Annotated in this window: 95 protein-coding genes, 1 pseudogene and 1 riboswitch; of the genes and pseudogenes, 21 read left to right on the top strand and 75 right to left on the bottom strand. The window is 69.2% G+C overall.

The features are described from left to right. Positions 1–88 precede the first annotated feature (88 nt). Complete coding sequence (locus AC1RGU_RS29765; RefSeq protein ID WP_095949820.1) at positions 89–802, bottom strand: YebC/PmpR family DNA-binding transcriptional regulator; 714 nt, start codon at positions 800–802, stop codon at positions 89–91. Positions 803–898: 96 nt separating this feature from the next. Beyond that, positions 899–1855, bottom strand: a complete 957-nt coding sequence (locus AC1RGU_RS29770) for a DMT family transporter (RefSeq protein WP_492700033.1) — start codon at positions 1853–1855, stop codon at positions 899–901. A 141-nt stretch (positions 1856–1996) separates the two neighbouring features. On the opposite strand from AC1RGU_RS29770, the gene AC1RGU_RS29775 reads away from it, so the two are divergent. Beyond that, positions 1997–2878 carry a LysR family transcriptional regulator gene (locus AC1RGU_RS29775; RefSeq protein ID WP_492700138.1) on the top strand — a complete coding sequence of 294 codons (882 nt, stop codon included), beginning with the start codon at positions 1997–1999 and terminating at the stop codon, positions 2876–2878. On the opposite strand, the gene AC1RGU_RS29780 is transcribed toward AC1RGU_RS29775, so the two are convergent. After that, the gene (locus tag AC1RGU_RS29780; RefSeq protein ID WP_492700035.1) at positions 2856–3590 is read right to left on the bottom strand and encodes a hypothetical protein; all 735 of its coding nucleotides are present in this window, start codon (positions 3588–3590) and stop codon (positions 2856–2858) included. The two genes, AC1RGU_RS29775 and AC1RGU_RS29780, sit on opposite strands and share 23 nt — an antisense overlap. Before the next feature lies 1 nt (position 3591). Next, positions 3592–4689 (bottom strand): alanine racemase, encoded by a 1098-nt coding sequence (alr, locus tag AC1RGU_RS29785; RefSeq protein ID WP_070063521.1) that lies wholly within the window; start codon positions 4687–4689, stop codon positions 3592–3594. A gap of 171 nt (positions 4690–4860) precedes the next feature. On the opposite strand from alr, the gene lplT reads away from it, so the two are divergent. From lplT to AC1RGU_RS29800, 3 genes are all read left to right on the top strand, one after another. Next, positions 4861–6165 carry a lysophospholipid transporter LplT gene (lplT, locus tag AC1RGU_RS29790; protein WP_062476894.1) on the top strand — a complete coding sequence of 435 codons (1305 nt, stop codon included), beginning with the start codon at positions 4861–4863 and terminating at the stop codon, positions 6163–6165. A 61-nt stretch (positions 6166–6226) separates the two neighbouring features. After that, complete coding sequence (locus AC1RGU_RS29795) at positions 6227–7117, top strand: DMT family transporter (protein WP_492700037.1); 891 nt, start codon at positions 6227–6229, stop codon at positions 7115–7117. 12 nt (positions 7118–7129) lie between these two features. Continuing rightward, a complete protein-coding gene (locus AC1RGU_RS29800) occupies positions 7130–7618 on the top strand; it encodes a glutathione peroxidase (protein ID WP_070063522.1) in 489 nt (162 codons plus the stop codon). A gap of 2 nt (positions 7619–7620) precedes the next feature. Here AC1RGU_RS29800 and AC1RGU_RS29805 read toward each other — a convergent pair whose 3' ends face one another. The 10 genes from AC1RGU_RS29805 to AC1RGU_RS29850 form a co-directional block, all read right to left on the bottom strand. After that, positions 7621–8055, bottom strand: a complete 435-nt coding sequence (locus tag AC1RGU_RS29805; protein WP_492700039.1) for a carboxypeptidase regulatory-like domain-containing protein — start codon at positions 8053–8055, stop codon at positions 7621–7623. A 98-nt stretch (positions 8056–8153) separates the two neighbouring features. Next, entirely contained in the window at positions 8154–9392 is a 1239-nt protein-coding gene (glcF, locus tag AC1RGU_RS29810; protein ID WP_492700041.1) for a glycolate oxidase subunit GlcF, read from the bottom strand. 22 nt (positions 9393–9414) lie between these two features. Next, positions 9415–10539: a glycolate oxidase subunit GlcE gene (gene glcE / locus AC1RGU_RS29815; RefSeq protein ID WP_492700043.1), complete on the bottom strand. Its 1125-nt coding sequence runs from the start codon at positions 10537–10539 to the stop codon at positions 9415–9417. A 7-nt stretch (positions 10540–10546) separates the two neighbouring features. Further along, positions 10547–12049, bottom strand: coding sequence for an FAD-linked oxidase C-terminal domain-containing protein (locus tag AC1RGU_RS29820; protein ID WP_159278893.1), 1503 nt, complete (start codon positions 12047–12049; stop codon positions 10547–10549). Between the two features lie 14 nt (positions 12050–12063). Then, positions 12064–13725, bottom strand: coding sequence for an L-lactate permease (locus AC1RGU_RS29825; RefSeq protein WP_139703424.1), 1662 nt, complete (start codon positions 13723–13725; stop codon positions 12064–12066). Between the two features lie 115 nt (positions 13726–13840). Next, positions 13841–14728: a LysR substrate-binding domain-containing protein gene (locus AC1RGU_RS29830; RefSeq protein ID WP_070063527.1), complete on the bottom strand. Its 888-nt coding sequence runs from the start codon at positions 14726–14728 to the stop codon at positions 13841–13843. Positions 14729–14747: 19 nt separating this feature from the next. Continuing rightward, the gene (locus AC1RGU_RS29835; protein WP_492700046.1) at positions 14748–15677 is read right to left on the bottom strand and encodes an SMP-30/gluconolactonase/LRE family protein; all 930 of its coding nucleotides are present in this window, start codon (positions 15675–15677) and stop codon (positions 14748–14750) included. A 205-nt stretch (positions 15678–15882) separates the two neighbouring features. Further along, the gene (locus tag AC1RGU_RS29840) at positions 15883–17316 is read right to left on the bottom strand and encodes an ammonium transporter (protein WP_492700048.1); all 1434 of its coding nucleotides are present in this window, start codon (positions 17314–17316) and stop codon (positions 15883–15885) included. A 29-nt stretch (positions 17317–17345) separates the two neighbouring features. Further along, positions 17346–17684, bottom strand: a complete 339-nt coding sequence (gene glnK, locus AC1RGU_RS29845) for a P-II family nitrogen regulator (protein WP_056583732.1) — start codon at positions 17682–17684, stop codon at positions 17346–17348. Between the two features lie 70 nt (positions 17685–17754). Next, positions 17755–18621, bottom strand: coding sequence for a TorF family putative porin (locus AC1RGU_RS29850; RefSeq protein WP_492700050.1), 867 nt, complete (start codon positions 18619–18621; stop codon positions 17755–17757). 217 nt (positions 18622–18838) lie between these two features. Here AC1RGU_RS29850 and AC1RGU_RS29855 point away from each other — a divergent pair, with 217 nt between their 5' ends. Further along, entirely contained in the window at positions 18839–20377 is a 1539-nt protein-coding gene (locus tag AC1RGU_RS29855; protein ID WP_492700052.1) for a YifB family Mg chelatase-like AAA ATPase, read from the top strand. A gap of 12 nt (positions 20378–20389) precedes the next feature. On the opposite strand, the gene AC1RGU_RS29860 is transcribed toward AC1RGU_RS29855, so the two are convergent. From AC1RGU_RS29860 to tssJ, 6 genes are all read right to left on the bottom strand, one after another. After that, the gene (locus AC1RGU_RS29860; protein ID WP_492700054.1) at positions 20390–22357 is read right to left on the bottom strand and encodes a serine/threonine-protein kinase; all 1968 of its coding nucleotides are present in this window, start codon (positions 22355–22357) and stop codon (positions 20390–20392) included. A gap of 36 nt (positions 22358–22393) precedes the next feature. After that, entirely contained in the window at positions 22394–23122 is a 729-nt protein-coding gene (tagF, locus tag AC1RGU_RS29865) for a type VI secretion system-associated protein TagF (protein WP_095743178.1), read from the bottom strand. Between the two features lies 1 nt (position 23123). Continuing rightward, complete coding sequence (tssM, locus tag AC1RGU_RS29870; protein ID WP_492700056.1) at positions 23124–26759, bottom strand: type VI secretion system membrane subunit TssM; 3636 nt, start codon at positions 26757–26759, stop codon at positions 23124–23126. After that, positions 26759–28141 carry a DotU family type VI secretion system protein gene (locus AC1RGU_RS29875; protein ID WP_390347355.1) on the bottom strand — a complete coding sequence of 461 codons (1383 nt, stop codon included), beginning with the start codon at positions 28139–28141 and terminating at the stop codon, positions 26759–26761. The genes tssM and AC1RGU_RS29875 overlap by 1 nt, the downstream gene beginning before the upstream one ends. Before the next feature lie 8 nt (positions 28142–28149). Then, on the bottom strand, positions 28150–29445 hold the full coding sequence (gene tssK / locus AC1RGU_RS29880) for a type VI secretion system baseplate subunit TssK (RefSeq protein ID WP_235926916.1): 1296 nt from the start codon (positions 29443–29445) through the stop codon (positions 28150–28152). Between the two features lie 243 nt (positions 29446–29688). After that, entirely contained in the window at positions 29689–30204 is a 516-nt protein-coding gene (gene tssJ, locus AC1RGU_RS29885) for a type VI secretion system lipoprotein TssJ (RefSeq protein WP_062473939.1), read from the bottom strand. 171 nt (positions 30205–30375) lie between these two features. On the opposite strand from tssJ, the gene AC1RGU_RS29890 reads away from it, so the two are divergent. The 3 genes from AC1RGU_RS29890 to AC1RGU_RS29900 all read left to right on the top strand — a co-directional run bounded on the left by AC1RGU_RS29890 (position 30376) and on the right by AC1RGU_RS29900 (position 33503). Beyond that, positions 30376–30750 carry a TssQ family T6SS-associated lipoprotein gene (locus AC1RGU_RS29890; RefSeq protein ID WP_223301458.1) on the top strand — a complete coding sequence of 125 codons (375 nt, stop codon included), beginning with the start codon at positions 30376–30378 and terminating at the stop codon, positions 30748–30750. Between the two features lie 64 nt (positions 30751–30814). Further along, positions 30815–32698 carry a type VI secretion system-associated FHA domain protein TagH gene (gene tagH, locus AC1RGU_RS29895; protein WP_492700058.1) on the top strand — a complete coding sequence of 628 codons (1884 nt, stop codon included), beginning with the start codon at positions 30815–30817 and terminating at the stop codon, positions 32696–32698. Next, positions 32691–33503, top strand: coding sequence for a PP2C family protein-serine/threonine phosphatase (locus AC1RGU_RS29900; RefSeq protein WP_492700060.1), 813 nt, complete (start codon positions 32691–32693; stop codon positions 33501–33503). Before tagH ends, AC1RGU_RS29900 begins: the two co-directional genes overlap by 8 nt. Positions 33504–33507: 4 nt before the next feature. Here AC1RGU_RS29900 and AC1RGU_RS29905 read toward each other — a convergent pair whose 3' ends face one another. The 28 genes from AC1RGU_RS29905 to AC1RGU_RS30040 form a co-directional block, all read right to left on the bottom strand. Continuing rightward, positions 33508–33888 (bottom strand): DUF4150 domain-containing protein, encoded by a 381-nt coding sequence (locus AC1RGU_RS29905; RefSeq protein ID WP_159273464.1) that lies wholly within the window; start codon positions 33886–33888, stop codon positions 33508–33510. A gap of 35 nt (positions 33889–33923) precedes the next feature. Beyond that, entirely contained in the window at positions 33924–34571 is a 648-nt protein-coding gene (locus tag AC1RGU_RS29910; RefSeq protein ID WP_492700062.1) for a DUF3540 domain-containing protein, read from the bottom strand. Positions 34572–34610: 39 nt separating this feature from the next. Continuing rightward, complete coding sequence (locus tag AC1RGU_RS29915) at positions 34611–35672, bottom strand: pentapeptide repeat-containing protein (RefSeq protein WP_492700064.1); 1062 nt, start codon at positions 35670–35672, stop codon at positions 34611–34613. After that, entirely contained in the window at positions 35669–38290 is a 2622-nt protein-coding gene (locus AC1RGU_RS29920; protein ID WP_492700066.1) for a DUF2169 family type VI secretion system accessory protein, read from the bottom strand. Before AC1RGU_RS29920 ends, AC1RGU_RS29915 begins: the two co-directional genes overlap by 4 nt. A gap of 10 nt (positions 38291–38300) precedes the next feature. Further along, positions 38301–38699 carry a hypothetical protein gene (locus AC1RGU_RS29925; protein WP_159273460.1) on the bottom strand — a complete coding sequence of 133 codons (399 nt, stop codon included), beginning with the start codon at positions 38697–38699 and terminating at the stop codon, positions 38301–38303. Positions 38700–38701: 2 nt separating this feature from the next. After that, the gene (locus AC1RGU_RS29930) at positions 38702–41092 is read right to left on the bottom strand and encodes a type VI secretion system Vgr family protein (RefSeq protein ID WP_492700068.1); all 2391 of its coding nucleotides are present in this window, start codon (positions 41090–41092) and stop codon (positions 38702–38704) included. 17 nt (positions 41093–41109) lie between these two features. Further along, a complete protein-coding gene (gene tssH, locus AC1RGU_RS29935) occupies positions 41110–43818 on the bottom strand; it encodes a type VI secretion system ATPase TssH (RefSeq protein WP_492700070.1) in 2709 nt (902 codons plus the stop codon). Continuing rightward, entirely contained in the window at positions 43815–44975 is a 1161-nt protein-coding gene (tssG, locus tag AC1RGU_RS29940; protein ID WP_369645865.1) for a type VI secretion system baseplate subunit TssG, read from the bottom strand. Before tssG ends, tssH begins: the two co-directional genes overlap by 4 nt. Further along, a complete protein-coding gene (gene tssF, locus AC1RGU_RS29945) occupies positions 44972–46843 on the bottom strand; it encodes a type VI secretion system baseplate subunit TssF (RefSeq protein WP_159273457.1) in 1872 nt (623 codons plus the stop codon). The genes tssG and tssF overlap by 4 nt, the downstream gene beginning before the upstream one ends. Then, positions 46843–47388, bottom strand: coding sequence for a type VI secretion system baseplate subunit TssE (gene tssE / locus AC1RGU_RS29950; protein ID WP_095949841.1), 546 nt, complete (start codon positions 47386–47388; stop codon positions 46843–46845). Before tssE ends, tssF begins: the two co-directional genes overlap by 1 nt. Further along, on the bottom strand, positions 47385–48257 hold the full coding sequence (locus AC1RGU_RS29955) for a type VI secretion system accessory protein TagJ (RefSeq protein ID WP_492700074.1): 873 nt from the start codon (positions 48255–48257) through the stop codon (positions 47385–47387). Before AC1RGU_RS29955 ends, tssE begins: the two co-directional genes overlap by 4 nt. Positions 48258–48397: 140 nt before the next feature. After that, positions 48398–48880, bottom strand: coding sequence for an Hcp family type VI secretion system effector (locus AC1RGU_RS29960; protein ID WP_062473964.1), 483 nt, complete (start codon positions 48878–48880; stop codon positions 48398–48400). Positions 48881–48931: 51 nt separating this feature from the next. Beyond that, positions 48932–50440 (bottom strand): type VI secretion system contractile sheath large subunit, encoded by a 1509-nt coding sequence (gene tssC, locus AC1RGU_RS29965; RefSeq protein ID WP_056583649.1) that lies wholly within the window; start codon positions 50438–50440, stop codon positions 48932–48934. Next, complete coding sequence (gene tssB / locus AC1RGU_RS29970; RefSeq protein WP_139703399.1) at positions 50437–51006, bottom strand: type VI secretion system contractile sheath small subunit; 570 nt, start codon at positions 51004–51006, stop codon at positions 50437–50439. Before tssB ends, tssC begins: the two co-directional genes overlap by 4 nt. 85 nt (positions 51007–51091) lie before the next feature. After that, positions 51092–52177, bottom strand: a complete 1086-nt coding sequence (tssA, locus tag AC1RGU_RS29975; RefSeq protein WP_492700077.1) for a type VI secretion system protein TssA — start codon at positions 52175–52177, stop codon at positions 51092–51094. A gap of 140 nt (positions 52178–52317) precedes the next feature. Continuing rightward, on the bottom strand, positions 52318–53505 hold the full coding sequence (locus tag AC1RGU_RS29980; RefSeq protein WP_492700079.1) for a fumarylacetoacetate hydrolase family protein: 1188 nt from the start codon (positions 53503–53505) through the stop codon (positions 52318–52320). 71 nt (positions 53506–53576) lie between these two features. After that, positions 53577–57290 carry a molybdopterin cofactor-binding domain-containing protein gene (locus AC1RGU_RS29985; RefSeq protein WP_492700081.1) on the bottom strand — a complete coding sequence of 1238 codons (3714 nt, stop codon included), beginning with the start codon at positions 57288–57290 and terminating at the stop codon, positions 53577–53579. Further along, positions 57287–57799 (bottom strand): (2Fe-2S)-binding protein, encoded by a 513-nt coding sequence (locus AC1RGU_RS29990; protein ID WP_492700083.1) that lies wholly within the window; start codon positions 57797–57799, stop codon positions 57287–57289. The genes AC1RGU_RS29985 and AC1RGU_RS29990 overlap by 4 nt, the downstream gene beginning before the upstream one ends. After that, positions 57777–58937 (bottom strand): ABC transporter substrate-binding protein, encoded by a 1161-nt coding sequence (locus AC1RGU_RS29995; protein ID WP_492700085.1) that lies wholly within the window; start codon positions 58935–58937, stop codon positions 57777–57779. Before AC1RGU_RS29995 ends, AC1RGU_RS29990 begins: the two co-directional genes overlap by 23 nt. A 67-nt stretch (positions 58938–59004) precedes the next feature. Beyond that, the gene (gene pncA, locus AC1RGU_RS30000) at positions 59005–59733 is read right to left on the bottom strand and encodes a bifunctional nicotinamidase/pyrazinamidase (protein ID WP_192194426.1); all 729 of its coding nucleotides are present in this window, start codon (positions 59731–59733) and stop codon (positions 59005–59007) included. Between the two features lie 34 nt (positions 59734–59767). Beyond that, complete coding sequence (locus AC1RGU_RS30005) at positions 59768–60502, bottom strand: ABC transporter ATP-binding protein (protein ID WP_070063547.1); 735 nt, start codon at positions 60500–60502, stop codon at positions 59768–59770. Further along, the gene (locus tag AC1RGU_RS30010) at positions 60499–61290 is read right to left on the bottom strand and encodes an ABC transporter ATP-binding protein (protein WP_447740080.1); all 792 of its coding nucleotides are present in this window, start codon (positions 61288–61290) and stop codon (positions 60499–60501) included. Before AC1RGU_RS30010 ends, AC1RGU_RS30005 begins: the two co-directional genes overlap by 4 nt. Further along, on the bottom strand, positions 61287–63212 hold the full coding sequence (locus AC1RGU_RS30015) for an ABC transporter permease (protein ID WP_070063549.1): 1926 nt from the start codon (positions 63210–63212) through the stop codon (positions 61287–61289). Before AC1RGU_RS30015 ends, AC1RGU_RS30010 begins: the two co-directional genes overlap by 4 nt. An 83-nt stretch (positions 63213–63295) precedes the next feature. Then, complete coding sequence (locus tag AC1RGU_RS30020; protein WP_062473975.1) at positions 63296–64501, bottom strand: ABC transporter substrate-binding protein; 1206 nt, start codon at positions 64499–64501, stop codon at positions 63296–63298. Between the two features lie 59 nt (positions 64502–64560). Further along, complete coding sequence (locus AC1RGU_RS30025) at positions 64561–65145, bottom strand: amino acid synthesis family protein (protein WP_070063550.1); 585 nt, start codon at positions 65143–65145, stop codon at positions 64561–64563. Between the two features lie 37 nt (positions 65146–65182). After that, positions 65183–65824, bottom strand: coding sequence for an amino acid synthesis family protein (locus AC1RGU_RS30030; protein WP_492700087.1), 642 nt, complete (start codon positions 65822–65824; stop codon positions 65183–65185). 21 nt (positions 65825–65845) lie between these two features. After that, the gene (locus AC1RGU_RS30035) at positions 65846–66748 is read right to left on the bottom strand and encodes a UPF0280 family protein (RefSeq protein ID WP_492700089.1); all 903 of its coding nucleotides are present in this window, start codon (positions 66746–66748) and stop codon (positions 65846–65848) included. A gap of 3 nt (positions 66749–66751) precedes the next feature. Beyond that, entirely contained in the window at positions 66752–68371 is a 1620-nt protein-coding gene (locus AC1RGU_RS30040) for a 6-hydroxynicotinate reductase (RefSeq protein WP_492700091.1), read from the bottom strand. 319 nt (positions 68372–68690) lie between these two features. Between AC1RGU_RS30040 and AC1RGU_RS30045 the strand changes: the two genes are divergently transcribed. Genes AC1RGU_RS30045 through AC1RGU_RS30055 form a run of 3 tightly spaced genes read left to right on the top strand, consistent with a single transcriptional unit; the run spans position 68691 to position 71414 of the window. After that, positions 68691–69464, top strand: a complete 774-nt coding sequence (locus AC1RGU_RS30045) for a ferredoxin--NADP reductase (RefSeq protein ID WP_062473986.1) — start codon at positions 68691–68693, stop codon at positions 69462–69464. Between the two features lie 28 nt (positions 69465–69492). Then, on the top strand, positions 69493–70260 hold the full coding sequence (locus tag AC1RGU_RS30050; protein ID WP_095743155.1) for a TetR/AcrR family transcriptional regulator: 768 nt from the start codon (positions 69493–69495) through the stop codon (positions 70258–70260). Then, complete coding sequence (locus tag AC1RGU_RS30055) at positions 70215–71414, top strand: amidohydrolase family protein (RefSeq protein ID WP_492700094.1); 1200 nt, start codon at positions 70215–70217, stop codon at positions 71412–71414. Before AC1RGU_RS30050 ends, AC1RGU_RS30055 begins: the two co-directional genes overlap by 46 nt. Positions 71415–71442: 28 nt before the next feature. Here the strand turns inward: AC1RGU_RS30055 and AC1RGU_RS30060 are convergent, their stop codons facing one another. The 4 genes from AC1RGU_RS30060 to metH all read right to left on the bottom strand — a co-directional run bounded on the left by AC1RGU_RS30060 (position 71443) and on the right by metH (position 77473). After that, positions 71443–71856 (bottom strand): GtrA family protein, encoded by a 414-nt coding sequence (locus AC1RGU_RS30060; protein WP_070063556.1) that lies wholly within the window; start codon positions 71854–71856, stop codon positions 71443–71445. 10 nt (positions 71857–71866) lie between these two features. After that, a complete protein-coding gene (locus tag AC1RGU_RS30065) occupies positions 71867–72856 on the bottom strand; it encodes a glycosyltransferase family 2 protein (RefSeq protein ID WP_062473993.1) in 990 nt (329 codons plus the stop codon). Further along, positions 72853–74610 carry an ArnT family glycosyltransferase gene (locus AC1RGU_RS30070; RefSeq protein ID WP_492700096.1) on the bottom strand — a complete coding sequence of 586 codons (1758 nt, stop codon included), beginning with the start codon at positions 74608–74610 and terminating at the stop codon, positions 72853–72855. Before AC1RGU_RS30070 ends, AC1RGU_RS30065 begins: the two co-directional genes overlap by 4 nt. 100 nt (positions 74611–74710) lie before the next feature. After that, positions 74711–77473 carry a methionine synthase gene (gene metH / locus AC1RGU_RS30075; protein WP_492700098.1) on the bottom strand — a complete coding sequence of 921 codons (2763 nt, stop codon included), beginning with the start codon at positions 77471–77473 and terminating at the stop codon, positions 74711–74713. Between the two features lie 22 nt (positions 77474–77495). Further along, positions 77496–77571: riboswitch (S-adenosyl-L-homocysteine riboswitch) on the bottom strand. Positions 77572–77703: 132 nt separating this feature from the next. Here metH and AC1RGU_RS30080 point away from each other — a divergent pair. Continuing rightward, positions 77704–78759: an esterase/lipase family protein gene (locus AC1RGU_RS30080; RefSeq protein ID WP_492700100.1), complete on the top strand. Its 1056-nt coding sequence runs from the start codon at positions 77704–77706 to the stop codon at positions 78757–78759. 11 nt (positions 78760–78770) lie between these two features. Then, positions 78771–79682, top strand: coding sequence for a lipase secretion chaperone (locus AC1RGU_RS30085; RefSeq protein WP_492700102.1), 912 nt, complete (start codon positions 78771–78773; stop codon positions 79680–79682). Positions 79683–79703: 21 nt separating this feature from the next. Here AC1RGU_RS30085 and AC1RGU_RS30090 read toward each other — a convergent pair whose 3' ends face one another. Continuing rightward, on the bottom strand, positions 79704–80141 hold the full coding sequence (locus AC1RGU_RS30090; protein WP_062473998.1) for a PACE efflux transporter: 438 nt from the start codon (positions 80139–80141) through the stop codon (positions 79704–79706). A gap of 101 nt (positions 80142–80242) precedes the next feature. On the opposite strand from AC1RGU_RS30090, the gene AC1RGU_RS30095 reads away from it, so the two are divergent. Next, complete coding sequence (locus tag AC1RGU_RS30095; protein WP_095743149.1) at positions 80243–81163, top strand: LysR family transcriptional regulator; 921 nt, start codon at positions 80243–80245, stop codon at positions 81161–81163. Positions 81164–81169: 6 nt separating this feature from the next. Here AC1RGU_RS30095 and AC1RGU_RS30100 read toward each other — a convergent pair whose 3' ends face one another. From AC1RGU_RS30100 to AC1RGU_RS30180, 17 genes are all read right to left on the bottom strand, one after another. Then, positions 81170–81934 (bottom strand): SH3 domain-containing protein, encoded by a 765-nt coding sequence (locus tag AC1RGU_RS30100; RefSeq protein ID WP_492700104.1) that lies wholly within the window; start codon positions 81932–81934, stop codon positions 81170–81172. A gap of 78 nt (positions 81935–82012) precedes the next feature. Next, positions 82013–83062: a homocysteine S-methyltransferase family protein gene (locus tag AC1RGU_RS30105; RefSeq protein ID WP_070064057.1), complete on the bottom strand. Its 1050-nt coding sequence runs from the start codon at positions 83060–83062 to the stop codon at positions 82013–82015. 56 nt (positions 83063–83118) lie between these two features. Further along, positions 83119–84276, bottom strand: a complete 1158-nt coding sequence (locus AC1RGU_RS30110; RefSeq protein WP_492700106.1) for a histidinol-phosphate transaminase — start codon at positions 84274–84276, stop codon at positions 83119–83121. Beyond that, positions 84273–85094, bottom strand: a complete 822-nt coding sequence (hutG, locus tag AC1RGU_RS30115; RefSeq protein ID WP_062482294.1) for an N-formylglutamate deformylase — start codon at positions 85092–85094, stop codon at positions 84273–84275. Before hutG ends, AC1RGU_RS30110 begins: the two co-directional genes overlap by 4 nt. A gap of 6 nt (positions 85095–85100) precedes the next feature. Beyond that, on the bottom strand, positions 85101–86483 hold the full coding sequence (locus tag AC1RGU_RS30120; RefSeq protein WP_492700108.1) for a formimidoylglutamate deiminase: 1383 nt from the start codon (positions 86481–86483) through the stop codon (positions 85101–85103). After that, positions 86480–87736: an imidazolonepropionase gene (hutI, locus tag AC1RGU_RS30125; protein WP_492700110.1), complete on the bottom strand. Its 1257-nt coding sequence runs from the start codon at positions 87734–87736 to the stop codon at positions 86480–86482. Before hutI ends, AC1RGU_RS30120 begins: the two co-directional genes overlap by 4 nt. Before the next feature lie 19 nt (positions 87737–87755). Continuing rightward, entirely contained in the window at positions 87756–88328 is a 573-nt protein-coding gene (locus AC1RGU_RS30130) for a HutD/Ves family protein (protein ID WP_492700112.1), read from the bottom strand. Next, positions 88325–88993 (bottom strand): amino acid ABC transporter permease, encoded by a 669-nt coding sequence (locus AC1RGU_RS30135; protein WP_062482282.1) that lies wholly within the window; start codon positions 88991–88993, stop codon positions 88325–88327. Before AC1RGU_RS30135 ends, AC1RGU_RS30130 begins: the two co-directional genes overlap by 4 nt. A 7-nt stretch (positions 88994–89000) precedes the next feature. After that, positions 89001–89753, bottom strand: a complete 753-nt coding sequence (locus AC1RGU_RS30140) for a transporter substrate-binding domain-containing protein (RefSeq protein ID WP_062482279.1) — start codon at positions 89751–89753, stop codon at positions 89001–89003. A 52-nt stretch (positions 89754–89805) separates the two neighbouring features. Continuing rightward, positions 89806–90540, bottom strand: a complete 735-nt coding sequence (locus tag AC1RGU_RS30145; protein ID WP_095951039.1) for an IclR family transcriptional regulator — start codon at positions 90538–90540, stop codon at positions 89806–89808. Positions 90541–90673: 133 nt separating this feature from the next. Then, positions 90674–91513 (bottom strand): phytanoyl-CoA dioxygenase family protein, encoded by an 840-nt coding sequence (locus tag AC1RGU_RS30150; protein WP_492700114.1) that lies wholly within the window; start codon positions 91511–91513, stop codon positions 90674–90676. Positions 91514–91584: 71 nt separating this feature from the next. Then, positions 91585–93315 (bottom strand): urocanate hydratase, encoded by a 1731-nt coding sequence (gene hutU, locus AC1RGU_RS30155; protein WP_492700116.1) that lies wholly within the window; start codon positions 93313–93315, stop codon positions 91585–91587. Between the two features lie 37 nt (positions 93316–93352). After that, positions 93353–94915: a histidine ammonia-lyase gene (gene hutH, locus AC1RGU_RS30160; RefSeq protein ID WP_070064048.1), complete on the bottom strand. Its 1563-nt coding sequence runs from the start codon at positions 94913–94915 to the stop codon at positions 93353–93355. Between the two features lie 64 nt (positions 94916–94979). Beyond that, entirely contained in the window at positions 94980–95717 is a 738-nt protein-coding gene (hutC, locus tag AC1RGU_RS30165) for a histidine utilization transcriptional repressor HutC (RefSeq protein WP_062481289.1), read from the bottom strand. A gap of 7 nt (positions 95718–95724) precedes the next feature. Beyond that, entirely contained in the window at positions 95725–96519 is a 795-nt protein-coding gene (locus AC1RGU_RS30170; RefSeq protein ID WP_492700118.1) for an ABC transporter ATP-binding protein, read from the bottom strand. Beyond that, on the bottom strand, positions 96504–97349 hold the full coding sequence (locus AC1RGU_RS30175) for an ABC transporter permease (protein WP_370681937.1): 846 nt from the start codon (positions 97347–97349) through the stop codon (positions 96504–96506). The genes AC1RGU_RS30170 and AC1RGU_RS30175 overlap by 16 nt, the downstream gene beginning before the upstream one ends. A 13-nt stretch (positions 97350–97362) precedes the next feature. Beyond that, positions 97363–98331 (bottom strand): ABC transporter substrate-binding protein, encoded by a 969-nt coding sequence (locus AC1RGU_RS30180; RefSeq protein ID WP_492700120.1) that lies wholly within the window; start codon positions 98329–98331, stop codon positions 97363–97365. Between the two features lie 306 nt (positions 98332–98637). Between AC1RGU_RS30180 and recQ the strand changes: the two genes are divergently transcribed. Beyond that, positions 98638–100548 (top strand): DNA helicase RecQ, encoded by a 1911-nt coding sequence (gene recQ / locus AC1RGU_RS30185; protein ID WP_492700122.1) that lies wholly within the window; start codon positions 98638–98640, stop codon positions 100546–100548. A gap of 10 nt (positions 100549–100558) precedes the next feature. Here the strand turns inward: recQ and AC1RGU_RS30190 are convergent, their stop codons facing one another. Continuing rightward, positions 100559–101461, bottom strand: coding sequence for a LysR family transcriptional regulator (locus AC1RGU_RS30190; RefSeq protein WP_492700124.1), 903 nt, complete (start codon positions 101459–101461; stop codon positions 100559–100561). Positions 101462–101582: 121 nt separating this feature from the next. Here AC1RGU_RS30190 and AC1RGU_RS30195 point away from each other — a divergent pair, with 121 nt between their 5' ends. Then, on the top strand, positions 101583–102815 hold the full coding sequence (locus tag AC1RGU_RS30195) for an alpha-hydroxy acid oxidase (protein ID WP_492700126.1): 1233 nt from the start codon (positions 101583–101585) through the stop codon (positions 102813–102815). A gap of 53 nt (positions 102816–102868) precedes the next feature. Continuing rightward, complete coding sequence (locus AC1RGU_RS30200; protein ID WP_492700128.1) at positions 102869–103837, top strand: tripartite tricarboxylate transporter substrate binding protein BugE; 969 nt, start codon at positions 102869–102871, stop codon at positions 103835–103837. 16 nt (positions 103838–103853) lie between these two features. Here AC1RGU_RS30200 and xylB read toward each other — a convergent pair whose 3' ends face one another. From xylB to AC1RGU_RS30220, 4 genes are all read right to left on the bottom strand, one after another. Continuing rightward, positions 103854–105326: a xylulokinase gene (xylB, locus tag AC1RGU_RS30205; RefSeq protein ID WP_492700130.1), complete on the bottom strand. Its 1473-nt coding sequence runs from the start codon at positions 105324–105326 to the stop codon at positions 103854–103856. A gap of 70 nt (positions 105327–105396) precedes the next feature. Beyond that, entirely contained in the window at positions 105397–106578 is a 1182-nt protein-coding gene (locus tag AC1RGU_RS30210) for a nucleoside hydrolase (protein ID WP_492700132.1), read from the bottom strand. Positions 106579–106769: 191 nt separating this feature from the next. Beyond that, on the bottom strand, positions 106770–108398 hold the full coding sequence (locus AC1RGU_RS30215) for a S41 family peptidase (RefSeq protein ID WP_492700134.1): 1629 nt from the start codon (positions 108396–108398) through the stop codon (positions 106770–106772). A 78-nt stretch (positions 108399–108476) separates the two neighbouring features. Then, positions 108477–110801 (bottom strand): ATP-binding protein, encoded by a 2325-nt coding sequence (locus tag AC1RGU_RS30220; protein ID WP_062482108.1) that lies wholly within the window; start codon positions 110799–110801, stop codon positions 108477–108479. A 116-nt stretch (positions 110802–110917) separates the two neighbouring features. Between AC1RGU_RS30220 and AC1RGU_RS30225 the strand changes: the two genes are divergently transcribed. From AC1RGU_RS30225 to AC1RGU_RS30240, 4 genes and pseudogenes are all read left to right on the top strand, one after another. After that, a complete protein-coding gene (locus tag AC1RGU_RS30225; protein ID WP_169805105.1) occupies positions 110918–112117 on the top strand; it encodes a threonine ammonia-lyase in 1200 nt (399 codons plus the stop codon). 121 nt (positions 112118–112238) lie between these two features. Next, the gene (locus AC1RGU_RS30230; protein WP_169805104.1) at positions 112239–112391 is read left to right on the top strand and encodes a hypothetical protein; all 153 of its coding nucleotides are present in this window, start codon (positions 112239–112241) and stop codon (positions 112389–112391) included. A 151-nt stretch (positions 112392–112542) separates the two neighbouring features. Beyond that, positions 112543–114396, top strand: a complete 1854-nt coding sequence (locus tag AC1RGU_RS30235; protein WP_492700136.1) for a phosphoenolpyruvate carboxykinase (GTP) — start codon at positions 112543–112545, stop codon at positions 114394–114396. A 113-nt stretch (positions 114397–114509) separates the two neighbouring features. After that, positions 114510–114676: pseudogene (locus tag AC1RGU_RS30240) on the top strand (MBL fold metallo-hydrolase); the annotation flags it as partial.

Genomic DNA, 114676 nt, shown 5'->3' on the forward strand with positions numbered 1-114676 from the left:
GAAATCAAGGAGGAGGGGCGAAGCCCCGGGGGACATTCGCGGAGCAAGGTACCGCGTCGGCGGGAGCGTCGCCCTGAATGTCAGGAGTTCAACCCGCCAACCCGACGTACACGTTCTGCACGTCGTCGTTCGCATCAATGGCCGCAAGAAACGCCTCGACCTCTTCCAGGTCCGCCGCACTCAGGCTCGCCGGATCGACCGGATTCTTCGGCCGGTAGCCCAGCTTGGCCGACAGCACGGTGAAGCCCTGGGCCGGCAGTGCGCGGCTCACCAGGTCCAGGTCGGCGGGCTCGGTCAGGAACAGGGTGGTGCCGTCTTCGGCGCCCGGCTCGAAGTCTTGCGCGCCGGCTTCGATGGCGGCCACTTCGGCGTCGGCGTCCTTGCTGGCGGGCTCGGCTTCGATCATGCCGAGGTGGTCGAAGTCCCACGAAACCGAGCCGGAGGTGCCGAGCTGGCCCTTGCGGAACAGCACGCGCATTTCAGGCGCGGTGCGGTTCACGTTGTCGGTCAGGCACTCGACCATCACGGCCACGCGGTGCGGGGCGAAGCCCTCGTACATGACGTGGTCGAAGTGCACCGCCTCGCCCGTGAGGCCGGCGCCCTTCTTGATGGCGCGGTCGAGCGTGTCCTTCGGCATCGAGACCTTGCGGGCCTGCTCGACGACCAGCCGCAGCCGCGCGTTCGAGGCCGGATCGGCGCCGTTGCGCGCGGCGATCATGATTTCCTTGGCCAGCTTGCCGAACAGCCGGCCCTTGGCATTCGCGGCCACGTCCTTGTGCTTGGCTTTCCATTGCGCGCCCATGTCTGCATTCCTTGGTGTTGTGGGGGGTGGCGAAACGCCGCAGCCCCCGAGGATGCCACGAGCCGGGGGCCGCGCCCAGCCGGCCCCCTTCCGCCGTCAGGGCCGCCCCGTCTGCTCGCCCTCCTCCGGCGCCAGGCTGACCCACAAGGCGGCGCCCACGATCAGCAGGCCGCCGGCCCAGCCCCAGGCGCCGATGCGCTCGCCCAGCCCGAGGGCCGCGATGGCCGCGCCGAAGACCGGCTCGCTGCCCATGAGCAGCGACACGCGGCTCGGGCTGCTGCGCGAGGCCGCGTGGTTCTGCGCGAAAAAGGCGAACACGGTGCACAGCAGCACGAGATACGCCATGCCCCACCAGAAGCCGGCCGTGGCGGGCGGCAGCTGCCAGGCGCGCCCGCCCGACGCGGCCAGCAGCGACAGCGCCGCCGCGCCCAGCGCCATCACGCCCGACTGCACGGCCGTCAGCGTGAGCGCCGGCAGGGTGTGGCGGCCGGCCAGCCGGCGCGTGAGGCACACCATGACGGCGCGCAGGAAGGCAGCGGCCAGCATGAGGGCATCGCCCCACCCCATCGACAGGTCGGCGAGCGAGGGCGCCGAGAGCAGCGCCGCGCCCACGGCCGAGAGCCCGGCCGCCCAGAACACGCGCCGCGCGGGCCGCCGGTCCAGCAGCCACCATTCGACGAACGGCGTGATCGCCACGCACAGACTGATGAGGAAGGCGGCGTTGCTCGCCCGGGTCAGTGAGACGCCGAAGGTCTCGCACAGGAAGATGGCGAGCAGGTTGGCGCCCAGCAGGCCGCCCACGGCGAGCCCCTGGCGCCATTGCGGGTCACGCCACAGCGGCCGCAGCGCAGGCAGCAGCACGAGAAAGGTGAGGCCGAAGCGCAGCGCGACGAACTCGAGCACGGGCAGCTGCTGCGTCGCCTGCTTGGCCACGGCATAGCTGCCGCCCCAGACCGCCGCCACGAGCAGCAGCATGAGCTCGGCCGGGCCGAAGCCGGCCGTCCACGACCTGCGCCCGACCGGGACCGCACCTTGCAACACCTTTGAATCCATACTGTCTGCCCGCGGCCCGGGGCGCCTGAAAGAAGAAGAGAAGGCGCATTGTTCCGGGCGGCACCAGGGCCGCACAGCCGTCGGCCGGAACAGGACTCTTGCGTGGTCGGAACGAATTCATTTCTCAAGGTGCTGCCCGAGATGGTCACCTTCGTGCGGGTCGCCGAACTGGGCAGCTTCTCGGCCGCGGCCGACCAGCTGGGCATCACGCCCTCGGCCGCGAGCCGGCAGGTGAAGCGGCTCGAACAGGAGATCGGCGTGCAGCTGCTGCAGCGCACCACGCGCCAGCTGCGGCTCACGGAGCCCGGCGCCGAGGCTTTTGCGCGCTGCCGCGAGCTGGTGGCGGCGGCGCAGGGCGCGATGGACATCGGCGCGCAGTTCGCGCGCACGCCGGCCGGCCGGGTACGCCTGAGCGCGCCGAAGGCCTTTGCGCGGCGCGTGCTGCATCCGCACCTGCTCGACTTCCTGCGCGCCTATCCGGAAGTGGACGTGCAGCTGATCGTGGCCGACCGCGACATCGATCCGATCCGCGAAGGCGTCGATCTGGTGGTGCGGCTGACCACGGCGCCGCCCGAGGGGCTGGTGGCGCGGCAGCTGATGGCGGTCGAGCACATCCTGTGCGCCACGCCGGCCTACCTGGCGCGCCACGCCGCCATCGCGCACCCGCACGACCTGCGCGCGCACAGCTGCCTGTCGCTGGGCGAGCACGAGCGCGACAACCACTGGCGCTTTCGAAAAGACGGTGAAGACGAGGTCGAGGTGGTGGTGGGCGGCCGCTACGTCTGCAACCACAGCGAGATGCGGCTCGACGGCGCGCTCGCGGACCTGGGCGTGGCTTGCGTGCCGGCCTTCACGGCGCGCGAGGCGCTGGACGACGCCCGCGTGGTGCGTGTGCTGCCCGACTGGGCGCTGCAGGGCAGCTACCAGGGGCACGCGTGGCTGATGTACCCGCCCAGCCGCTACCTGCCGCCCAAGTGCCGGGTGCTGGTCGAGCACCTGCTCAGCGCGGTGCCTTCCCCGTGAGCACGCGCACGGCCTCGGGCAGCGAGTGGACCTGCGGCATGAAGTGGTCGATGAGCGCGCCCAACGCCACCGCGCAGATCACCGCGCCCAGCAGCGGCTTCCACGTGAGCCGCACCGCCGCCATGAGCCAGCCTTCGCGCGCCACGCGCACCGCGGCGCGGGCCGACACATAGGAAAAGGCGACCTCGATCGCCACGGCCAGCAGCGCGTCCCAGCTGAAGTACAGCAGCACGAGCGAGCCCGCGCCGAGCACGACGGCCACGCACAGCAGGAAGATGGCGAGCACCGGCACGACGATGATCGCGCCTTCGTCGGCACTGCCCGCGGCGTCGAGCGCGCCGCTGGCCACGTCGGAGAGTGCGCTGCCGCCGTCGGCGGCGTCAGGCGCGCATCCATGATCGCTGGAGCCGTCGGCACCCAGGTCCGCATCGGGCGCCTCGAACTCGGTGCGCCGCTCCACCAGCCGCTGTGCCCACCAGCGCAGCACGCACAGGTACCCGACATAGCCCACGCCGAGCGTGACGAGGTAGCGCACGGCCAACGACTCGACGTGCAGCAGGTGCATCTGCAGCGCCGACACGCCCCACATCAGCAGCAGCGTGAAAGTGCCGATCAGCAGGCCGTGCGTGCGCAGGCTGTGATCGCGGTGCAGGTCGCGTTCGACCTGGGTTTCCCACAGGCGCACGGAGCGCCAGTTGGAAAGAACCTTCACGTCATTCGTCGGCGGGTGCGAAAGGCACCCGCGGCGCGACCGCGCACATGAGTTCGTAGCCGACGGTGCCGGCGGCCTGGGCCACCTCGTCGATGGGCAGCACCGCGCCGGTCAGGGCCGAGCGGCCCCACAGCGTGACCTCGGCGCCGAAGGCGGCGTCGGGCACGGGCGTGAGGTCGACGGTGATCATGTCCATGCTCACGCGGCCCACCATGCGGGTGCGCACGCCGTTCACCAGAACCGGGGTGCCGGTGTCGCAGTGGCGCGGGTAGCCGTCGGCATAGCCGACCGCCGCGATGCCGATGGTGAGCGGGCCTTCGGCCGCAAAGCGCGAGCCGTAGCCGATGGTGTCGCCGGCCTTCAGCGTCTGCACCGAGATGAGCCGGGTCGACAGCGTCATGGTCGGCTGCAGCTGCCAGTGCGCCGCGTCGTGTTCGGGGAAGTCGGGGGCGCTGCCGTACAGCACGATGCCGGGGCGCACCCAGTCGCCGCGCGTGCGCGGCGCATGGCGCAGCGTGGCGGCGCTGTTGGCGATGGAACGCTCGCCGGGCAGGTCGCGCGTGGCGCGCTCGAACACCTCGAGCTGGTGCTCGATGCCGCGCGGGCCGTCGGCGTCGCTGAAGTGCGTCATGAGCGAGATCTCGTCGACCTGCGGGAGCGCGTTCAGGCGCGTCCAGGCCGAGCCGAAGCGCTCAGGCGAGAAGCCCAGGCGGTTCATGCCGGAGTTCATCTTCAGGAACACGCGCTGCGGCTTCAGGGTCTTGTGGGCCGCGAGCATGTCGATCTGCTCGTCGCAGTGCACCGAATGCCACAGGTCCAGGCGCGAGCACAGCTCCAGGTCGCGCGCATCGAACACGCCTTCGAGCAGCAGCACCGGGCCGCGCCAGCCCAGCGCGCGCACGCGCTCGGCCTCGGCCAGGTCGAGCAGCGCAAAGCCGTCGGCGCCGCGCAGGCCTTCGAAGACACGCTCGATGCCGTGCCCGTAGGCGTTGGCCTTGACCACGGCCCAGACACGGGCGTCGACGGCCGAGCGGCGGGCGCGGTCGAGGTTGTGGCGCAGGGCGGCGGTGTGGACGGTGGCGAGAATGGGGCGCGGCATGGCGGGTGTTGGGGTGGTTTCAGACCACGTTTTAGCATCTTCGGGAATGGGGTCGAATCCCGTGGGGATGCCTGAATTCGCGTCGTACCCCCATGCTATAACCGCCCATTCGCGCCTGACGCGACACTTTTTCACTACCGCCAGCAGACCCTCTGGCCAGCCAGCCCATCGATGAAGCGCGGTTTTTACACGATCATGTCGGCCCAGTTCTTTTCGTCGCTGGCCGACCAAGCGCTTTTCGTCGTTGCCGTCGATCTCATGCGAAGTTCGGGCGCCCCCGAATGGCAGCGGGCCGCCCTGGTGCCGATCTTCGCGGTCTTCTATGTGGTGCTGGCCCCGCTGGTGGGCGCCTTTGCCGACGCGCTGCCCAAGGGCAAGGTGATGTTCATCAGCAACGCGATCAAGGTCGTGGGCTGCCTGATGATGCTGTTCGGTTCGCACCCGCTGCTGTCGTATTCCATCGTGGGCCTGGGCGCCGCGGCCTACTCGCCGGCCAAGTACGGCATCCTCACCGAGCTGCTGCCGTCGTCGCAACTGGTCAAGGCCAACGGCTGGATCGAAGGACTGACCATCGCCTCGATCCTGCTGGGCATCGTGCTCGGCGGCATGCTGGTCGGCCATGCGGTGTCCAGCCAGCTGCTGCTGATCGACCTGCCGTTCATCGACACCGGCATCGACTCGCCGGCCGAAGCCGCCATTGCGGTGCTGATCTTCGTCTACGTGCTCGCGGCCTGGTTCAACACCCGCATCCCGCACACCGGCGTCGAGATGCGCCCGCTGCGCTCCAACCCCGAGCAGAGCATGGTGCGCAACCTGGCCGGCCTGCTGCCCGACTTCTGGCATTGCAACGCCCGCCTGTGGCGCGACCGGCTGGGCCAGATCTCGCTGGCGACCACCACGCTGTTCTGGGGCGCGGGCGGCAACCTCAAGTACATCGTGCTGGCCTGGGCCGCCGTGGCGCTCGAATACAACACCACCCAGGCCTCGGCGCTGACCGGCGTGGTGACCATCGGCACCGCGGTGGGCGCCATCGTGGCCTCGATGTACATGCGCCTGGACATGGCCACGCGCGTGATCCCGATGGGCATCGCGATGGGCCTCATGGTGATCTGCATGAACTTCATCGGCAACGTCTGGCTGGCGGTGCCGTTCCTGATCATCCTGGGCGGCCTGGGCGGCTTCCTGGTGGTGCCGATGAACGCACTGCTGCAGCACCGCGGCCACAACCTGATGGGCGCGGGCCGCTCCATCGCCGTTCAGAACTTCAACGAGCAGGCCTGCATCCTCCTGCTGGGCGGCTTCTACAGCGTGTGCACGGGCCTGGGCCTGTCGGCCTACGGTGCGATCAGCGCCTTCGGCCTCGTGGTGGCGGGCTGCATGTGGATCATCAAGCGCTGGCACGAGAACAACCTCAAGAAGTATCCTGAGGAAGTCGAGCACCTCCTCGCGATCGCCCGCAGCGACAAGCACCACTGATTTCGCGCGACCGCGTTGGTGCAATGGCCGGCGCGCCGAGCGCCCCCACTCCAACGCCCCCATGCCCGCCCTCGCCCTGATGTTCAACGCCTTCGTGTGGGGCGTTTCGTGGATTCCGTTCCGCCAGATCGCCAGCCACGGCTTGCATCCGCTGTGGACCACCTGCCTGATCTACCTCGTCATCGCCACGGCGATGGGCCTCGTGCGCCGGCACGCCTGGAAAGCCTTCGCCGCGTTCCCGATGCTGGTGGCGCTGGGCCTCGCAGCGGGCTTCACCAACGTGGGTTTCAACTGGGCCGTGACGCAGGGCGACGTGGTGCGCGTGGTGCTGCTGTTCTACCTGATGCCGCTGTGGAGCGTGCTGCTGGCCTGGCTGCTGCTGGGCGAGCGGCCCACGGGCGGCGCACTGATGCGCGTGGCGCTGGCGCTCACTGGCGTGGTGGTGGTGCTGAAGGCGCCGGGCACCGACTGGCCGGTGCCCTCGAGCCTGCCCGACTGGCTGGGCGTGGCGGCAGGCTTCGGCTTTGCCGTGACCAACATCGTGCTGCGCCACCTGCGGCATGCGCCGGGCGAGTCGCGCGCGCTGGCGATGTTCTGGGGCTGCACCGTGGTGGCGGGCGTCGGCGCGGTGAGCGGCACCGCGTTCGGCGGCATCGATTCACCGCTGCTCGCCTCGCCCGGCTGGCTGGGCTGGGCCGCGCTGCTGGGCACGGGCTTCATCGTCGCCAACGTGTGCCTGCAGTACGGCGCACCGAAGCTGGCGGCCAGCGCGACCTCGGTGATCATGCTGTCGGAAGTGCTGTTCGCCAGCGTCTCGTCGGTGGCGCTGGGCGCGTCCACCATGAACTCGCGCATCCTCGTCGGCGGCGCGCTGATCGTGCTGGGCGCGGTGTGGTCGGCGTTTGCGCGAACCCCGCTCGCGCGCGATGATGGCGTTTCCGCGTCCACCTGAGGAGCTCTCTCCATGACCAGCGTCTACGACTTCCAGGCCACCCGCATCGACGGCAAGCCGGTGAAGCTCTCGACCTTCCGCGGCAAGGTGCTGCTGATCGTCAACACGGCGAGCAATTGCGGCTTCACGCCGCAGTTCGAAGGCCTGGAAGCGCTGCACGAAAAGTACGCCGGCCAGGGCCTCGCGGTGCTGGGCTTTCCCTCCAACCAGTTCGGCGGGCAGGACCCGGGCACCAACGAGGAAATCGGCGCCTTCTGCATGACCAACTACGGCGTGAGCTTCCCGATGATGGAGAAGATCGACGTCAACGGCAGCAACGCGCTGCCGCTGTACCAGTGGCTCACCAAGGAAAAGCCGGGCCTGCTGGGCAGCACGGCCATCAAGTGGAACTTCACCAAGTTCCTGGTCGGGCGCGACGGCGCGGTGCTCAAGCGCTATGCGCCGCTGGACACGCCGGCTTCGCTCACGCGCGACATCGAGGCGGCGCTGGCCGCCGGCTGAGTTCAGAAGCGGAAATCGGCGCTCTTCGGCGCGCCGCCGACCGTCACGGTCTGGCTCTTGGTTTCACCTGTCGAGGTGCTCACGTCGATCACGTAGCGCCCCGCCGGCACGTCGATGAGGCACACCGGACCGGTGGCGGTGAAGGCCATGGCGGCGGACGAATTCGCGTCGCCGCCCTTGATCGCGACGTTCAGGTTGGCCAAGTAGGCCCCGTCGGCGCGCGCGAACAGCAGCGACAGCGGGTGGTTCTTCATGGCGGCGCGCATGGCGTTCGACTCGTCGGAGCCGATGCCGCCGCACACATAGCGCGTGGTGCCGATGCCCTGCCAAGGCGGCAGGGCCGAGGGCGGCTGCTGCGCCTGCGCGGCGACGGTGCCTGCGATGCAGGCAGCGGCCAGCAATGCACGGGGCAGCGGAAAAGCAGAAACGAAAGACATGGCACGAACTCCTTGCAGCGTCTTCGATTCGCCATGATGCGCCCCGAACGCGCCAGGCGCACGTCGGACGGCAGCGTGCCCTGCCGTGCGCGCGCGCCCTACCCTGCGGGCGTCTGCAGCGCCGCGTCGAGCAGCTCGACCCAGTGCCGCACGGGCGTGTCGCCGCTGCCGCTTTGCAGGTGCGTGATGCAGCCGATGTTGGCCGAGGCGATGGTCGTGGGCTGCAGCTGCTTCAGGTGGCCGAGCTTGCGGTCGCGCAGCGGGTAGGCCAGCTCGGGCTGCAGCACCGAGTAGGTGCCGGCCGAGCCGCAGCACAGGTGCGATTCGTTCATGGCCACGCGCACGTCGAAACCGAGCGCGCGCAGGTGCGTCTCGACGCCGCCGCGCAGCTTCTGGCCGTGCTGCAGCGTGCACGGCGGGTGGTAGGCGACCACGCCTTCCGGCGCGCGCACGCGGCCCTGCAATGCGGGCACGAGCTCGGGCAGCAGCTCGCTCAGGTCGCGCGTGAGCGCGCTGATGCGCGCGGCCTTGGCGGCATAGGCCGCGTCGTGCTGCAGCAGGTGGCCGTACTCGCGCACGGTGACGCCGCAGCCCGAGGCGTTCATCACGATGGCCTCGACCTCGTTGCTTTCGACGAAAGGCCACCATGCGTCGATGTTGGCGCGCATCTGCGCCTTGCCGCCCTCCTGGTCGTTGAGGTGGAACTTCACGGCGCCGCAGCAGCCCGCCTTGGGCGCAATCACCGCTTGAATACCGGCGGCGTCGAGCACGCGCGCGGTGGCGCTGTTGATGTTCGGCGCCATCGACGGCTGCACGCAGCCTGCGAGCATCAGCACCTTGCGCGCGTGCGTGGCGGTGGGCCAGCGGCCGGCGTCCTGCTTGGCGGGCACCTTGGCCTTCAATCCTTCGGGCAGCAGCCCGCGCACCGATTGGCCGAGCTTCATCGCGGGGCCGAACAGCGGCGACGGCAACGCCTCCTTGAGCAGCCAGCGCGTGGCCGACTCCATCGCCGGGCGTGGCACTTTCTCGTCGACGATCTTGCGGCCGATGTCGACCAGGTTCCCGTACTGCACGCCGCTCGGGCAGGTGCTCTCGCAGTTGCGGCAGGTCAGGCAGCGGTCGAGGTGCAGCTGCGTGCTGCGCGTGGGCGCATGGCCTTCGAGCACCTGCTTGATGAGGTAGATGCGCCCGCGCGGCCCGTCGAGTTCGTCGCCGAGCAGCTGGTAGGTCGGGCAGGTGGCGGTGCAGAAGCCGCAGTGCACGCACTTGCGCAGGATGGCTTCGGCTTCGCGGCCCGCGTCGGTGTCGCGGAATTCGGGGGCTAGTTCGGTTTGCATCGCGGGGGTGTCGTTTCTTTTCTTATTGGTCGTCTGCGAAGAGCCGGCCGCGGTCGAAGACCCCGTGCGGATCGAACTCCTGCATCAGCGCGCGATGGATGCGTGCCACCGGCGCGCTCAATGCATCGAAGCGCGGCACGTCGCAATCAGCCGCTTGCGCCGCGGGCACACGGAACAGCGTGGCATGGCCACCCGCTGCCTGCGCGGCCTCGCGCAGGCGCGCAGCCTGTGCGGGCGGCGCGAGGTACCAGCGCTGCCCGCCGTGCCATTCGACCAGCGGCGCGGCGCAGCCCTCGATGGCGATCACCGGCGCGGTCTGCGGCACCGACAGGCGCCACAGCGCCAGCGACCCGGCTTCGTCGAGCGCGAACCACGGCATGCGCTGGTCGCGCAGCGCGGCCCATCCGGCGGCGGCGCGCACCGGGTCCTGGCGTTCGCCGCCGAGCTGCGCGCAGGCGGCTTCGACGGCCGCCACGGCGCCGCGCAGCCGCAGGCGCAGCACGCCCGCGCCGGGCGCGTGTTCGAACCAGCTGCTCGCGTTCAGCGGCAGCGGGCGCCCGCCCCACTCGTTGAGCAGGCGCAGCGCATCTGCCTGGCTGCAGGCGAAGGCGAGCGTGGCCTCGGCGGGCGCCACGGGCAGCACCTTGAGGCTCACTTCGGCGATCACGCCCAGCGTGCCGAGCGAACCCGCCAGCACGCGCGAGACGTCGTAGCCGGCGACGTTCTTCATCACCTGGCCGCCGAAGCTCAGCACCTCGGCGCGGCCGTTGATGAGCGTGGCGCCGAGCACGTAGTCGCGCACCGCGCCCACGCTGGCGCGCGACGGGCCGCTGAGGCCGGCAGCGACCATGCCGCCCACCGTGCCGCCATCGGCAAAACACGGCGGCTCGAACGGCAGGCACTGGCCCTGTTCGGCGAGCGCGGCCTCGAGCTCGGCCAGTGGCGTGCCGGCACGCACGGTGACGACCAGTTCACTCGGCTCGTAGCTCGTGATGCCGCCGAGCGCGCGCAGGTCGAGCAGCTCGCCGCGCGGTGGCTGGCCGTAGAAATCCTTGGTGCCGCCGCCGCGCAGGCGCAGCGGCGTGGCATCGGCCGCGGCGGCGCGCACGCGCTCGACGACCTGCTGGAGGGCGGTATCCGTGTTCATGAAGCTCTCAGAATCTCGGCAGGTCGGGATGCGCCAGCCGGCCGCCGCGCACCACTTCCTTGCCGTACTCGGCGCAGCGCTGCAGCGTGGGAATCACCTTGCCGGGGTTGAGCAGCCCGGCGGGGTCGAAGGCGCGCTTGATGCCGAACATCTGCTCGTTCTCGGCCGCGGTGAACTGCACGCACATGCTGTTGAGTTTTTCCACGCCCACGCCGTGCTCGCCCGACACGGTGCCGCCCATGGCGACGCTGGTCTCGAGGATGTCGGCGCCGAACAGCTCGCAGCGGTGCAGCTCGTCGGGGTCGTTGGCGTCGAACAGCACCAGCGGATGCAGGTTGCCGTCGCCCGCGTGGAACACGTTGCAGCAGCGCAGGTTGTACTTCTTCTCCATCTCCTGGATCGCCAGCAGGATGTCGGCGAGCCGCTTGCGCGGGATGGTCGAATCCAGGCACATGTAGTCGGGGCTGATGCGACCCGACGCCGGAAAGGCGTTCTTGCGGCCGCTCCAGAATTTCATGCGCTCGTCTTCGCTGGTGCTCACGGCGATGGCGGTGGCACCGCAGCCGCGCAGCACGTCGGTCATGCGGCCGATTTCTTCTTCGACCTCTTCGGGCGTGCCGTCCGACTCGCACAGCAGGATGGCGGCGGCGTCGAGGTCGTAGCCCGCATGCACGAAGTCTTCGACGGCGGCGGTCATGGGCTTGTCCATCATCTCCAGGCCGGCCGGGATGATGCCCGCCGCAATCACCGCCGCGACCGCGTCGCCGGCTTTGCGCACGTCGTCGAAGCTGGCCATGATGCAGCGCGCCAGCTGCGGCTTGGGCACGAGCTTCACCGTGACCTCGGTGGTCACGGCCAGCATGCCTTCGCTGCCGATGGCCAGCGCGAGCAAATCGAGCCCCGGCGCATCGAGCGCCTCGCCGCCGAATTCGATCGCCTCGCCCTCGGCCGTGAAGCCGCGCACGCGCAGCACGTTGTGCAGCGTGAGGCCGTACTTCAGGCAGTGCACGCCGCCCGAGTTCTCGGCCACGTTGCCGCCGATGGTGCAGGCGATCTGACTCGACGGATCGGGCGCGTAGTAGAGGTTGAAGGGCGCGGCGGCTTCGCTGATCGCGAGGTTGCGCACGCCGCACTGCACGACGGCCGTGCGGCTCACGGGGTCGACCTTCAGGATGCGGTTGAACTTGGCCAGCGACAGCGTCACGCCCAGCGCGTGCGGCATGGCGCCGCCCGAGAGCCCGGTGCCCGCGCCGCGCGCCACCACCGGCACGGCCAGCGCATGGCAGGCGCGCAGCACGGCGGCCACCTGCGCCTCGGTCTCGGGCAGGGCCACCACCAGCGGGCGCTGGCGGTAGGCCGTGAGGCCGTCGCACTCGTAGGGCGTGGTGTCTTCGGCGTGCCAGATGAGCGCATGCGCGGGCAGGTGCGCCTGCAGCGCCCGCACCACCTGCGCCTGGCGCTCCGCCTTCGACAGCTGCGCGTGCTGGTCGGTCGTGACGGGAGCATTCATGGCGGGAACAACTTTCAGCGGACGACCATCAGGGTGAATGGCCACACATAGGCCTGCAGCGTCACGTACAGGCCGACCAGCGAGGCCAGCGCGATCGAGTGGAAGAACACGTAGCGCAGGATGTCGCCTTCGTGATTGAACCACCGCGTGGCGGTGGAGGCCACCACGATCGACTGGGCGTCGATCATCTTACCCATCACGCCGCCCGAGCTGTTGGCCGCGCCCATGAGGTTGGGCGCCAGGCCCAGCTGCTCGGCCGCGACCTTCTGCATGCCGCCGAACAGCACGTTCGAGGCCGTGTCGGAGCCCGTCATGGCCACGCCGATCCAGCCCATGAGCGTGCCGAAGAAGGGATAGAACACGCCGGTGTTGGCAAAGGCCAGGCCCAGCGTGGTGTCGGTGCCCGAGTAGCGCGTGAGCGTGCCCAGCGCGAGCATCAGCACGATGGTCATGAGCGAGTAGCGCACCATCCAGAGCGTGCGCACGAAGGTGCGCACGATCTCGATCGGGTTGTACTTCATGAACAGCGCGCTCACGATCGCCGACAGCAGGATGCCGGTGCCCGTGGCCGACAGCAGGTTCAGCACATACACCGCGCCTTCCTTGGTGGGCGCGGTGACCACCGGCGGCATCTTCTCGATCAGGTTGTGCAGCCCGCCCATCGGGAACGAGGGCGCGAAGACGCCGTTGAGCGCGGTCTTCACCGACGGCAGGCCCCAGATGAAGACGAACACCGAGAGGATCACCCAGGGCATCCACGCGCGCACCAGCGCTTCACGGCTGTGCACGACGATGGCCGCCGGCGGCTTGGCCTCGTGCGCGCTCACGTCCTTGCCGCGCAGCGAGGGCGAGCGCCACACGTTCTTGGGCTGCCACACGCGCAGGAACAGCACCAGGCTGGCCATCGACACGATGGCCGCGATGATGTCGACCAGCTCGGGGCCGATGAAGTTCGACACCAGGTACTGCGGCACCGCGAACGACACGCCCGTGACCAGGATGGCCGGCCACACTTCCATCATCGCCTTGCGTCCGGCGAAGGCCCAGACCAGCCAGAACGGCACCAGCAGCGAGAAGAACGGCAGCTGGCGCCCGATCATCGCGGTGACTTCCATCAGGTCGTAGCCGTGCACCTTGGCCAGCGTGATCACCGGCGTGCCGAGCGCGCCGAAGGCGACCGGCGCGGTGTTGGCGATCAGCGAGAGGCCCGAGGCGGCCAGCGGCGAGAAGCCCAGCCCGATCAGGATGCCGGCCGTGACCGCCACCGGCGTGCCGAAGCCCGCCGCGCCCTCGAAGAACGCGCCGAAGCAGAAGGCGATCAGCAGCAGCTGGATGCGGCGGTCTTCGGTGATGCCCGAGAGCGAGTCCTGCAGCACCTTAAAGCTGCCGTTCTGTTCGGCCAGCTGCTGCAGGAAGATGATGTTCAGCACGATCCAGCCGATCGGCAGCAGGCCCGTGAAGCCGCCGAAGAGCGCGGCGCGCCCGGCCATCTCGGCGGGCATGCCGTAGGCGAACACGGCGACGGCCAGCGCCGCCAGCAGGCCCAGGCCTGCGGCGATGTGGGCCTTGATGTGAAAGAAGCCGAGGCACGCAAGCATCACCACCACCGGGATCGCGGCGAGCGCGGTGGAAATGATCATGTTGCCGAACGGGTCGTAGATCTGCTGCCAGGTCATGCGTTGTCTCCGGGGAGGCTGTTGTTGTGCCCCGCACTCTAGGGAGAAGCGCGCCGTCCGGATTGAAGGTTTTTTGCCCGGACCTTGATAAAAATTTGTCGGGCCGGCGTGTCGGTCAGTGCAGCGTCTGAACGATCCAGTCGACGAAGGCCGCGCACTCCCAGCGCTCCAGCGTGCCCGGCTGCCAGCAGATGTAGTGGCGGTGCGGCGAGGGCACGGGCCGTTCCGACAGCGCCACCAGCCGGCCCGATTCGAACCAGGCGGCGCCCAGCTTCTGTCGCACCAGCGCCACGCCGAAGCCGCTGGCGGCCGCGTCGTAGACCAGGCCCAGGTCGTTGAACTGCGCGCCCAGGTGCGGCTCGGGCTGGTCGATGCCGCAGCTCGCGAACCAGGTGCCCCAGGGCTCGAGCGGGCTGCGGATCAGCCGCGCGCTGGCGATCTCGGCCGCGGTGCGAAAGCCGTCGAAGGGCCCGAACTCGTTCAGGTAGCTCGGGCTGCAGGCGGGCACCACGTCCTCGGCGATGAGCAGGCGGTGCTCGCAGTCGGCGTACGCGCCGATGCCGTAGCGCACCTGCAGGTCGGTCTGCTCGGCGGTGACGTCGAGCAGCGGGATCGACACGTGCAGCGCCAGCTCGATGTCGGGGTAGAGGTTGCGAAACAGCTCCAGCCGCGGCATCAAAAACTGGCGGCTGAAGGTGGGCGTGACGGCCACGCTCAGGCGCGGTGCGCGCAGCGCCGCGTCACGGCTGCCGGGCGTGGCCTGCTGCAGCGCGGCCAGGCCGACGCGCACGTTCGCCAGGTAGGCCGCGCCGTCGGCCGTGAGGCTGAAGTCGCTGCGCCCGAAGAGCTTGAAGCCCACGTGCGCCTCGAGCTGGCGGATGCGGTGGCTCACGGCGCTGGCCGTCACGCACAGCTCGTCGGCCGCGCGGCCCGCATGCCGCAGGCGCGCGACGGCCTCGAAGGTCAGCAGGCATTGGATCGGGGGGATGTGGTGCAGGGCCATCCGCAAGCAGCCGGAAGGCTCAGTCTTCGAAAAAGCTGACTGGCAGACCCGGCGTGTCGACGCGCATCGAGAGCACGGTGCCCGAGGCCGGGCGCTGCACCAACTCGTCGGCCGGGCGGCCCTTGCGCCCGCTGGTGACGAACAGCGTGCGCAGGTCGTCGCCGCCGAAGCAGGGCATGGTCGGGCACTGCACGGGCACCGCGATGGCGGCCACGCGCTCGCCCGTGGGCGCAAAGCGCAGCAGCTGCGCGCCTTCGAACATCGCGACCCAGTAGTGGCCGGCGGCGTCGACGGTGGCGCCGTCGGGGCGGCCGTCGTAATGCGTGGGCGTGCTGGGTACCCAGCCCGCGGGCTTGGGGTCGAACTGCTGGAACACGCGCGCATGCGACAGCGTGTTGGCCTCGGCGTCCCAGTCCCAGGCGCGCACCACGTGCGCGGCGGTGTCGGCCCAGTACAGGGTGCGGTTGTCGGGCGAGAACGCCAGGCCGTTGGCGGTGGTGACGTGTTCCAGCATCGACGTGATGGTGGGCGAGACGTCGCCCGGGCGTGCGTCGAAACAGTAGAGCGCGGCGTTGGCGCGGTCCTTGGCCTCGTTGAGCGAACCGGCCCAGAAGCGGCCGAGCGCGTCGCACTTGCCGTCGTTGAAACGCATGGCGCGCACGTCGTGCTCCGCGCGCGCCATGGCGACGAGGCTGCCGCCCCACTCGCGGGCCCGGTAGATGCCGTCGCGCAGCGCGATCACGAGGCCGCCCGTGCGTGCCGGCGCCATGCAGCCGGGTTCGGTGGGCAAGGCCCATCGCTCGACCGTGGCCGTGGGCGAACCGATCTCGCCGCGCGTGCGCAGCACGGCGCGGCCCGGGATGTCGAGCCAGTAGAGCGCGCGTTCGTGCGGATGCCAGAACGGCGATTCACCCAGCTCGCAGAGGCTGTCTTCGATGGAGGTCCACATGGTGGGGCGATTGTGCCCCCGGCCACGCGGGCCGCGGGCAAAAAAAAGCCCGCTGACGCCGAAGCGCTCGCGGGCTGAACATCCAAAGGAGACTCGCCTGAAAAAACCGGGAGTGGTTGTTCTTCTTTGTATCGAAAAGGGGGGTGGTGGTCTTGGAGGAGCGGGGGCCGGCGCCGTGCCGGGCCACCCGCTGTCTGTGTGCGAATCAGCGGTTGTAAGCCGTTTCGCCGTGGGACGAGATGTCGAGGCCTTCGCGCTCTTCTTCTTCCGACACACGCAGGCCCAGGGTCAGGTCGGCGATCTTGTAGGCGATGAACGCGACCACGCCGGACCACACGATGGTGAACAGCACGCTCTTGACCTGGATCCAGACCTGCGCGCCCATCGAGAAGGTGTCGGGGGTCAGGCCGCCGGTGCCGCCCAGGCCCTTGGCAGCGAACACGCCGGTCAGGATGGCACCCAGGATGCCGCCCACGCCGTGCACGCCGAACACGTCGAACGCGTCGTCGGCACCGAGCATGCGCTTGAGGCCACCGACACCCCACAGGCAGACCAGGCCGGCGAGCAGGCCCAGCACGATCGAACCCATCGGGCCGACGAAACCGGCGGCAGGCGTGACAGCCACGAGGCCGGCAACGGCACCGGACGCAGCGCCCAGCATCGAGGCCTTGCCCTTGTGCAGGCTCTCACCCAGGATCCACGACAGGGCCGCGGCGGCGGTGGCGAGCACCGTGTTCACGAAAGCCAGGCCGGCGGCGGCGTTGGCAGCACCTGCCGAACCCGCGTTGAAGCCGAACCAGCCGACCCACAGCAGCGAGGCGCCGACCATGGTGAGCGTGAGCGAGTGCGGCGTGAAGGCTTCCTTGCCGTAGCCCACGCGCTTGCCGACCATGTAGGCACCGACCAGGCCGGCGATACCGGCGTTGATGTGCACCACGGTGCCGCCGGCGAAGTCGAGCGCGCCGTCCTTGCCCAGCAGGCCGCCGCCCCACACGATGTGGGCCATCGGCACGTAGCTGAAGGTGAACCAGATCACCGAGAACAGCAGCACGGCCGAGAACTTGGCGCGTTCCGCAAAAGCGCCGACGATCAGCGCCACGGTGATGGCCGCGAAGGTGCCCTGGAAGGCGAAGAACACGTATTCGGGGATCGTGGTCAGCGCGCCGAAGGTCTCCTGCGTGATGCCCTTCATGAAGATCTTGTCGAAGCTCCCGAAGAAGTTGCCGTCGCCCGTGAAGGCCAGGCTGTAGCCGTAGATGGCCCACAGCAGGCTGATGAGCGAGAAGATCACGAAGACCTGCATCAGCACCGACAGCATGTTCTTGGAACGGCCCAGGCCGCCGTAGAACAGCGCCAGGCCGGGAATGGTCATCAGGATCACGAGCAGGGTCGAGGTGAGCATCCAGGCGGTGTCGCCGGAGTCGACCTTGGGCGCGGGGGCGGCGGCCGGTGCGGCGGGCGCGGCTTCGGCAGCAGCGGGTGCTGCAGCCGCTGCAGGCGCGGGCGCAGCCGCGGCAGGTGCAGCAGGTGCCGATGCAGCCGGTGCCTCAGGGGTGGCGGCGGGTGCCTGGGCCAGCGCCGAAGTACCGGCGACGAAGACGCTCAAGCCGAGCGCAAGAGAGACAAGAAGTTTTTTCATAGTCGTTGTTCTTTCGGGCCAGGACTCGATCAGAGGGCTTCGCGGCCCGTTTCGCCGGTGCGGATGCGCACGACCTGCTCGAGGTTGTAGACAAAGATCTTGCCGTCGCCGATCTTCCCGGTGCGCGCGGCGCCTTCCACGGCCTCGATCACGCGGTCGACCAGCTCGTCGGAGATGGCCGCCTCGATCTTCACCTTGGGCAGGAAGTCGACCACGTACTCGGCGCCGCGGTACAGCTCGGTGTGGCCCTTCTGGCGACCGAAGCCCTTCACTTCCGTGACGGTGATGCCCTGCACGCCGATGGCCGAGAGCGCTTCGCGCACCTCGTCGAGCTTGAACGGTTTGATGATGGCTGTGACCAGCTTCATGATGAGTTGCTCCTTCTGGATGGATGAAAGGCGGCGCGGCAACGTGGGCCGCGCCTGGTTGTTCTGTCGATTACAGCGTCTTCGTCAGCGTGAGGATGAAGCGTGCCTTGTTGGGCGAGTAGTAGGTGGTGCCGAAGGTGCCGAAGTCGGGGATCTCGATGCCCGGGTAGGCCACGACCTGGTAGTTGGCCTTCTTGTTGGCGCCCTGCACCGAGCCCGTGAGCGTCAGGCCGCTGCCGAAGTCGTAGGTGGCGCCGATGTTGTAGTCCACGTAGCTCTTGTAGCCCAGGCTGCGGATGTCGCTGGACATGTTGGTGAAGCCGACGGCCGCCTTGAGCGTGACCTTGGGCACGATCTCCTTGCTGTAGGCCAGGTTCAGGTAGCCGGTGTTGCGGCCCTTCAGGCCCGAGCCCGTCTTGGCGCCGGCGTAACCGAAGTAGTCCTTGGACACCGTGTGCGAGTACTTGGCCGTGAACGAGCCGAAGCTGTCGTTGGCGTAGGTGGCGCCCACGTACAGCTCGGTGGTGTTGCCCACCGAGTTGCCCGGGTAGATGTAGGTGAGCGCGCCCACGTCCATGTCGACCGGGCCGGCCTTGAACTTGTAGCCGCCGTACAGGTCGCTCTCGATGCTGTTGCCCTTGAGCCAGTTGACGCTGGAGTTCCAGTTGCCGATGTAGAAGCCGCTGTCGCCGAAGGCGTAGTCGAAGCCGCCCTGGATGGCGGGCTTGAAGCCCTTGGTCTTGGCGTAGTCGTTCTTGCCGATCATGTCCTGGTCCTGGCCGCGGAACTTGTAGTTCGTGGTCAGCGAGACATTGCCCGTGAGCAGGGGCGCGGGCGCCGGTGCGGCGGCGTCGGCGGCCTGGGCCATGGCGGCGCCCGAGGCGGTCAGTGCAGTGGCCAGAACGATCAACGCCTGGGCGGCGGTACGGTGCGTCATCAGGGAACTCCTCGCAAGTGTGTTGTTGGACCTGAGCACCCTCAAAGCAGGGAGCGTGCCAAACTGCACGAATACCGCCCCGGCCAGAGGGCGCAGGTGTCCGGCGATGAGCGCCAAATCGTTACAAGCCCTGTTTCCGGCAGTTGCACACGCTTGCACGCTGCACGGTCCTGGGCTTGCACGTCGCAGGCGCACCAACTTGGGGAGAGGGAGAAAAATGAGTCTGTCTTTGGTGCAAAGCCGCGCCTTGCTCGGCTTGGAGGCCGCCGCCGTCACGGTCGAGGTGCATCTGGCGAACGGCCTGCCGAGCTTCACGCTGGTCGGGCTGGCCGAGACCGAGGTCAAGGAGGCGCGCGAGCGCGTGCGCTCGGCGATCCAGAACGCCGGGCTCGAATTTCCGACCAACAAGAAGATCGTGGTCAATCTGGCGCCCGCCGACCTGCCGAAGGATTCGGGCCGCTTCGACCTGCCCATCGCCCTGGGCATCCTCGCGGCCAGCGGGCAGATCGAGAACGCCCGCCTCGCCGGCCATGAGTTCGCCGGCGAGCTGTCGCTGTCGGGCGAACTGCGCCCAGTGCGCGGCGCGCTGGCGATGGCCGTGGCCACCTACACGCAGGGCGCGGCCGTGCGGCTGGTGCTGCCCCTGGACAGCGCGCAAGAGGCTGCGCTGGTGCCCGGTGCGCAGGTGTACGGCGCCCGGCACCTGCTCGACGTGGTGCGCCAGTTCGTCGCCGGCGGCGGCGGGCCCGTCGACGCGAGCGACGACGGCTGGACCCGCGTGCGCGCCGCGCCCGGCGACGGCGCCCCGCGCTATGCCGACCTGGCCGACGTCAAGGGCCACACCGGCGCCAAGCGCGCCCTCGAGATCGCTGCGGCCGGCGGCCACAGCCTGCTCATGGTGGGCGAGCCGGGCTCGGGCAAGTCGATGCTGGCGCACCGCTTCGCCGGCCTGCTGCCGCCGATGAACGTGGACGAAGCGCTGGAGAGCGCGGCCATCGCCAGCCTCGACGGCCGGCTGGCGCCCGAGCGCTGGATGAGCCGCCCGACGGCCACGCCGCACCACACGGCGAGCGCGGTGGCGCTGGTGGGCGGCGGCTCGCCGCCCCGGCCGGGCGAGATCTCGCGCGCGCACCACGGCGTCTTGTTTCTGGATGAGTTCCCCGAGTTCACGCGCGCCGCCCTCGAAGCCCTGCGCGAGCCGCTGGAGACCGGCACCATCACGATCACCCGCGCCGCCCGGCGCGCGGAGTTTCCGGCGCGCTTCCAGCTCATCGCCGCGATGAACCCCTGCCCCTGCGGCTACCTCGGCTCCACGCTCAAGCCCTGCCGCTGCACGCCCGAGCGCGTCGCGCGCTACCAGGGCAAGCTCAGCGGCCCGCTGCTGGACCGCATCGACCTGCACATCGAAGTGGCGGCCGTGTCGGCGCCGCAGCTGCTCGATGCGCCGGCGGGCGAATCGACCGACAGCATCCGCGCGCGCGTGGTGGGCGCACGCGACCGCGCGCTGCAACGCCAGGGCCATGCGAACCAGGGGCTGCAGGGCCGCGCGATCGACACGCACGCCGTGCTCGACGGCCCCGCCCGACAGCTGCTGCAGCAGGCGGCCGCGCGGCTGGGCTGGTCGGCGCGCAGCACGCACCGAGCGCTGAAGGTGGCGCGCACCATCGCCGACCTCGCGGGGCAGGACGCGGTGCAGGCCGCGCACGTGGCGGAGGCGGTGCAGTACCGCCGCGCATTGCGCACCGGCACGCCCTGACGCGCCGCCCTCTTACTTGAACTCGTGGCTCACCACCGGTGCGGACTTGCTGTCCTGCACCGTCACGCGCTGGCGGTAGGCCGTGAGGTCGCCGTTGCGCACCTCGATCGTGTAGATGCCGGGGCGCAGCGGCAGCGACTTGAGCGGCGGGCTCACGCCGCGGTCGGCGCCGTCGACGAAGACCTGGCCCCAGGGCCGGATGTTGAACTGCACGCGGCCCATGCCGGGCGCCGCGGCCGGCGGCGGTGGCGGGGCCGGCGGCGCGCCCGCGATCACGGTCGGCACGGGGTTCGTGCTGCCCGCGGCCGGCGGAGGCGGTGACTGCCGGTTGAGCTGGGCGATGGCGTTGCGCGCCTCGCGCGCATGCAGGCCGCGGCGGTGGCGCCGCAGGTAGGCCTCGTAGCCTTCTCGGGTGTTCTCGGCCTGGGCCAGGTTCCAGTCTTCCACCTCGGCGACCACGGCGGGGTCGGGGGGCGGCGGCGCTTCGGGTTGGGCCGGCGGTGCAGGCTGCGCGGGCGGCGCCTCGGGCTCGGCCGGGAGCGCCGCAGGTGGCGTGGGCGCGGCGGCGATGGGCACGTTGTCGAGCGGGCTCAGCGGGGCGCTGGCCGATGCGGCGGGCGCGGACGCAGGCAGGGCCTCTGAGGTCGCGCCGGCCGGCGGCATCGCGGCCGGGGGCGCGCCCGGATCGGACATCGGCGTGCCGGGCGGCGGCGCGGCCGCAATCATCGGATCGGACGGTGCCTTGGCCGTCAGCCGCCAGCCGATCCAGCCGCCGACCGCGAACAGCGCGAGCACCAGCGCGCCCACGAGGAACCACGGCGGGCGCTTCGACGGCTTCTTCGGGCGCGCGACGGGCGATGGCGGCGCAGGCGGCGGTGGTGCCTGCACGCGCGCGGTCGCCGCTTCCACGGGCACGGGCTGCACCTCGGGCGCGGGCGGTGGCGCTTCCTCCACAGGCTCCGGCGCAGGCGGCTCCTGCGGCACGGGCGCCGCGACGGGCACGGCAGCAGCAGCCACCACCGCCAGCGCCGACCGGTCCACCACGTACAGATCGCCCAGCTTCACCAGCCCCAACTCCGCCGCGAACGCCGCCACCGTCTGCGTGCGGTCCTTGCTGTGCACGGCCAGCGTGTGGTCGACCGCGGCGCAGAAGGCCGGGCTCAGGTCGTCGCGGTCCATCGACGACAGCGGCACGTAGGCGTCCTGCACGCTGCGCACCACGGCCGAGGGCGGCGGGTGCCCCGTGACCGCGCGGTACAGCACGGCGCCCAGCGCATAGAGGTCGGTCCACGCGCCCTGCAGCAGCGTGTTGTCGTCGGCGTACTGCTCGATCGGCGAGTAGCCCGACTTCACCATCACCGCGACCTCGTCGACGAGGTCGGCGATCGACTTGCGCGCGGCGCCGAAGTCCAGCAGCACCGGGCGGTCGTCCTGCTGCTGGATGAAGATGTTGTCGGGCGCGATGTCGCGGTGGAAGCACTGGCTGTGGTGCAGCGTGTCGAGCGCGCCCAGCAGCGGCCCCAGCATGCCCAGCAGCCAGGGCTCCGTCAGCGTGCCCGGCTCGCTCTCGGCCAGCTGGCGCAGCGTGCGGCCCTTGTACAGCTGGATCGCCATGTAGGCGGTGGAGTTGGCCTCCCAGAAGCGATGCACCCGCACCAGCGCCGGGTGGCTGAACTGCGCCAGCGTGCGCGCCTCGTTGATGAAGCTGCGCAGGCCCGCCGCGAAGGTGGCGGTGAGGCGCTCGGAGCGCACGTGCACGCTGTTGTCGCCCACGCGGCGCGCGAGCATCGAGGGCATGTATTCCTTGACCGCCACCTCGCGCTGCAGCGAGTGGTCGTAGGCGCGGTAGACGATGCCGAAGCCGCCCTCGCCGATGACTTCGAGCAGCTCGAACTCGTCGAGCCGGTGGCCCGTGCCGAGGGGATGGGGGCGCTCCTCCTGCGGGTCGGGCGTCGCGCTAGGGCTGGCGGGCGTCGTCATGGGGTGTCTCTTCTTCCTGCGGGTGGGTCGGGCGCGTCATGCCCATGGCACGTGGCCTTGCGAAAACAACTGGGAAAACAGCGGCGTGTTGAGCCCGCCGCCGTGCGCCGCGGTGCGCAGCGGCGAGCCGTCGGCCTGGTTGGTCCACCAGTAGCTGGTGCCGCCGAAGGGGTCGAAGCACAGCGGCAGCTCGGGCCAGCCCAGGCGCTGCTGCGCGCTCGCGCCGCGCGCACCGTTGGCAGCAGGGCCGGCGGCCGCGCCGAGGATCGAGAGGATGTCGTCCGAGCCGCCGCTGGCGGTGCGAAACCCCGTGCGGCCTGCGGCCAGCACCTGGCCGTCGAAGAGGTCGGGCGCCACGCCGTGGCGGATGGCCTGCAGCAGCGCGCTGCCGCACTGCCAGTACCACGCGGCCGAGCCTTCGAGCAGCGCGGGGTGGTAGCGCGCGGCGTCCACCTGCAGCGCCACGCAGGCCGGGTAGTAGCGGCCCACGCGGTCGCAGCTGGGCGCGATGCAGCCCAGCTGCACCGCGTTCACGCCGTGCGTGGCCGGAATGGCGAAGTTCCAGACCGGGGCCACCGCGTAGTGGCGCGTCATGGCGTCGGGCCAGCGCTTGAAGCTGCCCAGGCCGTTCTGCATCCAGCGGTCCCACCAGGCCTGCAGTTCGCGCGGCATGCGGCGGTAGAGAAAGTCGCCGGCCGACGGCAGCTTGCCGTACCAGCCGATCTGCTCGTCGAGCGGCGACCAGGCGTGCGGGGGAGGCGTCATCCTAGGATTTCCCGGGGCAGGAGAAGCTGTTCATCTGCGACAGCCGCAGCGGGTTGTAGACGCTGTTGGCCGTCACCGCGAGCACCACCTTCTTTCCTTGCAGGTCGAAGGTCGCGTTGAACGACTCGGGCGTGCGCCCCGACGAGATCGAGGCCTTGTCGAACAGCCGGTGCAGCGCCCACGGCCCCTCGGTCACGATGCCGCCGGCCGGCGTGCCGTTGGCCACCGTGACCTGCAGCCGCACCTGGTTGCTGTTGCGCGGGCCGGGCCACTTGATGCTGCTGGGCGCCTGCGGGCCGTGGGCGTAGCGCACCGTCTGGCCGTCGATGTCCAGCGTGAACTGCGTGAGCGTGGCGTCCATGTCCTCGGGCCGGATGTCGAGCGTGAACGAGGGCGTGCGCCCGCCCGCCATGCCCGTGAAGAACACGTCGCGGATCGCCTGCGCCTTCTGGAACGCATCGAGGTACGCCGAGCGCCCCGACGCGCTGCCGTCCACGCCGCGCTTGAAGGTCCACGGGTTGACCGAGGTGTCGACCTGCGAGGCGAGGTTCTTCTGGAAGAAGTCATCCATCATCCCGCCGGGCGCGAACAGCTGCGCGAAGTCGCCGGCCGCCACGTCGCGGTTCGAACCCCGCGCGAACGGGTAGCGCCCCGCGATCGCCTGGCTGCAGAACTGCCCGATGGTCGCGGCCGCGTTCTGCCCGATGTTCTGCCGCGTCACCGCCGCGGCCTTCGACGACGCGGTGGCCGACAGGTCGTTCAGCATGCCCTGGAACGGCACCGGCAGGCGCCCGGCCTCGGCCTGCAGCTTGGTCACGGCGTCGCCGGGCGGCGGGATGTTGCCGCTGCGCAGCGCGGTGTCGGTGGCGGTGAGGAAGGTGTACAGCTCGTTGATGAGCGCGGCCGTCTGGTCCAGCGGCGTCTGGCCGCCGGCCTTGGGCGCGGTCACCATGCGCCGCAGCGGCGCGAAGTGGTTGTCGACCAGCGACTCGGGCCGGTCGGGCGCGGTGTTGCGGCGCTGGCTGCCGTCGGGCTGGCCGATGAGCTGCTCGATGCGCTCGCGCGTGCTGGTCACGCGGTTCTGCGCCTGGTCGAGCAGGCTGCGCGTGGCCTCGTCGTGGTTGCGCAGCAGGTCGGTCTCGCGCGCCGCGCCGCGGATGAGGCGCGACATCGGCGACTCGCCGGTCGACAGCACGCGCGTCATCTGGATGCTCTGCAGCAGCGACTTGCTCTCGGCCAGCCGGATGTCGGCCAGGTACTCGTCCCAGGTGCGGATGTAGTCGCTGAGGTACAGGCGCCGCACCTCGCGCAGCAGCAGCTCGCGCGAGGTGATGTCGGCGATGCCCGGCGCGCGGATCTGCAGCACCCAGCGGTCTTCCTGCTCCAGCGCCAGCGTGGTCTCGGCCATGCGCTTGTCGAAGATGTCCCAGTAGCCGCGGTAGGTGAAGAGCGTGGGAATGCCGTCGGTCAGCGGCTTGCCGCTGGCGCGCCGGATCACCAGCGCCGACTCCGCGCCGCCCGCCTCGGCGATGGTGAAGGCATTGGGCGCGCTGGTCTGCAGGAGGATGCGGCGCAGCCGCGCGTAGGAGCGCTGCGCCAGCGGCACGCCGGCCAGGCGCTCGCGCGTCTGCGCGATGAGCTTGTCGTCCTTGGTGAAGGGCGAGCTCACGACGCGGTCGGCGAACAGCGTCTTCAGGTGCGCTTCGAGGTTCGTGCGCTGTTCGCGCGTGAGCGAGGCGCCGATCTTGCGGTCGACGTCGGTCAGCAGCCAGGCCTGCAGAAAGTCGGCGTCGTAGCGCTCGGGGTCGTACAGCATGAGGTAGGCCTTGAGCGCCTCGTAGCTGTATTCGGCGTCAAGCTTCGCGGCCTCGCGCAGCGACTGCTCGACGCGCTGCGCGGCCTGCGGCAGCAGCACGGTTTCGAGCGCGCGCTGGTACACGCCGTCGGTGGCGGCCTGCAGCTTCTCGCCCTGGTAGAGCCCGAAGCGGTAGCCCACGGGCGGATCGCCGATGTCGAACTCGGCCGATTTGGGCAGGTCGCGCAGGCGGTCGAGGATGAGCAGCGAGCTCGCGATGTCGCCGCTCGAATCGACCACCGTCGGCAGCTCGCCGCGTGCGGCGGCCTTGTTGAAGGCCTTGGCGTTGCCGTCGACCTCGGCCACGTAGGCCTTGTTGTGGCGCCAGCTGTTGGCCCACGCGCCCAGCAGCACCACCGCGAGCACGCCGACCAGCGCGTAGCCCGCGAGGTCGATGGCGCGGCGGCGGCGGTACCAGCGCAGGTTGGTGCCGGCCACGCCCGCGTCGCGGAAGATCACCTGCTGCAGCAGCTCTTTGAGGAAGTAGCTCTTGCCCGGGCCCGGCGGCGGCGCGGGCGGCGCGTTCACCTGCAGGTAGCGCTTGATGGCGCCCATCACGCGGTCGAAGGCCGTGCCCTCCTGCGTGCCGCTGGTGAAGTACACGCCGCGCAGCAGCGGCGCCACCTCGAACTTCGACGGGTTGAACACGTCGGCCAGGAAGGTGCCCAGGATGTCCTCGAAGCTCGCGAACTGCTGCGGCAGCAGGTAGGCCTGCGCGCGCCGCATCGGGTCGGGCTCGGTGGCCAGCAACTCGGGCAGGCGCTCGTCCAGGCGCTGGTGCAGCAGCTTGTATTCCTGGTGAAAGCGCTCGCGCAGGTCGGCCTTGGCCGGGTCGGCGGGGTTGCCTTCGATGGGGAAGGTGAAGCCCCACACCTGCTGGCGCTCGGCGCGGCCCAGCGAGCCGAAGTACTCGTTGAAGCCGGCCAGCAGGTCGGTCTTGGTGACCAGCACGTACACCGGGAAGTTGATGCCCAGGTCGTTGCGCAGTTCGAGCAGCCGCTTGCGCAGCGCCATCGCATGGCGCGCGCGCTGCGCGTCGTCGGCCAGCGGCAGGTCGGCGATGCTGATGGTGAGGATCGCGCCGTTGATCGGCTGGCGCGGTCGGAACTTCTTGAGCAGCTCGATGAAGCCCTTCCACTCGCCCTCGTCGGTCTCGCGGTGGCTCTCGTGCGTGGTGTAGCGCCCGGCCGTGTCGATGAGCACCGCCTCGTTGGTGAACCACCAGTCGCAGTTGCGCGTGCCGCCGATGCCGCGCACCGCGGCCTTGCCGAGCTGGTCGGCGAGCGGAAAGTCGAGGTCGGAGTTGACCAGCGCCGTGGTCTTGCCCGAGCCCGGCGCGCCGATGAAGATGTACCAGGGCAGCTGGTAGAGGTACTGCCGGTCGAACAGCGCGAAGCGCCCGGCCGCCTTGCCGCCGGGGCCCGGGCCGAAGCGCATGTTCTTCAGCACCGCGGTGGCGTCGGCAAAGCCGCTGTGCAGCTCCTTGATCTCGGGCGCCTCTTCGGGCTTGGCCTCTTTTGCCTTGGGCGACGGCGTGCGCAGCTGGTGCAGCAGCTGCGCGTTGAGGCGGCGCTCGCGCCACTTGCGATAGGCCACGCGCACCAGCCACACGCCGAACATCAGCGCGATGACCACGATGCGCACGAACTCGCCTTCGAGCGGCCGGTAGCGGCCCACGGCGATCACCGGGCCGATGACCCAGATCAAAAACGCGAGCGCGACCAGCCCGAAGAAGACCCAGAGGTCGCGGCTGACGAGAAAACGGAAGAGCGCGCGCAGCATCAGCGGGTTCCTCCTTGGGGTTGTTGCTGCCGGGGTTGCGGCGCAGACCCCGGAACGGGCACGCCCGCCACCGGCGCCACCAGCAGCGTCACCTCGACGCGCCGGTTGCGCGCGCGGTTGGCCGCCGAGTCGTTGGGCACCAGCGGATCGGCATCGCCGCGGCCTTCGGCGCGCAGCCGCTCGGGCCGGCTCAGGCGCGTGGCGATCATGGCCTTCACCGCATCGGCGCGCGCCTGCGAGAGCTGCCAGTTGGACGGGAAGCGCACGCTGCGGATCGGCTGGTCGTCGCTGAAGCCGCTGACCAGCACGTTGCCTTCCACCGCGTTGAGCGCGTCGGCCACGCGCGCGAGCACCGGCGCGTAGCGGTCGAGCACGCGGTCGGAGCCCGAGGCGAACAGGCCGTCGCCGCGCAGCACCACCACGCTGCGGTCGGCCTCGTCGCGCACCGTGAGCAGGCCGTCGCGGATCTCGGGTTCGAGGAAACGCTGCAGGCGCGGCTGCGCCGCGGGCACCGCCACCGCGCGCTGCGTCTGCGGCAGGCGCACCGCGTTCACGGCCGAGAACGCGCCGTCGGAATGGCCCGCGAGGTTGAAGGTGAGCACCGCGAACACCAGCACCAGCAGCACCGCCGCCACCGCGCCCACGGCCCACACCGGCAGCCAGTGGCGCGTGCGGCGCACGGGCGCGCTCGCGTCCTGCCAGTGCGGCGACAGCGGCGCCGCGATTTCGCCGCGCGCCTGCCGGATGATCTGCAGCAGCCGCTGCTTGAGCGTCTCGAGTTGCGAGCGGCCGTTGTCGATGACGCGAAAGCGCCCCTCGAAGCCCATCGCCAGGCAGAAGTAGATGAGCTCGATGAGGTGCAGGTGCTGCTGCGGGTTTTGCACCAGGCGCGACAGCAGCTGGAAGAACTTCTCGCCGCCCCAGGTCTCGTTGTGGAACATCACGAGCAGGCTCTGCGACGACCAGATGCTGCCGCCCCACGGCGTGAGCGCCGCGGCCTCGTCGACCGCGGTGCACAGGCAGTAGCGCGCGCCGATGATCACTTCGGGCGCGATGCCGGCCTGCTGCGCGCGCGTCTCGAAACGCCGCACCTCGTCGACCAGGTGTTCGCGCAGCTGCGTGGGCGACGGGTGGTGGCCGGTGGCGCGGATCTGCGGGATCAGGTCGAGCAGCGGGTTGGCCGCCGCCACCAGCGGGTTGTTGCCCGCCAGCGCCGTGTCGCCCGCATGCGGGCGCCGCGCGTCGTGCCACGCGGTGAAGGCATCGGGCTGGGGTTGCTGCTGGGGTTGCGGCCCCGGGCCGCTGTGCGTGGTCGCGCCGCCGCCCGGATTGGGCGGCACGAAGCCACCCGGGCCGACGGCCATGTCATTGGCACCGTTCATAGGGTCCCTCACGGACGGATGGCCCAGAACTCCATGGCGAGCCCCGGAAAGTCGCCGGCCAGGTGCATGGCGACGCCGCCCGATTTCTCGAGCTGGCGCCACATGTCGCCGCCCTTGTCGAGTTCGAAGTAGTGGTAGCCCGCGTGGTACGGGATCTGGCGCGGCGCCACCGGCAGCGAGCGCACGACCACGCCGGGCAGCTGCAGCTGCACGAGGTCGCGGATGCGCTCGACCGAGCCAATCTTGACCTGCGTCGGAAAGCGCTGCTGCACGGCGTCGGCCGGCAGGTCGGCATGCACCGCGAGCACGAAGGCCGCGTTGCGCACCAGCACCGGGTCGGGCATGCGGCCCACGCGCACGCCGTGGCTGCGCTCTTCGAGTTCGATGGCGATGGCGCTCTGCTCGAGCACCGCCGACAGCGAACGCCGCAGCTCCTCCATCAACGGGCGGATGCTCTCGTTGAGGTTGTCGTGGTCGTACACCGGCCACACCACCGGACGGCGCGTGGGCGAGGTGTGCGTGGCCAGGTCGCAGGCCAGCTTGAGCCAGTCGACGAACAGCGTCTCGGGGTGCACCTGCACCGCCTGCTGCGCATGCCAGGTGAGCGCCAGGTAGCGGTTGACCAGCTCCAGCAGCAGGAAGTCGGAGACCTCGCTCACGCCGCCGCGCCCCGGCTGCGACAGCCGCGAGGCCAGCGCTTCGGAGCGCTGCGTGAGCAGGCCGTGCAGCTCGGCCGTCATGCTGCGCAGCATCGGGTGCGCCGAGGCATCGAGCACCGGCGGAATGTAGTTGGCATCGACCACCAGCTTGTGGTCGGTGCGCCGCTCGATCACGCGCACCGCGCCGATGGCCTGCCACTCGGCCGTGAGCGACGACGCGCGCGCCAGCCGCAGGCGCGGCTTCGCCAGTTGCAGCACCGCGGGGCCGAGCGCCACCGCGTTGCCGTCGGCCACTTCGCGTTCGACCACGCCGAAGCGCGCGGCCGAGCCTTCGTCTTCCGAGAAGATCACCTCTTCGCTGCCGGGCCTGCGCAACGGCAATGCGAGCACGATGAGTTCGTCGGTGAGGTCGGTGGGCACGTCGAAGGGCATCGGTGCGTCTTCGAGGCCGAACGAGAACGGCGTGCCGTCGGGCAGCACGCCCGCGCCGCCGAGCAGCGACACGCGCCCGAGCGCGAAGGCATCGCGGTCGATGTCCAGGTGCAGCCATCCCCAGTAGGCACCCTGCATGCCCGCGGTGCGGCGAGTGACGTACTGCTCGACATAGCGCTCCATCTGCTGGAAGTGCTGGGGCCGCAGGTACATGCCTTCGGACCACACCACGCGATTCGCCAATGCCTGAGATTGGGCGCCCTGACCGGCTGCGCCCGCGTTGCGAACTGTCACCAAAGAACCTCCTGGAGTGCTCACACGGAGGCGGGAAATGCGCTGTACAGCGGCTCCCCGCTCGATCTTCTTTCGCGTCTGATGCTACACGGCGCCTCTTGCGTTTTGCATGCCTTTTCAGAGGCGAATGCGCCGCACTTTCGTATTAGCGCGTGCTGAAACTTAACGACTTGGTAGCAGTTCGAGGCCGCTCTTGCGCACCGCGATGCGCACGCTCTGCTCGCTCGGAGAAAACTGCCACACCTTGTAAAGATTCGTTTGTTTCGGTTCCTTCAACGGCAACACGATGCGCCACCGCGCCGCTTCCAGCTTGCGATAGCCGGCGATCACGCCGATGGCACGCGAGTCGAGTCCGGCCTCGCGCTTGAACACGCGTTCCTCGCCGCTGCGCAAGATGGCCTGGTCCGCGTTCACGAGCTCGGTCATGAGCGTCTCGCGGTCGCGGTCCTGCAGCGCGAAGTAGTCTGCCGTTTCAAAGTTGCCGGAAGATTTCAGTTCGAAGACCTTCACGAGAATCGGTGCGGCCTGGCCGCGTCCGTCGGGATTCACGCCGTCGTCGATGCGCACGGTGATGGCATACGGCGTGGGCATCGACTTCGCGGTCGATGCGCAACCAGCGAGGCCTGCGAGCAACGGCGATGTGGCCAATGCGCCTTGAATCAAGGTCCGTCGATGCATGAGATCTCCCTGAAAGCTTCGCGATCTATATTATCGAAACCATGCACGCGCACGGTGTGCATTGCGTGCTGTTGCATCGTGATGCAACAGCACGCCCTCTCTCACGCATTGCCTCTCGCGAAGTAGGAGAAAAGATTGAAGTCTTGCCTGCCTGTTCTGTCTTTTGCCTTCATGCTTGCGCTGTTGAGCGGCTGCCAGAGCACCCCGGATGCCTCACAGCAACCCGAACGCCTGAGCCAGCAAGTGGCACGCACCACGCTCGAACGCGCGCAGCAGGCCTACGATGCGGGCGACTACGCCAAGGCCATCTCCACCTTGAAGAGCGGCGGCGTGTCGGTGTTCGACGGGGCCGAGCCCGCGACGCGGCTGGCCGCACTCAAGCTCGAGGCCTTCAGCTACTGCGTGAACAACCAGATCGCGGAATGCCGCACGCAATTCCGCAAGCTCCTCGATGTGTTCCCGAGCTTCGACCTGAACGTCGCGGAACGCACCCACCCCGTGTGGGGCCCCGCGTTCGAGGCCGCGAAGAAGATGAAGCGCGGATGACACGCGGCCGGCCACGGCCGCGCCCGGGCACGCTCGCGCCCACCGCGACGAACATGGAGATGCCATGCGCTGGACAGTGATTGAACACGGCGGCATGCCCGTGGCCTCGGGGCCGTCGGCGCTGCTCGCCGCCCCTGGCGGCACCATCGGCCGCAGCCCCGACAACCACCTCGTGCTGCCCGACGAACACCGGCAGATCTCGCGCCTGCAGGCCACCGTGCGCTTCGACGACGACGGCGCCGCCGTGGTGCGCAACATGAGCGCGGTGCTGCCCATCAGCGTGAACGGACGCACGCTGCGCCACGAAGAAGAATCGCGCGTCGCGTTGGGCGACCGCGTGACCATCGGCAGCTACGTGCTCGAAGCCGCGAGTGCAAGCCAGGCACCTCCGCCTGCGATCGCCGAGGCGCCCATCACCGAGCCGCTCACCGAGCCACCGGCCGCACCGATCACCGAGCCGTCGCTGTCGCAGTTGGTGTCTGCCTCGCCTGCAGCATCGAACCTCGCGTCGGCCCCGTCGATCAGCGCACTGCTGCCCACTGCAGCGCCGGCCTCCGATATCTTCGCGGACCTGTTCGGCGAAGGCGCGCTGCCTCTTGGCGATGCACCGCCCGAGACGACGGTCGCGATGCCGACCTTCGCGCCCGCGCCGGTGAATGCACCGGCCCCTGCGCCCTTGCCTGCACCGCCGCCGCCGTTGTCTTCTACTGCTGCAGCGCCTTCCACGACCACGCAGGTCTCCGCGCAGATGCCGTCGGCCGCCGACTGGGACGCCATCCTCGCGAACGCGCCGCGCCGTGCCGATGATGCGGCGGCACCGATGCCCGACCCGCTGGCGCACGAGCCCTTCGCCCTGCCCTCGCAGGCGCAACGCAACCCCGTCGATCCGCTCGCCGGGCTGGACCCGCAGGCGACGCAGGGCCTGTCGGACCTTGCGCTCAAGCGCAGCATGGACCCGCTCTCCTTCTTCGCCGAAGACCGCGATGCGCCCTCGCCGCTGTCCGACCCGCGCCCCACGGCGCTGACGCAGGACAACCCGCTCGACGACGTGCACCCGGCCATGGACCTGATCGCACGGCCGCCGGCAGTGTCGTCAGGGCACAGCCTCGCGAACCATGCGCGCGAGATGACGTCGCAGTTCAATCCGCCGCAGCCGGTGGCGATCACGCCCTCGGTCGCCATGCCGGAGCCAGTGGAAGAGGCTGCGCCTGTTGAAGAGGAGCCCGTTGTTGTCGCAGCGCCGGAGATTCCCGTCGCACCGGCGGTGCCTGAAGAAGCGCCGCCTGCCTTGCCGGTCGCTGCAGTCCCTGCGCCAGCGTCGACCTCTCCACGCGCCCCCTCCTCCGGCGACGACCTGTTCAAGGCGTTCCTCGAAGGCGCCGGCGTGCCCGAGATCGCGGGTCAGCAGCCGCTCGATGCCGAGGCGATGCGCCACCTGGGCCGGCTGATGCGCGCCTTCACCGACGGCACCATCGAGCTGCTGTCGTCGCGCGCCATGCTCAAGCGCGAGGTGCGCGCCGAGATCACCATGATCGTGGACGAAGAGAACAACCCCTTCAAGATCCTGCCCAACGGCCGCGCCGTGCTGATGCAGATGTTCGGCGCGCGCATGCCCGGCTTTCTCACGCCCGAGGCCGCCGTGCACGATGCGCTGGGCGACCTGCAGTCGCACCAGCTCGGCATGGTGGCCGGCATGCGCGCCGCGCTGCTCACGCTCTTGCATCGCTTCGACCCGGGCGGTCTCGACAAGGCCACGCCGCACGACGGCGGGCTCGGCGAGAAGCTGTTGCCCGGTGGTCGCGAGGCGCGGCTGTGGCGCCAGCTGAAGCAGCTGCACGCCAGCACCACCGCCGCCGTCGAGGACGACTTCCAGGCCGTCTTCGGCCGCGCCTTCCAGCAGGCCTACGACCGCGAGATGGAACGCTTGAAGGAGGCGCGCCGTGCTTGAAGCCACCCACGCCTTCGCCGTGCCCATCTCGACCTCGCAGTTCTCGTGCGTGGGCGAACGCAGCGGCAACCAGGACGCCATCGGTTATCACCTGGACGAACGCAACGCCTGCTTCGTCGTGAGCGACGGCGTCGGCGGCCACGCGGGCGGCGAGCTGGCCTCGCGCATCGTGGTCGACACCGCGCTCAACACCTTTGTCGACCACCCGTCCGTCGCGGCCGACGACATCCGCCATGCCGTGAAGGAAGCCAACGATGCCGTGCTCGCCAAGCAGCGCGAGCTGGCCGACCAGAGCCGCATGAGCGCGACCATCGTCTCGCTGTTCGTCGACCGCGCCACCGGCGAGGCCTGCTGGGCCCACGTCGGCGACAGCCGCCTCTACTGGTTCCGCCGCGGCGCGCTGATGCAGCGCACCGAAGACCACAGCCTGTCCGAACGCTCGGGCGAAGCCGCCGCGGGCCAGGGCGCCAACGGCGGCGAGCGCCTGGTGAAGAGCAACCTGCTGTACCGCGCCCTCGGCGCGCGCGCGACGGCGGAGACCTCCGTGTCGACGCCGCAGCGGCTGGCCGACGGCGATGCGTTCCTTCTGTGCACCGACGGGCTCTGGCAGCTGATCTCGCAGCAGGTGATGGAGCGATCGCTGCAGCTGGCCGACAGCGCGGAAGAGTGGCTCGCCCTGCTGCGCCGCGCGGCCGAGGCCAAGGCCGACAAGTCGCGCGACAACTACTCGGCGCTGGCGGTGTGGGTGGGGTCGCCGCAGCAGGTGACGCTGGCGGGAGCGGCGACGGTGCGCGCTGCCGCGTGAACCCTCAGGGCGCGAGGACCAGGACCTTGAACTGGCTCGGGATCAATCGCATGCCCACGATGTTCATGCGATTCTGCAAGGTCAGGCTGGTGACCCGCGTCGTGGGCAGCGCCTTCGTCAGCACCGTGAACGCGCCGGTGATGTGACGCGACTGCTGCATGAACGTCTGCGAAATGATGCCGCCCAGCACGCCTGGCTGATCGCCCAAAGTGATGGGCGTGACCGTTCCCAGGTTGTGGGCAGGCATGGCCATGAGCAGGATGTTGGGAACGTTCGGGATCGCCATGGGCCCCAACGCCATGTTGGGAAAGGGCACGGGGACTGGCGTCTTGCAGACATCGGGAAAAGCGAGGTCCATTCCCATCAACTGGCAGTTTGCGAACATGGGATCTCCTGAGGATGGCGTGGGTCCGGGGCCTGTCAGCCCATATGGATCTGTGCACTGTCGACCTTGACCAGGTCCTGCCCCGTGACCACGGTGTGCCTGCCGTGGACACGCACGGTGTCTCTCGCTTCATGGTCCACGTGTCCTGCGCGCACCTGGTCGGTCTCATCGACGATGCGCAGCGCCGTCCGGGCCATGTGCACCATGCGATCCACCACCGACTCCAGGGCCTTGCCGAAGAATCGAAGGTGCCCGACGCTGGCCTCGGCCGACTGTGCGCAGAAGTCCATCTCGGTCACGGCGCAGGTGGCCTTGGAGGCCGCCAGGTTCAGCATGCGCCCGCCGTGCAGGCGCAGTTCCGAACTGCTTTCCAGGCTGACCCGCCCGCCGCTCATGGCGGTCAGGGTGACATCGCCGGCGGCCTCGATGCAGCTGGCCGAGGCCTGTGCCTGTTCGACCACGGCGATCAGGTACAGCCGATACCGGTCCGGTCCCGACACCATCACCGTGTCCCCCGGCTCGGGTCGGAGCAGGCAACTCGCGGCCCGGCGGCAGGTCCAGGTCGCGCCGCTTTCATCGACGACCGTCCACTGGCCATCGGGCGTGCTGCCCAGGAGGTGTCCCAGGACGTGGACCGAGGCGGGTTCCCTCGGCGGATTCGGATGCAGTGATACGACGTTCATGGCTGTCCCTTCTGAATGAAGTCCGGTGGTCCTCGCGCCCTATTCGGGACGCGTATGTGAAGCCGACCATTGCTGCGCCTTGTGCAAGCCTTCGTCGACCTCGATGATTCCGCTGCGCGTGGACAGCAGCGCCCCTGCCATCTGGGCATGGTGCATGCGCGTTCGCTGGAAGATCGCGCCGCGCAGATTGCTGTCTCTCAGGTCCGCGTACGAAAAATCCGCATCGCACAGGCTGGCACGCTCGAACACGGCGGCCTGGCATCGGGTCCGGTGCAATGCGCACAGATCGAGCTGCGCCTGCGTGAAGTCCGCCCCTTCGAGGCACGCCCCGACCCACACGGCGCGCGCAAACCTCGCGCCCCGGCAGTTCGCGCCGCGCAGGTCGGCCTCGGGAAACAAGGCAGCCTCCCCCTGAGCATCGGCGAGCTGGACGGATTGCATGGCCGCCCCCTTGAAGTTGCTCTGCGTGAGCACGGCGCGGGACAGGTCCGCGCCCTGCAACCGGCTGCCGATGAACTGGCAGCGCACCAGGGTGCGACCCGAGAGGTCCATGCCTTCCAGAACGCACTCGTTGAACACGCAGCTGTCGCATGCACCGCCGTCCCAGGCCATGGCCCGCAGGTCGGACTTCATGAAGACGCAGAAGCTCATCTGCACATCGGACAACCTGGCGCCATCGAGGGTGGTCTCGAACATCGCCATCCGGTCGCAACGCCCGAAGTTCAGGACCGCATCCTTGGCCGTGCATTTGTAGAAGGCGCTGCCGGACACATCCGCCCCGTTCAGCAGGGCGCCCTCCAGGTTCGACTCGGAGAACTGTGCGCCCGACAGGTTCGCAGCGTCGAGGCGGGCGCCGGCAAGCCCGCAGCGCACGAAGCGCGCATCCTTCAGGAACGCGCCGGACATGTCCGCCTGCGACAGGCTGCAACCGATCAGGCTGGCATCCTCCAGGTTCACGCCGGCCATCCTCGCCTGCACGAGGTTGACGCCCTGCATCTGCACCCCCGAGAGATCCAGCCCTTCGAGGTTCTCACCGCGGAGGTCCACATGGAGCAGGGGCATGCCATGGCGAATGCGATCCAGCAGCTGCTCGCGCGTCATGCACCTGCCTCTTCACGGCGTTTCGGCCACAGCTTGGCGTGCTGCGTGTAGGCGCCTGCGAGCAGGGTCGTGGCATCGATCAACGCCTGTGAGACGTCGGCCCGATAGAGGTTGGCCCGCTCGAGGTTCGCGAACCTCAGATCGGCCTTCGCCAGGCTGGCATCGATCAGATCCGCCCCTTGCAAGGAAGCGGCGTTCAGGTTGGCGCGGATGAAGAGGCTCTCGCCTGCGACCAGTCCGTCCAGCCGCGCGCGCGCCAGGTCGCACTCGGAGAAATCGCAGTTCTCCAGGTGCGCGCCCGTGAAGTCGGCGCCTTCGAGCCGCGTCGTCCTCAGGCCGCACTGCTTCAGGCGCGCACGCCGAAAGACCGCCGCCGGCATGGCCGTGCCATGCGCAAAGCTGCAGGCCTCCAGAGAAGCGTCGCTGAAATCCACGCCCGCGCTGGCGTCGGTCGTGATGAAACCGCAGCTGTCCAGTCGAGCGCCCACGAAGGCCGCCTGGTCGAATGCGCATTCGACCCATATCACCTGCTTGAACTGCGCCGCATCGAAACGCAGGTGCGCGAGACGGACCTTCCAGAAGACCAGGTTCGACCAGTGGGACTCGCGCAGATCGCAACGGCGCCATTGGCTGTCCCGCAATTCGTTGGCACGGAACCGGGCCTGCCGAAACACCGCTTCGTCGAACACGGCACCCTGGCAGTTCGTGGCGTCCATGCTCGCGCCCGTGAAGTCGGCGCGCGTGCCATGGGCCTTGGCGAGACTGGCGCCATCCAGCCGCGCATTGATCAGGCTCGCCTGCGCCAGGGTCGCGCGCGCCAGGACCGCGCCGCTCAGGTTGGCCCCGTCCAGCCGCGCCCGGGTGAGATTGGCGCTCTCGAGGTTGGCCTGCGAGAAGTCGTAGCCCCGCAGGTCCATGTCCGAGAGGTCCACGCCACTCAGGTTGGCGCCCACGAATTGCTTCGCTGCGTCGCGCGCGCGGTCCAGCCGGCGGCGCCATTTGGCGGAGCGGAAGCTCGTCGCCTGCGGCGGTGCCGGCTGCAGGTGCGCCATGTGCCGGTGGGACTCGCGGATGCGCTGCACCTGGGCCTCGTCCTGCGCAGCCTGCGCGGCCTGGCGTTGGGCGTCGTCGGGGGTGCGGGTTTCGGCGGCGGCCTCCGCCGCACGGCGCGCGCGCAGGCGTCGGATGGTTTCGCCGGGGTCGACCCTGGCACCGCCGTCGGGCATCTGCGCGAGCAGGTCTTCGTCCATCGCGGGCGCAGACGGCTTCTGCTGCGCGCCGCCGGCGCCCACGCCGCCCGCTTCGCCCTTGGCGCGCCGCATGTCTTCGAACTCCCGCTTCAATCGCTCCTGGTACAGGGGCAGGTCATCGAGATCGGGCAACGTCTCCGACTCCGCGAAGGGCGGCAGATGAACCTCGGGGTCGAGTCCCCGCTGCAGGAGCGCCTGCTTCCTCTGCTCATGCTGGCGGCGCGCCCCTGCCTTCGCGTTGCGTACCGAGGGCCGTTCCGGGGCCCGCAACTGTTCGTCCAATGCCAGCAGGCCCAGGATCGACTTGGGGGCCAGGTCACTGTCGCGAACCGCATGGATCGCGGTCTCGGGGTTCAGCCGTTTGGCCAGCACCGACGCATAGTGGCCCATCGGCCGCGGCTCGTCCGGCCTCTCGATGGCCGCCATCAGATGATGGACATCGGACGCGTCGTCCTCGGCGATCGAGAACACACCGTGCCAGATCAGCACGGCCCGTTCAAGGTGCGGAAAGAACCAGACCGTGGTCAGCCGCAAGCCGGCTTCCTTCAGCTCGCTGCCGTCCTTGTGCCAGCTGGCGAATGCACGCACGCGCCAGTCTGGCAGGCATCCCCGCAGCACGGGCTGGGCCGGATGCATGTTCCAGAGTTCGTAGGGCAGGCCTGCCGGCACTTCCTGCAGCCCCTCCCACCGCTGATCGACGGGCGCGGCATTGAAGTAGCGCCAGTCCGCGTCGCGTGCCAGTCCGGGGAAATCCTGCTCGCGCCATTGCTCGCCATAGTCGCTGCCCAGCAAACGCAGGCGCTGCGGCCAATCCGGCGGGATGGCACCGAAGCCCGAAGGGCGCACGGCATCGCGCGGTGAACGCATGCGCTGGCCTGGCGCCTCCACATTGGGCAACCGGCGGGTGCGCACACCGTTGACCTGCTCTTCCTCGGCGCCCGTGCCGAGCGGATTCTCCGGAAAGCCCGGGCCGCCGAACGCGCGTGTCCAGTCCAGGGGCATGCGATCGAATGCCTGCGGTTGCGTCGCCCGGCCGTCCAGCCAGTAGCGGTCGCCGAAAACGGTCAGCGACTTCTCCATGCCGCCGACGCGCACCTGCACGGCGCAGGTGGTCTTGTCGGCCTGGTGGGCGGTGTGGCCATAGCCGCTCAACAGCCATTCGGGCACCAGCTTCGGCAAGCCCAGGTCCAGGACGCCGCCTGCGCCGATTTCCTCGGACGCGATTCGCCAGAGATCCTGTTCCGAGTAGAGCCGGGGTTCCGGCTCCAGGCCCACGAGGCCCAGCGCCGCCACACCCAGCCAGGTCCTTCCGGCCTGCACATAGGGGCGATTCAGCAGGCTCAGCCGCAGAGGCTTGATGGTCTTCATGGTGCGTCGCTCACCGGCGTGCCTGGTCCACGGCCACTTCGCGCGTCCCGGTGTCCACGCGGACCTTGATCGTGCGTCCCGGCGAGAACTCCGCCTGCTTCACGGGACTGATCGGCGTGGTGAGCGTCGTCTCGAAGCTGCCGGTCGAACTCTCCACCCGAAGCGTCAGCCGGGTCAGGATGAAATACCTCGCGACGCGGTTGCCCGTGTCGTAGGTGTCCAGGACCAGCGCCGTCGCAGGCTCACCCCGCCTGCGCACGTCGTCGGCTTTTCCCTCTCCGGCCAGCTTGCGGACCACCGCCCGCTGGAGAACGAAGAACGCCGCCACGGCGGCCAAGGCAAGAGCGATCCATGTCATCGCCTCCAGCATGTCGCTCCTCCGATTTTTCAATGGGTGGGATTCGGTCACGCCTAGGTGATCAACTTGAGGAGGGGCGTTTCCAGATCCATGCCCTGGTTCGAGAGATGGAAGAACGACTGCGTGGTCGTGAATCCCGCCATGCTGAGGGACGTCGTCGCCCATGTGAAGGAGTGGATGTAGGTGAAATCCGCCTTGGCCCAGCTGTAGGCCGTCTGCCTGTCGTTGTGAAACTCGGCATAGCCGTTGTACAGCTCCATCGAGCCATTCTTCGACCAGGCCAGGCCCTTGGTTTCCGTCTCTCGCGAAGGCGCGGTGTCGATCACGTGCATGCGGTTGGTCCGCCTGACGTTGTCGCCTTCGAGCAGCACGTTCCCTTTGGACACGATGCTGATGTCGCCCTCGGTGGACTCGATGCGGATGGTCTTGGCCTTGCCCACGTAAGGGCCGGCCACCGTGGAGTTGTGAAAGGTGTCGATGGTCTCTTCCAGTCCACCCTTCACGTCGTCCTTGCCGCCACCGCCCAGGATCTTCCGGTTCCACCCGGTCTTGTAGCTCTCGAACCGCTTGCCGGCCCACGCCTCGAGCGTGGAGTCGCCGGTGTAGACGTGCTCGGTCATTCCGTTCTTCACGTCGACATGCAGCGCGTTGTCGAAACTCTCCTGTCGCAGCCCGGCCACCACGTGCACGGTGGAGTCGCCTGTCTCGACGGTCTCCGTGGCCCCCTCCTTGGTCGTGATCGCGATGGCGTTGTTGAAGAAGTGCTCGGTCTTCTTCGTCACCTCCAGCTTCGAGCCCGACTTGTAGATCGCGTGGTCCAGGCCGTTGTTCACCGTCGTGGTCCGCGCCTCGTCCACGGTGAGGTCGTCGTTCTTGTGGATGTGGGTGGTGCGGTTGCCTTCCACCGTGTGCATCTCGTTGTTCTCCACCTCGAGCGTGAAGTCCTTCTGCGCATGGATCTTGATCGACTCGCACCCCGGGTCGTCGTCGATCACGAAGTGGTTGGCCAGCTCGCCATCGCCCTTGATCGTGCGGCTGATGAACCCGCTGACCGTCGCCTTGGCAGGAAGCTCCAGCGGCGGCATCTGGTCGGCGTTGTAGACGCGCCCGATGATGATCGGCCGGTCGGGACACCCGGCAATGAAGTCGACGATCACCTCCTGCCCCACGCGCGGATGGTTCACGGCGCCGAAGTTGGAGCCGGCCCAGGCACTCGACACGCGCACCCAGCACGAGCTGTCCTCGTTGCGCTGGCCGTAGCGGTCCCAGCGGAACTGCACCTTCACGCGGCCGTACTTGTCGATCCAGATGTCTTCGCCGGGCGGCCCGACCACGGTGGCGGTCTGCGGGCCCTGGGTGCTCGGCACGCGCGTGATGCGGCGCGCGCGGAAGGGGAACGAGGTGGGCTGCACGCCGAAGTGAAAGCTGTACTCGCCCGGCATGCCGCCGCTGGCGTAGCCGCCCTCGCGCAGGCTGTACATCACCGAGACGACGAGGTACTCGCGGTTGTCTTCGTTGCGCGGTGCGTTCTGCATGGTGAAGCGGTAGCCGGGCGCCATGCCGCGCACGTTGGTGTGGCCGGTGTCGACCTCGGCCTGGGCCTGCGCCTCCTCGAGGCGGATGCGTGCGTAGTGCTCGCCCTGCCCCGCGTCGCTGTAGCCGCCCATCCACTCGTACATCTCGTAGCGGCCGTGGTCGTTGCCGCGCGGCTGGCTGCGCGTGTTGAGCAGGTCGGCCCTGGGCTTCTTGAAGTCGAAGTCGTCGACCACGTAGGTGCCGGGGCGAATCTCTTCGGTGACTTCCCACTGGTCGATCACTTCGCGGCCGGGGTCGGTGGCGCGGTCGCTCGCGAGGTAGCCGATCTTCGGGTAGCCGGGCAGCGTCTCGTGCGCGCTCATGTCGTCGGCCAGCACCAGCGTGTGCTGGTTCTTGTCGTGCTTGAAGTAGTAGTAGATGCCCTCATGCTCCATGAGCCGGCTCACGAAGGCGAAGTCGGTCTCCTGGTACTGCACGCAGTACTCCCACTGGCGGTACGAGGCGCTGAGCTTCTTCTCGAAGGCGAAGCCGTACTCGCCCAGCACGTCTTCGAGGATCTCGACCACCGACTTGTTCTGGAAGATCTTGCAGTCGCTGGTGCGCGTGAGGTACCAGAGCCAGGGCCGCACCGAGGCGCGGTACACGGTGTAGCGCGAGGAGCCGCCCTCGCGCCCGATCATGGTGAAGCGCGTGATCTGGCCGTTGAGGTAGCGCGGCGTTCCGCTCAGGGTCTGTATCTCGAGCGCGAGCGGCTTGCCGAGCAGGCCCTTCATGTCGACCGAGGTGTTCGGGCTCAGCAGGTCGACCTCGAACTCGAACAGCTGCGACAGCCCTTCGCTGCCGTGCATCGAGCGGAACAGCAGCTGTTCCTCTCCAAGCGGGGTGTGGGCTTTGACGACTCTGTCCATGCGGCTCTCCCTTGGGTCTACGCGGGGCGTTCTGAAAATTCGTACTGGAAGTCGTCGCCCGCTGCGCTCAGCTGCACGCCGGCGAGCTTGCGCGCACTGACGGTGGCGCCGATGACTTCCTCGCTCAGCCGGGGCAGGATGGTGTGCGTGAGGATCGCGTCGATCATCCGGCCACCCGACTCTATGGCCGTGCAGCGGCGTGCGACAAGCGCGACGGCGCTGTCGTTGTAAGCCAATGCAATGCCGTGGTTGGCCTGCAGCCGCGCCGCGATGCGGTCCAGCTGCAGGCGAATGATCCGGTGCAGCGCGTCGGCCTGCAGCGGGTAGTAAGGCACGACCACCAGGCGCCCGAGCAGCGCGGGCGCGAACACCTTCAGCAGCGGCTCGCGCAACGCGGCCGCCAGCGGCTCGGGGTCGGGACGCAACGTCGGGTCTTCGCACAGCTGCATGACGAGGTCGGTGCCGACGTTCGACGTCATGATGATCACGGTGTTGCGAAAGTCGATGTGGCGGCCTTCGCCGTCTTCCATCCAGCCCTTGTCGAAGACCTGGAAGAAGATCTCGTGCACGTCGGGGTGGGCCTTCTCGATCTCGTCGAGCAGCACCACGCTGTAGGGCCGCCGGCGCACGGCCTCGGTGAGCACGCCGCCTTCGCCATAGCCCACGTAGCCGGGCGGTGCGCCCTTGAGCGTGGAGACGGTGTGCGACTCCTGGAACTCGCTCATGTTGATGGTGACGAGGTTCTGCTCGCCGCCATACAGCGCCTCCGACAGCGCGAGCGCGGTCTCGGTCTTTCCCACGCCCGAGGGACCGCACAGCAGGAACACGCCGACGGGCTTGTTCGGGTTGTCCAGCCGCGCACGCGCGGTGCGGATGCGCCGCGAGATGGTCTCCAGCGCATCGGGCTGCGCGACCACGCGGGCCGACAGGATCTCGCCCAGGCGCAGCACCGACTGCGCGTCGTCGCGCACCATGCGGCCGATGGGAATGCCGGTCCAGTCGGCGACCACGGTGGCGACGGCCTGCGCGTCGACGGCCGCGAGGATGAGCGGTGTCTCGCCCTGCAGCTTCACGAGCTGGTCTTGCGCTTCGTCGAGTTCGGCGCGGATGGCTTCGGGTGTTCGCTCGGGCTCGGCGGGCGGTTCTTCTTCGTTGTTGTCTTCTTCGACTTCAGCCTGCACCGGCACCGCCGCAGGCGACAGCAGCTTGCGCAGCGCGACGATGCGCTCGACCAGCGCCGCTTCTTCCACGCGCCGCTGCTCCAGCAGTTCGAGTTCAGCCTGCGCGGCAGCCACCTGCGCCGCGATGTCTTCCACGCGCTGGTGCTCGCCGACCCCGATCGCCGCCTCGCGCCCCGCGATGCCCGACTCGATGCCGAGCACCTCGATGCGCCGCTTCAAATCTTCGAGCGCCGCAGGCAGCGCATGCTGACTCAGCGCCACGCGCGCGCACGCCGTGTCGAGCAGGCTCACGGCCTTGTCGGGCAGCTGGCGCGCGGGAATGTAGCGGTGCGACAGGCTCACGGCCGCTTCGAGCGCGGCGTCGAGGATGAGCACGCCGTGGTGTTTCTCCAGTTCGGCCGAGATGCCGCGCAGCATGACCACGGCCTTGGGCTCGGTGGGCTCGTGCACCTGGATGGTCTGGAAGCGCCGCGTGAGCGCCGGGTCTTTCTCGATGTACTTCTTGTATTCCGACCACGTCGTGGCGCCGATGGTGCGCAGCCGGCCGCGTGCGAGCGCGGGCTTGAGCAGGTTGGCCGCGTCGCCGGTGCCGGCGGTTCCGCCCGCGCCCACCAGCGTGTGCACTTCGTCGACGAACAGCACGATGGGCTTGGGGCTTTTCTCGACCTCGTCGATCACCTGTCGCAAGCGCTGTTCGAACTCGCCCTTCACGCCCGCGCCGGCCTGCAGCAGCGTGGGGTCGAGCACCCACAGCGACACGTCCTTCAGCGAAGGCGGCACGTCGCCGGCCGCGAGGCGCGAGGCCAGGCCTTCGACCACGGCCGTCTTGCCGACGCCGGCCTCGCCGGTGAGCAGCGGGTTGTTCTGGCGACGGCGCATGAGGATGTCGACGATCTGGCGGATCTCGTCGTCGCGGCCGTACACGGGGTCGAGCTCGCCGGCACGCGCCTTGGCCGTGAGGTCGCTCGCGTACTTGGCCAGGGCCGAGCCGCCGACTGCGGGCGCATCGCCCTGGTGCTGCGCCACCGATGCGCCACCGCCCGCCTCCGACGCGGCGTCGTAGTCGTCTTCCGGCGAGCCTTCGGTCCACGCCGCAAGCTGCGCAACCAGCACGTCGGGCACGAGCTTGTCGAACTCGCGCGAGATGCCCGAGAGCACCTGGCGCAGGCCCGGCGTCTTCACGATGCCCGCGAGCAGGTAGGCGCCGCGGATCGACGTGGCCTCGAAGCGCAGGCTGGCATAGACCCACGCACGCTCGACGGCGTGGTCGACATGCTCGGAGATGTCGCTGATCGACGTGGCGCCGTGCGGCAGCCGGTCGAGCGCGCGCACGAGGTCCTGCTCGACCGCATCGAGGTTGAGCCCGGCGCGCTTGATGATGCGCAGCAGGTCGCTGTCCTGCAGCTGCAGGATCTGGTGCAGCCAGTGCACGAGCTCCACGTAGGCATTGCCGCGCAGCTTGGCGAAGGCGGTGGCGGTCTCCAATGCCTTGTAGAGCATCGGATTCAGTTTCGAAAAAAGAGAGACGCGGCGGATGTCGGTCATGAGGAAGCCGGTGCGTTGCGGGAAAAGAGCGCCTCGGGCTGGAACACCATGTCGCCGGCGTCGGTGTCGGACAGGCGGGTGCCGAGCCAGCTGCCCCAGCCCAGGCGCTGGTCGCTGCTCAGCCGCATGCCGCGCGCCTCGGGCTTGCTGAGCACCAGCCGCAGCTCCCAGGCGAATTCGATGCCGACGTACTGACGCACCCAGTCGACCACCTGTTGCAGCCGCGGGCTGCCCGGCAGGAACTCGCGGAACTGCTGCTGCGACAACGGGCCGAGTTCGAGCCTGAACTTGCCCTGCGCATCGCGCACCGCCAGGCCGATGGTCGCGCCGCTGCCCAGCCGGTGGTTGCGCCCGAGCAGACCGATGCGGCTGACCTGGCGCTCGTCGATGTGCACCCAGTCGCTCACGAACTCGACCACGCGCACGGGCACGTCGAAGTACAGGCGAAGAATCTGGATGAGCCCCTCGGGGTTGCGCGTCTGGCGCACCAGGTGCCCTGCCATGTGCGTGCGCGCGTGGTCGGCGATGCGGTCGCGCGCCTTCAGGCCGGGCTGCCCCATGTTCATGAGGCTGGCCACGTAGTCGACGAAGCGGTGGCCGTCGGTGCGGTCCAGGCTGTTGACCGACTGCGCGTCGGCCCAGGCGCGGTAGAACAGCAGGATCAGCCGGTGATGGAACAGGTCGGCGAACGCGCTGAGCGTGTTGTCGGCGTGGTGGCGCTTGCGCTCGCGCGCGTACTCGGTCAGGTGCAGCGGCAGCGGGCCGTTGGGGCCGAAGAGACCAAAGCCGTAGATCGAGATGCGCGGCGCGCCGTCTTGGTCGACCTCGACACCCGACACGTTCGACGGCGCGAAGGCCATCGAGGGCTCCTGCCCCAGCCGCAGCGGCTCGTCGCGCGGGCGCGGCGCGCGGCCCAGCAGCGGATGGTCGCCCTGCGCGTCGAGCCGGCGCAGCAGCATGAACAGGTCGTGCTCGAAGGGCTGCTCGACGAGCCGGGCCCACAGCGCGGGGTCGGCCTCGGGCACGCCGCGGCGCGGCGCGGACTTCGCCTTGGTGTGGGTGGGGCTGCGCGCATCGACGGCCGCTTCTTCGCGCGTCTCGGTCTCTGCCGGCAGCACCTGCAGCATCGCGTCGTCGGTGAGGCCGGTCGTGCTCATACGGTGGGGCGGCGTCCCACGCGCGGGGTCCAGCGCGCAATTTCGCCGCGCTGCAGGCTGGACAGCGCGAACTCGGTGAACGCATTGAGCGACACGTGCCGGCTGAAGAACTGCTCCAGCACGGCGCCGAACAGGTATGGGCTCGTGCCCGAGAAGGCGACCTCGTCGATCTGCAGCGCGATCTCCACGCCGCGCCCGAACACGATCGGGCCCGGCTCGGGCAGGCGGCGGAAAACGGGCGCCAGCGCCATCGAGCGCACGCCCTGGATCTGGCGGCGCACGGCCGGGTCGGCGAGGTTGCCGTACAGGTCGAGCATCTCGCGCAGCGCGGCGGCGCCCTGCGTGGCATCGACGTCGGTCAGGCTCAGGTAGTTCAGGCCCAGGTGGCTGATGAGGCGCCAGGTGAGCGCGCCTTCGGCCAGCGCCGGGTACGGCCGCGACGGGCCGCGCAGGATGCGCACGCCGCGCACTGGCGCCGACACGCGCAGCGTGAAGTCCGATTCGAGCCCGGTGGGCAGCAGCAGCGGCAGGTCGCGGTTGGTGCACAGCGCGTCGATGGTGATGTGGCGCAGGCTGTGCGGAAACGGCGCGTCGTGCTGGTCGACCAGCGACACGTACACCTCGCTGCCGGTGTAGCTGGTGCGCGTGCCCTGCGCGCGTGCGCGGTCGGACACCAGGCGCGGTTCGCGGCGCAGCGAGAAGTAGGCGCCGAAGTCGCCGTCGTCCGAAGCGAACGAGCCCAGGAAGGGCCGGAACTCGCGCTCTTCCGAGCCGTTGGCCATGTGGCCCGTGACGCGCTCGACGGTGAAGATCTCGAAGTCGCGCGGGCGCGTGCGGTCGATTACCGCATGGTGCTCGTGCTGGCCCGGCCCGACCGGGATGCGGTCGCTGCGGCGCGGCACGAGGTTGATGATGGGCGTGCAGAACAGCGAGAAGTGCCTGGCGTCGACCAGCCGCTCCAGGTCGGCGTCGGCGCGGTCGAGCAGGATCACGATCTCCATCGTGGTGCCGCCGATGGCCGAGGCCGCCGCGCGCAGGTGCTTCACGCTGAAGAACAGGTAGCGCTCGGGAAAGGCGAAGTACTCGTGCAGCAGGCGGTAGCCCTGGAACGAGCGCGCGTCGTAGGGCAGCAGCGACTGCTCGGGGTCGAAGCCCTCGTGGCGGATCGCCTCGTCGCCCAGCGGCACGATGCGCGCCGTGCTGCCGGGGCCGGCACGGCACACGGTGGCCACGCTGTGGTGGGCCACCAGTTCGAGCACGCGCAGCGCATGCAGCTCGGCGCCCGAGAGAAAGAACTCGAGCCGATCCAGAGGCATCTCGGCAAAGCGCGCGCCGCCCACCGCCTCGAGCTTGATGGTGATCGCACTCTTCGCCTGGCGCGCCGCCATCGGCAGCGCATGCGCGATCTCGGCCGGCACCGGGCCCAGGCTCGCCTCGGCAATCTTGATCGGCCACAGCGTGACGGCATGGCCCGTGCGGAACTCGCAGGCCGTCTGCTCGCCCTTGATCATGCGACCGCGCAAGAGCGTGTGGCGCGGCAGCTCGTAGCCCGCCTTCAGCGAGCCTTCGTTGAGGTTGCCGTCGATCTGCACCACGGCCATGGCGGGCAGCGGCGCGAGGAAGTTGGGGTACACCACCTCGAGCAGGCGTTGCGAGAAGCGCGGAAACTCCGCGTCCATCTTGAGTTGGATGCGCGCCGTGAGAAAGCTGAAGCCTTCGAGCAGGCGCTCCACGTACGGGTCGCTGACCTCGATGCCGCGCATGCCCAGGCGGCCCGCGATCTTGGGGTAGCGCTGCGCGAACTCGGCCCCGAGCTCGTGCATGTAGGTGAGTTCGCGGTTGTAGTAGTCGAGGAGCTTGGCGTCCATCACAGCCCTCCCGTCGGCCGCAGCACCATGTGCCCGCTTTCAAGGTCCAGCTCCGAACGCAGGATGAACTCGATGGGATACGGCACCGACCACAGCGTGCCGCGGATCTCCAGCGCGAGCAGGTTGTGGTGCTCCAGGTCGGTCGCATCGGTCACGCAGCGCACGTCGATGCTGTCCTTCATGATGCGCGGCTCGAAGTCGATGATGGCCGCGCGGATCGCCGCCTCCACGTCGGCGAAGTCGACCTCCGACATGCGCCCGCCGGCCCAGCCGCGCACGCCGTAGTTCACCACCGAGCCGCGCGCGCGCGGCATGCCGTTGATGCGGTGCTCGGCGCCGAAGTTGGTGGTGTTGAGCAGCCACTGCAGGTCGCGCAGCACCGAGTCGCGCAGCAGCTTGCCGCTCATGAGGAAGGCGCCCGCGCGCTCCTGGCCGTTCTGCGGCGCCTTGTCGGTGAGGCGGTCGAGCAGCACGGGCTGCAGGCGGTCGCGCGCGACGCTTTCCTGGGCGTCGCCGTCGATGTCGGTGGTGACGGCGGGGGTCATGCAGCCACGCCTTCCGTCGCTGCGGCGAACTCGATGCGCCGCAGGTCGAGCAGCGAGTGGTCGCCGGCCTCGCTGATCAGCGTGCGCTGGCCGATGCCCGCGAACTGGTCGTCGCCCGAGAGCGGTTGCCAGTCGGTGCGGCGGCCCAGCGCGGTCTCGTCGTCCAGGCTGTCGAGCGCGCCCGGGTAGCGCACGGGCACGAGGCCGTTGAGGCCGCGGCCGTCGTGCAGCTCGATCTCGGCCGGCGCCCACAGCAGGTCGACCAGATGCTGCGGGCGCGAGAACTTGATGCGGCGCACCGCCGGCAGCGGCAGCCACGCGTAGCCCGAGGGCGTGAACAGTTCGAGCACGGCGCCGATGCGCGCGTCGCCGTCGCACAGCCAGGCGAAGTCGCTGTGCGCCGCGGGCTCGCCATCGAGCGCCTGCACGGCGCGCGCATCGGAGCGGTCGACAGTGGTCAGCGTGCCCTGCAGCGCCGGCACCGCATCGCGCGCGGCCTCGCGCAGCGCGGCGGCCTCGTCGGCACGTTCAGCGGGCAAGACGGCGGCGCCGAGCAGCTGCTCGACCCAGTCGGCATTGCCCGAGACGATGGCCGGCGTGCGTCCGCCGCCGGCCCAGAAGTCGCTGCGCTCGCGCTCGCCCCGCAGGGCCATCGCGCAGGTGACGCTGGCCGGCGTGAACGTGGGGTCGAGCTTCGTGGCGAGCTTGAGCTGGTCTTCGGCCCGCTGCCATTCGCCGCGCAGCGCGAGGAAGTGGCACAGGGCAAGGCGCAGGCCGGCATTCTGGGGACTGGCGCGGATTTGCCGCTGTACCCATTCGGTGTGCTCGGCCACGGAGCGCTCGCCCAGCACTGCAAACCCATCGCCCATGAAACTTCCCCGTTGACTGGCTGAAAGGTGAAAGGCGGCGCGCCGCGAAGGGGCGCCGCAGGAGACAGACAAACGGCTGTGGACCGCCGGCGGGGGCTGCATGGCCCTGAAGGCCACGGCCCCGCCGCGCAACAAGGAAATCAGGCTTCCTTGTTTTCCTTGATGTTCCAGCCCAGCACCGTCTCGGCGCCCTTGCCGCCCTTGTCGGTCTGTTCCCAGTACTGCTGTTTCACCTTCGCGGCCTGGAAGGCGTACTGCACGAGCACCGCATCGCCGCCCTGCTCGGCCGTGTACTGCACCGAGGTGACGAGCACTTCTTCGAGCGTGACGCGCGTGTATTCGATCTGCGAGCCGCCGGCCTTGCACACGGCCACCTCGACCTTGCTCAGGTGCTTGCCGCTCGCGCAGTTCTTCAGCACGGAAGGCGCGGCCTTGTCGATGCGCGCGAGCACCTGCAGGTCGTTGAAGCTGGCCTTGCCCACGCCGCCGCCACCGCCGCTGACCATGTTGCCAGGCTGCGTCGCTCCCCATGCAAACGACTTGATGTCGGTCCAGTCCTTGTGGTTGGAGTCCTTGGACTCACCGTTTGCCCCCTCGACGCGCATGAACATGTCTACTGCCATGATTGACCCCCAAAAGTTATCGATGAATTGCCCGGTAGCGGGACAGTGGAATTAGCTGCTGTCCTTCTTGTTGGACGGCAGCTTCGAAACCAGCCGCAACGACACCGTCAGCCCCTCGAGCTGGTAGTGCGGCCGGAGAAAAAACTTGGCGGCGTAGTAGCCGGGGTTGTCCTCGATGGCTTCCACCTGGACCTCGGCCGCCGCCAGCGGCTTCATCGCCTTCGTGTCCTGCGACGAGGTGCCGGGGCTGCCGTCGACGTAGTTCATGATCCAGTCGTTGAGCCAGCGCTCCATGTCCTCGCGCTCGCGGAACGAACCGATCTTGTCGCGCACGATGCACTTCAGGTAGTGCGCGAAACGGCAGCATGCGAACAGGTACGGCAGGCGCGCCGCCAGGTTGGCGTTGGCCGTGGCGTCGGCGTCGTAGTACTCGGCCGGCTGCTGCAGCGACTGCGCGCCGATGAAGGCCGCGAAGTCGGAGTTCTTGCGGTGCACCAGCGGCATGAAGCCGTTCTTGGCCAGCTCGGCCTCGCGCCGGTCGCTGATGGCGATCTCGGTCGGGCACTTCATGTCCACGCCGCCGTCGTCGGTGGGGAAGGTGTGGGTGGGCAGGTTCTCGACCGCGCCGCCCGACTCCACGCCGCGGATCGAGGTGCACCAGCCGAACTGCTTGAACGAGCGGTTGATGTTCACGCCCATCGCATAGGCCGAGTTGGCCCAGGTGTAGCGCGTGTGCAGCGCCGAATCGGTTTCTTCCTCGAACTCGAACTCGTCGACCGGGTTGGTGCGCGCGCCATACGGCAGGCGCGCCAGGAAGCGCGGCATGGCCAGGCCGATGTAGCGCGCGTCTTCCGAATCGCGCAGCGAGCGCCACGCGGTGTGCTCGGTGTTCTGGAAGATCTTGGTCAGGTCGCGCGGGTTCGACAGCTCCTGCCACGAGTCCATCTGCATCACGGTGGGCGAGGCGCCGGCGATGAAGGGGCAGTGCGCGGCGGCGGCGATCTTGGCCATCTCGCCGAGCATCTCGACGTCGGGCGGGCTGTGGTCGAAGTGGAAGTCGCCGATCAGCGCACCGAAGGGCTCGCCGCCGAACTGGCCGTACTCGGCCTCGTAGATCTTCTTGAACATCGGGCTCTGGTCCCAGCCGATGCCCTTGTGGCGCTTGAGCGAGCGCGCCACTTCGCGCTTGGAGGCGCACATGACGCGGATCTTCAGCTGCTCGTCGGTCTCGGTGTTGTTCACGAGGTAGTGCAGGCCGCGCCATGCACCTTCGAGCTGCTGGAAGTCTTCGTGGTGCAGGATCTGGTTGATCTGCTCCGACAGCTTGCGGTCGATCTCCGTGATGATGGCCTGCACGCTGCGGTAGGCGTCGTTCGAGATGGTGACGGTGTTCTCGAGCGCCTGCACGGCCAGCGTCTTGACGGCGTTCTCCACCGCCTCGCGCGCCTGCTCGGTCTTGGGCTTGAACTCGCGCTGCAGGAGGTCGGAGAACTCGTTGGGCTCGAGCGCTTCGACGGTGGCGGTGCGGGCGCGTGCGCCTTGCTGGGATGCGGTGCTCATGGTGCGGTCCTGTCGTCGGCTTGCTTGGCTGCTGCGGCATCGGCGGCCGCCTGCGCGACCACGGGGTTGGGCGCGGACGCCAGCGACTTGAGCAGCGCCGGGTTCTGCAGCGCCTGCGCGATGAGTTGCTCGGCCCCGTTCTTGCCGTCCATGTACGAGAGCAGGTTCGACAGCTCGGTGCGTGCCTCGAGCAGCTGCTGCAGCGCATCGACCTGGCGCGCGATGCGCGCGGGCGAGAAGTCGTCCATGCTGTCGAAGGTGATGTCCACGTTCATCTGGCCTTCGCCGGTGAGCGTGTTGGGCACCTGGAACGCGACGCGCGGCTTGATCGACTTCATGCGCTCGTCGAAGTTGTCGATGTCCACCGCCATGAACTCGCGCTCCGCGAGGTCGGGCATGGGGTCGGTCTGCTTGCCCGCGAGGTCGGCGATGACGCCCATCACGAAAGGCAGCTGGATCTTGCGTTCGCTGCCGTAGATCTCGACGTCGTATTCGATCTGCACGCGCGGCGCCCGGTTGCGCGCGATGAACTTCTGACCACTGTTCCTGACACGGTTGTCTGCCATAAGCGTCCTCTTGAAACTGAATGCATGGGTCGTACCGGTCGACCGGTGCCGGCGCGTTGTTCCTGCTCGCCGGCAGCAACGGCCGCTAGGGCAATGCGGCGTCGCCGTTCAACGGGCGGCCGGCAAGGCTTTCTATCTTTTGCAATCCCTCGGGCACGAGCTCTTCGATGATCTGGAAGAAGTTGAGGTCCATCAGCCGCTGGGCCCTGCGGATCAGCATGGGTGCCGGATGGCTCGGTTCCGTTCGCTCCAGGAACTCGCATGCTTTTTCCAACAACACTTGCACATCTTCACGAGCCGATATTTCAATCTCTTGAATACGCAGCGGGCGCACTGCAGCCTGCGTGGCCGCTGCAACATGCGCTGCGGGTGCGTGCACCTGCGCCGCACCGCTTGTGTCTTCTGCACGGCCCGTTGCCGACGCCTGCGGCACCTCGCTGTGCGGCTGCTCCGGCAGCAACTGGCCCACGGTACGCAGCGACCGTTCGAGCCTTGAAAAATCGGGCGCCCAGCTCTGGCCCAGCGCGCGCTCGCAGGTCTCGCGGATGCGCTGCAGGAGTGCCAGAGCCTCACGCAGGGCCACGACCGGCGCCGCCGCCTTGTCGTGTGCGCGGCGTGCGGCCTCGCGCAGGCGGCCGACGCCGCCGGGGTAGTCCACCTGGTCGCTCTTGCTCGAATCGAGCAGCGCCTCGACCTGCCGCAGGCTCATCGCCGTGCCACCGTCTTCGAGCAGCCGCGCATCGCGCACGCTGCGTCCGAGCCCTTCGGCTTCGGCCAGTGCGGCCAGCGCATTCATGCGCGGCAGCGGGTCTTCGTTCGTGCCATCGACGACGCGCGGATGCACGTCGTTCCAGAAAGTCTGCAGCACCGCATCGACCTGGCGCAGCCCGTCGACATAGCCGGGCAAGCCGCGGCTTTCGGTCCATGCGAGCGTGAGCGGCACCAGCACGCGCAGGTCGCGCGTGCGCACGCACAGCTGTCGTGCGATGCGGTCTACACGCGCCCAGTCGGGCGGCTCGGCGGGAATGATGGTGTCGCCGAACTGCTGCTCGCGCTTGCCCGTGGCCGCCTGTTGGAGCGCCATGAAATCGGCGTCGTATTCCAGATCTTCACCACAGGGAAGCGGGCCCTCGACGGGCGTCTGCAACAGATCGATCTCATTCGGCAGCAACCACGACTCCCTTGATTTATCCACTCGCGATGGTAGTCATCTTGAGGGTAAGAAGAGGCATGGTCAACCGCAACAGAATGCAAAGTGCAGCCTCTGAATTCCAAAGGAGTACATCTGCTTTTAAAGTGCAGAAGTACGGGCTACAGCAGCCGACGCGACGCGAGGTTGCGCATCAACGCACCGAGGCCGAAAGACCACCGCGGCGCCTGGTCTGCATGCACGACGCGGTTGTTCAACGCACCCAATTCAGGGGCCGCGATGCGCACATGGTCGCCCACGACATGCGTGAATCCTTGCCCCGGTCCGTGACGGTCTTGTGTCGGCGCGAACATCGTGCCCAGAAACAACATGAAACCGTCTGGGTAGGCGTGGTGGCGGTTGAGTGTCTGCGCCACGAGGTCGAGCGGATCGCGGCTGATCTTCGACAGCGAGCTCGAACCTTCGAGCGTGAAGCCCTCGGGCCCCGTCACGTTCAACGCGACCGTGATGCGCCGCACATCGGCAATGCCGAAGTGCGCATCGAACAGACGGATGAACGGCCCGATGGCGCACGAGGCGTTGTTGTCCTTGGCCTTGCCCAGCAGCAGTGCGCTGCGGCCTTCGAAGTCGCGCAGGTTGACGTCGTTGCCGAGCGCGGCGCCCAGCGTCTCGCCGCGGCTGTTCACCGCGAGCACGACCTCGGGCTCGGGGTTGTTCCAGGCCGAGTCCGCGTGGATGCCCACGTCGGCGCCGGTGCCCACGGCCGCAAGCACCGGCGCCTTGGTGAAGACCTCGGCGTCGGGGCCGATGCCGACCTCGAGGTACTGCGACCACATGCCTTGCGCGATGAGCACGTCCTTCACCTTCATGGCTTCGGGCGAGCCCGGCACGATGTCGGCGAGGTTGTCGCCGAGCACGTCGCCGATGGCCGCGCGCGTGGCCTCGGCGCGCGAGGCATCGCCGCGTGCCTGCTCTTCGATCACGCGTTCGAGCAGGCTGGCGACGAAGGTCACGCCGCTGGCCTTCACGACCTGCAGGTCGCAGGGTGCGAGCAGCCAGGGTTGGCCACTGTCGCGCTTGCTCTCGTCGCTGTTGGCGAGCACGGCATCGAGTTCGGCGATGCGTGGCGCGGTGCCACTCTGCAGTGCCGCGCGCACGGCTTCGGCCGGCGAGCCGTTGCCTTCGAGCAGGTCGCTCATGGTGGGTGCGAGCTTTGACAGATCGTGCAGGCCATCGCCCTGCACGGCCACCAGCACCGGGCCCACGCCGGGTTGCCAGAGACGGCCGACAAGGGTGGCGCGCTCGGCGTCGCGGGGCAGGCTGGAAGCGGTCGAAAGGTCCAAAGGCATGGTGGGGTGTCTCCGTGAATAAGGTCTGCGCGCCATCGTAGCCGCGGCCCTGCGGCCGCGCGCGCCGCGGGTCAGTGGCCCGGCGTGGCCCGCACGCGCGCCACGTCGGCGGGCAGGTTCGCCCACGGCGCTTCCTGCGGCGCGAAACGTGCGCGCATGTAGCCGGCGAGGTCGGCGATCTGGCGGTCGTCGAGCGCCTCGCGGAACGCGGGCATGAAGCCGATGTCGCGGTGCGCGGGTGCGCGCACGCCGTCGAGGATGGTGCGCAGCAGGTTGTCGGGCCGCGTGCTCGTGAGGCTGCTGTTGAGTGCGAGCGGCGTGTTCACGCCCAGCAGCGTGGGGCCGTCGCCGTCGTGGTGGCATGACGCGCAGGCGCTGTCGAACATGCGCTGCGCGGGGCCGAGCAGCTGGCCTTGCGTGCGCGCGGCGTTGTCGATGGCCTGCTGCGCAAGCGCTTGCGGTTGCGCGACCGGCGCGGGGTTGAACGCGCCGAGGTAGACGGCCATCGCGCGCACGTCGGCGTCGGGCACCTGCGCGAGTTCGCGCACCACCTCGGCCATCGGGCCGCCCGCGATGCCGTGGCGCGGCGAGTGGCCGTTGCGCAGGTAGCGGTAGAGCGCGTCGGTGTCCCACGGCACGGCGGCCTTCGACAGCTGCGTGAGCGCGGGCGCTTCCCAGCCATCGACCATCGCGCCCGAGAGGAACGCGCTGCCGCCCTGCTCCGCGCCGAGCGCGTTGCGCGGCGTGTGGCAGGCGCCGCAATGGCCCAGGCCGTTGACGAGGTAGGCGCCGCGGTTCCATTCGGCGCTCTGCGTGGGCACGGGCGGAAGCGGCGCGGGGTCGTGGAACAGCGCGTTCCAGCCGGCCATCAGCGGGCGCAGGTTGAACGGGAACTTCAGTTCGGACTTGGGCGTTTCCGCACGCACCGCCGGCATTGACATGAAATACGCATAGAGCGCCTGCAGGTCGTCGTCGCTGGTCTTCGCGAAGGCGGTGTAGGGGAACGCGGGGTACAGGTGGTGGCCGTCGCGCGAGACGCCTTCGCGCATCGCGCGCTGGAAGGCGCTGAACGACCAGCGGCCCAGGCCCGTCTCCGCGTCGGACGTGAGGTTGGTGGTGTAGAGCGTGCCGAAGGGCGTGTCCATCGCGCGGCCACCGGCATTGGGTGCGCCGCCCGGCGCGGTGTGGCACACGGCGCAGTCGCCGAGCGCGGCGAGCACGCGGCCGCGCTCGATGGTGGACTCGCTGTAGACCGGTGCGGTGAGCGACACGGGCGCGATGGCGGAGCGCCAGCCGAGCAGGCCGGCGATGACGCCGAGGCCGCCGATGAAGAGCGCAGCGCCGGTGGCCCACAGGCCCTTGCGGCGCGGCCACAGGGCGTTGCTCACGCCTGCGCTCGAGGCCGGTGGCGAAGAGGGTCCGGCGGCATCGCCCTGCCCCGGTGGCGGAGGCAGCGAACCGCGGTTCAACTCCGCCAGCACCGTCTCCGGCGTGAACGGCGGCGAGCGGAAGCGCACGCCCGTCGCATCGAAGATCGCGTTCGCGATCGCCGCGGTGCCCGGCACCGACGACGACTCGCCCGCACCCAGCGACGGCTCGCCGGGCCGCGGCATGTGCATCACCTCGATCACCGGCACGTCGCGGAAATTAATGATCGGGTAGCTGCCCCACTCGCGGCTCACGACCACGCCGGTCGGCAACACGCCCGGCAACTGCGCACCGCCAGCAGCAGCACCTTGTTGCGGCGCGAACTGCACCTGCTCCTTGAGCGCGCGGCTCGTGGTCTGGATCACGTTGCCGTGCACCTGGTGCTCGACGCCCGCCGGGTTGACCAGCAGCCCCGCGTCGTGCCCCACCACCACGCGGCGCACGTGCACCTCTCCGGTCTTCTGGTTGACCTCGACGTCGGCCACCCACGCGGCCCACGCGGCGCCGAAGCCCGGCCACTTGCTGTGGATGTAGCGCGCGTACGCAAAGCCCTGGCCGAAGAGGATGTCGCCGCCTTCGCCCAGCCCACCGTCGGCGTTCTCCTGCGGCCCGGTGCGCATGCGCCAGCCGGCCTTCTGCGCGGTGGCCTGCACGAGTTCGATGGCGCGCGGATCGTCCAGGTGCCGCAGGCGGAACTGCACGGGGTCGACACCGGCGGCCGTTGCCAGCTCGTCGATGTACGACTCGTGCGCGAACGAACTCGGCAGCGCCGACACGCCGCGCAGCCACGAGGCGCGCACGATCGGCGCCATGTCGTTGACCTTCACGCGCAGGTTGTCGTAGCTGTACGGCGGGCGCGCGGTGCGGTCGCCCATCTCGTAGGCCTGCGCCACGGGCTCGACCGTGCGCGTGAGCAGCAGCGCCAGCGTGGGCGCACCGTTCGACGGATAAGAGGTTTCGAAGTCGTAGGCCGCAACGCGGCCGTCGGCCATCAGCCCGCCGTCGATCTCCATGAGCTGCGCGGCGCCCTTGGGCTCCCACGCATGCTCCTGCTCGCGCGAGAGCTGCACGCGCACCGGCGCACCCACGGCGCGCGCGAGCAGCGCGGCATCGGCCGCCACGTCGTCGGCGCCGTTGCGGCCGTAGCAGCCCGCGGCCTCCATGCGCACCACGTCGACCTGCACGTCGTCCACGCCCATGAGCTTGGCCAGATCGGCGCGCAGCACGTGCGGGTTCTGCGAGCCGGCCCAGCAGCGCAGCTGCATGCCGCTGCCGTCGGCCGGTTGCCACTCGGCCAGCGCGCACGAGGGGCCGATCGACGCATGCATCTGGTACGGCCACACGTAGGTGCGCTGCATCGGCTGCGCGGCGGCGGCCAGGGCGCCGTCGACATCGCCTTCGTCGACCAGCAAGCGCTGCGTCGACGGGTTGTCGCGCAGGGCCTGTGCCACGTCGCGCAGGTCGGGCATGCCGGGCCAGGGCTTCCAGGTCACGCGCAGCTCGCGCATCGCCTGCTCGGCGTGCTCTTCGCGCTCGGCGACGATGCCGACGAAGTCGCGCACCACGACCACGGCACGGATGCCGGGGATGTGGGCGATCGACGCTTCGTCGACCGACTCCAGCGTGTTGCCGATGAACTCGCCATGGTCCGCGCCCGCATACGGTGGACGCACCACGCGGCCGTGCAGCATGCCGGGCACGCGCATGTCGTGCACGAACACGAGGTCGCCCGCGAGCTTGGCCGGGATGTCGACGCGCGCCTGGCGCGTGCCAACGAGGCGGTAGTCGGCCGGGTTCTTGGGGGTGGCGTCGAGGTCCAGCCGCAGCACGGTGCGCTGGTGCGCCACGAGGTCCGCGTAGTTGAGGTGGCGCTCCGGCGCCTCGGCCACGCGCACCACGCCGTTGCGCACCTGCAGCGCATCGACGGCCACGCCCAGCCGCTCGGCCGCGCGCGCCAGCAGCCAGGCGCGTGCCTGCGCGGCGGCCAGCCGCAGCGGCTGCGCGTGGATCTGGATCGACGCGCTTGCGATGGTCGCGCCCTGGTTGGGCGCGCGCGCGGTGTCGCCGAGCATCATGCGCACGCAGGGCATGCCGAGGTCGAGCTCCTCGGCCACGATCTGCGCGAGCGCGGTCTGGATGCCGGTGCCCAGGTCGACGTGGCCGTTGAGCGCGGAGACGCTGCCGTCGTCCCACAGCGCGAGCAGCACCTCGTCGCCTTCGCTGGGGTGGCTGGCGATGAAGGCGGGCTGGCCCTTGGCGGGCGGCGGCGGGGGCGGCGCTTCGCGCACCACCAGCAGCACGCCATCGGCAGCGAGGAATTCCGCGCGCGTCTGCGGCAGGTCGGCGCGGCGCGTCATGCGGCGGGGGCGTCCGGCGGGGCCGCACGCAGGCGCACGGCGGCACGCTGCACGGCGTCGAGGATCTCGATGTGCGTGCCGCAGCGGCACAGGTTGCCCGACAGCTCGCTGCGGATGCGCGCCTCGCTCGCATCGGGGTCGCGCGCCAGCAGCGCGGCGGCCTGCATCACCATGCCGTTGAGGCAGTAGCCGCACTGCGCGGCCTGCGCGTCTTCAAACGCGGCCTGCACCGGATGCCAGCGCCCGCGCATGCCCAGGCCTTCGAGCGTGGTGATGCTGCGCCCCGCCACGCCGTGCGCCGGAATCACGCAGGACCGCGCGGCCACGCCGTCGACATGCACCGTGCACGCACCGCACTGCCCGAGCCCGCAGCCGTACTTGGGCCCGTTGAGCCCGAGGTCGTTGCGCAGCAGGTGCAGCAGCGTGGCTTCGCGCGGCACGCCGGCGAGCGCGTGGGCCTGGCCGTTGACCTGCAGGCGCAGCGGCTCAGCGCCGCAACTGGCCGTCACGGGTGTACATCTCCAGGTCCACGAAGGTCGAGCCGTTGTGGTTCTTCGCGCTGTAGTCGACGGGGAAGTCGCCGAAGCGCGTGCTGCCGATGCTCTCGAGCCCGGCGATGAAGCTGTCGCGCGTGAGCGCCTTGCCCGCGCGGCGCAGGCCCTCGGTCATCACGCGCGCGACGATGTAGCCCTCGAGCGCGGTGTAGCTGTCGATCTTCTGGCCGAACTCGGTGCGGTCGCGCTGGTAGTCGGCCACGATGGGCACGCGCTGCGCACCGGGCGGCGGCACGATGCTGGCCGTGACCAGCCCGGCGAGCTTGCCGTCCAGCCGCTTGGCCGAACCCGCCGCGTCGGTGATGCCGACCGACAGCGTGTACAGCGGCGCGGCCGCACCGCTCGCGCGGTAGTCGCGGATGAAGACCTCGGTCATGCGCCCGGCCATGATCATCACGACGGCGCCGGGGCGGCCCTCGGCGAGCCCGCCGATCACCTGCTTGGCGTCTTCGGCCGCGATGGCCATGGGCAGCGTCTGCACCACCTTCACCTTGTACTCGGCGGCCAGCTGCTCGCAGGTGGCGAGGTTCGACTTGCCGAAGGCGCTGTCCTGGTAGACCACGGCGATCGACTGGATGCCCAGCGTCGAGAGGTGGCTGATGATCTTGCGCAGCTCCAGGTCATAGCCCGCGCGCACGTGGAACAGGTAGCGGTTGGTCTTGGTGCGGAACGACGTGGTCCCCACCAGCGGCGCGAACATCGGCACGCCGGCCTTCTCGGCCAGCGGCATGGCGGCCGCGAGGTTGCCCGTGGCGACGTAGCCGGTGAGCGCGAAGACCTTGTCCTCGTCGATCAGCTTGGCCGTATTGGCAGCCGTCTTCGCGGGCTCGTAGGCGTCGTCGTAGGTGACGAGTTCGATCTTGCGGCCGTGGATGCCACCCGACTTGTTGACGCGGTCGAAGTACAGCTGGATGCCCGCACGGTAGTCGACGCCGAAGTCTTTCGCCGGGCCGCTGAACACGGCCGACTGGCCGATGCGGATGGTGCTGTCCGTCACGCCGTTGTCGGCGCGCGCCGGCCGCAGCAGGCCGGGGCCGAGCGCCAGGGCCGCGCCGCCCGCCACCAGGGTGCGCCTTGAAATCGAAAGCTTCATGCGTCGTCTGTCTCTTTGTTGTTGTCGTCGGAGGGGTGTTGCCGCGGCGGCGCCGCGGACTTCGTCGTCAGCCGGCCTGGATGTCGCCGGACTGGATGCGCTTGACGCCCTTGGCCGTCATCTGTTTCCAGGCGGCGGCCAGCGAGCCGTTGAGGTCGATGCCGCGCGTAGCGTCTTCGATCACGTAGGCCTCGAAGCCGGCCTTGCGCGCGTCCATCGCGGTCCAGGCCACGCAGAAGTCGGTGGCCAGTCCGGTGACGAACACGGTCTTGATGCCGCGCGCCTTGAGGTAGCCGGCCAGGCCGGTGGCCGTCTTGTGGTCGGCCTCCTCGAAGGCGGAGTAGCTGTCCATGTCCTTGTGGAAGCCCTTGCGGATGATGAGCTGCGCGGTCGGCACCTTCAGCTCCTTGCCGAGTGCCGCATCGTCGGTGCCCTGCACGCAGTGGTCGGGCCACAGCACCTGCGTGCCGTAGTTGAGCTTCGTCGTCTCGAAAGGCTTCTTGCCCGAGTAGGTGCTGGCGAACGAGGCATGGCCCGCCGTGTGCCAGTCCTGCGTGACGACGATGTTCTGGAACGCGGGCGCCAGCGCGTTGATGACCGGGATCACCTCGTTGCCGCCCTTCACCGCGAGCGTGCCGCCGTCGAGAAAACAGTTCTGCACGTCGACCACGATCAGCGCGGCCTTGCCACCGGGCTTGATCTTGCCGGCCGCGAAAGCGGACGAGAGACCGAAACTGCCGAGGCTGCCGACGAGCCCCAGGGCAGCGGCGGACTTCAAGACGGTTCTGCGATGCATGGTGTGGACTCCGGTGGTTGAGGAAAGGAAACGGTCAGACGCTGAGGTAGGCCCTGCGCACTTCTTCGTTCGCGGCCAACTCGGCCATCGTCGCGTGATAGCGGATCTGCCCCTTCTCGAGCACATAGGCGCGGTCGGAGACCAGCTCGGCGAAATGCATGTTCTGCTCCGACAGCAGGATGCTCACGCCCTGCGCCTTGAGCTCGAGGATCATGTTGGCCATCTGCTCGACGATGACCGGGGCCACGCCCTCAGAGGGCTCGTCGAGCAGCACGAGGTAGGGGTTGCCCATCAGCGTGCGCGCCACGGTGAGCATCTGCTGCTCGCCGCCGCTCATGCGCCCGCCGGGGCGGTTGGGCATTTCGCCGAGGTTGGGGAACAGCTGGAACAGGCGCTCGGGCGTCCACAGCGGCGCAGCCGTGCCGTCGGCCCACTGGCGCGCGGGCTGCTTGCCGACCTCGAGGTTTTCCATCACCGTGAGGTCGGTGAACACGCGCCGGTCTTCGGGCACGAAGCCCAGGCCCAGGCGCGCCGCGTGGTGCGGCTCGCTCTTCGAAATGTCGTGGCCCAGGAAGCGCACCGCGCCGCGGCGCTTGCTCAGCATGCCGATCAGCGTCTTGAGCGTGGTCGACTTGCCCGCGCCGTTGCGGCCCATGAGCGCGACGACTTCGCCGCGCCGCACTTCGAGGTCGACGTCGTAGAGGATCTGCGCGGCGCCGTACCACGCGCACAAGGCCTTGGCTTCCAGAAGAGGTTCGTGCGTGCTCATGCGGCAACTCCCAATGCAGCGGCTTTCTCTGCAATCTTCTCGAAGGTCTTGCCGCTGCCGAAGTACACCTCCTGCACCTTCGGGTGGTCGCGGATTTCCAGCGGCTTGCCCTGCGCGATGAGGCGCCCGCGCGCGAGCACGATCATGCGATCGGCGTACGCGAACACCACGTCCATGCTGTGCTCGGTGAAGAGCACGGCCATGCCGCGCTGGATGACGAGGTCCTTGGTGAGCGCCATGAGCGAGTTGCGCTCCTGGGGCGCCATGCCGGCGGTGGGCTCGTCCATGAGCAGCAGCTTGGGCGAGTTGGCCATGGCAATGGCGAGTTCGACGCGCTTCACGTCGCCGTAGGCCAGCACGCTGCAGGGCCGGTCGGCCTGCGCCTTCATGCCGACCTGGTCGAGCAGCGCCAGCGCCTCGTCGCGCTTGTGGTCGGCCGCGCGGCGCCACATCGAGAACAGCTTGTGGTCGTGCGAGAGCAGCGCCATCTGCACGTTCTCGACCACGGTGAGCGAGGCAAAAGTTTCGGCGATCTGGAAGGTGCGGCCCACGCCCTTGCGCCAGATCTCGCGCGGCTTGCGGCCCACGAGTTCGTGGCCGTCGAGCGTGATCGAGCCTTGGTCGGCCTTGAGCTGGCCGTTGACCATGTTGAAGGTGGTCGACTTGCCGGCGCCGTTGGGGCCGATGAGCGCGAGCAGCTCGCCGGGCGGCAGCTCGAAGCTGATGCCGTCCACGGCCTTCACGCCGCCGAACGATTTGCCGAGGTTGGTGACTTTGAGGAGGCTCATGCCTTCACCTCCTTGAGCTTGGCGTCTGCTTCATCATGCTTCGGTGCACGCCACCGGTCGACGAGTTGCTTGATCGAGCCTGCGATGCCCTGCGGGAACAGCAGCACCAGGATCAGGATGATGGCGCCGAGCATGGCGCGCCAGTAGTCGGTGTTGCGTGCCACGGTGTCGTGCAGCCAGGTGAAGGTGACGGCGCCGACCACGGGGCCCGCCAGGGTCTGGATGCCGCCCAGCAGCACCATCACGAGGCCGTCGACCGACTTGCCGACCGACAGGCTTTCCGGCGAGATGCTGCCCTTGGAGAACGCATAGAGCGCGCCGGCCAGGCCCGCCACGGTGCCCGCGATGACGAAGGCCGCCCACTGCATGCGCTTGACGTCGATGCCGATGGCGTCGGCGCGCAGCACCGAGTCGCGGCCCGCGCGCAGCGCATAGCCGAAGGGCGAGAACAGCACGCGGCGCAGCCACCACACGCCCGCGCCCACGAGCACCAGCGTGAGCCAGTAGTACACCTGCTTGTTCGACAGCCACTCCGAAGGCCACACGCCGGTCAGGCCGTTGCTGCCGCCCGTGAAGCTGTCCCACTGGTAGGTGACGGCCCACGTGATCTGCGCGAAGGCCAGCGTGAGCATCGCCAGGTACACGCCCGACAGCCGCACCGCGAACCAGCCGTAGACGAAGGCGCCGAGTGCCGCCACCAGCGGCGCGACCACCAGCGCCAGCTCCATCGGCAGGTGCAGCGCGCGCACCAGCAACGCCGCGCCGTAGGCCCCGAGGCCGAAGTAGGCCGCGTGGCCGAAGGAGTGCATGCCGGCCGGCCCCATGATGAAGTGCAGGCTGGTGGCGAACAGCGCGGCGATCAGCAGGTCGATCATCAGCACCGTGGTGTAGGGCGAGCCGGCCGTCAGCAGTGGCAGCGCAGCCAGCACCAGCGCCAGCCCGGCGGCGGCCACGATGTAGGCGGTGCTCGGGCGGCGCAGCGGCTCTTCCTGCATGCCGACATAGCGGCTCGGCGCCTGCGGCCGGCCGAACAGGCCCCACGGACGCCACACCAGCACGATGGCCATCACGAGAAAGTCGACCATCAGCGTGAGCTTGGAGAACGACACGTCGATGCCGAAGATCTGCACCACGCCCAGCCAGATGCACACGGCCTTGATCTCGGCGATGAGCAGCGCGGCCACGTAGGCGCCGGGCAGCGAGCCCATGCCGCCGACCACCACGACGACGAAGGCGGCGCCGATGGTGTTCAGGTCCATCTCGAGCGTGGCGGGTTCGCGCGGCAGTTGCAGCGCCCCGCCCAGGCCCGCGAGCAGCGCGCCGAGCGCGAACACGGCGGTGAAGAGCCAGGCCTGGTTGACGCCCAGCGCACTGACCATCTCGCGGTCTTGCGTGGCGGCGCGCACCAGCGTGCCGAAGCGCGTGCGCGTGAGCAGCAGCCACACGAGGCCGAGCACCAGCGGGCCGACGACGATCAGGAACAGGTCGTAGGAAGGAAACTGGCGACCGAGGATTTCGACCGAGCCCTTCAGGCCCGGCGCGCGCGGACCGAGCAGTTCGTCAGGGCCCCAGAGCCACAGCACCGCGTCCTTGATGACCAGCACCAGCGCGAAGGTGGCCAGGAGCTGGAACAGCTCGGGCGCCTTGTAGATGCGGCGCAGCAGCAGCACCTCGATGAGCGCGCCCAGCACGCCCACCGCGAGCGCGGCGATCAACAGCGCCGGCCAGAAGCCCACGCTCGGGCCGAGCTTCTCGACGAGCGTGTACGCGACGTAGATGCCCACCATGAAAAAAGATCCATGGGCGAAGTTGACGATGCGCGTCACGCCGAAGATCAACGAGAGGCCGGCCGCCACCAAGAACAGCGAAGACGCGCCGGCCAACCCGTTGAGCAACTGAACAACGAAGCCTGAAAAGCTCATGAGGGACCCTGAGGAAACTGGAGACACCGCGCCCCGCCGCGCTCAAGAAGCGGCGGCGGACGCGTTGCAGGAGCCGCGCGTGATCAGTCCGCGGGGCGCATCTTCTTCACTTCGTCGTCCGTCGGCTGGAACTTGGCACCGTCGAGGTACACGTAGTCGACCATCACGCCCTTGCCGCCGTCGTTCTTGGTCTTGCCGACGTACGCGCCCATGGTGGACTGGTTGTCCTGGGCGCGGTAGCTGATCTTGCCGAAGGGCGTGTCGACCTGCAGGCCCTTGAAGGCGGCGACCAGCTTCTCGGTGTCGGTGCTGCCGGCCTTCTTCACGCCGGCCGCGATCGAGTAGATGGCGCTGTAGCCCACCACCGAGCCCAGGCGCGGGTAGTCCTTGAACTTGGCCTGGTAGGCGTCGTTGAAGGCCTTGTGCTCGGCGGTCTTCACGCCGTACCAGGGGTAGCCGGTGACGACCCAGCCGTTGGGCGCCTCGTCCTTCAGCGGGTCGAGGTACTCGGGCTCGCCGGTCAGCACGCTCACGACCTCGCGGTCCTTGAACAGGCCGCGCGTGTTGCCTTCGCGCACGAACTTGGACAGGTCGGCGCCGAACAGCACGTTGAAGATGGCGTCGGGCTTGGCATCGGCCAGGGCCTGCACCACGCTGCCCGCATCGACCTTGCCCAGCGGCGGCGCCTGCTCGGCGACGAACTCGACGTCGGGCTGGATCGCCTTGAGCAGCGTCTTGAAGGTGGCGACCGACGACTGGCCGTATTCGTAGTTGGGGTACACGATGGCCCAGCGCTTCTTCTTGAGCTTGGCGGCCTCGGGCACCAGCATCGCGACCTGCATGTAGGTCGAGGGGCGCAGGCGGTAGGTGTACTTGTTGCCGTTGCTCCAGACGATCTTGTCGGTGAGCGGCTCGGCGGCGAGGTAGAAGAATTTTTTCTGCTTGGCGAAGTCGGTCAGCGCCAGGCCGGTGTTCGACAGGAAGGCGCCGGCCAGCACGTCGACCTTCTCGCGCGAGATGAGTTCTTCGGCCACGCGCACGGCGTCGCCGGGGTTGGCGTTGTCGTCGCGGCTGATGAGCTCCAGCTTCTTGCCGTTGACGCCGCCCTTGGCGTTGATCTCGTCGACCGCCAGTTCCATGCCCTTCTTGTAGGGCTCGAGGAAGGCGGGCTGCGCCTTGTAGCTGTTGATTTCGCCGATCTTGATCACGCCCTGCGCATGCGCGGGGACGAGGGCGGTGGCCAGCGTGACGACGGAAGCGGCGCAGAAGGCAAGGCGCAATGGATTCATCGGGAAGCTCCTAGAAGTTCGAACAGAAAACACGATGCGGGTGACGATGCAATGACAGGTCAGCGAAGACCGTCTTCGCCCTTGATTTCGCTGGCTTGCAGGCCGCCGACGCGCGGCAGCGGGCGGCCGCTGTCGGTGACGGCCACGGCCACGACGATCTCGTTGGCGCGCGGCGCGTCGGCCACGCGGGCCTCGACGGCGTCGAAGTGGCTGCGCACAAAAGCGGCGTCCTTGTGGCCCAGCGGCACGTCGATGGCGGTGCCCAGCGTGCCCTGCTTCTTGGCCGAAGGCACGAGCGCGGCGCCCTTCTCGACCGCCACGCGCAGCGGCGCGCCCAGCTTGGGATGCAGGATGGCGGCGGCATGCTCCAGCTCGCCGCGCTCGCCGACGATGGCGGCCTTGCCGTAGCTCTGCGCCTGGCCGGGCTCGATGCCCAGCGCCTTCACGGCCTTCTGGCCCAGCAGCGCGCCGAGCTCTTCGCCGATGGCGATGAGTTCGTCGAGGTTCTCGCTGTAGCGGCCGGCGTAGGGGTTCTCGATCACGGCGATGGCGACGGCGCGGCGCGTGGGCGGCGTGACGTCCTGGCCCATTTCCTTGCGGGTTTCGTCCACTTGAATGACGAGCTTGCGGATGTTGGCGGTCATGTCTGTTGTTCCTTGTCTTGTCTCTTGTCTTGTGCGGTCAGCGCAGGCCGTCCCACTTGCTGATGTCCTTGGCGAGCAGGCCGCCGACGCGCGCATGCACGCGGTAGCCGGTGCTCATCGCGAGGATGAAGACGATCTCGTCGGCCATCGGCGCGCCGGGCACGCGCACCTCGATGGCGTCGAACTGGCCGCGCACGTAGCTGGCGTTGATGTTGGTGAGCGGCACGTCGAGCGCGGCGCCGGGCGGGCCGACCTTCTTGGTCGAGGGCACGATCGACAGCGCGTTGCCGGGCTGGCCGGTTTTCTCTTCGGCCTTGCCCGCGGTGTAGGCGGCGCGGCTGCCCTTCCAGCCGAGCAGTTCGCGCATCGCGTAGCCGCCGGGCACGTGCCACAGCGCGCCGTGCTCCAGCTCGCCGTCGGCGCCGACGATGGCGCCCTTGCCGTAGGTGGCGATCTGTTCGAGCGGCACGTCCATGGCGGCGTGCAGCTGGTGCGCCATGTCGACGCCCACGGGGTCGAGCAGCGCCATCATCGGCAGGATGTCGGGCTCGTAGCGGCCCGCGAAAGGATTGGTCAGCACCGCGCCGATGGCACCGCGCACCAGCGGCATTTCGGCACGCGGTCCGAACTCGTGGTGGATGTGCTCGACATGGGTGAAGACGCGACGGATTTCGATCATGAAAAAGAACCTTGCTTTTCGTTAAGCAAATACTGAACCAACTGCTTCGGGCAGCGCGATGTCCAGCGACTTCGAGCATAAGGGTTCCACCCGCCGCCACTGCCCCTGGCAAACGAGCAGAACGGCCCACACGAGCCCCCTTTTCTGCAGCACGCGGGCGCACGCCGCGCCCGCATCGAGTGCATGGTGCACCTGCGCGGGCGCCAGCGGCGGCACGTCGACGGTGACGAGGGTGTCGCCGAGGTCGCTGTCGTCCTTGCAGGCGCTGGCGGGCTGGCGCTGGATGGCGGCGTCGGCCACGTCGACGGCATTGGCGATCACGGTGGCGGCGGCGTCGGCCTGCGCCGCGGTGGCGGCCAACACCGTCACGCTGTCGGCGATGCCCAGCGAGAAACTGCGCCCGCGCCAGCCGCTGGTGGCGACGCCGCGCACGGGTTGGTCAGCGTGCAGCTCGAACTGGCCGTCGGTCGTGAGCATGCCGCTGTCGCGCCAGTCGAAGCGCGCGAGGTCGGCGAACAGGCCCACGCGCGCCGTGTGGCCGGGCGCGAGGTGCAGTGCGATGTCGCCGCCGTTGTTGACCCAGGCGCGCTCGATGCCGGGCCGGTCGTAGAAGGCGATGAGTTCCTGCGCCACACTGCCGGCCACGGCCGCCATGGGCGTGAGGAACAACGGCGAAAACGCATCGCAGGCGTCCCACATGCGCCGCGCAACCACGCCGCGCGGGCGCTGGCGCGCGGTCACGGGCAGGCGCAGCTGCGGCAGCTCGCGCACGAGTTCGTCGAGCACATGGCCGAAGCGCGCCCAGGCGGCGTCGTGCGCGGCGGCGACGGCGTACGGATCGCCGTGTGCTTCGGCCACGATGTCGATCGGGCCGTGGTTGAAATGCCAGCGGCCCGCGTCGAGCGCTGTACGTTGGGCGGACATGAATCAGCCCAGCATGGGGGCGTGACCCAGGGGCCACGGATTGGCATCGTCGATGACGAGCCATTGGCGCGCCAGCGGTGCGCCGTCTTCCTGCCATGCACCGCGTGCGAGCGCCTGTTCGAGCGGGAAGATGTGTTCGACGTGGCCGCCGAGCGCTTCGTAGTCGGCGCGCCGCATGCTGAACTCGATGGGCGCAACGATGGCCGGCGTGGGCACGGTGCCGAAGCTGTTGTCGGGCATGCGCATGACGTCGGCCATCACGGTGATGCCGCCGCCGGGCCACACATAGGCCGGCGCGCCGCCGCAGGTGACGTTGACCAGCGCGCGCTTGATGGCGCGCGTGAGCAGCACCGGGTTCTCGGTGACGCCCGCGCGCAGGCTGCCGCCGGCGCCGCCGAGGAACAGCACGGTGCACAGCGAGGGCTCGCAGTTCTCGCCGATGCGGTCGACGATGCGGCGCACCTCGGGCGGCATGGGCTGCTCGATGGGCTTGAGCGCCTCGTCGAGCACGTACCACTGCGCGTGCTCGCCGGTGGTGGAGGTCATGAGCAGGCGCAGGCCGGGGCGGGCCACGCCCTCTTCCCAGCCTTCGATGATCGCCAGCGGGTCGGCGATGTCGGTGCCGCCCCAGCCGTTGCCGGGGTTCGCGACCTGGAAGTAGCGCCCCGGCGTCGACTTGCGCCCCAGCATCTGGATGCCCGAGGGCGTCATGTCGAGGCAGCGGCCGGCCTGGTGCTCGGTGAGCACGCCGGTGATGTGGTCATCGACCACCACCACCTCATCGGCCACGCCGGCGAACTGGCGCGCGAAGATGCCCACGGCGGCCGAGCCGCAGCCCACGCGCATGCGCTGTTCTTCCACGCCGTTGACGATGGGCGCCTTGCCGGCCTGGATGACGAGGCTGGCGCCGCCGTCGATGGTGCATTCGACCGCCTGCTTGTTGCCCAGCAGCTGCATGAGCTCGGCCGTCATGCGGCCTTCCTTCTTGCTGCCGCCCGTGAGGTGGTGCACGCCGCCCAGCGACAGCATCTGCGAGCCGTACTCGGCCGTGGTGACATGGCCCACGACCTCGCCCTTGTAGCGCACGTTGGCCTGCTCGGCGCCCAGGAAGCGATCGGTGTCGATCTTCACCTTGAAGCTGCAGTAGCTGAAGATGCCTTCGGTGACGACGGTGACCATGTCGACGCCCTGGGCTTTCGAAGCCACGATGAAGGGCGCGGGCTTGTAGTCGGGGTAGGTGGTGGACGAGCCCACGCCGGTGACGAAGACCTCGTCGGCGTGCAGCAGGTCGCCGTTCCAGTCGGGCGTGGCATCGGCCTCGGCCGCCTCGGCGCCGGGCCGGTCGAAGGGCACGAGCGCCGGCTGTTCGCTGGCGAGCGTGCGGCGCAGCAGCACCACCGGATCGACGCGCACCAGCACGCCCTGGCGGTTGGCGTAGCGGTCGCAGGCGCCGGTGCGGCCGTCGGAGATCTGGCACAGCACCGGGCAGGCGTTGCACTCGACCTTGGCGGTGCTCATCTTCTCGTTGCGCGGCGGCGCCTTGCCGAAGGCGGCGCCGCCGGCCTGCGCGACCAGGGGCATGTCGATGCCGGGCAATCCGTCTGTCTTGGTGTGTTCAGTCATCGGGGCGATCTCGTGGTGTGGTGCTGTCGGAGCGGGTCTTCAGGCTCCGGAGGTTTGCAACAAACGTGCCGTGCAGGTGCTTGTGCGGCGGCTTTCGTTTGTGTAGCATCCCCTACACTTTCATGTTGCGTTCACTACATCAAAGGTCAATGTAGCAAACAGGCCCGATGCTTGCAATGGTGTTTTCTCGCGGTGTTCATCGGGGTTTTTCCGACCAACGACAATGGAGGGTTGCTAGCCGGCCGATGGCGGACGCCCCAAAGGCGTGCATTTCGGCTCAGCCACCCTTTTCTGTCTTCAACCAACACTTGAGTTCTGTATGAGTGCATTCAGCGAAGAACGCGTCCTGAGCGTCCACCACTGGACCGACCGCCTGTTCACCTTCACCACCACGCGCGACCCGGCGCTGCGCTTCTCGAACGGTCATTTCACGATGATCGGCCTGAAGGTCAACAACAAGCCCCTGCTGCGCGCCTACAGCATCGTGAGCCCGAACTACGAGGAGCATCTCGAGTTCCTGAGCATCAAGGTGGAAGACGGCCCGCTCACCTCGAAGCTGCAGCACATCCAGGTGGGCGACACCGTGATCGTGGGCCGCAAGCCCACGGGCACGCTGCTCATCGACTACACGCTGCCGGCCAAGCGCCTGTACCTGTTCGGCACGGGCACCGGCCTGGCGCCGTTCATGAGCATCATCCGCGACCCCGACACGTACGAGAAGTTCGAGCAGGTCATCCTGGTGCACGGCGTGCGCCAGGTCGACGAACTGGCCTACCACGACCTCGTGACCGACCACCTGCCCAAGCACGAGATCCTGGGCGAGATGATCGCCAAGCAGCTGCTGTACTACCCCACGGTCACGCGCGAGGAGTTCCGCAACCAGGGCCGCGTCACCGACCTGATCGAGAGCAACAAGCTCACCGACGACCTGGGCCTGCCCCCGCTGAACGTCGAGGAAGACCGCGTGATGCTGTGCGGCAGCCCCGGCCTGCTGGTCGACCTGAAGCACATCCTGGAAAAGCGCGGCTTCAAGGAAGGCAACACCTCGACGCCGGGCGACTTCGTCGTCGAACGCGCCTTCGCCGAGAAGTAAGACCCGACACAGAGGCGCTGCGCGCACGATGGCCGACTCCCGCTCCGTCAGCAAGCCCAAGCCCCAGCGCCGCACCGGCGTGCGCGAGGCCGCGGCCCAGGCCACGCGCGACAGCATCCTCAAGGCGGCGACCAAGGTGTTCGCCAAGTACGGCTACGACGGCGGCAGCGTGGAGAAGATCTCCAAGGCCGCCAAGTCGTACGACCGGATGATCTACTACTACTTCGGCAGCAAAGAAGGCCTGTTCATCGCGGTGCTTGAGGGCATCTACCAGCGCATGGACGACGCCGAAGCCGCCATTGCGCTCGACGCCTCGCGGCCCGTGGAAGCGCTCACCGAAGTCATCCGCTTCGTGCTGGGCTACTACCGCAAGAACCCCGAGTTCGTCACCCTGCTGAACACCGAGAACCTGCACAAGGGCCGGCACATCTCGAAGTCGCTGCGGGCGCGCGAGTACTCGTCGCGGGCGGTGGCCATCATTTCGGAAATCCTTGCCAGCGGCGCGGCCCAGGGCCTGTTCCGCACCGACCTCGTGGCGCGCGACATCTACCTGCTGATCGCGTCCACCGGCTATTTCTACACCTCGAACCGGCACACGCTCACGGCCTTCCTCGGCGAGCCGCTGGAGTCGCCGGAAGCCGTCGCGCACTGGGAAGATTTCGTCATCGAGACCCTGCTGCGCACCGTGCGCGCGGACGACATCCAGGAACAAGACAACAACTCCCCACCCCACGACGAGGACACCACGAAATGGCAGAAATCGCAGCCGGCGCAAAGTCGGGCAAGGTCGTCATAAAGAACATCGGGCTGCTGCTCTCGGGCGACATCGACAAGCCCATCCTCGACGCCGACACCCTCGTGGTGAACGACGGCCTGATCGTGGCGGTCGGCAAGGAGAAGGACTGCGACCTCGAAGGCGCCGTCACCGTCATCGACGCGAAGAAGACCTGCGTCGCACCCGGCCTCATCGACAGCCACGTGCACCCGGTGTTCGGCGACTGGACGCCGCGCCAGGGCCAGATCGGCTGGATCGACTCCACCATGCACGGCGGCGTGACCACCATGGTCTCGGCCGGCGAAGTGCACCTGCCCGGCCGTCCGAAGGACATCGTCGGCCTGAAGGCGCTGGCCATCACCGCGCAGCGCGCCTTCGACAACTTCCGCCCCGGCGGCGTGAAGGTGCTCGCCGGCGCACCGGTGATCGAAAAGGGCATGGTCGAGAGCGACTTCAAGGAACTCGCCGAAGCCGGCGTGGGCCTCTTGGGCGAAGTGGGCCTGGGCTCGGTGAAGGCCGGCTACGAAGCCAAGGAGATGGTGGCCTGGGCGCGCAAGTACGGCATCCAGAGCACGATCCACACGGGCGGCCCGTCGATCCCGGGCTCGGGCCTGATCGACAAGGACGTGGTGCTCGAAGCCGACGCCGACATCATCGGCCACATCAACGGCGGCCACACCTCGCTGCCCGAGGCGCATGTGTGCGAGCTGTGCGAGAAGAGCTCGCGCGCCATCGAGATCGTGCACAACGGCAACGAGAAGGTCGCCATTGCGGCGGCCAAGGCCGCGCTCGAACTGAAGTGCCCGCACCGCGTGATCCTGGGCACCGACGGGCCCGCGGGTTCGGGCGTGCAGCCGCTGGGCATCCTGCGCATGGTGGCGATGCTGTCGTCGATCGCGAACATCCCGGCCGAACTGGTGTTCTGCTTCGCGACCGGCAACACGGCGAAGATCCGCAAGCTCAACTGCGGGCTGATCGAAGTGGGCCGCGCGGCCGACTTCGTGTTCATGGACCGCGCCCAGCATTCGCCCGCGCCGGGCCTGCTCGAAAGCGTGCAGCTGGGCGACATCCCGGGCGTGGGCATGGTGATGATCGACGGCCTCGTGCGCTGCGGCCGCAGCCGCAACACGCCGCCGGCCACCGAGATCCCGGTGGTGGTGTCGGGCGGGCACTGAGCGCGCTTGAACGCGCCCGGTGGCGGCCTCAGCCGCCGCTGCGGTGCGAGCGGAAGACCAGGTAGCGCGCCGAGAGAAAGTTGGCGCCCAGGCCCGCGATGCTGCCCAGCGCCACGCCGAGCGCGGCGGCCCAGCGGCCTTCCACCCAGTGCAGCGTGAGCACGTAGGTGCCGTAGTTCAGCACGGCGCCGGCCAGCATGGTCGTGAGGTAGCCCAAGTATTCGCGCCAGACCGAACGCCCCGTGGCGGCGCCGGCCGCGCTCGCCGCGAAGGTGTAGCGGCGGTTGTAGAGCCAGGTGGTGGTGGCGGCGGCCAGGAAGGACACGACGCGCGCGCCGTACCACCCCAAGAGCGGCGCCAGCAGGTAGAGCACCGTCACGTCCACCACGAAGCCGATCACGCCGGCCACGGCGAACGAGAGGAACTCGCGCCCGATCTTCATCGCGCCGCCGTCAGTGCGCGCGCAGGCTCTTGCGCAAGCTCTCGCGCACGCAGGGTTGCGCCAGGTAGCGCAGCCGCTTGGCCTCCTGCCGGCCGAGCGTGACGGTGTGCATCACCACGCCGCAGACAAAGGACAGCAGCGCCGCCAGCATCGCGCCGGTGGCGAGCACCGCCGTGGGCAGCCGCGGCACCAGGCCGGTGTGGGCGTAGGTCATGAACAGCGGCAGGGCCAGCGCGAGCGCAGCGATCGCGAGCACGGCCGCGACGATCGAGAAGAACTGCAGCGGCCGCTCGCTCACGAACAGCTTGCCGATGGTCTTCAGGATGCGCCAGCCGTCGCGGTAGGTCGAGAGCTTGCTGTGCGAGCCTTCGGGGCGCGTGCTGTAGGCGGTGGCTTCCTCGGCGTAGGGCATGCGCAGTTCGAGCGCGTGCACGGTCAGCTCGGTCTCGATCTCGAAGCCCTGCGACAGCGCCGGGAACGACTTGGCGTAGCGGCGCGAGAACACGCGGTAGCCCGAGAGCATGTCGGTGAGGCCGCCGCCGAAGAGCTGCGCCACGGTGCCCGTGAGCAGCCAGTTGCCGAAGCGGTGGCCGGCGCGGTAGGTGAGCGCGTCCTGGCCGTCGTCCACGCGGCTGCCCACCACCATGTCGAGGTTGCCCTCGACCAGCCGCGCGATGAGGCGCGGCGCGGCGGTGGTGTCGTAGGTGGCGTCGCCGTCGACCATCACGTAGATGTCGGCCTCGACGTCGGCGAACATGCGCCGCACGACGTTGCCCTTGCCGCGCGCGGCCACGTGCGTGACGATCGCGCCGGCCGCGCGGGCCACGGCGGCCGTGTCGTCGGTGGAGTTGTTGTCGAAGACGTGGATCTCGGCGCCGGGCAGGGCGGCACGGAAGCCCTCGATCACCTGGGTGATGGCCAGGGCCTCGTTGAAGCAGGGAATGACGGCGGCAATGCGCGGCATGGCGGACACGGGGGCGGGTCGGTGGTCGGTCGTCATGGAGCGGTCGTCGGAAGGAGTCGGTAGGCGCGGCTGCCGTCTTGGTCGTGCAGCAGGCCATAGTACTGGTCGAAGCCGGGCCGCACGCTGAGCACTTTCACCATCTCGGGCGACATGACGACGGTGGTGAAGCCCTCGGCCGCCAGCTTGCGCGCCGTGTCGCCGGGCGACATCAGCAGGTAGTCACGGTAGCGCCAGCGCCCCAGCGTGTCGCCCCAGATCGGGTTGGGGCCGTAGTAGATCGCCTCGTTCAGCGCGATCTGGTAGACGCGGCCGGTCACGTTGCGGCGCACGTAATCCATCACGCCGTAGCCCGGCACGTGCTTGCGCAGGAAGGCCTCGCGCGACTCGGGCGTGAGCGAGATCATCGACACCTTGGTGGCCGTCTGGCCCACCGACACGGCGGCCAGCACGGCCAGCAGCAGCACCACGATCCAGTCGCCAACGCCGGCGCCGCTGCGCGGACCGTCGGCTGCGACCGCCGCGGGCGCTGCGCGCAGCCGGCGCACGCCCGCTGCGATCCAGCCGAACAGCACCTGCCAGCCCACGGCCGCCGTCATGGCGAGCAGCGGGAACGAGGCCATGAGGTAGCGCGGGTAGCGCGAGGTCACGACCCATACGGCCACCGAGTACAGGCAGAACCAGCCCGCCGCGCGCACGGCGGCGGAGCGCTTCCACCACACGCTGAAGGGCGCGAGGAACACCGACCAGATCAGCGCGTTGGGCATCTCGGCGTGGTCGCGCACGTCGGCCACCTGCTGCACGTAGTCGGCCGGCACCCATTCGGTGAAGCCGAACACGCGCGCGCCGATCGGGTTGAAGGGGTCGCCCGTCATGATCGCGTTGCGCGCATACCAGTAGATGCACGGAATCAGGAAGCACAGCAGCGCGGGCGCCCAGGCCCGCCACACGCGGCGCTCGTGGCGCACCACGAACAGCGCCACCAGCGGCAGGAAGATCAGCGCCTGGTACTTGGAGCCCGCCGCCACGCCGAGGCAGAACGCCGCCAGGCAGAGCCAGCGCGTGCCGTCGCGCAGCGGTTCGGATTCGCGCCACCACCACAGCGCCACGAAGGCCGACAGCACGAACAGCGCCACGCCCATGTCGATCAGCGCGTTGGCGTAGTCGCCCATGCCCAGCCAGATGGCCGCGCCGATGCAGGCCGTGAGCCGGTTGGCGTGCAGGATGCCCAGGCGGAAGATCATCAGCACCGACAGCGCGCCCGCCAGGGCGTTGAGGAAGTGCGGCAGCACGTCGTCGCCCACCTGCAGCGCGGCGGCGTACAGCAGGTTGTAGTTGTAGGGGAACCAGGGGTAGCGCAGCCAGTCGTGGATGCCCAGCGTGCCCTGCTGCGCCACGAGGCGTGCATACGGCAGGTGGTACATCAGCTCGTCGAAGGCGGCCGGCGGCGCGAGCGGCGCCACCAGCGCGGGCAGTGCGACCAGCGCCAGCGCGATGGCGGCGATGCGTTCGAAGCGGGTCCACGGCGGCGTGGCCGGCGCGGCCGCGCGCAGCGCACGGATGTCGGCATGCCAGCCGCGCCACTGCCACGCGGCGGCCACGACGCCCGCGCCGATCAGCCCCAGCGTGGCCTCGCGGCGGAAGAGCCCGAAGATGGCCAGCGCCTGGAAGGCACAGATGTAAAGGCCGACACCGAGCGCGGCCGACATGGCCGCTTCGAGCCAGGCGTCGCGGCGCGAGGGCGGGCGCAGGCGCGCGAGCACCGCGCGGCCGGCACCCCAGCAGGCAATCACGAAGATCGCGAACTGGGCGTAGTGCGCGGCGGCAAAGATCAGCTTCTGAATATCAACTCCCGTGGCCGGTCACTCCGGTCGCGCCGACCGGCCGGCAGGTTCAAAGGTTCGGCGCCAGCAGGCGCTCGAGCTCCGATTCGCTCGTGCGGCGCCGCGCGGCCTGGTCCTGCAACTGGTCGTGCCCGATCTTGCCGACGTTGAAGTACGTCGCATCGGGGTGCCCGAGGTAGAAGCCGCTCACGCTGGCGGCGGGCCTCATAGCGAGGCTCTCCGTCAGGGTCATGCCAATGTCCGCGCAGTTCAGAAGGTCGAACATCGGGCCCTTCACGCTGTGGTCGGGGCAGGCCGGGTAGCCGGGCGCGGGGCGGATGCCGCGGTACTTTTCGGCAATCATGTCGTCGTTGCTCAGGCCCTCGTGGGGCGCGTAGCCCCACAGGTCGGTGCGCACGCGGTGGTGCATGGCTTCGGCAAAAGCCTCGGCCAGCCGGTCGGCCAGGGCCTTGAGCATGATGGCCGAGTAGTCGTCGAGGTCGTCGATGAAGAACTTCTCTTTCTTCTCGACACCCAGGCCGGCCGTGACGGCGAACACGCCGACGTAGTCCTTCACGCCGCTGTCCTTGGGCGCGACGAAGTCGGCCAGGCAGCGGCTGGGGCGCATCACGCCGTCGATCATCTGCTTCTCGGTCTGCTGGCGCATGCCGTACCAGGTGAGCGCGACTTCGCTGCGCGTCTCGTCGGTGTACAGCTCGATGTCGTCGTCGTTCACCGTGTTGGCGGGCCAGAAGCCGACCACGCCGCTGGCGCTGAGCCAGCGCCCTTCGATGAGGCGCTTGAGCATGCGCTGGCCGTCGGCGTACACGCGCACGGCCTCGGTGCCGACGATCTCGTCCTTCAGGATGGCGGGGAACGGGCCGGCCAGGTCCCAGGTCTGGAAGAACGGGCCCCAGTCGATGTACTTGGCCAGCTCGGTGAGGTCGAAGTTCTTGAACACGCGCCGGCCGATGAACTTGGGCACCGTGGGCACGAAGTTCGCGAAGTCCACCGGTGTCTTGTTGGCGCGCGCCTTGGCCAGGGGCCACATCGGCACCTGCTTCTTGTTGGCGTGCTGCGTGCGCACCTTCTCGTAATCGGCGTTGATCTCGTCGATGTACGCGGTGGCCTGGTCCGAGAGCAGGCTCTGCGCCACGCTCACGCTGCGCGAGGCATCGGGCACGTAGACCACGGGGCCTTCGTAGTGCGGCGCGATCTTCACGGCGGTGTGCACGCGGCTGGTGGTGGCGCCGCCGATGAGCAGCGGGATCTTCTTGATGCGGAAGTGGTCGTCCTTCTGCATCTCGCCGGCCACGTACTGCATCTCTTCGAGGCTGGGCGTGATGAGGCCCGACAGGCCGACGATGTCCGCGCCCTCGACCTTCGCCTTGGCCAGGATCTCGTGGCACGGGACCATCACGCCCATGTTCACCACTTCGAAGTTGTTGCACTGGAGCACGACGGTGACGATGTTCTTGCCGATGTCGTGCACGTCGCCCTTCACGGTGGCGATGATGATCTTGCCCTTGGTGCGCACGTCGCGGCCCGCGGCCTCGTCCTGGCGCTTTTCTTCCTCGATGTACGGAATGAGGTGGGCCACGGCCGACTTCATCACGCGCGCCGACTTCACCACCTGCGGCAGGAACATCTTGCCCTGGCCGAAGAGGTCGCCCACGATGTTCATGCCGTCCATGAGCGGGCCTTCGATCACGTGCAGCGGACGCCCGCCCTTGGCGAGGATCTGCTGATAGGCCTCTTCGGTGTCTTCGACGATGAAGTCGGTGATGCCGTGCACCATCGCGTGCGACAGGCGCTGGTTGACGTGCACCGGGTGCTCGGGCGTGCCGCGCCATTCGAGCTTCTTGCTGTCGTCCTTGGCGCCGCTCTTGGCGGTCTCGGCCACTTCGACCAGGCGCTCGCCGGCATCGGGGCGGCGGTTGAGCACCACGTCTTCCACGCGCTCGCGCAGCGTGGGTTCGAGGTCGTCGTACACGCCGACCATGCCGGCGTTGACGATGCCCATGTCCATGCCCGCCTGGATCGCGTGGTACAGGAACACGGTGTGGATGGCCTCGCGCACCGGGTCGTTGCCGCGGAAGCTGAAGCTCACGTTGCTCACGCCGCCCGACACCTTGGCGCCGGGCAGGTTCTCTTTGATCCAGCGCACGGCGTTGATGAAGTCGACCGCGTAGTTGTCGTGCTCCTCGATGCCGGTGGCAATGGCGAAGATGTTCGGGTCGAAGATGATGTCTTCGGGCGGAAAACCCACCTCGTCGACCAGCACGCGGTAGGCGCGCTCGCAGATCTCGATCTTGCGTGCGTAGGTGTCGGCCTGGCCCTTCTCGTCGAAGGCCATGACCACGGCGGCGGCGCCGTAGCGCTTGACCAGCTTGGCCTCGTGCTTGAACTTGTCGACGCCCTCCTTCATGGAGATGGAGTTGACGATGCCCTTGCCCTGGATGCAGCGCAGGCCGGCCTCGATGACCTCCCACTTGGAGCTGTCGACCATCACCGGCACGCGCGCGATGTCGGGCTCGCTGGCGATGAGGTTCAGGAAACGCACCATGGCGGCCTTGCTGTCGAGCATGGCCTCGTCCATGTTGATGTCGATCACCTGCGCGCCGTTCTCCACCTGCTGGCGCGCGACGGCCAGGGCGTCCTCGAACTGGCCGTTGAGGATCATGCGCGCGAAGGCCTTGGAGCCGGTGACGTTGGTGCGCTCGCCGATGTTGACGAACAGCGAGCCTTCGCCGATGGCGACCGGCTCGAGGCCGGACAGCTTCATGGGAGGGGGAGCGACGGGAGCGGAAACGGATGCGGGAATCTGGGACATGGCCTCACCTGCGGAAGAGTCGGACAGGCGAGCGTCGTTGTCGCCCCAAGCCTGACGATTCGCCTCTGTGGCGAACCGCTGCAACGCTCCTTGGGAAGTCGCGCATTTTAGGTCGATTCGATTGCGCCCTGGGAAAACCCCAGTTTTCATTCCTGCACGTGTCAACAGAATGCGCCCACCGTTTCTGAACGAACGTTCGTGTTTTTAACCAAACGTAAGGGAGTTCGCCGATGGCCAGGAAGTGGAATGTCCGGTTGCAGCATGCAGCCACCCCGATGCGCGCCGTGGCCCTGAGCTGCGGCCTCCTGGCCGCAGCGGCCCTCGCGGTTCATGCGCCACCGGCGCGTGCCGTCGCCGGCGACAGCGCCACCCGCGTCGAGGCCCGCGTCACCTCCGACACGGCGAAGACGAAGTACCCGATCGTGCTGGTCCACGGCCTGCTGGGCTTCGACAACCTGCTGGGCGTCGACTACTTCTACGACATCCCCGGCAGGCTGGCCGCCGCGGGCGCCAAGGTGTACGTGGCGCAGGTGTCGGGCACCAACACCTCCGAGATCCGCGGCGAGCAGCTGCTGCAGGAGCTCAAGACCATCCGCGCGCTGGAGCAGAACCCCACGCTCAAGTTCAACCTCATCGGCCATTCGCAGGGCTCGCCCACGGTGCGCTACGTGGCGGCCGTGGCGCCCGACATGGTGGCCTCGGTCACGTCGGTGGGCGGCGCCAACGGCGGCTCGAAGGTGGCCGACCTGCTGGCCAAGCTGCCCGAAGGCGGCATCGGCCAGACCCTGGTGGTGAAGGCCGTCGGCCTGCTGACGGGGCTGATCGGCTTTCTCTCGGGCAAGGACCCGAGCCAGCTGCCCGAAGTGCCGCTGAACGCGCTGGCCTCGCTGACCACGGCGGGCGGCGCGGCCTTCGACGCCAAGTTCCCGCAGGGGCGCCCCGCGCCGGGCTCGTCGTGCGACGTGAAGAGCGGTGCGGCCGTGGCCAACGGCGTGCGCTACTACTCGTGGTCGGGCGTGTCGACCAGCTTCAACCTGTTCGACCCGAGCGACACGGCGCTGTCGACCCTGGGCAGCCTGTTCTTCTTCGGCGAGGCCAACGACGGCCTGCTCGCGGTCTGCACCACGCGCCTGGGCACCCACCTGGGCGACTACCGCCAGAACCACCTGGACGAGGTGAACCAGGCCTTCGGCAACACCTACGGCAGCCAGTTCCCGTACTACGAGAAGAAGCCGCCGGAGCTGTTCAGGGAACAGGCCGCGCGACTCAAGAGCGCGGGGCTCTGAGGACGCTGCGCATGCGCGGTGTGGCCTTGACCATCGGCGCCGTCGCGCTGGTGGCCGCGGGGACCGGCTGGCTGGCGCTCGGCCCCGGGGCGGTCGATGCGCCGCAGGCCGCCGCGCCCCGCGCCACGGCGGCGGTCGCGATGCCCGGCGTGCCCCCGCCGGTGCCGCAAGCTGCCGCGGCCCCCGACGCCCTCCTCACCAGCGACCTCATCACCCTCTTCGACCAGGTGCTCGCCGAAGCGCAGGCCGACAGCAAGGCCACGCTCATGGCCCGCGCGCCCGCCCTGCTCGCCCAGCGCCTGCGCGAAGACTGGCGCGTGCGCGCGCTGGGCCTGCTCGAGCGCTACGTCGACATGCAGGAAGCCCTGCGCACCCTGCAGCCGCCCGCGCCCGGTGACCCGGCCTTTTTGCGGCGCAGCCTGGAGGCGCGCGAGGCGGTGCGCCGGCAGTTCTTCGCGCCCGAGGAAATCGAAGGCTTGTTCGGCGACCAGATCCGGCAGGACCGGTTCATGGCCGAGAAGATGGAACTGCTGTCCAACCCCGACCTCACGCCCGAGCAGCGCGCCGCGGCGCTGGCGCAGAGCGAGCAGGCCTGGCTGTCGCCCGCGCAGCGCGAGGTGCGCAAGGAGGCGGTGGCCCACCTCGACGTGATGCGCCAGACCGAGGCGCTGCAGGCGCGCGGCGCCAGCCCCCAGGAGCGCTTTGCCGCGCGCAGCGAGGCCTACGGCTACGAGGTGGCGCGCGGCTTGGCCACGCTCGACCAGGAAACCCAGGAATGGAACGCCCGGCTCGACCGCTACGCCAGCGCGCCCGAGGCCGAGCGGGCCCAGCTGCGCGAGACGCTCTTCAACGAGAACGAGCGCCTGCGCCTGAGCGGTGCCCTGGCGATGCGCTCGGCCGCCGCGTCCAAGCCGGCGAAGTGAATCGGCTAAGTAAGCGCAGGCTTACGCAGGCTGCGCTTCGCCCATGGCCGAGGCCGGCAGGCCGAACACGCGGTCGAAGGCCCAGTTGAAGACGAAGGTGTAGACCAGGAAGAACACCACCAGGCCCAGGTCCATCACCAGCGCCTGCCAGAGCGACACGCCCAGGCCCCAGGCCAGCATCGGCACCAGGAAGGCGATCAGGCCGCCCTCGAAGCCGATGGCGTGGGCGATGCGGCGCTTCAGGCTGCGCCCGCGCACCGCCTGGCGCGACTCCCAGCGCTCGAACAGGGCGTTGAAGGTCAGGTTCCAGATCACCGCGATGACCGAGGCGCCCACGGCCAGCAGGCCCGAGTGGCCGAGCCCCGCGTCCGACATCAGGGCCAGGCCGGCGCTGGCCGCCACGATGGCGATGCCCTCGTAGAGGGAGATGTAAACGATCCGACGCTGAAGGCCCTGCATGACTGTTTCTCTGTGTGTTTGACTGCGATGGAGGGACTTTATTTGCTTTTTGTTGATATAAAAAGTTAACTTATTTCAGTTTTATTGATAGATCGGGCGCCATGGCTTTCTCCAGCGACAACGTCGAGGTCTTCCTGGCCGTGATCGACCACGGCTCCTTCTCGGCCGCCGCACGGGCGCTGCGCAAGGTGCCGTCGGCCGTGAGCATGGCCATCGCCAACCTCGAGGCCGAACTGGCGCTGCCGCTGTTCGACCGCAGCGGCCGCGAGCCCCAGCCCACGTCGGCCGCGCGCTCGCTCGAACCGCAGGCGCGGCTGCTCGCGGCCCAGCTGCGGCAGTTGCAGGTGCAGGCACTGGCGCTCACGCAGGGGCTGGAGGACCGGCTCACGCTGGCCATCGCGCCCGAACTGCTGGCCGCGCCCTGGAGCGGGCCGCTGGCCGCGCTGGCCGACGACTACCCGCTGCTGCAGGTCGAGGTGCTGGCCGCGCCGCAGGCCGACGCGCTGGCGCTGCTGCACAGCGGTCGGGCGCAGCTGGCGCTGGTGTTCGAGCGCCCCAGCCTCGACGGCCGCGAGGGCTTCCAGGAGGTGGGCAGCGACACCATGGTGGCCGTGATGGCGCCCGAGCACCCCGTGCTGCGCGCCGCGGCCGGCGGGCGCCTGCGCGAGGAGCACCTGACGAACACGCGCCAGATCGTGGTCGCGGGGCGCGACCTGGCCACCAGCGACCCGCGCTTCGTGTTCGCCCGGCATGTCTGGCGCACCGACAACGCGCTGGCCGCGCTGAGCCTGATCACCGCCGGGCTGGGCTGGGGCTGGCTGCCGCGCAACTTCGCGCGGCCGCACGTGGCGGCGGGCGCGCTGGTCGAGATTCCGTTCGAAAACCTCAGCAACGGGCTCGACCTGTGGGTGGACGTGGTGTGGTCGCGCGAACGGCCGCTGGGCCTGGGCGCGCAGCGCTTCGTGGCGCTGATCGCGCGCGACCGGCAGGCGGCGGCCGGCATCGCAACGCCGGCCGTGTGAGCCGAGTCAATTCTTTCCGTGGCCGTGGCCGTGCCCGCCTCCACCGCCGTGCCCGCCGCCCCCACCGTGCGGACGCCCTCCTCCGCCCCCGCCGCCCCCACCGGGCCGGCCCCCGCCCGGATGCGGATGCGACACGCCCGGCGGCGGCCCGGGCCGGAAGCCCGGCTGCGGGCGCGGCGGGCGGAACCCCGGATCGACGGGCGGCCGGATGCCCGGCCCGTGCGGGGGACGGACCCCAGGTCCATGAGGTGGACGAACCCCGGGTCCGTGGGGCGGACGCACGCCAGGCCCCGGCCAGGGCCGCGGCTGCCAGCCCGGGTGCACGGGCGGCGGCGGACGCCAACCCGCGATCGGTGGCGGCGGGGGCCGGTGGCCCCACCAGCGCCGGTCGCCGTACCAGGGGCGGTCGCGGTAGTAGTCGGCCCAGTAGCTGCCGATCACGAAGCTCACGATCGGCACGCCGATGACCGCGCCGTAGGTGGCCAGCGGCACGCGCTGCTGCTGGTAGGCGTAGTCGAGGTTCCTGGCCCAGACCCAGCCGCGCCCGCCGTCGGGCAGCACCACGTCGCACCAGCCGTAGCCGCTGGTGCAGCCGACCACGTCGACCGGCTGACCCGGCCCGAGCCGTGCCACCAGCGGGTAGTCGCCCGAGGGCCCGGCGCGCAGGTTGACCGCGCCGCGCGTGAAGGCCTGCTGCGCCGACGCCGCGAGCGGCAGCAGCAGGACGAGCGCGCCCAAGGCAGCGCGGCGCAAGAAGGATGTGGCGTTCATGGGAGGCTCCTGTGCGCCCCAGCGTAGGCGTGGGGCGGGGAGCCGTCAATCAGCCGAGGGCGCGCGCGGCGCCCGGCGTCAGGCGGCTTCCTTGTAGAAGCCGTTGCTGTTCAGCAGGCGGCCCTTCGCAGGCGCCACCGCTGCACCGATCGCCGCGATGTGGTCCGGCGTGGTGCCGCAGCAGCCGCCCACGATGTTCACCAGCCCCTCGGCCGCGAACTCGTGCAGCAGGCGCGAGGTGACGTCGGGCGTCTCGTCGAAGCCGGTGTCGCTCATCGGGTTGGGCAGGCCGGCGTTCGGGTAGCAGCTGATGTAGGTGTCGCCCGCCACGCGCGCCAGTTCCTGGATGTAGGGGCGCATCAGCGTCGCGCCCAGCGCGCAGTTCAGGCCGATGGCCAGCGGCTGCGCATGGCGCACGCTGTGCCAGAAGGCGGTGACGGTCTGGCCGCTGAGGATGCGCCCCGACGCATCGGTCACCGTGCCGCTGATGATCAGCGGCAGGCGCTGGCCGCTGTTGTCGAAATATTCGTCCACCGCGAACAGCGCGGCCTTGGCGTTGAGCGTGTCGAAGATGGTCTCGACCAGGATCACGTCGGCGCCGCCTTCGACGAGCGCTTCGGTCTGCTCGTAGTACGCCGCGCGCAGCGATTCGAAATCGACGTTGCGCGCGCCCGGGTCGTTCACGTCGGGGCTGATGCTCGCCGTCTTGGGCGTCGGGCCGAGGGCGCCGGCCACGAAGCGCGGCTTGTCGGGCGTGCTGTACTTGTCGCAGGCCGCGCGCGCCAGCTTGGCCGATTCGAGGTTCATCTCGCGCGCCAGGTGGGCCATCTTGTAGTCCTCCTGCGCGATGGTGGTGGCGCCGAAGGTGTTGGTCTCGATGAGGTCGGCGCCTGCCGCGAGGTAGGCCTCGTGGATGTCGGTGATGACGTCGGGGCGCGTGAGCGACAGCAGCTCGTTGTTGCCCTTCACGTCGCGCTCGAAGTCCTTGAAGCGCTCGCCGCGGTACTGCTCTTCAGTGAGCTTGAAGCGCTGGATCATCGTGCCCATCGCGCCGTCGAGGATGGCAATGCGGTTGGCGAGGATGCCCGGCAGCGCCTGGCCGCGGGTATAGATGAGGGGCTTGGTCATGTCCGCGATTGTAAAAACCCCGGTCTGGCCCGGCGCGCAGGCGGGTCTTGCCGGCGTCAGCCTTGCCCGCCCGCGATCTCCGCCAGCGCCTGCACGAAGCGCGCGTTGTCCGCGTCGGTGCCCACCGACACGCGGATGAAGGTCTCGAAGCCCGGCTCCTTCCAGGGCTTGACGATGATCCCGCGCGCCAGCAACGCCTCGTTGACCGGCGCGTTGGGCCGCCCGAGGTCAACGAACAGGAAGTTGGCCGCCGAAGGCGCGATGCGCAGGCCCGGCCAGACCGACCCGGCCAGGGCGCGAAGCTGCGCCGCCAGCGCCTCGCGCTGTTGCACGGTGCGCGCCACCGCCTGCGCCATGAAGGCCTCGTCGCCCCAGGCCGCCAGCGCCGCGGCCTGCGCCGCCAGGTTCACGTTGAAGGGCGTGCGCACGCGGTCGAGCAGCTGCACCAGCGCCGCGTCGGACGCAATGCCGTAGCCCACGCGCAGGCCGGCCAGGCCCCAGGCCTTGGAGAAGGTGCGCAGCACGATCCAGGGGGCGCGGCCTTCGCCGGCCGCCTGCCAGGCGCGCAGCAGGGCGAGCACGTCGGGGTAGCCGGGCGCCAGCCGCGCATATTCGTAGTAGGCCTCGTCCACCACCAGCAGCGTGCCCGCGGGCACCGCGGCGAGCAGGCGCGCGAAGTCGGCCGCATCGAACATGCAGCCGACCGGGTTCGAGGGGTTGGCCAGCATCACCACCTTGGGCCCGCGCGCAAGCGCGGCACACCAGGCGTCGACGTCGAAGCCGAGTTCCGGCGTGAGCGTCAGCAGCTCGACCTGCGCGCCCATCATGCGCGGGTAGATCTCGTGCAGGCCGAAGGCCGGGCGCTGCGTGAGCACGCGGTCGCCCGGCGACAGCAGCGCCTGGCACAGCATCTGCAGGATGTCCTCGGAGCCGTTGCCGATCACCACCTCGCCGGGCTGCGCACCGGTGCGCTGCGCGATGGCGGCACGCAGCGCCGTGGAGTTGGCGTCGGGGTAGGTGCCCGCGCGCGCCGCCAGGTCGACCAGCGCACGCGCCACCGCGGGGCTGGGGCCGTACGGGTTCTCGTTGCTCGCCAGCCGCGCGATCTCGCTGACGCCGTAGCGCGCGCGCACGGCGTCCGAGGACAGCCCCGCGTTGTAGGGCGGCAGCGGCGGCACCTCGGGGCGCGCGAACGCGTGGATGGCGGCGCTCACCGGGCGCCGCCTTCGACGAAGGCCAGCACCGCTTCCAGCATCCGGCGCACGTGCGGCTTCACGCCCGCGGCCACGTCCGGCAGGTAGTCGAAGGGCAGCGCTTCCTGCATGTAGCTCGACTGGGTCATCTCCAGCTGCACCGCGTGCACGCCGCCGGCCGGGTTGCCGTACTGGCGCGTGATGTGGCCGCCCTTGAAGCGGCCGTTGAGCACGCCGGTGTAGCCCGGCGCCGATTCGGCGATGCCGCGCAGCGTGGCGGCCAGCGCGGGGTCGCAGCTCTTGCCGTCGGCGGTGCCCAGGTTCAGGTCGGGCAGCTTGCCTTCGAAGAAGCGCGGCAGCACGGAGCGGATCGAGTGCGCGTCCCACAGCGCGACGGTGCCGTGCGCGGCCGTGAGGCGATCGAGCTCGGCCTGCAGCTGCTGGTGGTACGGGCGCCAGACGGCCTCACGGCGTTCGGCAACTTCTTCGTCGGACGGGTGGTCTTCGGGCTTCGCATAGACAGGCGTGTCGTCGAAGGTGTCGACCGGGCACAGGCCGGTGACGCTCTGGCCCGGGTACAGGCTGGCGCCGTCCGGCGGACGGTTCAGGTCGACCACGTAGCGCGAGTGCGTGGCCACGAGCACCGAGGCGCCGAGTGCGTCGGCGAAGTCGTAGAGCTGCTCGAGGTGCCAGTCGGTGTCGGGCACGTGGCGCGCCTCGTCGGTGAAGCGGGCGGCCAGCGCGGGCGGCACGTGCGTGCCGACGTGCGGCATCGAGATCAGCAGCGGGCGCGTGCCCTGGCGAAAGCGGAACGCCGGTTCGGTGGTGGTGAAGGCCATGGGAATTCAGTCCTTGAGGAGTTGGGTGCGCGCGGCAACGAAGGCGGCTGTGGCATCGCCATGCAGCGCGTGGCGCCCGGCCGTGACGCGCGGGCGGCCCGCCACCCAGACCGCGTCGACGGCCGAGGTGCGGTGGCTCGCGAACACGTGGGCCGAGAGCATGTCAGGCGCCGACAGGCCCTGCAGCGCGAGGTGATGGGCATCGAGCACGACGAAGTCGGCCTGCTGCCCCACGGCCAGCCCGCCGACCGCGCGGCCCGCCGCTTGCGCCCCGCCCTGCACCGCTTCGAGCGTGAGCGCGGTGGCCACGTGCGGCTGCGCCGCGCTGGCGCCGACGTTGCGCTGGCGCCGGCCCAGGCGCTGGCTGTATTCGAGCATCAGCAGTTCCTCGGCCGCGTTGACGCTGGCGTGGCTGTCGGAGCCCACGCCCCAGGCGCCGCCGTGGCTGCGCCAGCGCGCGAAGTCGAAGATGCCATCGCCGAGGTTGGCCTCGGTGGTCGGGCACAGGCCCGCGACCGCGCCGCTCTGGGCGGCGTATTCGTATTCGGCGTCGTTCATGTGCGTGGCGTGCACGAGGCACCAGCGCGCATCGACGGCCGCGTGGTCGAGCAGCCATTCGACCGGGCGAAGGCCGCTCCACTCCACGCAGTCGTCCACTTCCTTCGTCTGTTCGGCGATGTGGATGTGGACCGGCGCGGTGCGGTCGATGGCGTCCAGGCCGGCGAGCGCCTCGCGCAGCGCCTCGGGCGGCACGGCGCGCAGCGAATGCGGCGCCAGGCCCAGGCGCGCGCCTTGCGCGTCACAGTCGGGCTTGAGCGCGTCGAGCAGGCGCAGCATCGATTCGGTCGAGCGGATGAAGCGTCGCTGCCCCTCGGTGGGCGGCTGGTCGCCGAAACCGCTGGTCTGGTAGAGCACGGGCAGCAGCGTGAAGCCGATGCCGGTGTTGCGCGCGGCGCGCAGCAGCGCGCGGCTCAGCGCCGCGTCGTCGGCGTAGGGACGGCCGTCGGTGTCGTGGTGCACGTACTGGAACTCGCACACGCTGGTGTAGCCCGCCTCGAGCATCTCGGCGTAGAGCCAGGTCGCGATGGCCTCCATGTGCTGCGGGCCGAGGCGCGCGGCAAAACGGTACATCAGCGTGCGCCAGCTCCAGAAGCTGTCCTGCTGTTCGGCGCGGTGCTCGGTGAGGCCCGCGAAGGCGCGCTGGAAGGCGTGCGAATGCAGGTTGGGCATGCCGGGGATCACCGGGCCGGTCGCCACCTGCGCGCCCGCTGGCGGTTGCGCGCCGGCCTGCACCTGCGTGAGCCGGCCGGCGTCGTTCCACGACAGCAGGACGTTCTTCGTCCAGCCTGCGGGCAGCAGCGCATCGGCTGCGAAAAGCGTGTGTGTCATTCGGTGGCTCCGATGGCGATGCGTCCCTGGCGCACCACGGCGCGCACCGGCTGCTGGCCGAACCAGTAGGCCAGCTCGGCGGCGTCGTGCAGGTTCCAGAGCACGAAGTTGGCGGGCATGCCGGGCGCGATGGTGCCGTGCGTGTCCTGCAGGCCCAGCGCGCGCGCGGCGTGCACGGTGACGCCGGCCAGCGCCTCGGGCACGGTGAGACGGAACAGCGTGCAGGCCATGTTGACCATCAGCAGCAGGCTCAGCGTCGGCGAGGTGCCGGGGTTGTGGTCGGTCGAGACGGCCATCGGCACGCCCGCGGCGCGTAGCGCGTCGATGGGCGGCAGGTGCGTGTCGCGCAGCGTGTAGTAGGCGCCGGGCAGCAGCACGGCCACGGTGCCCGACTGGCGCATGGCCGCGATGCCGTCGGCCGACAGGTGCTCGATGTGGTCGCACGACAGCGCGCCGTAGCGCGCGGCCAGGGCCGCGCCGCCCATGTCCGACAGCTGCTCGGCATGCAGCTTCACCGGCAGGCCCAGCGCCTTGGCGGCCTGGAAGACCTGCTCGGTCTCCGCGAGCGAGAAGGCGATGCGCTCGCAGAACACATCGACCGCATCGACCAGCCCTTCGGCGGCGAGCGCGGGCAGCATCTCCTTGCAGACGAGGTCGATGTAGTCGCCACTGCGGCCCGCGTATTCGGGCGGCAGCGCGTGCGCGCCGAGGAAGGTGGTGCGCACGGTGACGCCGTAAGCCTCGCCCAGTCGCCGTGCCACGCGCAGCTGCTTGCGCTCGTGTTCGAGCGCCAGGCCGTAGCCCGACTTGATCTCGATGGCGCAGACGCCGTCGGCCAGCAGCTGTTCGAGGCGCGCGGCGGCCTGGGCGAACAGCGTGTCCTCGTCGGCCTCGCGCGTGGCGCGCACCGACGAGACGATGCCGCCGCCGGCCTTGGCCACCTCTTCGTAGGTGGCGCCCGCGAGCCGCATCGCGAACTCGTTGGCGCGCTGGCCGCCGTAGACCAGGTGCGTGTGGCAATCGACGAGGCCGGGCGTGACGAGCGCGCCGCCGCCGTCGTGCGGCGCGAGCCCCGCGAATTCGGCGGGCACATCGGCGCGCGCGCCGACCCAGCGGACCGTGCCCTGCGCGACCACGAGGGCGGCTTCGGCGTCGGGCGCCAAGCTCAGGCCGGGCGCCGCACCGGGTGCGAGGCGCAGGCCGGTCCACAGGCCGTCGGCCGAGGGGAATTCGCTGGGGGGTGTCATCGTCATCTCCTTTTTCTGTGGCCGCTCAGGCCGGCACGAAGCGCACGGCCACCAGCCGCGCGCCGTCGCTCGCCGGTGCGGCCTGCCATGCCTGCGCGGCGTCGGTCCAGCACAGGCCCTCGCCTTCGCCCAGGGCCTCGCCGTCATTCAAGCGCCACTCGCCGCGCAAGGCCAGCAGCACGCCGTGCGGCGCGGGCGCGATGTCGGCGGCGCGTTCCAGCACCTGCACGTCGGCACGCCACTGGCCGCCGCGCGCCATCACGTTGAAGTCGTTCGAGGCGCCGCCGAGCAGCGTGCAGTCGATCGGGTCGTCGCCCGAAAAGGCGAAGGGCCGGTGCGGCACGTCGAGCCGGTGCGACACGCGGCCGTCGTGCGTGAAGAGGCGCACGCCGTCGCCTTCGAGCAGCATGATCTGGCGGTCGATGCCCGGGAACACCGAGAACGGGCCGGGCGACGCGATGGTGGCGATGCTCACGCGCCAGCCGAAGCTGTCGAGCCCCGCGCCTTGCGGCCAGCTGGCGATTTCCTGCGTGGTGCCGCCGCCGTTCTTCCAGGGCGTGGCGCGCAGGGTCGCGCGCGAAAAACGCTGCACGCTCATCGCATCAACCCGCCCTGGCGCAGCTTCTGTTCGAAATGCCGCAGGATCAGCGTCATCGTGCCCGTGAGCATGAAGTACACGAGCGCGATGGCCAGGTACACCTCGAGCGAGCGGTACGACACGCTGATGATCTTCTGGCCTTCGTGCATCACGTCGTGGATCGTGAGCAGCGACACCAGCGCCGAGTTCTTGATGAGCGCGATGAACTCGTTGCCCAGCGGCGGGATCATGCGCACCACGGCCTGCGGCAGCACGATCTGGCGCATGGCCACGCCGGGCGTCATGCCCAGCGATTGCGCGGCCATGGTCTGGCCCTTGTCGATCGATTGGATCGCGCCGCGCACGATCTCGGACACATAGGCGCCCGAGTACACGCCGAGCCCCAGCACGCCGCACACGAAGGCCGGCAGCAGGATGCCGAAGTGCGGCAGGCCGAAGAACAGGATGAACAGCTGCACCAGCAGCGGCGTGCCGCGAATCGCCGCCACGTAGGCGGTGCACACGCCGTAGATCCAGCGCCGCTTCGGGTTCAGCCGGCCAATGCCGACCAGCAGGCCCAGCACGCACCCCAGGGCCAGCGCGCAGGCGGTGATCTCCACCGTGACCAGCGCGCCGCGCAGCAGGTCGGGCCAGCCCTGCCAGACGGGCGAGAAATCGAAGTCCATGGCGCGCTTACTTGGCGGTGGCGCTGAACCACTTCTTGACGATGGCGGCGTAGGTGCCGTCGGCCTTGAGCTTCTCGATCGCGCCGTTCACGGCCTTGGTGAGCTCGGGCGTGTCCTTGCGGATGGCCATGCCGTATTCCTCGGTGGTGATCTGCTCGTCGAGCACCTTCAGGCCGCCGCGCGTGCGCACGTACTGGAAGGCGGCGGGCTTGCCGGTGACGGCAGCGTCGGCGCGGCCGATGTCCACGAGGTTGAACATCTCCTGGTTCTTCTCGACTTCCATCAGCTGCACCTGCGGGAATTTCTCCTTCGTGTACGACACGGACTTGGTGCCCACCTGCACGCTGACCTTCTTGCCGTTGATGTCGGCCGGCTTCTTGATGGTCGTGTTGTTGTCCTTCACCATGACCACGAGGCCGCCGGCGTAGTACGGCACGGTGAAGTCGACAACCTTCTTGCGCTCGTCGGTGATGTAGATGCCCGACACGGCCATGTCGAAGCGCTTGGAGATGAGGCCCGGCACGAGGCCCTTGAAGTCGATGTCGATCCACTCGATCTTGCGACCCAGCGTCTTGCCGATGGCCTCGACCAGCTCCACGTCGAAGCCGGTGCGCTTGCCGTTTTCCACGAACTCCATCGGCGGGAAGGTGGCGTCGGTGGCCACGCGCAGCGGCTCGCCCTGGGCTTGCGCGGCGCCAGCGAAACCGAAGAAGGCGAGGCCGGACAGGGCGGCGGCGACGAGGGTGCGACGGGTGTTCATGGGAGGGCTTTCGTGGAGGTGAGGGAGGGAGAAAGAAAAAGAAAAGCGGCGACTACTGCAGTGCGCGCGAGATGCGGGCCGCCGTGACGACGGTCATGTGGACCAATGCAGCTTCCATGCCTTCGACGCGCGTGAGCGGCGCCATGAGCGTGATCGCCCCGCGCAGGCGCCGGCCCGCGGCCAGCACCGGCGCGCTCGCGCCCCACACGCCGGCATCGACCTCGCCGTGGGTCACGGCATGGCCGGCGGCGCGGATGGCGTCGAGTTCGGCGGCGCGCTCGGCGCGGCGTTCGGGGCCTTCGTCGAGACCGTCGAGCAGCAGGTCGCGCGCGTCGTCGGGCGCGTGGGCCAGCAGGCACTTGGCGCTGGCGCCGTCGCGCGCGGGCACGCTGCGGCCGCGGTCGAAGGAGCAGCGCAGCGACTGTTCGCTGTCGATCATCTCCAGGCACACGACGCGCTCGTTCACCAGGGTGACGAGCGCCACGCTCTCGTGGCTCTGCTGCGCCAGCACGCGCATGTCGGCGCGCGCGGCCATCACGAGGTCGGAGTTGCCGTCGAAGCCGCTGGCCAGCTGCACGCTGACGGGCCCCGGCGAGTAACGGCCCTCGGACTCCATCACGAAGCCCCAGCGGCGCAAGGTGGCGACCTGGCGGTACAGCGTGCTCTGCGACAGGCCGGTGGCCTGCACCAGCTCGGCCGCCGTCATCGCCGCCTTGCTTTGCGCCAGCACCGACAGCACGAACAGCGCGCGGTCGTTGTGGGCGGGAGCGTCAAGGGGGGTCGTCATCGGGGGCAATCGCTGGGCGGTCGAAAGTGGATGCGGCGTGCAGTATCTTGCTCGCCGTTCTCACGACCAAGCCCGAATTCCCACTCGATGGGAATGAGCGCGTTTTTTCTTTCTACCTTCGTCTTACCGAGGCTCAGCGCACCAGCAGCGGAAAGAGCGGATCGTCCATCGGCGCGCCGGCCGGCAGGCGCTCGGCCAGGCCCGGGAAATCGGGCGAGGTCTTCCAGCTGCGCGGGGCGTGGCGGATGTCGTCGCCCAGGAAGCGCACCGAGAACACGCGGCGCCGGTTCGGCCCCTCGACGCCGGCCGCCGCATGCAGCGTGAGCATGTGGAAGCAGACGAAGTCGCCGGGCTCGATGTCCCAGCCGACGATGGGGAAGCGCTCGCGCGCGCCCTCGATGTCGGGCAGGTCGTCGAGGCTGCCTTCGGGGAACCACTTGGCGTGGTTGTCCATGAAGGTGCGCGGCATGAGCCACGGCCCCTTGTGGGAGCCGGCCACGAACTCGAGCGTGGCGGCACGCGACACCGGATCGACCGGAATCCACATGCTGACGTTCTGCATGCCCTCGATGTTGTAGTAGGGCTGGTCCTGGTGCCACGGCGTGCGCTGGCGCGTGCCGGGTTCCTTCACGAGCAGGTGGTCGTGGTACAGGCGCACGGTGTCCGAGCCCATGAGCCGCTGCGCGAGGGGCGCCAGCGGCGCCTGCCGGATGAAGCGACCGAAGGCGTCGATCTCCTGCCAGTTGCAGAAGTCCTCGAAGAAGCGGCCCGGATCGTCGGGCCGGCTCGCGACCTTGGCGCGCGGGCTGGGCGCCGCCAGGTTCGCCTCGATGCCGCCCTGCAGCAGCGCGAGTTCGTCGGCCGTGAGCAGTTGGCGGATGCAGACCGCGCCGTCGCGCTGGAACTGCGCCACCAGCGCGTCGTCCACGCGTTCGCGCACGCGGCGCTGCAGGTCGGAAGCATCGAGGGTCATCGTCGGGTCTCCTTCGTGTGTCGGGTGTCGGGTGACCCGCTTTTTTACTTCACCTGCGGCGCCTTCCGGCCTTACTTGATCATCGGCAGCTTCAGGCCCTGCTTCTTCGCCGTGGCGACCGCGATGTCGTAGCCCGCGTCGGCATGGCGCATGACGCCGGTCGCCGGGTCGTTGAAGAGCACGCGCCCGATGCGCTTGGCCGCGGCGTCGGTGCCGTCGCACACGATCACCACGCCCGAGTGCTGCGAGTAGCCCATGCCCACGCCACCGCCGTGGTGCAGGCTGACCCAGGTCGCGCCGCCGGCCGTGTTGAGCAGGGCGTTGAGCAGCGGCCAGTCGGAGACGGCATCGGTGCCGTCCTTCATGGCTTCGGTCTCGCGGTTCGGGCTGGCGACCGAGCCGGTGTCCAGGTGGTCGCGGCCGATGACGATCGGGCCCTTGAGCTCGCCGTTCTTCACCATCTCGTTGAAGGCCAGGCCGGCGATGTGGCGCTCGCCCAGGCCGAGCCAGCAGATGCGCGCGGGCAGGCCCTGGAAGGCGATGCGCTCGCGCGCCATGTCGAGCCAGCGGTGCGTGTGCGTGTTCTCGGGGAACAGCTCCTTGATCTTGGCGTCGGTCTTGTAGATGTCTTCCGGGTCGCCCGAGAGCGCCACCCAGCGGAACGGGCCCTTGCCTTCGCAGAACAGCGGGCGGATGTAGGCCGGCACGAAGCCCGGGAAGTCGAAGGCGTTCTTCACGCCTTCGTCGAACGCGACCTGGCGGATGTTGTTGCCGTAGTCGACCGTGGGGATGCCCATGGCCTGGAAGTCGAGCATGGCCTGCACGTGCACGGCGCACGATTGGGCGGCGGCCTTCTTCAGGGCGTCGTGTTGCGAGGCGTCTTTCATGGCGGCCTGCCACTGCGGCACGGTCCAGCCCGAGGGCAGGTAGCCGTTGATCAGGTCGTGCGCGGAGGTCTGGTCGGTCACGAGGTCGGGCTTGAGGCCACCGGCCTTCGCGCGCTTGACCAGCTCGGGCAGGATGTCGGCCGCGTTGCCCAGCAGCGCGATCGACACGGCTTCCTTGGCGTCGCAGTGCTGTTTGATGAGTTCGAAGGCGTGATCGATGTCGCGTGCCTGCTTGTCGACGTAGCGCGTGCGCAGGCGGAAGTCGATGCTCGACTGCTGGCACTCGATGTTCAGCGACACGGCGCCGGCCAGCGTGGCCGCGAGCGGTTGCGCGCCGCCCATGCCGCCCAGGCCGGCCGTGAGGATCCACTTGCCCGCGAGGCTGTTGTTGTAGTGCTGGCGGCCGGCTTCGACGAAGGTCTCGAAGGTGCCTTGCACGATGCCCTGGCTGCCGATGTAGATCCAGCTGCCCGCCGTCATCTGGCCGTACATGAAGAGGCCCTGGCGGTCGAGCTCGTTGAAGTGTTCCCAGTTGGCCCACTTCGGCACGAGGTTGGAATTGGCGAGCAGCACGCGCGGTGCGTCGGCATGCGTCTTGAACACGCCGACCGGCTTGCCCGATTGAATGAGCAGCGTCTCGTCGTCTTCCAGTTCCTTCAGCGAGGCAAGGATCTGGTCGTAGCAGGCCCAGTCGCGCGCGGCGCGGCCGATGCCGCCGTACACCACGAGGTCCTGCGGGCGCTCGGCCACCTCGGCGTCGAGGTTGTTCTGCAGCATGCGGTACGGCGCTTCGGTGAGCCAGCTCTTGCAGTTCAGCTCGGTGCCGCGCGGGGCGCGGATCACGCGAGTCGGGTCATGGCGCGGATCGGCGCCGGCAGCGGGGGTGTTCAGGGCGAATTTGTCGGGTGCGTTCATGGCGTGGTTCTCCTTGTCGGGTGGCAGTCGGTACGGATCACTTCGAGTGGCTGGGCAGGATGTCGAGCAGCGCGGCCGGCAGGTCGGCCGCGAGCGCCCACAGGCGCATGGCTTCGATGTCGGGTGCGAGGTAGCGGTCGGTCTCGAGGAACGCGACCTTCTGGCGGATGCGGGCGAATTCCGCTTCGACCAGCGGCGAACTCTTCAGCTTGCGCTTGAGTTCGATGCCCTGGGCGGCGGCCATCGCTTCGATGCCCACCACCACGGCGGTGTTGTTGACCATGTCGCCCAGGCGGCGCGCCGCGAAGGTGGCCATCGACACGTGGTCTTCCTGGTTGGCCGAGGTCGGCAGGCTGTCGACGCTGGCGGGGTGCGCGTGCGACTTGTTTTCCGAGGCGAGCGCGGCGGCCGTGACCTGCGCGATCATGAAGCCGGAGTTCAGGCCGCCGTCGCGCACCAGGAAGGGCGGCAGGCCCGACAGGCCGCTGTCGAGCAGCAGCGCGAGGCGGCGCTCGGCGATGGCGCCGACTTCGCTCACGGCCAGCGCAATGATGTCGGCCGCGAAGGCGACGGGCTCGGCGTGGAAGTTGCCGCCCGAGATCACCTCGCCGGTGTCGCAGAACACCAGCGGGTTGTCCGACGCGGCATTGGCTTCGATGACCAGCACGCGCGAGGCGTGGGCCAGATTGTCGAGGCAGGCGCCCATCACCTGCGGGATGCAGCGCACCGAGTACGGGTCCTGCACGCGGCCGCAGTCGGCGTGCGAGGGCACGATTTCGCTGCCGTCGAGCAGCGTGCGCACGGCGCCGGCCACGGCGATCTGGCCGGGCTGGCCGCGCGCGGCGTGGATGCGCGCGTCGAAGGGCTTGATCGAACCCTGGATGGCTTCGAGCGACAGCGCGCCCGACATCAGCGCGGCGGCGAACACGTCTTCGGCGCCGAACAGGCCGGCCAGCGCGAGCGCGGTCGACACCTGCGTGCCGTTGAGCAGCGCCAGGCCTTCCTTGGGGCCGAGCACGAAGGGTTCGAGGCCGATGCTGCGCATGGCTTCGGCGCCGCTCACCTTCTTGCCGTCGGCCAGCGTGGCTTCGCCTTCGCCGATGAGCACGCAGGCCATGTGCGCCAGCGGCGCGAGGTCGCCCGAGGCGCCGACCGAGCCCTTGCACGGAATGCTGGGCGTGACGCCCGCGTTGAACAGTGCCAGCAGCGCATCGACCAGCGCGGGCCGCACGCCAGAGTGGCCGCGCGCCAGGCTCACGGCCTTGGTCGCGAGGATCATGCGCACCACCGGCGCGGCCAGCGGCTCGCCCGTGCCCACGCTGTGCGAGAGCACGAGGTTGCGCTGCAGCTCGGCCAGGTGGTCGTTGCCGATGCGCGTGCTCGCGAGCTTGCCGAAACCGGTGTTGATGCCGTAGACCACCTCGTCGTTCTCGACGATGTGGCGCACCGCGGCCTCGGCCTTGGCCATGCCGTCCTGCACCGACGGGTCGAGCGCAAGGTGCACGCCGCCGGCCTGGATGCGTCGCAGCATCGCAAGGTCGACCTTGCCGGGCGTGAGGGTCAATGTGGCGTGGGGAGTGGCGGTGTGATTGCTTGGCATGTGAACCTGTCTATACAAGTGGTTGCGAGAGAAAACGTGGGCCTCTGAGGGTCGAAAAAACGGGTTAGCCGAACGTCGGGTTGCCGTCGGACTTGAAACGGCTGCCCAGGCTGTAGCGCGAGGCCGGATGCAGGCAGCGCACCCAGGTCACGGGCGTGTTGCGGATCCAGGTGCGGCGCGTCAGCAGCAGGCAGGGGTCGGTGGGCGCCATCGCGAGCCGCTCGGCCTGTTCGGCGCTGGGCAGCACGGCATCGACGACGTGTTCGATCTGGTCGAAGGGCACGTTGCGCACCAGGTACTCGCTGGGCGGCACGGCCGTGAAGTCCTGCTCGAGAAAGTCGGGCACGACCTGCGGGTTGACGTAGCGCTCCTCGAGCTGCACGGGCGTGTCGTTGTCCAGGTGCAGGCAGGCGCTGTGGAACACCGAGTCGCCCGCGCGCAGGTCGAGCCAGGCCGCCACGTCGGGCGAGGCCGCGAGGCGCTCGACCGCGAGCATCTCGCAGCGGTAGTCGTGGCCGCGCTGGCGGATCTCGCTGGCGATGTTGGCGATCTGCAGCAGCGTCGACTGCGGCTTGTTCTCGGCCACGAAGCTGCCGACGCCGGCCACGCGCACGATGCGCCCCTGCTCCATGAGCTCGCGCAGGGCGCGGTTCACGGTCATGCGCGCCATGCCGAACTGCGCGACCAGCTCGTTCTCGGAAGGCAGGCGGTGGCCGGGCGGCCACGTGCCGTCCTGGATCTTGCGGGAGATGTGATCCTTGACTTGCGCATAGAGCGCGAGGGACGGCAGGTCGCGTTTCATCGGGGGCTTAATGCTCCGCAGCGGCCATCGACTCGGCGCGGATTTCTTTGGTCAGGCGCGCCTTGATGTCCATGAACTCGGGCGAGGTCTTGATGGTGTAGCTGCGCGGGTGCGGAAAGTCGACCGCGATCTCGGTCTTGATGCGGCCCGGCCGCGCGCTGAACACCGCCACGCGGTTGGCCATGAAGATCGCCTCGTCGATGTCGTGCGTGACGAACAGCACCGTCTTCTGCGCCGACTCCCAGATGCCCAGCAGCAGCTCCTGCATCAGCACGCGGGTCTGGTTGTCGAGTGCGCCGAAGGGCTCGTCGAGCAGCAGCATCTTGGGGTCGTTGGCCAGCGCGCGCGCAATGGCGGTGCGCTGCTGCATGCCGCCCGAGAGCTGCTTGGGGAAGTGGTGCTCGAAGCCGCGCAGGCCGACCTTGGCGATGAAGAACTCGCTGCGCTCCTTCTGGTCGGCTTCGCTCATGCCGCGCTCGCGCAGGCCGAAGCGGATGTTCTGCGCCACCGTGAGCCACGGGAAGAGCGTGTAGCTCTGGAACACCACGCCGCGGTCGGCGCCCGGGCCTTCGATGCGCTCGCCGTCGAGCATCACCTGGCCGGTGGTCGGGAAGTCGAGCCCCGCCACGATGCGCAGCAGCGTCGACTTGCCGCAGCCCGAGGGGCCGAGGATGGTGACGAAGTCGTTCTCCTTCACCTCGAAGTCGATCGGCTGCAGCGCCTGCGTGCGCTGGCCCTTGGTGCCGGTGAAGACGCGCGAGACGCCTTGAATGGAAAGTTGATTCTTCACAGTGCAGCCCATGCAAACAGACGGCGATTCATCGCCTTGAAAGCGAAGTCGGACAACAGGCCGATGACGCCGATCACGATGATCCCGAAGATGATCTGCCCGGTGTTCAACAGCGCCTGGCTGTCGGTGATCATGTGGCCGATGCCCGACGAGGAGCCGATGAGTTCCGCCACGATCACGTACGTCCAGGCCCAGCCCAGCACGAGGCGCAGCGTTTCGGCGATGCCCGGCGCGGCGCCCGGAATGAGCACGCGCGCCACGATGCCGCGGCTGTTGGCGCCCAGCGTGTAGGCGGCCTCGACGAGGTCGCGCCGCGCGCCGCCCACGGTGACGGCCACCATCAGCACGATCTGGAAGAACGAGCCGATGAAGATCACCAGCAGCTTCTGCATTTCGCCCAGGCCCGCCCACAGGATGAGCAGCGGGATGAAGGCCGAGGCCGGCAGGTAGCGGCAGAACGACACGAAGGGCTCGAAGAAGGCCTCGACCGTCTTCCAGGTGCCCATGGCCACGCCCAGCGGCACGGCGATGACGGCCGCCAGCAGGAAGCCGCCGAACACGCGCCACACGGTCATGCCGATGTCGCCGATGAAGCCGTACTCGGTGAAGAGCAGCCAGCCCTCCTTGACCATCGTGATCGGGCTCGCCAGGAAGGTGGGCGACACGAAGCCGCCCAGCGTGGCGATGCCCCACACCACCACGAAAAGCACGAAGAAGCCCAGCCCCAGCATCGTGCGCGCGGACGCGCTGATGGGCTCGAGCGGCGCGAACACGCGGCGCCGCACGGGAGGCGCGGGCGGCGGCGTCACGGCGCGCGCCGGAGCGGCGGTCATCGGTTGCATCTGCGGCAAGGCCTTACTTGACATAGCTGGCGTCGAAGGTGGCGGCATAGTCTTCCGGCGCCTTGCGGATCACGCCGGCCTCCAGCAGGATGGCCGCGGCTTCCTTCATGAAGCTGGTGAGCTCGCCTGCGAAGAACTTCTGGTTGGCGGCCTTGTCCTGCCAGCGCAGGTACGCCGACGACTTGGCGAACTGCTCGCCGCTTTGCTTGACGGCCGAGCCCATGAGCTCGTTGGCCTTGGCCGGGTCGGCCTTGATCATGTCCAGCGCGTCGAAGTACGACTTGGTGAGCGCGGCAGCGGCTTTGGCGTTGGTCTTGAGCCAGGTGGGCGCGCAGCCGACGGTGTCCATCACCATCGGGTAGTCGAGCGTGGTGGCCAGGATCTTGCCGGCGGCCGGGTTGGCGCGCACGGTCGAGAGGTAAGGCTCGTAGGTCATGGCGGCGTCGTTCTGGCCGGCCACGAAAGCCTGCGCAGCGGGCTGCGGCTCGAGCGAGACCACCTTCACGTCCTTCAGGCTCATGCCGTTCTTGCTGAGCATCCAGGCCAGGCCGAAGTACGGCGCGGTGCCCGGGGCGCTCACGCCGATGCTCTTGCCCTTGAGGTCGGAAAAGCTCTTCACGTCGTTGCGCACGGCCAGGCCGTCGGCGCCGTAGGACTTGTCCATCTGGAAGATCTGCACGATCGGCACGCCGTTGGCGTTCCAGGCCACGTGCGTCTCCACCGTGGTGGCCGCGCACTGGATCGCGCCGGAGGCCAGCGCCAGGTGGCGGTCCTTCTGCGGGATCATCTTCAGTTCGACGTCCAGCCCGTTCTTCTTGAAGATGCCGGCCTTGTCGGCCAGCGACAGCGGCGCAAAGCCGGTCCAGCCGGACATGCCGAGCGAAATCTTCGTGTCCTGGGCGGCGGCCGTTCCGGCCATGCCCGCTGCACATGCACCTGCTGCCAGCAGCGAAGCGACTTTCACAACTACCGTCTTGACCATGGGGACTCCTGGTTCCATTTTTTGAGAGAGGTGACTCGGCGATACATGCCCGGGGGATATGGGCAGCACGCCTCGCATTGTTGCCAGGCGCCCCAACTTGTATATACAGGATAACCCGAAAGTCCTGTTTTGGTGCATCTCCGAGAGAAATGCCCCAGTTTGCTGTCTAGACAAGAGGGGTGCCGGGACGGGGTTCACCATTGCAAACGCCGTGCCACAGTCATATCGGAGCCGCTGGGGGACAATCGGCGTCCGCCCCGGCTCCGGCCCTTTTCTCCCCCTCTCCCGCCCTTCGCACCCCCGCCTGTGTCCTCCCTCGCTCCCCGCCCCTTCGACGCCACCAGCGACGGCAGCAGCCCCGGCAGCGCGGCCCCCGCCGACATCCTTCACGACGTGTTCGGCTACGCGCGCTTTCGCGGAGCCCAGCAGGACATCGTGGAGCACGTGGTGGGCGGCGGCGACGCGCTGGTGCTGATGCCCACGGGCGGCGGCAAGTCGCTCTGTTATCAGATTCCGGCCATCGCGCGGCAGCGCGCGGGGCGCGGCGTGGCGGTGGTGGTGTCGCCGCTGATCGCGCTGATGCACGACCAGGTGGGCGCGCTGCACGAGGCGGGCGTGAGCGCGGCCTTCCTGAACTCGACGCTCGACTGGGAACAGACGCAGGACGTGGAGCGCCGCATGCTGCGCGGCGAGATCACGCTGCTGTACGCGGCGCCCGAGCGTGTGAACACGCCGCGCTTTCTCTCGCAGCTCGATTCGCTGAACGAGCGCGGCAAGCTCTCGCTGTTCGCCATCGACGAGGCGCATTGCGTGAGCCAGTGGGGCCACGACTTCCGCCCCGAGTACCGCGCGCTCACCGTGCTGCACGAGCGCTATGCGGGCGTGCCTCGCATCGCGCTCACGGCCACGGCCGACGACCTCACGCGCGCCGACATCGTCGAGCGGCTGCAGCTGGAAGAAGCGCGCCAGTTCGTCTCCAGCTTCGACCGCCCGAACATCCGCTACACCATCGTCGAGAAGAAAGACGCCACCACGCAGCTGCTGCGCTTCATCGAGCGCGAGCACGAGGGCGATGCGGGCGTGGTCTATTGCCAGTCGCGCAAGCGCGTGGAAGACCTCGCGACGACGCTGCAGGGCGCCGGCATCAACGCGCTGCCGTACCACGCGGGCCTCGATGCGGCGGTGCGCCAGAAGCACCAGGACCGCTTCCTGCGCGAAGAAGGCATCGTGATGGTCGCGACCATCGCCTTCGGCATGGGCATCGACAAGCCCGACGTGCGCTTCGTCGGCCACGTCGACATGCCCAAGAACATCGAGGGCTACTACCAGGAAACCGGCCGTGCGGGCCGCGACGGCGCCCCCGCCGACGCCTGGATGGCCTACGGCCTGAACGACGTGGTGAACCAGCGCCGCATGATCGACGAGAGCCCGGCCGGCGAGGAGTTCAAGCAGGTGATGCGCGGCAAGCTCGACGCCCTGCTCTCGCTGGCCGAGGCCAGCGACTGCCGCCGCGTGCGCCTCTTGGGCTACTTCGGCGAGAAGAGCACGCCCTGCGGCAATTGCGACAACTGCCTGAACCCGCCGCAGGTGTGGGACGGCACCGATGCCGCGCGCAAGCTGCTGAGCACCATCTACCGCGTGCAGCAGCTCAGCGGCATCAGCTTCGGCGCGGGCCACATCATGGACATCCTGCGCGGCAAGGCGACCGAGAAGGTCAAGCAGTTCGGCCACGAGCGCATCAGCACCTTCGGCATCGGCGCGGAGTTCAGCGAGGTGGCACTGCGCGGCGTGCTGCGCCAGCTGATCGCCACGGGCGCGCTGGCAGTGGACGCGGAGGCGTTCAACACGCTGAAGCTCACCGAGGGCTCGCGCGCGGTGCTCAAGGGCGAAACCTCGGTGTCGCTGCGCGAGTCGGTGTCGTCACCGGCCGAGCGCAAGCCCCGGCGCGAGAAGGTGGCCAAGGGCGCACCGTCGCCGGCGGCGGCCTCGCTCGACGACACCGGCAAGAAGCGCTTCGAGGCGCTCAAGGCCTGGCGCGCCGAGGTGGCCAAGGAACACAACCTGCCGGCCTACGTGATCTTCCACGACGCCACGCTGGCCGCCATTGCCGAGCGCGCACCCGCGACGCTGGAAGACCTGCAGGGCATCAGCGGCATCGGCACGAAGAAGCTCGAGGCCTACGGCGCCGAAGTGCTTCGCGTGTGCGAGGCCTTCTGACCCTCTCCGGCTAAAGCAGGCGGGCCGCCTTCGAGAAATCGATGGACGCGAGCACCGCGGCGCGCATGGCCGTCAGCAGATGGCGCTCGTCGTTGCTGCGCTTCTGGAAGGTGTAGGTCAGCGCGGGCAGGGCCTGGCGGGTCTTCAGGATGCGCAGGTCGCCGCGGCGCGACAGCAGGCGCGCCCAGCCTTCCGGCAGGAACCCGACACCGATCCCCTCGATCAGCAGGCCGGCGACGGCGCCCCAGCTGTTGCAGCTGAGGCGATGCGGCGCCTCGAGGTTCTCGGCCATGAGCCATTCGTCGAGCAGGCGGCTGGTGCCCGCGCCCGGGGGCAGCGTCACGATGGGGTGTTGCGCGAGCAGCGGCGCGCCGATCGCGGTGGTCTTGCCTGCCAGCGCGGGCGCGGCCACCCACACGAAATGCGCCTGGCCCACGGTGTGCGACGAGATCAGTCCGTGGTGCGGTGAACGCCCGGCGATCACCGCGCAGTCGAGTTCGCCGTTGCGAAGGCGCTCGTCCAGCGCCGAACCGAAGTTGACGTGCGGCTCCAGGCGCAGGTCGGGCAGGTGCCGCCCCACGTGCGCGACGAGCTGGGGCAGCCAGGTCAGCGCGCTCAGCTCGCCGATGCCGAAGGTGCAACGGCCGCCGAGGCTGGCGGGCGCGCCGATCGACCGCTTCGTTTCGTCGGCCGCCAGCAGCAGCGCGGCGGCGCGCGGCAGGAAACGCTCGCCCGCGTCCGTGAGCGTGGCCCGTTGCCCGGCGCGGTCGAACAAGGGCGCGCCGAGCGACACCTCCAGCTCGGCCAGGCGCTTGGACAGCGACGAGGTCGACAGGTGCAGCCGCTGCGCCGCGAGCGCGAAGCTGGCGCAGGTCGCGGCCCAGTAGAACGCCTCCAGTTGCTTCAGCGTCATGCGCCGTTCCCCACTGTTATTTCGAAAAAAGCGAAATGGCAAATTACCATAAATTCGCTTTTTTTAAACCTTCTGCACGCCTACAGTCCGCGCGGACCGAACGACTGACTGGATGGCGGACATGACTGTTTTCTCGCGTGCCTTCGATGCCCCGCGCACCGCGCCGGCGCAAGCCCCTGCTGCTGCCGCCGCGACGCCGCGGCGCCTGGCCGGCATCCTGTCGCTGCAGGACTTCGAGCACGCGGCCCGGCGCCGGCTGCCGCGCCCGCTGTTCGGTTACATCGCCGGCGCGGCGGAGGACAACCGCTCGCTGGACGCCAACCGCGCCGCGTTCGACGCGCACGACTTCCTGCCCCGGGTGCTGGTCGATGTCTCCCGGCGCTCGCAGGAGGTCACGCTGTTCGGCCAGCGCTACGCGTCGCCCTTCGGGATCGCACCGGTCGGCATCAGCGCGCTGTCGGCCTACCGCGGCGACCTGGTGCTCGCGCAGGCGGCGCAGGCGGCCGGCATTCCCGCGGTCATGAGCGGCACCTCGCTCATTCCGATGGAAGAAGTGGCCCAGGCCGCGCCCGGCACCTGGTTCCAGGCCTACCTGCCGGGCGATGCGGCGCGCATCGACGGCCTGGTGGCGCGCATCGCCGGCGCGGGCTTTCGCCACCTGGTCGTCACGGTCGACATTCCGGTCTGGGCGAACCGCGAAAACAACGTGCGCGCCGGCTTCACGACGCCGCTGCGGCCCAGCCTGCGGCTGGCATGGGACGGCCTCGTGCGGCCGCGCTGGCTGCTCGGCACGCTCGCGCGGACCTTCGTGACGCGCGGCATGCCGCATTTCGAGAACTCGTTCGCCACGCGCGGCGCGCCTCTTTTCTCGAGCACCGCGATCCGCGACACGACCGGCCGCGACCACATCCACTGGGACCACATCGCCCGCATCCGGCAGCAGTGGCGCGGACCGCTGATCCTGAAGGGCATTCTTCATCCGACCGATGCGCGCCGCGCGCGCCAGCTCGGCGTCGATGGCCTCATCGTCTCCAACCACGGCGGCCGGCAGCTCGACGGCGCGGCCCCGGCCCTGCGCGCCCTGCCGCAGGTGCTGGACGCCGCGGGCGAGCTGCCCGTGATGGTCGACGGCGGCGTGCGTCGCGGCAGCGACGTGCTGAAGGCGCTGGCGCTGGGCGCCAAGGCCGTGTTCGCCGGCCGCCCGTTCATGTATGCCGCCGCCGTGGGCGGCCACGCGGGCGTCACGCACGCGATCCGGCTGCTGCGGGACGAGGTCGACCGGAACATGGCGATGCTCGGCGTCAACGACCCGGGCGAGCTCGACGCGAACTGCCTGATTCCGCGGCGCCCCTGACCCGCCCCCCACTCATCCCGCCCATTCCATCAATCCAAGAGGAGGAAGACACCTTGCCCAAAAACCCCACCCTGTTCGCCCTCGCCTGCCTGCTGGCGGCAACCGTGCCCGCCCACGCGCAGGGCTACCCCGACAAGCCCGTCAAGCTGCAGGTGCCGTTCGCGCCGGGCGGCACGACGGACATCATTGCGCGCGTCATCTCCGAGCCCCTGGGCAGGCACCTGGGGCAGAGCGTCATCGTCGAGAACAAGTCGGGCGCGGGCGGCGCGATCGGGGCCGCCGAGACCGCGCGCGCCACGCCCGACGGCTACGCGCTGGGCATCGGCACCGTGTCGACGACGGCGGCGAATCCGGCCATCAACCCCAAGGTGCCCTACAACCCGAAGACCGACTTCACGCCCATCATCAACCTGGCGGCGACGCCCAATGTCATTGCGGTCCACCCCAGCTTTCCGGCCCGGGACTACAAGGGCTTCATCGAGGTGCTGAAGAAGAACCCCGGCAAGTACGCCTACGCCACCGCAGGCACGGGCAGCATCGGGCACCTGCAGATGGAGCTGTACAAGGGCATGGCCGGCGCGTCCGTCACGCACATTCCCTACCGGGGATCGGGCCCGGCGCTCAATGACACCGTCGCGGGCCAGGTCGCGATGATCTTCGACAACCTGCCGTCGGCGCTGCCCTTCATCAAGGACCGTCGGCTGATCCCGATCGTCGTGGCGGCGTCCGAGCGCCTGAAGGACCTGCCCGACGTGCCGACCTTCAAGGAGGTCGGCCTGGCGCCGGTAAACCGCATGGCGTACTACGGCATCGCGGGCCCCAAGGGCCTGCCCAAGGACGTGGTGGACAAGGTGCACGCCGCGGCGCGCAAGTCGCTCGAAGAGCCTGCCGTGCGCAAGCGCATCCAGGACACCGGCTCCTTCGTCGTCGGCAACACGCCGCCGGAATTCACGCAGCAGATCGCCGCCGAGTTCGACGTGTACAAGAAGGTGGTGGACTCCGCCGGGCTCACGCCGGACTGAACCGGCGAGCGCCTCGTCAGGCCACCGACGCCCAGACCGGCGCCATCGCGCGGTAGAGCGCGCGGAAGGCCTCGAGCCGGGGCTGGTAGGCCGCATGCAAGGCGGCGTCGGGCGCCAGCACCTGGCGCACCGCCGGCGCCACCACCACACCCGCCGGGTCTTCGCCCGTGACCGCCAGCCGCGCGAGCCGCGCCGCGCCGAAGGCCGGGCCGCGGTCGGCGGATTCGTACAGCACCAGCGGCACATCGAGCACCGAGGCGATCAGCTGCGCCAGGAAGGCGGAGCGCGCGCCGCCGCCGATCAGCGCTAGGCGCTCGGGCCGCGCCGTCTGGGCGCTCAGCGCTTCCAGGCCGTCGGCGAGCGAGAAGGCGATGCCTTCGCAGACCGCCTGCATCAGGTCGGCGCGCGTGGTGGCGCCCGACAGGCCGACGATCGCGCCGCGCGCGAACGGGTTGTTGTGCGGCGTGCGCTCGCCGAACAGATAAGGCAGCGCGAGCAGGCGCGACGGCCCGGCGTACGCGGCCTCGACCTCGGCCAGCAGCGCGCCCACCGATGCACCGCCGGTGCACGACGCCAGCGCCGCGAGCGGGCTCGCGCCGTTGAGCAGCGCGGCCATGCGGTACCAGCGCTGCGGCAGCGCGTGGCAGAAGGCGTGCACCAGCCGCTCGGGGTCGGGGCGGTGCGCGGTGTCGGCCACCAGGATCTGCGCCGAGGTGCCGAGCGACACGAAGCCGTCGCCCGGCCCGACCACGCCGATGCCGACGCCGCCCGCCGCGGCATCGCCCGCGCCGCCCGCAATCGGCACGCCGCGCGGCAAGCCCCAGCGCGCAGCCAATGCATCGCGCACGGTGGCGCAGGGTTCGCACGACTCGACCACGCGCGGCAGCCAGGCGGGCTCGACCCCGCAGGCGGCGAGCGCCTGCGGCGACCAGCGGCGCTGCGCCTGGTCGAACAGCCAGGTGCCGGCGGCGTCGGTGACGTCGGTCACCTTCTCGCCCGACAGCTGCAGGCGCACGTAGTCCTTGGTCAACAGCAGCGAGCGGGCGCGCGCCACGGCCTCGGGCTCGTGGGTGCGCAGCCAGCGCAGCTTGGGGCCGGTGAAGCCCGCCATCGGCTGCACGCCGACGGCGCGGCGCAGGGCCAGGTCGGACTGCATGAGCTCGGCGGCCTCGGCGGCGGCACGGCCGTCGTTCCACAAGATCGCAGGGCGCACGGGCCGGTCGGCCTCGTCGAGCAGCACCAGCGAGTGCATCTGGCCCGACAGGCCGATGCCTTGCACGCCGGCCATCGCCGTCGGATGCGTGCGCGCCAACTCGTCGAGGCCGTCGGCCACGGCGGCCCACCACTGGTCGGGGTCGTGCTCGCACCACAGCGGCTGCGGGTACTGCGAAGTGAGCGGCCGATCGACCGTGGCCACGACCTGCAGCAGTTGCAGGTCGGTCAGGACGATCTTGACCGCGGAGGTTCCGATATCGATGCCGATCAGCATGCGTGTGTTCCCTGTTCGAGGGCCGAAGTATCGGCGCTCCGGCCCCGCGCGCCGGCTGACGGCAGGTGGTTTACGAGCCGCTCGCCGGCAGCGAAATCGGCACCGGTCGCGTGTGCAGGTCGATGTAGAGCTCGAAGAAGCGCGCGTTGTCGAACTTCTTCACCACCGTCATCTTCTGCAGCAGCACGCCCGCGGGCGGCGTGGTGTAGCCGATGGAGCGGCCGTTGTCGGCGGCGCCGGGCTTGGCGACCACGTCGACATAGCGCTCGACGGTCTGCGTGGCGTAGCGCGGATCGATGAGATAGGCCAGCACCAGCGTGTCCCAGATGTTCTGCGTGTAGTTCGGGTTGTTCTCGAAGCCGTTGGTGCCGCTGAAGCCGTAGCCGTTGAGCTTGCGGAACACCTCGGTCACCGCGGTCGGCTTGGCCGGGTGCGCGATGCGGTCGTAGACGGGCTTGGTGAGGAACACGGTGTCGGTCACGTCCAGCGGCACCACCACCTGCGGGATCGGCAGGCGCACCACGAACTGCGCGGCCTCGGGGTCGAACCACCAGTTGAACTCGGCGAAATGGGTGGTGTTGCCCGCCACGTCGACGGCGCCGCCCATGTAGATGATCTTCTTGATCAGCGGCACGATGTCGGGGCTCTTCTTCACGGCCAGCGCGATGTTGGTGAGCGGGCCGATGGCCAGGAGGGTGATCTCGTTCGGGTTGGCCTTGACGGTGTCGATGATGAAATCGACCGCGCTCTTGCGCTGCACCACGGTGCGGGTGGCGAAGCCGTCGGGCGAGGGCTTGAGGTCGGCGTCGGTCTTGGGCTCGGGGCCGCTCCAGGCGCCCAGGTAGCCGTCGCCGCCTGCGCCGGCCTTCATCTCGGCCTCGATGGTGGCGTAGTCGTGGTTGAAGGCGTAGTTCTCGCCCACGTAGACACCGATGCGCTGGCCCACGCCCAGGCGCTCGACCGACATCAGCGCGTCGGCCACGCCCTGCTTGAGCCACTGGTTGCCCGACACCACGCTGATGCCCATCACCTGCACCTTGCCCTCGGCCTGTAGCTGCGCGGCCATGACGCCGAGCTGGCCGTCGTCGCTCATGGTGTTGTAGTCGCTGTCGATGATGACTTTCTGCGCCACCGGCGTTGCGGCGAACCCGGGCGCCAGGCCGATGCCGTCGTTGCCGCCCCCGCCGCCGCCGCATGCCGTGAGCACGGCCACGACGACGAGCCAGAAGGTCGTCACTGTCCATTTGCGCATCTGCTTCTCCTAAGTGTTTGGTTTCCAGCCCGGTTTCCAAAAGGGGCGCCAGGGAGTGAAAACGTTTGCGCAAACCTTTGCGCAAACGTTTGCCAAACTCTAAGTGGCAGGCCGCAGGCGTGGCAATGGGGTGCGGCTAGGGGTTTTCCGCGAGGCCGGGGCCGGCCTCGCGCGCGGGGTCAGGCCGTCTGTCAGCCCGGGTTGGGCACAAGGTCGATCAGCCGGTTCTCGCGCAGCGGCGAGCGGGGGCGCAGGAAGAGTTCTTCTTCTACCGGCGTGGCGGCCTTCTCCAGGCCCTGGGTGTCCGCGGCCTTGGCGGATGCCGTTGGTGCCGTGCACGAACCGGTGTCGCGCAGCCGCAGCGCCGCGGCCAGCCGGCCTTCGGCGGCGTCGCCCAGCAGGTGGTCGAAGTCGTCTGCCACGGCGCAGCTGGCATTGGGTGCAAAGCCGTCGCCGTAGTCGCCGAAACCGGCCTGGTTGACGCCCTTGAAGTTGACCGCGAAGTAGGTGGTGCCGCAGTTGTCCTGCGGAACGAACCCGTAGGGCTTGCCGCAGGTGGTGGCGCCCACGAGGTTGACCGTGACGCCCACGCCGCGCAGGCTGTTGATGACCGACTCGCTGGCCGAGCAGGTGCTGCGGCCCGTCAGCAGCGTGACGCGCGACAGGCCCAGCGTGGGCAGGGGCTGGCCGGCGCGGGTGGTCGTGAAGAAGGGCGTGAGGTTGTCCGCGAGCGTGGTGCGGTACGGGTTCTTGTCGTTGAAGGTCAGCAACTCGAAGGTCTTGCCGTTCGTCGGGCCCGGCCCGGCCACCATGTAGGCCAGCTGGCTCGCGATGCGCAGCTGGCCGCCGCCGTTGTAGCGCATGTCGATCACGAGGTCCTGGACGCCGCCGTCCTGCTTGAGCGTGTTCATGGCCGTGACGAGCTGCCCCTCGGCGGTCGAGATGTGGTCGTTGAACAGCAGGTAGCCCACGCGGTTGCCGGCCGGCCCGATGGTGCGGGTGTACAGCACCGGCGTGCTCGTGATGCGCTGGGCCGTAAGCTCGATCGGGCTGCCGCGCGTGCCGCTCACCTCGAAGGTGAAGGTGTGCTTCTCGCCGAGGTTCTGCGGCGAGATCGCGCGGTTGATGATGTCGACGTTGGCCTGCCCGGTGCTGGCCACCACGTCGACGCCGTCGACCCCGACCAGCTTGGCCCCGCGCGCCAGGCCGGCCGCCGCCGCCGGCGAACCCGGCTCGACGAAGGCGAGGCGGATGTTGCGCGGCGGCGAGCTGCGCACCGCCGCCGTGTCCATGCCGTAGCCGACCGACACGCCGCCCTCCGACTCCAGGCGGTACGCCTCGGTGTCGAGGTAGAAGTGAAAGCGGTCCTTGAGCTGGCCCGAGGGCGTGGTGGCCTGCGTCTTGAGCACGCTGAACCAGGTCAACGGCGTGGCGTAGTCGGACGCCTTGAGCGTGGTGGGCACCTCGTTGTACCAAAGGTAGGTTTCGTCGATCCAGCCGCGCACCCAGCTCTTCTCGTTGTCGACGGTGCCGGCGGTGTCGGGGTACGCGCGGCCCGTCGCGGGGTTGGTGCCCCGGCGCGGCGCGACGCACTGGCCGGCGACGGTCGCGGACGCGACGATGCCGCCCTCGCCACCGTTGCCCCCGCCTCCCGGCACGGGCGTCGGCAGCACGCCGATCGGGAAGCCACCGCCGCCACCTCCTCCCCCGCCGCCTCCACCGCACCCCGCCAGCAGGCCGGCCAGGGCGAGCGCCACCGCGCCGGTGGCGGCGGCCAGGGCCCGCGAGCGCCGCGACGCGTGTGCATTGCGAAAGGCCATCGGGTCCTCCTGGCGTCCGCGGTGGCGGACAGTGCTGATCGGTTTTTGTTCGGGGCGCGGGGGCGGGACGCTCGCCCGCTACTGGATGAAGCCCATGCCGCGCGATTCGCGCACCTCGGGCTTGATGCGGTGCTCGGCTTCGAGCTGTTCGAGAAACTCCGCCGCCGAGAACTCGGCCGCGAGGATGTCGGTCTGCCGCTTCACGGCCGCGAAGTCGCCCGGGCACAGCTGCGACAGCAGCGCCAGGCGCGCGCGCACCTCGCCGGTGAGCAGGGCCGCGTCGCCCGCAAGCGCCTCGGTGACGAACATGCGCTCGCGCTGGGCGGCGGTGAGCGGCATGAACTTGATCTTGAAGGTGAAGCGCCGCAGCGCCGCCTGGTCGAGCCGGTCGAGCAGGTTGGTGGTGCACACGAACACGCCGCGAAAGCGCTCCATGCCCTGCAGCATCTCGTTGACCTCGGTGACCTCGTAGGTGCGCTGCGCGCCGCGCCGGTCCTGCAGGAACGAATCGGCCTCGTCGAGCAGCAGCACGGCCTTCTCGGACTCGGCCTCCTTGAACATGGCGGCCATGTTCTGCTCGGTCTCGCCGACGTACTTGCTCATGAGGTCGCTGGCCTGCTTGACGATGAGCGGGCGCCCCACGGCCTTGGCGATGTGCTCGGCCAGCGCGGTCTTGCCGGTGCCGGGCGCGCCGTAGAAGCACAGCGTGCCGTGGCCGCGCGCCTTCAGCGCCTCGACGATGCGCGGGATCTCGAAACGGGTTTCGACGTGGAGCATGTCCAGGTCATAGGTGGTGACGCTGCGGCGCTCGGCCGGGCTCTTGTCGAGCGTGCCCAGCGCGAGGTCGGCGTTGCGCAGCTGGCGCTCGATGAGGGCCTCGACCGAAGCCTCGTCGGTCTTCGCCAGGCCGGCGAAGCGCACGGCGGTGCGGATCTGCGCGGGCGTGAGGCCCTTGCGCTCGGCCAGTTTGGCGGTGAAGGCCTCGGACACGACCACGCCTTCGAGCGTCTTCTTGACGAGCTGCTCGCGCGCGCCGGGCGGCGGCGACTTGAGTTCGAGGTGGTAGGCGAAGCGGCGGCGGAAGGCCGGGTCGATCTGCTCGATGCGGTTGGTGACCCACAGCGTGGGCACGGGGTTGGCCTCGAGGATCTGGTTGACCCAGGCCTTGCCGCTCACGCTGCCGCTGGCGGGCGCGGGGATCTGCTCGGCGCGCGCCATGAACTGCGCGGCCTCGGTGCTGATGGGCGGGAACACGTCCTCGACCTCGTCGAACAGCAACGCGGCCTGCGCGCTGCCCTTGAGGAAGACCTGCGCGATCTGCAGCGAGCGGTAGCGGTCGCGGCCGCTGAGCGAGTTGCCGTCGCGGTCGGCGTACTCGACCTCGAAGAGCTCCAGGCCCGCGGCCTGCGCGACCACCTTGGCCAGCTCGGTCTTGCCAGTGCCGGGCGGGCCGTACAGCAGCACGTTGACGCCGGGCTCCTTGCGCGCGACGGCCGCGCGCAGCAGCGTGACGAGCATCTGCGCGTCTTCCTGCACGAAGGAAAAATCGTGCGGCGTGAGCGCGCTCTTGGCCGAGGGCCGCGTGAACACGGCCATCAGCTCGTTGTGGTCGCGGTACTCGCGCATGAGCACAGGCGGCAGCTTCTCGCTGACCTTCATGAGGTCGGCAAGGTCGGTGATGTTGTGCTCGGAGATGAGGTTCTCGACGAGGCCGATGCGCTCCAGCCGCGAGCCCGCGCGCAGCGCTTCGCCCACTTCGCTCGCGTTGACGCCTGCGATGTCGGCGATGGCAGCATAGGCCTCGGGCGCGTTGTTGACCTTGAACTCGACCAACAGCGAGCGCAGGTCGCGCTGATAGCGCGCGAGCGTGCCGTACAGAAGCAGCGCGCGCTCGGCCTTGTTGAGCTGCAAGAGGCCAGCGAGCGCATCGATGTTCTTCTCGACCAGCGTGGACTGCTTGCGCAGCGCGTGCGTGAGCCAGTCGCGCGTGACGGCCAGCACCGAGAGCAGGTCTTTCGGCTGGTCTTTCGCGTACTCGTCGAGGTAGAAGAACAGCGTGCCTTCTTCATACGGGCCGCGCCACACGCCGTGGCGTTCGAGCAGCGTGCGGCCGTCGAAATCTTCGACGCCTTTCCACGCTTCGTTGCCCGCACAGCGGCGGCCCAGGAACTCGCGCAATCGCTGGAGCACCGCGGCGGGCCACACGAGGTGGCGCCCGGTGAGCGAGAGCAATCCGTTGATATCGCGCCGCACATTGAAGCGCGGCCCCTGCTTGGCGGCGAGCGTGAGCACGAAGTGCGAGCACATGAGCTCGAGCACCGGTGCTTCCTTGAGGCCGGGCGAAGGCAAGGCCTGCCCGCGCACCGCAGCAGCCACCACATCGACACCCGCACGCTTGACCATCAGGCAACCTCCTGCGAGGAAATACTTGGAGCGACCATAACGCAGACTTTTGGCTTCGGGAAGACGCCGAAAGAGTAAAAACCCTGATCCGCTGGATTCCAGCCACAATGCGCGCCATGGTCGGAATCGAAGCTATCCGTCGCGCCGCGGCGCGCCTGCAGGGCCAGGTGCTCAACACGCCCTGCGTGGAGTCGCGCACGCTCTCTGAAATCGTGGGCGCGCAGGTGTTCCTCAAGTTCGAGAACCTGCAGTTCACGTCCTCCTTCAAGGAGCGCGGAGCGTGCAACAAGCTGGTCGATTTGTCTGAAGGTGGCACGCGCGGCGTGATCGCCATGTCGGCCGGCAACCATGCGCAGGGTGTGGCTTATCACGCGCAGCGGCTGGGCCTGCGCGCACTCATCGTGATGCCGCGCTTCACGCCCGGCGTGAAGATCGAGCGCACGCGCGGCTTCGGCGCCGAGGTGGTGCTGCACGGCGACACGCTCGACGCGGCGCGCGCCCATGCGCTGGCACTGGCCGAGCGCGAAGGCCTGACCTTCGTGCACCCCTACGACGACGAAGCCATCATTGCCGGCCAGGGCACGATCGCACTCGAGATGCTCGACGCGGTGCCCGACCTCGACACGCTGGTGGTAGCGGTCGGCGGCGGCGGGCTCATCGCCGGCATGGCCGTCGCGGCGCGCGAGATCAAGCCCGGCATCGAGATCGTCGGCGTGCAGACGCAGCGCTTTCCGGCGATGGTGAATGCCGTCAAGGGCACGCACCACGCGCAAGGCACGAGCACGATCGCCGAAGGCATCGCGGTCGGCACGCCCGGCGTGCTGACGCGGGAGATCATCGCCGCCAAGGTCGACGACCTGCTGCTGGTGGATGAAGGCGACATCGAGCAGGGCGTTTTGATGCTGCTCGAGATCGAAAAAACCCTGGTCGAAGGCGCGGGCGCGGCCGGCCTGGCGGCGCTGATCCGGCATCCGGAACGCTTTCGCGGCAAGCGCGTGGGCCTGGTGCTGTCGGGCGGCAACATCGATCCGCTGCTGCTCGCGGCCATCATCGAGCGTGGCATGGTGCGCGCCGGGCGGCTCGCCCGGGTGCGCGTCAGCGCGCGCGATGTGCCGGGCTCGCTGGCCCAGATTACGGCCACCGTGGCCGAAGCGGGCGCTAACGTCGACGAGGTGCACCACCAGCGCGCCTTCACCATGCTGGCGGCGCAGAATGTCGACGTCGAGCTGGTGCTGCAAACGCGCGGTCGGGCCCACCTGGCGAGCGTGTTGAGCGCCCTGAAAGACGCCGGTTTCGAAGCGGTGGAGCAGCACTGAGGGCTCCTCGCAACCCCCTAGACCCGCTGACGGCGCCTCGCCGGTAAAATGGCGGGAGTTTTGTCATTTGCGGTTGACTGCATTTGATGCGTTGTCATTTGCGTATTCGAGGTATTTCCCGATGTCCCATCCCACCCCCGCCGAGCACGGCCACGCTGCCGCCGCCGAACATGACGCCGTCGAATCGGTCGTTCACCTGATGCCCCTCGTGCTGCCGCTGGCCGGCGGCGTGCTGATGCTGCTGCTGGCGTCCATCGCCGTTTTTCTCGCCTGAACTGACAGGCTTTCGCGCTTTTGTCCGCGGGCTGTGCGGCCCGCGTTGACGCAATCTCCCGAAGCGAAACGTTTTCTCAAACGGACCTCCGTGCCTGGTCAGGCGCGGCGCCCCGTTCGGAAAGACGATTTTTCAACTTAGGAGATTTCCGATGAACGCACCCACGATGAAGGGCCTTCCCATTCAGGCGCCCTCATACGTCAAGAACGCCAAGCTGATCGCCTGGGTGGCCGACATGGCCGCACTGTGCAAACCCGATGCCGTCCACTGGTGCGACGGCAGCAAGGAAGAATACGACCGCCTCTGCCAGCAACTGGTCGACGCCGGCACCTTCAAGAAGCTGAACCCCGCCAAGCGCCCGGGCTCGTTCCTCGCGATGTCCGATCCGAGCGACGTCGCACGTGTCGAAGACCGCACCTTCATCTGCTCCGCACAGAAGGAAAACGCCGGCCCCACCAACAACTGGATGGCCCCGGCCGAGATGCGCACGACGCTGCAGCCCCTGTTCGACGGCTGCATGAAGGGCCGCACCATGTACGTGGTGCCCTTCAGCATGGGCCCGCTGGGCTCGCCCATTGCACACATCGGCATCGAGCTGTCCGACAGCCCCTACGTGGCCGTCAACATGCGCATCATGACCCGCATGGGCAAGGCCGTGTACGAGGTGCTGGGCACCGACGGTGAGTTCGTGCCCTGCGTTCACACCGTGGGTGCACCGCTCGAGGCCGGCCAGAAGGACGTGACCTGGCCCTGCAACACCACCAAGTACATCGTTCACTACCCCGAGACGCGCGAGATCTGGAGCTACGGCTCGGGCTACGGCGGCAACGCGCTGCTGGGCAAGAAGTGCTTCGCACTGCGCATCGCCTCGAACATGGGCCGCGACGAAGGCTGGCTGGCCGAGCACATGCTGATCCTGGGCGTGACCAGCCCCGAGGGCAAGAAGCACCACGTGGCAGCTGCTTTCCCGAGCGCTTGCGGCAAGACCAACTTCGCGATGCTGATCCCGCCGGCGGGCTTCGAGGGCTGGAAGGTCACGACCATCGGCGACGACATCGCCTGGATCAAGCCGCAAGCCGACGGCACGCTGCGCGCCATCAACCCCGAAGCCGGCTACTTCGGCGTGGCCCCGGGCACCAACGACCTGACCAACCCGAACTGCATGGCCAGCCTGCACCGTGACGTGATTTTCACGAACGTGGCGCTGACCGACGACGGCGACGTCTGGTGGGAAGGCATGGGCGACGCGCCCGCGCACTGCATCGACTGGCAAGGCAAGGAGTGGACGCCGCAGATCGCCAAGGAAACCGGCGCCAAGGCCGCCCACCCGAACGCGCGTTTCACCGTCGCCGCCACCAACAACCCCGCGCTCGACGAAGCCTGGGACGATCCGAAGGGCGTGAAGATCGACGCCTTCATCTTTGGTGGCCGCCGTTCGACGACCGTGCCGCTGGTCACCGAAGCCCGCAACTGGGTCGAAGGCGTCTACATGGCCGCCACGATGGGCTCCGAAACCACCGCTGCGGCCGCCGGCCAGCAGGGCGTGGTGCGCCGCGATCCGTTCGCGATGCTGCCGTTCATGGGCTACAACATGAGCGACTACTTCCAGCACTGGCTCGACCTGGGCAAGAAGCTGCAAGCCTCGGGCGCCCAGCTGCCGAAGATCTACACGACCAACTGGTTCCGCAAGGGCGCGGACGGCAAGTTCGTCTGGCCAGGCTACGGCGAGAACATGCGCGTGCTGAAGTGGATGATCGACCGCGTGGAAGGCAAGGCGACGGAAGGTGTCGAGCACATCACCGGCGTGAGCCCGCGTTATGAAGACCTGAACTGGACTGGGCTTGATTTCAGCGCCGAGCAGTTCGCTACCGTCACGAGCATCGACAAGGCGGCTTGGCAGGCGGAGCTGAAGCTGCATACGGAGCTGTTCCAGCAGCTGGCGCACCATCTGCCGAAGGAATTGCCGGAGACGAAGGCTGCGATTGAGCAGCGGCTGGCGGCTTAAGTAAGGTAAGCGCTGCTCGCGGGCTCATGAGGCCTGCGAAGTGCGGGTTTTGAAAGCCCAATAGGAAGCCCGATGAGCTCATCTCATCAGGCTTTTTTGTTTTAGGCACTAGTCAGTTGGCGCCGCGGCAGGTGATTCCAGGGCATGGCGGCGTCTTCACCGATGTGGAGCGTGCGTTGCAGACAGCGTGTCGGCGACTTTAAAGCGAGACCCTGTGAAGCACGCGCGCCATGCGATGAAGGTGTTGATGAAGTTCAAGCTTCTGGAGCTGCACGCGGTG

Source organism: Variovorax sp. GW823-FHT02B07, from assembly GCF_058797695.1.

Coding starts and splice junctions, on each gene's coding strand:
- AC1RGU_RS30010 (WP_447740080.1), bottom strand. CDS start 61,290: ATGAGCCTCCTCAAAGTCACCAACCTCGGCAAATCGTTCGGCGGCGTG.
- AC1RGU_RS30225 (WP_169805105.1), top strand. CDS start 110,918: ATGGTCGGAATCGAAGCTATCCGTCGCGCCGCGGCGCGCCTGCAGGGC.
- tssG (WP_369645865.1), bottom strand. CDS start 44,975: ATGAGCACGACCGGCCTCACCGACGACGCGATGCTGCAGGTGCTGCCG.
- AC1RGU_RS29905 (WP_159273464.1), bottom strand. CDS start 33,888: ATGTTCGCAAACTGCCAGTTGATGGGAATGGACCTCGCTTTTCCCGAT.
- pncA (WP_192194426.1), bottom strand. CDS start 59,733: ATGCATCGCAGAACCGTCTTGAAGTCCGCCGCTGCCCTGGGGCTCGTC.
- glcE (WP_492700043.1), bottom strand. CDS start 10,539: ATGAACACGGATACCGCCCTCCAGCAGGTCGTCGAGCGCGTGCGCGCC.
- tssM (WP_492700056.1), bottom strand. CDS start 26,759: ATGCTGCGCGCGCTCTTCCGTTTTCTCGTCAGCCGCGACCTCTGGGTC.
- AC1RGU_RS30095 (WP_095743149.1), top strand. CDS start 80,243: ATGGCTTTCTCCAGCGACAACGTCGAGGTCTTCCTGGCCGTGATCGAC.
- tssH (WP_492700070.1), bottom strand. CDS start 43,818: ATGACCGACATCCGCCGCGTCTCTCTTTTTTCGAAACTGAATCCGATG.
- glnK (WP_056583732.1), bottom strand. CDS start 17,684: ATGAAGCTGGTCACAGCCATCATCAAACCGTTCAAGCTCGACGAGGTG.
- AC1RGU_RS29820 (WP_159278893.1), bottom strand. CDS start 12,049: ATGAATGCTCCCGTCACGACCGACCAGCACGCGCAGCTGTCGAAGGCG.
- xylB (WP_492700130.1), bottom strand. CDS start 105,326: ATGCTGATCGGCATCGATATCGGAACCTCCGCGGTCAAGATCGTCCTG.
- AC1RGU_RS30105 (WP_070064057.1), bottom strand. CDS start 83,062: ATGACCAAGCCCCTCATCTATACCCGCGGCCAGGCGCTGCCGGGCATC.
- AC1RGU_RS30220 (WP_062482108.1), bottom strand. CDS start 110,801: ATGGTCAAGCGTGCGGGTGTCGATGTGGTGGCTGCTGCGGTGCGCGGG.
- AC1RGU_RS30050 (WP_095743155.1), top strand. CDS start 69,493: ATGGCCGACTCCCGCTCCGTCAGCAAGCCCAAGCCCCAGCGCCGCACC.
- AC1RGU_RS29930 (WP_492700068.1), bottom strand. CDS start 41,092: ATGGACAGAGTCGTCAAAGCCCACACCCCGCTTGGAGAGGAACAGCTG.
- AC1RGU_RS30135 (WP_062482282.1), bottom strand. CDS start 88,993: ATGGACTTCGATTTCTCGCCCGTCTGGCAGGGCTGGCCCGACCTGCTG.
- AC1RGU_RS30025 (WP_070063550.1), bottom strand. CDS start 65,145: ATGACCGCCAACATCCGCAAGCTCGTCATTCAAGTGGACGAAACCCGC.
- metH (WP_492700098.1), bottom strand. CDS start 77,473: ATGTCCCAGATTCCCGCATCCGTTTCCGCTCCCGTCGCTCCCCCTCCC.
- tssF (WP_159273457.1), bottom strand. CDS start 46,843: ATGGACGCCAAGCTCCTCGACTACTACAACCGCGAACTCACCTACATG.
- AC1RGU_RS30235 (WP_492700136.1), top strand. CDS start 112,543: ATGAACGCACCCACGATGAAGGGCCTTCCCATTCAGGCGCCCTCATAC.
- hutU (WP_492700116.1), bottom strand. CDS start 93,315: ATGAACGCACCCGACAAATTCGCCCTGAACACCCCCGCTGCCGGCGCC.
- tssJ (WP_062473939.1), bottom strand. CDS start 30,204: ATGCATCGACGGACCTTGATTCAAGGCGCATTGGCCACATCGCCGTTG.
- tssK (WP_235926916.1), bottom strand. CDS start 29,445: ATGTACCTGCGGCCCCAGCACTTCCAGCAGATGGAGCGCTATGTCGAG.
- tagH (WP_492700058.1), top strand. CDS start 30,815: ATGCGCTGGACAGTGATTGAACACGGCGGCATGCCCGTGGCCTCGGGG.
- AC1RGU_RS29960 (WP_062473964.1), bottom strand. CDS start 48,880: ATGGCAGTAGACATGTTCATGCGCGTCGAGGGGGCAAACGGTGAGTCC.
- AC1RGU_RS30045 (WP_062473986.1), top strand. CDS start 68,691: ATGAGTGCATTCAGCGAAGAACGCGTCCTGAGCGTCCACCACTGGACC.
- AC1RGU_RS29860 (WP_492700054.1), bottom strand. CDS start 22,357: ATGACGACGCCCGCCAGCCCTAGCGCGACGCCCGACCCGCAGGAGGAG.
- AC1RGU_RS29840 (WP_492700048.1), bottom strand. CDS start 17,316: ATGAAAAAACTTCTTGTCTCTCTTGCGCTCGGCTTGAGCGTCTTCGTC.
- AC1RGU_RS30080 (WP_492700100.1), top strand. CDS start 77,704: ATGGCCAGGAAGTGGAATGTCCGGTTGCAGCATGCAGCCACCCCGATG.
- glcF (WP_492700041.1), bottom strand. CDS start 9,392: ATGCAAACCGAACTAGCCCCCGAATTCCGCGACACCGACGCGGGCCGC.
- tagF (WP_095743178.1), bottom strand. CDS start 23,122: ATGACGCCTCCCCCGCACGCCTGGTCGCCGCTCGACGAGCAGATCGGC.
- AC1RGU_RS30170 (WP_492700118.1), bottom strand. CDS start 96,519: ATGGGCTGCACTGTGAAGAATCAACTTTCCATTCAAGGCGTCTCGCGC.
- AC1RGU_RS30090 (WP_062473998.1), bottom strand. CDS start 80,141: ATGCAGGGCCTTCAGCGTCGGATCGTTTACATCTCCCTCTACGAGGGC.
- AC1RGU_RS30015 (WP_070063549.1), bottom strand. CDS start 63,212: ATGAGCTTTTCAGGCTTCGTTGTTCAGTTGCTCAACGGGTTGGCCGGC.
- AC1RGU_RS29980 (WP_492700079.1), bottom strand. CDS start 53,505: ATGCCTTTGGACCTTTCGACCGCTTCCAGCCTGCCCCGCGACGCCGAG.
- AC1RGU_RS30065 (WP_062473993.1), bottom strand. CDS start 72,856: ATGACGACCGACCACCGACCCGCCCCCGTGTCCGCCATGCCGCGCATT.
- AC1RGU_RS29765 (WP_095949820.1), bottom strand. CDS start 802: ATGGGCGCGCAATGGAAAGCCAAGCACAAGGACGTGGCCGCGAATGCC.
- AC1RGU_RS30005 (WP_070063547.1), bottom strand. CDS start 60,502: ATGAGCACGCACGAACCTCTTCTGGAAGCCAAGGCCTTGTGCGCGTGG.
- AC1RGU_RS29850 (WP_492700050.1), bottom strand. CDS start 18,621: ATGACGCACCGTACCGCCGCCCAGGCGTTGATCGTTCTGGCCACTGCA.
- AC1RGU_RS29795 (WP_492700037.1), top strand. CDS start 6,227: ATGCCCGCCCTCGCCCTGATGTTCAACGCCTTCGTGTGGGGCGTTTCG.
- AC1RGU_RS29805 (WP_492700039.1), bottom strand. CDS start 8,055: ATGTCTTTCGTTTCTGCTTTTCCGCTGCCCCGTGCATTGCTGGCCGCT.
- AC1RGU_RS29920 (WP_492700066.1), bottom strand. CDS start 38,290: ATGAAGACCATCAAGCCTCTGCGGCTGAGCCTGCTGAATCGCCCCTAT.
- AC1RGU_RS29955 (WP_492700074.1), bottom strand. CDS start 48,257: ATGGGCGATGGGTTTGCAGTGCTGGGCGAGCGCTCCGTGGCCGAGCAC.
- AC1RGU_RS29915 (WP_492700064.1), bottom strand. CDS start 35,672: ATGACGCGCGAGCAGCTGCTGGATCGCATTCGCCATGGCATGCCCCTG.
- hutC (WP_062481289.1), bottom strand. CDS start 95,717: ATGAAACGCGACCTGCCGTCCCTCGCGCTCTATGCGCAAGTCAAGGAT.
- AC1RGU_RS29995 (WP_492700085.1), bottom strand. CDS start 58,937: ATGAAGCTTTCGATTTCAAGGCGCACCCTGGTGGCGGGCGGCGCGGCC.
- AC1RGU_RS30030 (WP_492700087.1), bottom strand. CDS start 65,824: ATGATCGAAATCCGTCGCGTCTTCACCCATGTCGAGCACATCCACCAC.
- AC1RGU_RS30175 (WP_370681937.1), bottom strand. CDS start 97,349: ATGCAACCGATGACCGCCGCTCCGGCGCGCGCCGTGACGCCGCCGCCC.
- AC1RGU_RS30020 (WP_062473975.1), bottom strand. CDS start 64,501: ATGAATCCATTGCGCCTTGCCTTCTGCGCCGCTTCCGTCGTCACGCTG.
- AC1RGU_RS29825 (WP_139703424.1), bottom strand. CDS start 13,725: ATGACCTGGCAGCAGATCTACGACCCGTTCGGCAACATGATCATTTCC.
- AC1RGU_RS30120 (WP_492700108.1), bottom strand. CDS start 86,483: ATGACACACACGCTTTTCGCAGCCGATGCGCTGCTGCCCGCAGGCTGG.
- AC1RGU_RS30140 (WP_062482279.1), bottom strand. CDS start 89,753: ATGAACACCCGTCGCACCCTCGTCGCCGCCGCCCTGTCCGGCCTCGCC.
- AC1RGU_RS30230 (WP_169805104.1), top strand. CDS start 112,239: ATGTCCCATCCCACCCCCGCCGAGCACGGCCACGCTGCCGCCGCCGAA.
- tssE (WP_095949841.1), bottom strand. CDS start 47,388: ATGACCCCCGCCGTCACCACCGACATCGACGGCGACGCCCAGGAAAGC.
- AC1RGU_RS30150 (WP_492700114.1), bottom strand. CDS start 91,513: ATGACCCTCGATGCTTCCGACCTGCAGCGCCGCGTGCGCGAACGCGTG.
- AC1RGU_RS30180 (WP_492700120.1), bottom strand. CDS start 98,331: ATGGTCAAGACGGTAGTTGTGAAAGTCGCTTCGCTGCTGGCAGCAGGT.
- AC1RGU_RS30055 (WP_492700094.1), top strand. CDS start 70,215: ATGGCAGAAATCGCAGCCGGCGCAAAGTCGGGCAAGGTCGTCATAAAG.
- AC1RGU_RS30040 (WP_492700091.1), bottom strand. CDS start 68,371: ATGACTGAACACACCAAGACAGACGGATTGCCCGGCATCGACATGCCC.
- AC1RGU_RS30145 (WP_095951039.1), bottom strand. CDS start 90,540: ATGACGACCCCCCTTGACGCTCCCGCCCACAACGACCGCGCGCTGTTC.
- AC1RGU_RS29875 (WP_390347355.1), bottom strand. CDS start 28,141: ATGAACGGTGCCAATGACATGGCCGTCGGCCCGGGTGGCTTCGTGCCG.
- lplT (WP_062476894.1), top strand. CDS start 4,861: ATGAAGCGCGGTTTTTACACGATCATGTCGGCCCAGTTCTTTTCGTCG.
- tssC (WP_056583649.1), bottom strand. CDS start 50,440: ATGAGCACCGCATCCCAGCAAGGCGCACGCGCCCGCACCGCCACCGTC.
- AC1RGU_RS30060 (WP_070063556.1), bottom strand. CDS start 71,856: ATGAAGATCGGGCGCGAGTTCCTCTCGTTCGCCGTGGCCGGCGTGATC.
- hutH (WP_070064048.1), bottom strand. CDS start 94,915: ATGCCAAGCAATCACACCGCCACTCCCCACGCCACATTGACCCTCACG.
- AC1RGU_RS29985 (WP_492700081.1), bottom strand. CDS start 57,290: ATGACGCGCCGCGCCGACCTGCCGCAGACGCGCGCGGAATTCCTCGCT.
- AC1RGU_RS30085 (WP_492700102.1), top strand. CDS start 78,771: ATGCGCGGTGTGGCCTTGACCATCGGCGCCGTCGCGCTGGTGGCCGCG.
- AC1RGU_RS29910 (WP_492700062.1), bottom strand. CDS start 34,571: ATGAACGTCGTATCACTGCATCCGAATCCGCCGAGGGAACCCGCCTCG.
- AC1RGU_RS30035 (WP_492700089.1), bottom strand. CDS start 66,748: ATGTCCGCCCAACGTACAGCGCTCGACGCGGGCCGCTGGCATTTCAAC.
- hutG (WP_062482294.1), bottom strand. CDS start 85,094: ATGGCCTTCACCACCACCGAACCGGCGTTCCGCTTTCGCCAGGGCACG.
- AC1RGU_RS30195 (WP_492700126.1), top strand. CDS start 101,583: ATGACTGTTTTCTCGCGTGCCTTCGATGCCCCGCGCACCGCGCCGGCG.
- tssB (WP_139703399.1), bottom strand. CDS start 51,006: ATGGCAGACAACCGTGTCAGGAACAGTGGTCAGAAGTTCATCGCGCGC.
- AC1RGU_RS29770 (WP_492700033.1), bottom strand. CDS start 1,855: ATGGATTCAAAGGTGTTGCAAGGTGCGGTCCCGGTCGGGCGCAGGTCG.
- AC1RGU_RS30210 (WP_492700132.1), bottom strand. CDS start 106,578: ATGCGCAAATGGACAGTGACGACCTTCTGGCTCGTCGTCGTGGCCGTG.
- AC1RGU_RS29855 (WP_492700052.1), top strand. CDS start 18,839: ATGAGTCTGTCTTTGGTGCAAAGCCGCGCCTTGCTCGGCTTGGAGGCC.
- AC1RGU_RS30100 (WP_492700104.1), bottom strand. CDS start 81,934: ATGAACGCCACATCCTTCTTGCGCCGCGCTGCCTTGGGCGCGCTCGTC.
- AC1RGU_RS30215 (WP_492700134.1), bottom strand. CDS start 108,398: ATGGCCTTTCGCAATGCACACGCGTCGCGGCGCTCGCGGGCCCTGGCC.
- AC1RGU_RS29830 (WP_070063527.1), bottom strand. CDS start 14,728: ATGGCCCTGCACCACATCCCCCCGATCCAATGCCTGCTGACCTTCGAG.
- AC1RGU_RS29835 (WP_492700046.1), bottom strand. CDS start 15,677: ATGTGGACCTCCATCGAAGACAGCCTCTGCGAGCTGGGTGAATCGCCG.
- AC1RGU_RS30130 (WP_492700112.1), bottom strand. CDS start 88,328: ATGAGCGTGCAGCGTTTTTCGCGCGCGACCCTGCGCGCCACGCCCTGG.
- hutI (WP_492700110.1), bottom strand. CDS start 87,736: ATGACGATGACACCCCCCAGCGAATTCCCCTCGGCCGACGGCCTGTGG.
- AC1RGU_RS30190 (WP_492700124.1), bottom strand. CDS start 101,461: ATGACGCTGAAGCAACTGGAGGCGTTCTACTGGGCCGCGACCTGCGCC.
- AC1RGU_RS29800 (WP_070063522.1), top strand. CDS start 7,130: ATGACCAGCGTCTACGACTTCCAGGCCACCCGCATCGACGGCAAGCCG.
- AC1RGU_RS29890 (WP_223301458.1), top strand. CDS start 30,376: ATGCTTGCGCTGTTGAGCGGCTGCCAGAGCACCCCGGATGCCTCACAG.
- alr (WP_070063521.1), bottom strand. CDS start 4,689: ATGCCGCGCCCCATTCTCGCCACCGTCCACACCGCCGCCCTGCGCCAC.
- AC1RGU_RS29775 (WP_492700138.1), top strand. CDS start 1,997: ATGGTCACCTTCGTGCGGGTCGCCGAACTGGGCAGCTTCTCGGCCGCG.